The 115,343-nt window shown below is 45.3% G+C and carries 70 protein-coding genes and 2 pseudogenes (1 of these 72 cut by a window edge); 36 read left to right on the forward strand and 36 right to left on the reverse strand.

Annotation, left to right across the window (positions count from 1 at the left end):
* Nucleotides 1-326: 326 nt before the first annotated feature.
* The 8 genes from ACHLI0_RS07020 to ACHLI0_RS07055 form a co-directional block, all read right to left on the reverse strand.
* Nucleotides 327-1,445: a toxin-antitoxin system YwqK family antitoxin gene (locus tag ACHLI0_RS07020; protein WP_490748745.1), complete on the reverse strand. Its 1,119-nt coding sequence runs from the start codon at nt 1,443-1,445 to the stop codon at nt 327-329.
* 396 nt (nt 1,446-1,841) lie between these two features.
* Nucleotides 1,842-2,729, reverse strand: coding sequence for a carbohydrate kinase family protein (locus ACHLI0_RS07025; RefSeq protein ID WP_130042270.1), 888 nt, complete (start codon nt 2,727-2,729; stop codon nt 1,842-1,844).
* Nucleotides 2,730-2,763: 34 nt separating this feature from the next.
* Nucleotides 2,764-3,933 carry a sugar MFS transporter gene (locus tag ACHLI0_RS07030; protein ID WP_008763289.1) on the reverse strand — a complete coding sequence of 390 codons (1,170 nt, stop codon included), beginning with the start codon at nt 3,931-3,933 and terminating at the stop codon, nt 2,764-2,766.
* Between the two features lie 279 nt (nt 3,934-4,212).
* Nucleotides 4,213-6,042 carry a glycoside hydrolase family 32 protein gene (locus ACHLI0_RS07035; RefSeq protein ID WP_490748746.1) on the reverse strand — a complete coding sequence of 610 codons (1,830 nt, stop codon included), beginning with the start codon at nt 6,040-6,042 and terminating at the stop codon, nt 4,213-4,215.
* A 129-nt stretch (nt 6,043-6,171) separates the two neighbouring features.
* Nucleotides 6,172-7,740, reverse strand: coding sequence for a glycoside hydrolase domain-containing protein (locus tag ACHLI0_RS07040; protein WP_490749557.1), 1,569 nt, complete (start codon nt 7,738-7,740; stop codon nt 6,172-6,174).
* 18 nt (nt 7,741-7,758) lie between these two features.
* Nucleotides 7,759-9,144: a DUF4960 domain-containing protein gene (locus ACHLI0_RS07045; protein WP_055221406.1), complete on the reverse strand. Its 1,386-nt coding sequence runs from the start codon at nt 9,142-9,144 to the stop codon at nt 7,759-7,761.
* Nucleotides 9,145-9,170: 26 nt separating this feature from the next.
* A complete protein-coding gene (locus ACHLI0_RS07050) occupies nt 9,171-10,883 on the reverse strand; it encodes a RagB/SusD family nutrient uptake outer membrane protein (protein WP_490748747.1) in 1,713 nt (570 codons plus the stop codon).
* A gap of 27 nt (nt 10,884-10,910) precedes the next feature.
* Complete coding sequence (locus ACHLI0_RS07055; protein ID WP_490748748.1) at nt 10,911-14,024, reverse strand: SusC/RagA family TonB-linked outer membrane protein; 3,114 nt, start codon at nt 14,022-14,024, stop codon at nt 10,911-10,913.
* A gap of 237 nt (nt 14,025-14,261) precedes the next feature.
* Here ACHLI0_RS07055 and ACHLI0_RS07060 point away from each other — a divergent pair, with 237 nt between their 5' ends.
* Entirely contained in the window at nt 14,262-14,438 is a 177-nt protein-coding gene (locus ACHLI0_RS07060) for a hypothetical protein (RefSeq protein WP_490748749.1), read from the forward strand.
* Between the two features lie 25 nt (nt 14,439-14,463).
* Nucleotides 14,464-15,336, forward strand: a complete 873-nt coding sequence (locus ACHLI0_RS07065; RefSeq protein WP_490748750.1) for an aldose 1-epimerase family protein — start codon at nt 14,464-14,466, stop codon at nt 15,334-15,336.
* A 204-nt stretch (nt 15,337-15,540) separates the two neighbouring features.
* On the opposite strand, the gene ACHLI0_RS07070 is transcribed toward ACHLI0_RS07065, so the two are convergent.
* A complete protein-coding gene (locus ACHLI0_RS07070) occupies nt 15,541-17,421 on the reverse strand; it encodes a glycoside hydrolase family 32 protein (RefSeq protein ID WP_490748751.1) in 1,881 nt (626 codons plus the stop codon).
* Between the two features lie 630 nt (nt 17,422-18,051).
* Nucleotides 18,052-19,569 carry a TROVE domain-containing protein gene (locus ACHLI0_RS07075; RefSeq protein WP_490748752.1) on the reverse strand — a complete coding sequence of 506 codons (1,518 nt, stop codon included), beginning with the start codon at nt 19,567-19,569 and terminating at the stop codon, nt 18,052-18,054.
* 111 nt (nt 19,570-19,680) lie between these two features.
* Between ACHLI0_RS07075 and ACHLI0_RS07080 the strand changes: the two genes are divergently transcribed.
* The 10 genes and pseudogenes from ACHLI0_RS07080 (at nt 19,681) to ACHLI0_RS07125 (ending at nt 34,163) form a co-directional block, all read left to right on the forward strand.
* Nucleotides 19,681-20,703 carry a helix-turn-helix transcriptional regulator gene (locus tag ACHLI0_RS07080; RefSeq protein WP_490748753.1) on the forward strand — a complete coding sequence of 341 codons (1,023 nt, stop codon included), beginning with the start codon at nt 19,681-19,683 and terminating at the stop codon, nt 20,701-20,703.
* A gap of 181 nt (nt 20,704-20,884) precedes the next feature.
* Entirely contained in the window at nt 20,885-24,136 is a 3,252-nt protein-coding gene (locus tag ACHLI0_RS07085; RefSeq protein WP_490748754.1) for a glycoside hydrolase family 2 protein, read from the forward strand.
* A gap of 17 nt (nt 24,137-24,153) precedes the next feature.
* Nucleotides 24,154-26,025: pseudogene (locus ACHLI0_RS07090) on the forward strand (GH92 family glycosyl hydrolase); the annotation flags it as partial.
* 355 nt (nt 26,026-26,380) lie between these two features.
* Nucleotides 26,381-27,316 carry a transposon Tn4555 protein TnpA gene (gene tnpA, locus ACHLI0_RS07095; protein ID WP_004292844.1) on the forward strand — a complete coding sequence of 312 codons (936 nt, stop codon included), beginning with the start codon at nt 26,381-26,383 and terminating at the stop codon, nt 27,314-27,316.
* 141 nt (nt 27,317-27,457) lie between these two features.
* Nucleotides 27,458-28,576, forward strand: coding sequence for a tyrosine-type recombinase/integrase (locus ACHLI0_RS07100; RefSeq protein ID WP_004338318.1), 1,119 nt, complete (start codon nt 27,458-27,460; stop codon nt 28,574-28,576).
* A gap of 247 nt (nt 28,577-28,823) precedes the next feature.
* Nucleotides 28,824-29,681: a transposon Tn4555 protein TnpC gene (gene tnpC / locus ACHLI0_RS07105; RefSeq protein ID WP_004339687.1), complete on the forward strand. Its 858-nt coding sequence runs from the start codon at nt 28,824-28,826 to the stop codon at nt 29,679-29,681.
* A 199-nt stretch (nt 29,682-29,880) separates the two neighbouring features.
* Nucleotides 29,881-30,255 carry a helix-turn-helix domain-containing protein gene (locus tag ACHLI0_RS07110; RefSeq protein WP_122116178.1) on the forward strand — a complete coding sequence of 125 codons (375 nt, stop codon included), beginning with the start codon at nt 29,881-29,883 and terminating at the stop codon, nt 30,253-30,255.
* Nucleotides 30,256-30,260: 5 nt separating this feature from the next.
* On the forward strand, nt 30,261-31,358 hold the full coding sequence (locus tag ACHLI0_RS07115; protein WP_122116177.1) for an AAA family ATPase: 1,098 nt from the start codon (nt 30,261-30,263) through the stop codon (nt 31,356-31,358).
* A 3-nt stretch (nt 31,359-31,361) separates the two neighbouring features.
* Entirely contained in the window at nt 31,362-32,477 is a 1,116-nt protein-coding gene (locus tag ACHLI0_RS07120; RefSeq protein WP_004292742.1) for a DUF6371 domain-containing protein, read from the forward strand.
* 282 nt (nt 32,478-32,759) lie between these two features.
* Nucleotides 32,760-34,163 (forward strand): hypothetical protein, encoded by a 1,404-nt coding sequence (locus tag ACHLI0_RS07125; protein ID WP_004292734.1) that lies wholly within the window; start codon nt 32,760-32,762, stop codon nt 34,161-34,163.
* A gap of 92 nt (nt 34,164-34,255) precedes the next feature.
* Here the strand turns inward: ACHLI0_RS07125 and ACHLI0_RS07130 are convergent, their stop codons facing one another.
* Complete coding sequence (locus ACHLI0_RS07130; protein WP_057280848.1) at nt 34,256-35,221, reverse strand: extended-spectrum class A beta-lactamase CfxA4; 966 nt, start codon at nt 35,219-35,221, stop codon at nt 34,256-34,258.
* 880 nt (nt 35,222-36,101) lie between these two features.
* On the opposite strand from ACHLI0_RS07130, the pseudogene ACHLI0_RS07135 reads away from it, so the two are divergent.
* The 3 genes and pseudogenes from ACHLI0_RS07135 to ACHLI0_RS07145 form a co-directional block, all read left to right on the forward strand.
* Nucleotides 36,102-36,494: pseudogene (locus ACHLI0_RS07135) on the forward strand (glycoside hydrolase domain-containing protein); the annotation flags it as partial.
* 216 nt (nt 36,495-36,710) lie between these two features.
* The gene (locus ACHLI0_RS07140) at nt 36,711-39,278 is read left to right on the forward strand and encodes a hypothetical protein (protein ID WP_490748755.1); all 2,568 of its coding nucleotides are present in this window, start codon (nt 36,711-36,713) and stop codon (nt 39,276-39,278) included.
* Between the two features lie 32 nt (nt 39,279-39,310).
* Nucleotides 39,311-39,445 carry a hypothetical protein gene (locus ACHLI0_RS07145; protein ID WP_490748756.1) on the forward strand — a complete coding sequence of 45 codons (135 nt, stop codon included), beginning with the start codon at nt 39,311-39,313 and terminating at the stop codon, nt 39,443-39,445.
* 758 nt (nt 39,446-40,203) lie between these two features.
* On the opposite strand, the gene ACHLI0_RS07150 is transcribed toward ACHLI0_RS07145, so the two are convergent.
* The 5 genes from ACHLI0_RS07150 to ACHLI0_RS07170 are packed head-to-tail and all read right to left on the reverse strand — an operon-like array spanning nt 40,204 to nt 50,752.
* Nucleotides 40,204-42,351, reverse strand: a complete 2,148-nt coding sequence (locus ACHLI0_RS07150; RefSeq protein ID WP_490748757.1) for a BACON domain-containing protein — start codon at nt 42,349-42,351, stop codon at nt 40,204-40,206.
* 2 nt (nt 42,352-42,353) lie between these two features.
* Nucleotides 42,354-43,634 carry a glycoside hydrolase family 71/99 protein gene (locus tag ACHLI0_RS07155; protein ID WP_008763274.1) on the reverse strand — a complete coding sequence of 427 codons (1,281 nt, stop codon included), beginning with the start codon at nt 43,632-43,634 and terminating at the stop codon, nt 42,354-42,356.
* 21 nt (nt 43,635-43,655) lie between these two features.
* Nucleotides 43,656-45,662, reverse strand: coding sequence for a SusD/RagB family nutrient-binding outer membrane lipoprotein (locus ACHLI0_RS07160; RefSeq protein WP_490748758.1), 2,007 nt, complete (start codon nt 45,660-45,662; stop codon nt 43,656-43,658).
* A gap of 11 nt (nt 45,663-45,673) precedes the next feature.
* Nucleotides 45,674-48,979, reverse strand: a complete 3,306-nt coding sequence (locus tag ACHLI0_RS07165; protein ID WP_490748759.1) for a SusC/RagA family TonB-linked outer membrane protein — start codon at nt 48,977-48,979, stop codon at nt 45,674-45,676.
* 36 nt (nt 48,980-49,015) lie between these two features.
* On the reverse strand, nt 49,016-50,752 hold the full coding sequence (locus tag ACHLI0_RS07170; RefSeq protein WP_490748760.1) for a DUF5010 domain-containing protein: 1,737 nt from the start codon (nt 50,750-50,752) through the stop codon (nt 49,016-49,018).
* Between the two features lie 820 nt (nt 50,753-51,572).
* Between ACHLI0_RS07170 and ACHLI0_RS07175 the strand changes: the two genes are divergently transcribed.
* Nucleotides 51,573-55,268 (forward strand): glycoside hydrolase family 2 TIM barrel-domain containing protein, encoded by a 3,696-nt coding sequence (locus tag ACHLI0_RS07175; protein WP_490748761.1) that lies wholly within the window; start codon nt 51,573-51,575, stop codon nt 55,266-55,268.
* A gap of 415 nt (nt 55,269-55,683) precedes the next feature.
* Here the strand turns inward: ACHLI0_RS07175 and ACHLI0_RS07180 are convergent, their stop codons facing one another.
* The 7 genes from ACHLI0_RS07180 to ACHLI0_RS07210 form a co-directional block, all read right to left on the reverse strand.
* Complete coding sequence (locus ACHLI0_RS07180; protein WP_490748762.1) at nt 55,684-58,728, reverse strand: glycoside hydrolase family 95 protein; 3,045 nt, start codon at nt 58,726-58,728, stop codon at nt 55,684-55,686.
* 214 nt (nt 58,729-58,942) lie between these two features.
* Nucleotides 58,943-61,504 carry a glycoside hydrolase family 3 C-terminal domain-containing protein gene (locus ACHLI0_RS07185; protein ID WP_490748763.1) on the reverse strand — a complete coding sequence of 854 codons (2,562 nt, stop codon included), beginning with the start codon at nt 61,502-61,504 and terminating at the stop codon, nt 58,943-58,945.
* A gap of 50 nt (nt 61,505-61,554) precedes the next feature.
* Complete coding sequence (locus ACHLI0_RS07190) at nt 61,555-63,273, reverse strand: sialate O-acetylesterase (RefSeq protein WP_490748764.1); 1,719 nt, start codon at nt 63,271-63,273, stop codon at nt 61,555-61,557.
* Nucleotides 63,274-63,303: 30 nt separating this feature from the next.
* On the reverse strand, nt 63,304-66,168 hold the full coding sequence (locus tag ACHLI0_RS07195) for a glycoside hydrolase family 3 N-terminal domain-containing protein (protein ID WP_490748765.1): 2,865 nt from the start codon (nt 66,166-66,168) through the stop codon (nt 63,304-63,306).
* A 66-nt stretch (nt 66,169-66,234) separates the two neighbouring features.
* Nucleotides 66,235-67,143, reverse strand: coding sequence for a family 43 glycosylhydrolase (locus tag ACHLI0_RS07200; RefSeq protein ID WP_307838427.1), 909 nt, complete (start codon nt 67,141-67,143; stop codon nt 66,235-66,237).
* 1,860 nt (nt 67,144-69,003) lie between these two features.
* Entirely contained in the window at nt 69,004-69,849 is an 846-nt protein-coding gene (locus ACHLI0_RS07205) for a patatin-like phospholipase family protein (RefSeq protein ID WP_055221436.1), read from the reverse strand.
* Nucleotides 69,827-72,052, reverse strand: a complete 2,226-nt coding sequence (locus ACHLI0_RS07210) for a cation:proton antiporter (protein WP_490748766.1) — start codon at nt 72,050-72,052, stop codon at nt 69,827-69,829. The genes ACHLI0_RS07205 and ACHLI0_RS07210 overlap by 23 nt, the downstream gene beginning before the upstream one ends.
* Before the next feature lie 186 nt (nt 72,053-72,238).
* Between ACHLI0_RS07210 and ACHLI0_RS07215 the strand changes: the two genes are divergently transcribed.
* Nucleotides 72,239-72,760 (forward strand): hypothetical protein, encoded by a 522-nt coding sequence (locus ACHLI0_RS07215; RefSeq protein WP_008763266.1) that lies wholly within the window; start codon nt 72,239-72,241, stop codon nt 72,758-72,760.
* A 238-nt stretch (nt 72,761-72,998) separates the two neighbouring features.
* Here the strand turns inward: ACHLI0_RS07215 and btbamG2 are convergent, their stop codons facing one another.
* Entirely contained in the window at nt 72,999-74,204 is a 1,206-nt protein-coding gene (gene btbamG2, locus ACHLI0_RS07220) for a protein BamG2 (protein WP_490748767.1), read from the reverse strand.
* Nucleotides 74,201-75,538 carry a protein BamH2 gene (gene btbamH2 / locus ACHLI0_RS07225; RefSeq protein ID WP_221647498.1) on the reverse strand — a complete coding sequence of 446 codons (1,338 nt, stop codon included), beginning with the start codon at nt 75,536-75,538 and terminating at the stop codon, nt 74,201-74,203. Before btbamH2 ends, btbamG2 begins: the two co-directional genes overlap by 4 nt.
* A gap of 197 nt (nt 75,539-75,735) precedes the next feature.
* Between btbamH2 and ACHLI0_RS07230 the strand changes: the two genes are divergently transcribed.
* The 3 genes from ACHLI0_RS07230 (at nt 75,736) to ACHLI0_RS07240 (ending at nt 78,522) form a co-directional block, all read left to right on the forward strand.
* Nucleotides 75,736-76,824 (forward strand): Kelch repeat-containing protein, encoded by a 1,089-nt coding sequence (locus tag ACHLI0_RS07230; protein WP_008767757.1) that lies wholly within the window; start codon nt 75,736-75,738, stop codon nt 76,822-76,824.
* On the forward strand, nt 76,817-77,158 hold the full coding sequence (locus ACHLI0_RS07235) for a DUF4907 domain-containing protein (protein WP_490748768.1): 342 nt from the start codon (nt 76,817-76,819) through the stop codon (nt 77,156-77,158). Before ACHLI0_RS07230 ends, ACHLI0_RS07235 begins: the two co-directional genes overlap by 8 nt.
* A gap of 179 nt (nt 77,159-77,337) precedes the next feature.
* A complete protein-coding gene (locus ACHLI0_RS07240) occupies nt 77,338-78,522 on the forward strand; it encodes a C1 family peptidase (RefSeq protein WP_008767754.1) in 1,185 nt (394 codons plus the stop codon).
* A 102-nt stretch (nt 78,523-78,624) separates the two neighbouring features.
* On the opposite strand, the gene ACHLI0_RS07245 is transcribed toward ACHLI0_RS07240, so the two are convergent.
* From ACHLI0_RS07245 to ACHLI0_RS07255, 3 genes are all read right to left on the reverse strand, one after another.
* Entirely contained in the window at nt 78,625-79,353 is a 729-nt protein-coding gene (locus ACHLI0_RS07245; RefSeq protein ID WP_008767753.1) for a LytR/AlgR family response regulator transcription factor, read from the reverse strand.
* On the reverse strand, nt 79,353-80,558 hold the full coding sequence (locus ACHLI0_RS07250) for a sensor histidine kinase (RefSeq protein ID WP_055221448.1): 1,206 nt from the start codon (nt 80,556-80,558) through the stop codon (nt 79,353-79,355). Before ACHLI0_RS07250 ends, ACHLI0_RS07245 begins: the two co-directional genes overlap by 1 nt.
* 152 nt (nt 80,559-80,710) lie before the next feature.
* The gene (locus tag ACHLI0_RS07255) at nt 80,711-81,562 is read right to left on the reverse strand and encodes a helix-turn-helix domain-containing protein (protein ID WP_490749558.1); all 852 of its coding nucleotides are present in this window, start codon (nt 81,560-81,562) and stop codon (nt 80,711-80,713) included.
* 250 nt (nt 81,563-81,812) lie between these two features.
* On the opposite strand from ACHLI0_RS07255, the gene ACHLI0_RS07260 reads away from it, so the two are divergent.
* The 13 genes from ACHLI0_RS07260 (at nt 81,813) to ACHLI0_RS07320 (ending at nt 105,133) form a co-directional block, all read left to right on the forward strand.
* The gene (locus tag ACHLI0_RS07260; protein ID WP_490748769.1) at nt 81,813-83,159 is read left to right on the forward strand and encodes a DUF4925 domain-containing protein; all 1,347 of its coding nucleotides are present in this window, start codon (nt 81,813-81,815) and stop codon (nt 83,157-83,159) included.
* Nucleotides 83,160-83,198: 39 nt separating this feature from the next.
* Nucleotides 83,199-86,048, forward strand: a complete 2,850-nt coding sequence (locus ACHLI0_RS07265; protein ID WP_070750039.1) for a TonB-dependent receptor — start codon at nt 83,199-83,201, stop codon at nt 86,046-86,048.
* Nucleotides 86,049-86,291: 243 nt separating this feature from the next.
* A complete protein-coding gene (locus ACHLI0_RS07270) occupies nt 86,292-88,142 on the forward strand; it encodes a tetratricopeptide repeat-containing sensor histidine kinase (protein ID WP_413555269.1) in 1,851 nt (616 codons plus the stop codon).
* Nucleotides 88,139-90,100 (forward strand): tetratricopeptide repeat-containing sensor histidine kinase, encoded by a 1,962-nt coding sequence (locus tag ACHLI0_RS07275; protein ID WP_490748770.1) that lies wholly within the window; start codon nt 88,139-88,141, stop codon nt 90,098-90,100. Before ACHLI0_RS07270 ends, ACHLI0_RS07275 begins: the two co-directional genes overlap by 4 nt.
* Before the next feature lie 4 nt (nt 90,101-90,104).
* Nucleotides 90,105-92,162 (forward strand): sensor histidine kinase, encoded by a 2,058-nt coding sequence (locus tag ACHLI0_RS07280; RefSeq protein WP_195440426.1) that lies wholly within the window; start codon nt 90,105-90,107, stop codon nt 92,160-92,162.
* A gap of 92 nt (nt 92,163-92,254) precedes the next feature.
* On the forward strand, nt 92,255-92,935 hold the full coding sequence (locus ACHLI0_RS07285; protein ID WP_490748772.1) for a hypothetical protein: 681 nt from the start codon (nt 92,255-92,257) through the stop codon (nt 92,933-92,935).
* A gap of 642 nt (nt 92,936-93,577) precedes the next feature.
* On the forward strand, nt 93,578-94,450 hold the full coding sequence (locus tag ACHLI0_RS07290; RefSeq protein WP_008763252.1) for an electron transfer flavoprotein subunit beta/FixA family protein: 873 nt from the start codon (nt 93,578-93,580) through the stop codon (nt 94,448-94,450).
* Between the two features lie 2 nt (nt 94,451-94,452).
* The gene (locus tag ACHLI0_RS07295) at nt 94,453-95,472 is read left to right on the forward strand and encodes an electron transfer flavoprotein subunit alpha/FixB family protein (RefSeq protein WP_008763251.1); all 1,020 of its coding nucleotides are present in this window, start codon (nt 94,453-94,455) and stop codon (nt 95,470-95,472) included.
* Nucleotides 95,473-95,478: 6 nt separating this feature from the next.
* Entirely contained in the window at nt 95,479-97,185 is a 1,707-nt protein-coding gene (locus tag ACHLI0_RS07300; protein ID WP_022470215.1) for an acyl-CoA dehydrogenase family protein, read from the forward strand.
* Nucleotides 97,186-97,405: 220 nt separating this feature from the next.
* Nucleotides 97,406-99,166 (forward strand): rhomboid family intramembrane serine protease, encoded by a 1,761-nt coding sequence (locus tag ACHLI0_RS07305; protein WP_490748773.1) that lies wholly within the window; start codon nt 97,406-97,408, stop codon nt 99,164-99,166.
* 8 nt (nt 99,167-99,174) lie between these two features.
* The gene (locus ACHLI0_RS07310) at nt 99,175-99,594 is read left to right on the forward strand and encodes a hypothetical protein (RefSeq protein WP_008763247.1); all 420 of its coding nucleotides are present in this window, start codon (nt 99,175-99,177) and stop codon (nt 99,592-99,594) included.
* Between the two features lie 30 nt (nt 99,595-99,624).
* Nucleotides 99,625-104,655: a DUF4132 domain-containing protein gene (locus tag ACHLI0_RS07315; protein WP_490748774.1), complete on the forward strand. Its 5,031-nt coding sequence runs from the start codon at nt 99,625-99,627 to the stop codon at nt 104,653-104,655.
* Nucleotides 104,656-104,662: 7 nt separating this feature from the next.
* Nucleotides 104,663-105,133 carry a GAF domain-containing protein gene (locus ACHLI0_RS07320; RefSeq protein ID WP_490748775.1) on the forward strand — a complete coding sequence of 157 codons (471 nt, stop codon included), beginning with the start codon at nt 104,663-104,665 and terminating at the stop codon, nt 105,131-105,133.
* Nucleotides 105,134-105,245: 112 nt separating this feature from the next.
* On the opposite strand, the gene ACHLI0_RS07325 is transcribed toward ACHLI0_RS07320, so the two are convergent.
* From ACHLI0_RS07325 to ACHLI0_RS07355, 7 genes are all read right to left on the reverse strand, one after another.
* Nucleotides 105,246-105,560, reverse strand: coding sequence for a chaperone modulator CbpM (locus ACHLI0_RS07325; protein ID WP_008767738.1), 315 nt, complete (start codon nt 105,558-105,560; stop codon nt 105,246-105,248).
* A gap of 14 nt (nt 105,561-105,574) precedes the next feature.
* Nucleotides 105,575-106,540, reverse strand: a complete 966-nt coding sequence (locus ACHLI0_RS07330) for a DnaJ C-terminal domain-containing protein (RefSeq protein ID WP_373248637.1) — start codon at nt 106,538-106,540, stop codon at nt 105,575-105,577.
* 188 nt (nt 106,541-106,728) lie between these two features.
* Nucleotides 106,729-108,429 carry a phosphoethanolamine transferase family protein gene (locus ACHLI0_RS07335; RefSeq protein ID WP_490748776.1) on the reverse strand — a complete coding sequence of 567 codons (1,701 nt, stop codon included), beginning with the start codon at nt 108,427-108,429 and terminating at the stop codon, nt 106,729-106,731.
* Nucleotides 108,416-109,612, reverse strand: coding sequence for a BamA/TamA family outer membrane protein (locus ACHLI0_RS07340; RefSeq protein ID WP_490748777.1), 1,197 nt, complete (start codon nt 109,610-109,612; stop codon nt 108,416-108,418). Before ACHLI0_RS07340 ends, ACHLI0_RS07335 begins: the two co-directional genes overlap by 14 nt.
* A 90-nt stretch (nt 109,613-109,702) precedes the next feature.
* Entirely contained in the window at nt 109,703-110,716 is a 1,014-nt protein-coding gene (locus ACHLI0_RS07345; RefSeq protein WP_490748778.1) for a threonine aldolase family protein, read from the reverse strand.
* 52 nt (nt 110,717-110,768) lie between these two features.
* Nucleotides 110,769-111,143: a hypothetical protein gene (locus tag ACHLI0_RS07350; RefSeq protein ID WP_008767734.1), complete on the reverse strand. Its 375-nt coding sequence runs from the start codon at nt 111,141-111,143 to the stop codon at nt 110,769-110,771.
* Between the two features lie 10 nt (nt 111,144-111,153).
* Entirely contained in the window at nt 111,154-111,702 is a 549-nt protein-coding gene (locus ACHLI0_RS07355) for an RNA polymerase sigma factor (RefSeq protein ID WP_490748779.1), read from the reverse strand.
* A 155-nt stretch (nt 111,703-111,857) separates the two neighbouring features.
* Here ACHLI0_RS07355 and ACHLI0_RS07360 point away from each other — a divergent pair, with 155 nt between their 5' ends.
* The gene (locus tag ACHLI0_RS07360) at nt 111,858-112,274 is read left to right on the forward strand and encodes a DUF6249 domain-containing protein (RefSeq protein WP_074858966.1); all 417 of its coding nucleotides are present in this window, start codon (nt 111,858-111,860) and stop codon (nt 112,272-112,274) included.
* An 83-nt stretch (nt 112,275-112,357) separates the two neighbouring features.
* On the opposite strand, the gene ACHLI0_RS07365 is transcribed toward ACHLI0_RS07360, so the two are convergent.
* Nucleotides 112,358-112,576, reverse strand: coding sequence for a winged helix-turn-helix domain-containing protein (locus ACHLI0_RS07365; RefSeq protein WP_008763236.1), 219 nt, complete (start codon nt 112,574-112,576; stop codon nt 112,358-112,360).
* 236 nt (nt 112,577-112,812) lie between these two features.
* Here ACHLI0_RS07365 and ACHLI0_RS07370 point away from each other — a divergent pair, with 236 nt between their 5' ends.
* Nucleotides 112,813-114,552, forward strand: coding sequence for a thiamine pyrophosphate-dependent enzyme (locus tag ACHLI0_RS07370; protein ID WP_490748780.1), 1,740 nt, complete (start codon nt 112,813-112,815; stop codon nt 114,550-114,552).
* 178 nt (nt 114,553-114,730) lie between these two features.
* Nucleotides 114,731-115,343, forward strand: partial view of a DUF2157 domain-containing protein gene (locus ACHLI0_RS07375; RefSeq protein WP_490748781.1) — the 5' portion only. Its footprint extends 305 nt past the window's final position; only the first 613 of its 918 coding nucleotides appear in the window; the start codon lies at nt 114,731-114,733; its stop codon lies beyond the right edge, outside the window.

The following is a 115,343-nucleotide window of genomic DNA, read 5'->3' on the forward strand; positions in this document are numbered from 1 at the left end:
CATCATTTCGTAGTTCTTTCTGTAATCCAATTAAGAACAAAAATAAGAAATAATACTGTAAAGTTCTCTAACTTCAGCTATTTATTATTCTAAAAAGAAGGAAAGCAGTCCTCTTTCAGACCATCGGAAAGTATTAACAAAAGTATAAAGCGTAAAACAAACACTTAATCAATGTTATAAAACATAGCGTTTTACTTGGATAATTTGCAGATTTCACAGAAGTCCGTATCTTTGTACTGTGTTTTTCATAGTATTAGATTTAAGGTTAACAAAGGTTGGAGCAAGGCGTTGCTCCTTTTTTTATGCCCTGACCTTTCATCTACCGGTTAGTTTTCATCCCATTCCTTTTCCAGTTTACCATCAATAGTGTAGCGTTTCCATCGTCCTACACGGCGACCATTCTTATATTCCCCACATTCACGAAGCTGGTCATTCTTTACATAACGAGCTTCGAACGGTCCGTTCTGCCTTCCGTTCACATAGGTAGAAGTTTCCCAATAATCAAAGCGGTTGCTCACTATCAGCCGTCGTTCCTTGCCATGCAATCTGCCGGCCTGATAGGTAGCTTCATATCTCAATTCACCATTTTCCAAATTATATTCACGGTATAAACCGTCTTTACGATCGTTCTTCATATAATATTCTTTCTGCCTTACCCCACTTCCGTTGGCAAATGAGACATGGAGTCCATCTTCTTTTCCATCCAGATAGGTTTCAATCATCAGCGTATCGCCGCTTTCGGCAAAAGTAGTCCACCGACCATTCTTCTTTCCATTCTTATAACTACCCAGTATACGTGGCGAGCCAAACGTAAACACGGACGAATATTCACCGTCCTGCAAACCTTCTTCATTGAAATAAACGGTCTCATACAAATCATAAGTACCTTTCAGAAAAGTATATTGTTTGCCTACCTGCTTCCCGTCCTTGTAATTATGCTCTTTCCGCAAAGTACCGTCAGAATCGTATGAGAGCTGTTTCCCGTGCTCTTTCCCCATCCGGAAGTTTCTTTCACTTTCCACTTTTCCGGTAGTAAAGTAACTTTTGCTCGTACCGTCCAGCTTACCTTCCTTATAGGATTTTTCTTCTTTCAGCTTACCGTCAAACTTGGAGTTAATCTTAAAGAGACCATCCTTCCGTCCTTCTTTATAACTTCCTTCCGTTATTAATATATTGTCCACATATTCTTTGTATCCGCCATCATAGAAACCATCTTTAAAAGATGCCAGCACATAGGCGGAATGATAACCATCTATGATGCGATGTTCGCCATTCAATGCCTTTTCCGTTTTCAGTTCCTGAAACAACAGTCTGCCATCGCCTACATTGACAACGGATACCTGATCGATCTTATATTCCTTTTGCGCAAACAAAGGAAGAGCAAGATATAAAAACAAAAATACGTTCCAGCTTTTTGATCTGAAGAAGTTTGAAATGTGTTTCATAAAGTAGTTTTCTCTTTTTTATTTATTATTTAAAAACCTGCCGCAAAGATAGGCAATCGGCTTATAAAACAAGGAAAGAAAGAGGGGGACAATTAGAGAAAAGAACATCTGTTATTATCATTCTAATAATTAACAGATTAAGTAGTAAATCAAAACACAGGGAAGGGGGATATTTACTGAAATAAGAAACAGAAAAGAAGGTGTGTCAAAAGTAACTAAATTCCCCTCCTTCAGGAAGGAGGGGTGGCTGAAAGCCGGGGTGGTAGGTGTATTTCACAGTTGAATATCAATAGCTTATGTATTCACCTACCACCTCCCCCTACGGGTACTCCTCCTTCCCGAAGGAGGAGAGTTTAGTTACTTTTGACACACCTACTTTTTGTATTTAAAGAGATTCTACAACAATCTGTCTTTCAGAACAACCGGAAGTTCGGGCATTGCACCGCTCTGCGTACAAACATAAGCGGAAACTTCGACAGCCAGCTTATGAGCTTCGGGAACAGACTTGCCATTCAGAATGGAAGCACAGAAAGCGGCAGTAAAGGAATCCCCCGCTCCTACCGTATCGGCTACCGGAACCTTCGGCGTTTCCTGAAAAGAAACGACTCCCGGAGTAAACACATAACTACCATTGATACCGCAAGTAAGAATCAACATTTTCAGATTGTACTTGGCCAACAGAATCCAGCACTTATCCTGTAAGTCGATGCCCGGATAACCGAACATACGGCTGATTGTCACCAGTTCTTCATCGTTTATCTTCAGAATGTTGCAGCGTTTGAAAGACTCGCGCAATACTTCTTTCGTGTAGAAGTCCTGACGGAGGTTGATGTCGAATATCTTCAGCTGTCCGTCTATATCGGGCATTGTATCGAGGAATCGGTTAATTGTAGCACGGCTCACTTCATTGCGTTGAGCCAACGAACCGAAACAAACGGCGCGCGTATTCAAAGCCAGCCGCTTCAGTTCGTCCGTGAAAGGAATGTTATCCCATGCCACTCCTTCTTTGATTTCGTAGCAAGGCACTCCTTCGTCATCCAGTGTCACCTGCACCGTACCGGTAGGATAATCCACCCGCTCGATCTGAGTTTTGAGTTGCTTTTCTTTGAATACTTTCATGATTTCATCTCCCAGTTCGTCATTGCCCACCGCACTTACTACACGGCTGTCGAAACCAAACTGTGAAACATGATAAGCGAAATTAGCCGGAGCACCGCCTATCTTCTTTCCTTCGGGCAATACATCCCATAATGCTTCGCCCATTCCTACAATTATATTATTCATGATCTACGGATTTAATTGTTTTCCAAATATAAAATTATTTTTTGATACGGAAGGTATAGAACAGCAAGTAAAGTACACCGACTGTCATCACAGCAATCGCACCATTCTGCCCCATAGAAGTATCCGAAGCAACTCCCATAGCCAACGGGAAAACGGTTCCTCCGAAGAGTCCCATAATCATCAGACCGGAAACTTCGTTTTTCTTTCCCGGCAGATAAAGCAATGCTTGCGAGAAAATAACAGAGAACACATTCGAGTTACCAAAACCGATCAGAGCGATACAAGCGTAAATCACCGCCTTATCATGGAAGATGAACAACCCTACCATAGCAGCCAGCATCATAACAACACTGATACCGAAGAAAGATTTCGGAGACATCTGACGCAGGATGAATGATCCCAGAAAGCAGCCTGCCGTACGGAAGATAAAATAGAGGCTGGTTGCAAAAGCAGCATCATCCAGTGTCATGCCGATACGTTCCATCAGAATCTTAGGCGCAGTAGTGTTTGTTCCGACGTCGATACCAACGTGACACATGATTCCGATAAAACAAAGCAAGATAAACGGTTTGCCGAGCAATGCCAGGCACTGTCCGAAAGTGGAAGGTTTGCCTTCTTCCTTCTCTTCTTCAATCTGTGTCGCGTTGAGCAGCAGAATGGCAAGGATGGCTATTACCATATAAATAGGGAATAATACACGCCACCCCAGATCGAAAGAAGGAATCGCCTGCGTTGCTCCCCACATGGCAATGTACGGTGCAAGGAAAGAAGCGATCGCTTTCACAAATTGTCCGAAGGTAAGGCTGCTTGCCAGACGGTCACCACGAACGATATTGGAAAGAAGCGGGTTCAGTGAAGTCTGCATCAGTGCGTTTCCAATACCTAACAGGGAAAAAGAAATCAGCATCAGTGCGTAACTGTCCCCGAAGACAGGCAACAGTAAAGAAGCAAAAGTCACGATCAAACTGAGCAACACGGTTTTCTTCTGACCGATACGGCTCATCAGCATACCTGTCGGTACGGAGAAAATCAGAAACCAGAAGAACACCAATGAAGGGAAGATGTTTGCTTGTGAGTCTGTCAGACCCAGGTCTGCTTTTACATAATTGGAGGCAATGCCCACCAGATCAACGAATCCCATGGCGAAGAAACAAAGCATCACCGGGACTAGCTTGGAGAGAGAAGCGTTTTTAGTATTTTCCATTGTTTTATCTATTATAATTTCGTATATTAGCACAGTAATTAATTTCCTTTCCCATTGATCCTTTTTCTTTTAGCCTCCTATTTTCTTTGCTTATCACGGCTGTGAACAGATCGTATCACAAGGGTGATAAGGCCTTATCACAGTAATGAACAGATCGTATCACGTAGGTGAAACGCTATCTATCTCCTATACATAAGGAGAACATAAAGGCATGTTAACGCAAGGATAAAGGTATGTTAGCGTGTATCAAAAAGAGCGCAGGGAGAAGAAAGTCGTTTTTTATTTCTTCAGTTTGTAAACCACGAATGAATCTACTTTATAGGCACCGCTTTTGCTGTAGAAGCTGATATGATTGTAAGGTTCCGAAGGGAATACCTGATTGGTCATAGCGAAGCGTCCACCGTCACCGAAAGCCTCTACACTTGATCTGTCTACAAACAAGCGGAGTTTCATTTCATCCTTATCCCCTATCGCAGTCCAAGTCAGCATCGGGAAGTTTTCGTTGAAACTTACCTCGCCACTCTTGCGACGGTCCATCGAGAATTTCTTCTCTTTCATGTCATACTGCATGTCTACTTCTTCACCCTTGTCATTGTAGAGACGGAAACCGATGACTTCTGCCTGCTGATTCTTGACGGACAATTCTATTTCGTAAGCACCTTCATTGTTCGGAATCAAATCTTTCACGATACGTGTTCCGTTAACCTTGAACGAGCGCTTTTTGGAAACGTCACGCAGTTTCAACAATTCGGGAGAAGGAGCGGATTGAAGATAAATCCCACCGTCGATGGCAAAGAGACTCAAATCACGAGGAACTGAGTTCGGGCTACGGTATTGAGAAGTTGGCACGTCATTTGCATATTGCCAGTTGCTCATCCATGCAATGGCGATACGGCGGTTGTCGGGGGCATCGCTCCAAGTAACTGTAGCATAATGGTCTTTTCCCCAGTCCATCCATTTCGTGACATTCGGCTGATTGTCACAACTAAATTTCTTGCCGTCGAAGCTACCGATAAAGTATTGAGTAGCGGAGTCACCGAAAGGACCGTCACCGAGGCTGCAAAGCAATACCCATTTCTTTTCGTTGGTGCCCTCTACCGGAAGTTCGAATAAGTCGGGGCATTCCCATACGTTGCCATGAGCACCGTATCCTTCGCCGAAGCTACTTTCAAATGCCCAGTCTTTCAGATTGGGAGAAGAGAAAATCTGCATTTCCTGTCCCACTGCGAGCACCATGATCCAGCGTTTGGTTGCTTCGTACCAAAAGACTTTCGGATCGCGGAAGTCGCGTGCTTCGGATACAAGTACAGGGTTGTTTTCGTATTTGGTGAAAGTGCGTCCGTTGTCAGTGCTGTAAGCGATGCTTTGTACCTGACGGTCGCTGTTTTGTGTATAGATGGCGATGATTGCGCCTGCTCCGAAGCCGGCTGTATTGTTATGGTCTACCACGGCAGAGCCGCTGAAGATAGTACCGAGCGCATCCGGTGCTATCGCAACGGGGCGGTGTTCCCAGTTTACGAGGTCTTTGCTGATAGCGTGTCCCCAGTTCATGTTTCCCCATTTGGAGCCATAAGGGTTGTACTGGTAAAAAAGATGGTATTCACCGTCTTTATAAACCATTCCGTTCGGGTCGTTCATCCATCCGTAGAGGGGAGAGAAGTGATAAGTCGGACGAAATTTTTCACGGTTGGGCGTATCGAAGGTGTCGGAAAGTTTCATTTCCTTACAGCAAGCGGTATTATCCGGCGAAAGATTGACACGGATCGGGTCATTGGAGTTCATCTTAAACTTGAAAGAAACCGTTTTGCCGGGAAAGTCGGAAAGGTCTACCGGAACAAAGTAATCTACTTTATGTATGGCGAGACGCACGTCGAAGTTTTTCACCTCTTTATTATTAACGATCATGCTGATACGTACATCAGGAGACGCATCCTCTACGGGCAGAAGCAGGTACTTCTGAGAAGTATTGACACGTACAAGGCAATGACCTTCTCCCAGATTCTTAATCAGCAAAGGAGAATCCGCCGCTCGGGTTGAAACAGAAATAGTCATGAGAATAAAACAAATCAGAAAGGTCTGAAGTTGTTTGACAGGCAAAAATACATTCATGTTCTATGGTATTAAGGTTGTTATACTTTTGATAGTTGTTACAGTGCAAAGATAGGCGCTTCCAAGGTTAGCGCCTATCACTTTTGTTTCAAACGCTGTAAAAGATGTTACTTGCCGGTGTAGTTTTCATCAATAAGTGCTTACCTGAATGTCTGAGACAGTTATTTCACCTTTATAACAGCAGAGTGACCACGGGTTCTTCTGCATCTGGTAGATGCGGTTGGTGAAAGATAACTGGTCGTTGATATAAGTCACACATACCGACTGATCACTGTAAATCGTCACACGATATTCATTATCTGCCGGAATATTGAATTTATTATCGAATAAGTATTTGGCATCATCACCGTCTTTCTCAAAATTCGCTTTGCCTTCATCGGCATTGACATGGATACTATACCAGGAAACGGAATCCGTTCCACGTACAAAAGAGATTCCGAAACGGTCCGTATTCGAAGCGGTCTTTACGGTGAAAGAAATCTTGTTATGTACTTTCAGACGGTTGAAGATGACGGAGGCACCTTCGCCCAAAGTATAGGTTTTACCGCTTTCGGTCACGTTACCATCTTTTGCCATTACTTTCACTTCTTGTGCAGAAGTGTATTTACGGTCGATTGCATCGGGTACTCCGAGGGTTAAAGTACCGTCTTCGTGTTGAATCAGACGTTGTGCTACCAGATTGCCTGCCCATTCGGGTTCTACATCACCAACATTTCCATTATCATTTCCGGCACGTGTGGGACACCAACCCCAAATGTAGCGGTTTGTTCCGTCGGAAGCGGTCTTTCCGGCATAGAATGCGCGGCTGTCCAGCATTCCTTCACGATTGTCCGGCCATATTCCGGCATCATTGACGGTGGTTGCTTTCAATTCTTCCAGCGTTCTGCCTTTGAAATATTGTACTTTACGCATGAAGGAAGCCTGTTCCGAATAGATCAGATACCACCAGTCCCCCATCTTGAAGACATCCGGACATTCGTAGAAACGATCCCACATCATGGTCATAAAGGTTCCGGCAGATTCCCACTCTTTCAGGTCGGCAGAGGTAAATTCGGCGATATGCCCTTTTCCGTTCTTGCGGGTAGCGATCAGCATGTGGTACACACCGTCTTCGGTCTGGAACAGGAACGGGTCACGGAAGTCATTCTTGTCATAGCCGTATGTATCTCCTTTCAGGTAGAAGGTTCGGTTCTTGGTCCATGTCTTGAAGTCGGGAGAAGTAGCTACCATCACTACCTGCGCATTCTGGTCGGAAGAAGGCTTGAACTTATTGCCGGTATAGAAGGTATAATACAGTTTGTCGGCAGGGTTATAGATCGTTCCTCCTGTGCCGATGGCAGCATCCTGTTCGTCACGCCCTCCGCAGGAAATCAGTTCGCCGAGAGATTCGTAAGTAGCACCGTCTTTGGTAGCCACTCCGAAAATGGGGTGGTATGTAGCTTCGGGGTTCGGACGGTAATCTTGCAGGTACATCACTTTAAAGTCCTTGGCAACCGGATCATAGAATGGCATCGGGTCACCTACAAAGCCTACCTGTGGCTTGTAGTACATCGAGAAGCCGTGCTCATCACTCGATTGGAAGTATGTGGCTGTACCGTCCCAGTCTTTCTGAGTCAAGATGGGGTCAGTCTCGTCACTGCAAGCAGTCATCGAAGCTATCAGTGCGGTAAATGCTATAGGTAAGATCATATTTTTCATCATTGTTGCTTATTCTTTTTATTTACACAAGTAGTTGATTGCATTGAGAGTCATTTGCTCTACGTTGTAGTGATAGTAGTCGGCAGAAGCGTCTACTCCCTTGCCGTACCAGTCATAGCAACCGGAACCGATACAGAGCGTACGTCCGCTATTGGAACGCGGTTCAAATTCGGCAATGACTACCGCTCCGTCGCCTCCATGTGCCAGATCGATTCCTCCTGTCAGGTTACGCCATGCGTTCAGGTCGTCATACCCTCCCCAATCTGTTCCGATATGCCATTGCGCTGTGCTATTGGTGATCGCATAGCCGGCATCACAGGTATAGACTGTCGACTTGTCGCCATCTTTCCATCTTAAATCCTGGAATAACGGATGTGATTCACTGCCGGTAATCAGGAAGCTCCACGGAGCAGAAGTGATTTCGGGCGAGTCTTCGTTTCCTCCCCAGCTATTGTTCGGTACACGCTCGTCTTTGGCGATGCCGAGATTGGCGATATAGAAAGTAGCGTAACGGGTCAGCAACAGATTACCACCATTCTGATAGTAGACTTTAAACTTCTCCGCTGCCGCTTTCGCGTCATCCGGCAAAGGAGGATTGTCACCATTGTCTGCGTGGAAATGCCACCAGATAGCGGTATATTTACCTAAATCCACTTTTCCGTCCACTACATCCTTGAATGAGATATATTCGGACATCGATACATTATCCATCATCCATTGGGCAGCGGCTTTCTCTTCGGGACTCGTCAGAAGGCTGACAGAAGAAGCCGTACCGACAAAGGCAGTCGGAATCACATTTCCCTGAGTAACCGTTACCACATAAGGAGTTACTGCCGAACGGTAAGTTGCCGTGTAAGTAACGGGGTTCGTAAAGTCCTGAATACTTCCGGATGCCGGAGTCACGGTAGCTCCGTCCGTTACAGTAAACGTACCTTTCAACTGAGTGATATCCACTGTCAGCGGAACGACTACGGAAATGGTTTTCGATAACTGGTCTACCTTTCCTACATAAGTATCATTCAATTTGAAGGTCAGTATCTTTGCCTCATCTCTCTTCACGGTAATCGTGTAGCTCATTTGTACATCGCCATTCTTCACCGTCAAAGATACAGGAAGAGAAAAGTCGATTGTCTCACCGACAGCGATGCTAGCCTTGGCTCCTTCGGAAAGATTCATTTCTGTGACCACCATGCGGGTAATATCGTAATCGTAGGGCACTCCTACTACGATTGCCTTATTCTGATAGTCGACAGTTCCTGCGTATTCATCCAGCCGGATGGAATTCACCCAAACATCTCCGTTCAGACGAAGACCGGATTTGAAGTCATCACTACATCCTGTGACTGTAAGGCATGCCACAGTCACCAACAGGATAGTATAGAGTTGTTTTATGATTGATTTCATTGTATTCTTTGTTTTAGGATGGTTGGTTACCAACCGAAATTCTGTGTATAATTTCCGTTACTTGCGCTGATCTGTTCAAATGGAACAGGAAGATATTCGTTCTTATTTTCCGTGAAGCCCGCATTCTTGTAGACAGAGCAACGGGATGCTTCCGTCACGTAATAAGCATTGATGACGTCTTTGGCTTCTCCCCATCTTACAAGGTCAAAGAAACGTGAGCTTTCCATACCGAACTCTACGCGACGTTCCCATTTCAGCATTTTCATGGCTTCGTCCTGAGCGTAAGCTTTCAGGTCGTAAGGAGTCACTTTGAAGTTCACTCCGTATTCTTCCTTATAATTGAAGATCAGCATGGTGCTTCCGGCAGCACGGCTGCGTACCTCATTGATTAATGAGATGGCATCGGTGATACGTCCGTCGTTCAACTGAATCAAAGCTTCGGCACGCATCAGCAATACGTCTGCATAACGGATCACAATGTGATTCAGAGAACTGGCCCAATAAGAACCTTTCTTCAGACAGTCACAATCGGGATCTACATTTTCTTTGAGAGAAACATAATATCCGTAAAGTCCCTTGCTGCGGCTCCAGTCATCATTCTTCTGGATGATGTAACCTTCGTTGTACTTATAAGGAAAGCCCGGCATACCCACCGTATGGAACAGACGGGGATCGACATTGTCTGTAGCCACTTCGTAATTCTCATTGTCATAGGTGCCGAACAAGGGCTTTCCCTGCGAATCGGTTTTGAAAGCATTCACCAGATTCTGGCTCGGCTTATGGAAGTCGCAGCAGCCCAGTATCTGCGGAGTGGTCAGTCCCATTCCCCAATTCAGGTTACCGTTGTAAGTACCGTCGTTGATGGAATACTGAATGGCCCATACAGACTCCGCACCGTTTTCGTATTGCGGCAGGAAGTTCATGCTGTAGTCCGTTTCCAGTCCGTAACCGGCTTTAGCCATGATCAGGGGATCGGTGTATTTCACGACCTGTTTCAGGTCTTCTTCGTTGATTCCGGTAAGGGTATTGTCGGCTCCGTCCTGGCGGTAAGCTTTATACAGGTAAGTCTTTGCAAGGTAAGCAGCAGCGGCTGCCTGTGCAGGGCGCCCTTTTTCTATTTGTACCTCCGGCAGGTTGTCGTAGGCAAACTGGAAGTCGTCTGCTATCTTTTGCCACTGCTCGTCATTGGTATAAGTGGTATTCGACAATTCCTTGTAAGCATCCGGATCCATGTTTTCATCGTTTACAATAACGATCTTCTTGAACAGCTGTTTCAACATGAAGTGAGCGTGTCCACGCAGGAATCTCATTTCGGCAATGCGCTGGTTCTTCAACGGATAGGTCTTTTCATCCATCTGATCGAGTGATTGCAGGGCTGTGTTGGCACGGGTGATACATTGATACAGTCTTTTCCAGATATCGTTGATATTCCAGTCGGTGGTGTTGATACCTTTGGATATTTCCAGTGCGTTGAACACACCGCCGTCTTCTGTTCCCGAACCACCTTTATAGCAATCGTCGGAACGTACGTCATAATTCCAGAGAGAGAAAGAAGAGTTGATATCATCACCTGTCGCCCAAATGGCATAGGCAGAAATCACCAGATTGTCTACATATTCGGGAGAAGCAATCTGATCGCCGGTCACAATACCCTGAGGAACCTGACGGTCCAAAAAATCGTCGCAACTGGTTGTCAGCAAGGTAATTCCGATTGTTGCTATATATATTATCTTTTTCATGATCATTCGTTTTATTGATGAAGTAAGTTAAAATCCGATGTTAAGTCCGAACGTGATATTCACAGGGATCGGATAAGAGAAGTTCGGGTTCTCCGGGTCTTCTCCGGTAAAGTTCTTGCTCTTGATGGTCAGCAGATTCTGTGCACTGCAATAGAAACGCAAGCGGTCCATTCTCATTTTTTTGGAGATAACAGCGGGAACGGTGTATCCTAACTGGATATTGCGCAGTTTCAGGAAAGAACCGTTTTCTACGAAGTAAGTAGAGACACGCTGTTCATTGTTCGTATCACTGCGGGTCAATGCCGGAATATCAGAGTTTGGGTTCGTAGGTGACCAGGCATTAAGCAAACGGGTTCCCTTATTCAGGAAGCCGACATTGGAAGCACTCCAAAAATCGCTTTTCTTCTTCACGTCACTGATTATATCCACTCCCTGAACGCCTTGCCAGAACATTGTCAGATCGAAGTTCTTATATTCCAGATAAATATTCAATCCGTAGCTGAAAGAGGGAGTAGGATCATAAATCCAGTTCTGATCTCTTTCGTCAATCACACCGTTATGGTCAATATCACGGTAACGGATACGGCCGACAGCGGCGCCTTCTTGAGTAGCATGGTTGTCTACTTCATCCTGCGACTTAAAAATGCCATCAGCAATGTAACCGACTTGTGCGCCGTAAGTATGTCCGACTACACTCTTCACACCATTACCACCAAACTTGCCGTTGGCAGCTACCGTTTCCGGCAATTCAAGAATTTCATTCCGATAAGTGGATATGTTTCCGTTCAGATCGTAAGTCAGTCCGAAGGCAGTCTTGTTACGATAACCCAGATTAAATTCAAAACCCTGGTTTTTCATTGCACCCGAATTTATCCAACGGCTGCCGCCTTCTCCCAGCACTCCTACTCCTGCCATTTCAGTCAGGATATCTGTTGTTTTCTTGTAGTAATATTCCAGTGAACCGTACAGTGATTGCTTGAACAGGCTGAAGTCGATACCGACATTGGTCTGTGTCGTTGTTTCCCATTTGATATTGTCATTACCGATCTGGTTGCGTTTGAAACCGGAAGGAAGTACACCGCCACCGTTAGAACCTGTGATATCGTATGCCGTACCGTAGCTCTGTCCGCCGAAAGAATCGGTTGTACCATAGTTAGGTGCATAGATAGTATAACGGGCAAGGTTGGAGATTTCCTGATTACCGGTCTGTCCCCACGAAGCACGCAATTTCAGATCATCAAGCCAGGTCAGTTCTTTCATGAAGTTCTCCTGTGTGATGCGCCATCCCAAAGATACGGAAGGGAAAGTGGCATAACGGTGGTTTTTACCGAACCGGGAAGAACCGTCCCGACGGAGAGTTAACGAAAGCAGATATCTATCGGCATAAGAATAGTTCATTTTGCCAAAGAAAGAGACGAGTGAATACCCCTCACCGGCACCGTATGCCTGTGCCGTACCACTACCTGCATCGGGCCACATATAGTCGGGGGTAAGGATAGAGAAGTCTTCTTTGTATCCGGAGAAATGGCTGTCGTCTTCACGGTTCAACTCCATACCTACCATTACATCTCCACGATGTTTGCCTACTTCCAGCTGGTAAGTAGCAATGGCGTTCCACATCCATTTCGACCAGTGTTCCTGCTTGGCTTCCACTGCGCTCTTGCCATTATTGGTCTGCGTTCCTTCCTGATAAGGATAAGTGAAGTAACGTGCCTGCTTGTTGGCATAGTCCAAACCGAAAGTGGAGCGTAAATTGAATCCCTTGAAAGGAGTCAGATTGACATAGGCATCACCGAACATACGCCAGTAGGTGTATCGGTTATCTTTATTGTATTCAAGTACGGCACGAGGATTACGACGGTCGGGCCATCCGCCTACCGGTCCGCCCCATGAACCATCCGAAGCATATACGGGAATAGCGGAAGGAATATCCAGTGCGGTTTCTATAATTCCACCCGGAGCCTGCACTTCCGACGTGCGGTTCAATGTAAAATGCTGACCGATGGTCAGGATATCATCAATCAACTTATAATCGCTGTTCATACGAGCCGAGAAACGGTCGAAGTCCGTGTCTTTGATAACACCCAGGTTCTTGTAATATCCCAGTGAAAAGAAAGAAGAACCTTTCTCCGAACCGTTGCTGACGGAAAGATTGTATTGCTGGATAACACCAGTACGAGTGATCTCGTCAAACCAGTCTGTGTCCGCCACAGGCATTGTATTCTTTGAATCCAGGTATTTGGAAAGAGTCATTCCGTATAATACCGGATTGCCGTCGGCATTGTATCCCCAATTGTAAGCATATCCCAAAGCATTGCCGTTCGGATTTTCACCGTCGTTCACGTAGGCTTGCCACATAGCTCGTCCGTATTGCTCAGTGTTCAATACGTTCATTTTACTTTGATACATGGAGGCGGAAACAGAAGCGTCGAAATTGATTTTGATCTGTCCTTCCTTTCCTTGTTTGGTAGTAACGATGATAACGCCGTTCGCTGCACGCGAACCGTAGATAGAAGCGGATGCGGCATCTTTCAAAACCTGAATGGATTCAATATCATTACCATTCAGTTCGTGCATACCGGCTTTGGTAGGAACACCGTCGATTATATAAAGCGGGTCGTTATTGTTCAGCGTACCGATACCGCGGATACGTACGGTAGCCGATCCGCTCGGATTACCATCGGCGGTGATGTTCATTCCGGGGACACGTCCCTGAAGGGCTTTCACCGGATTGTTTTCACCCTGCTTCTGGATTTCGTCTACCTTTACTACAGAAACAGCACCTGTCAGGTCGGCTTTGCGCTGTGTAGTATAACCTGTTACGACAACTTCATCTACCATCTGGGTATCTTCTTCCAGTAGTACATTAACGATAGTAGCCGCTTTTACGGTCACCGGTTTATAACCAATATACGTAATCTTTAAAGTAGAGTTGGCCGGAACTGAAAGAGTGAAATTACCATCGAAGTCTGTAATTGTTCCGTTGGTTGTAGCTGTAGTTTCAACGACAGAAGCACCGATAATCGGTTGCCCATCCGTTTTAGAAGTAACGTTTCCCTTTACCGTAATGTTTTGCCCCCACAGGGCCGACATGAAAGCAAACAGGAAACAAACGCTGCAAAGAAGTTTTTTGTTCTTCATGATACCAGGCATTAGTTTAATGTTATTAATTTAAAAGTACGAATTTTCTCTTTTCGATGATGCAAATTACGGTTGATTTAAGTCAACCGACTGAAAAAAATGTTTCAAATGCTGTAAGATATGTTGCATAGAACGCTATTTTATAGGGTTTTATACCCGGATGAAATAAAATTAATAGTTCATAAGTATATCCCCTCGAAAAAGGTTACCTTTGTGTGTCAATAAAGACATTTGCTAATGAATAAACAGAGACCTTTTATACATAAAATAATGACCAAACAACAAGCTATCAAGCTTTTCGAAGAAAAGAAAATCCGTACCGTATGGGATGATGAACAATGCTCAAAGTGGCATTTTATCGAAAATAGAATCAAAAGAGAAGTCAAAAGAGGAATTGAAAGAGGAATCAAATGAGTATTCAACTAAATAACTGAATGATATGAAAACAATCTCCAACGAACAACTTACTATTCAGGTATCTCCGTATGGAGCCGAACTTTGCAGTATCCTCGCCAATGGGAAAGAGTATCTGTGGCAAGCCGACCCTGCTTTTTGGAAGCGCCACTCTCCCGTACTTTTCCCGATTGTAGGAAGTGTGTGGGAAAACCAGTATCGTAATGAAGGTATCGCTTATACATTGAGTCAACACGGCTTTGCCCGTGATATGGAATTTACTCTTGTTTCCGAGAAAGAAGACGAAGTACGATACCGCCTTGTCAGTAATGAAGAGACATTACAGAAATATCCTTTCCCGTTTTGTCTGGAAATAGGTTATCGTATTCAGGGAAAGCAGATCGAGGTTATATGGGAAGTTAAGAATACCGGAGAAAAAGAAATGTATTTTCAAATCGGTGCGCATCCTGCATTTTATTGGCCGGATTTTAATGCAGATACACAGAATTGTGGTTTCTTCGGGTTTGACAAGAAAGAAGGATTGAAGTATATCCTCATCTCAGAGAAAGGATGTGCAGACCCTTCCACCGAATATTCTCTGGAACTTACAGACGGGTTATTGCCATTGGATACACATACTTTCGATAAAGATGCTTTGATAATAGAGAATGAGCAAATCCATAAAGTGACTCTTTATACCAAGGAAAAGAAAGCTTATTTAAGCCTGCACTTTCATGCTCCCGTAGTCGGTTTATGGTCTCCGCCTGCAAAGAATGCCCCTTTTGTCTGCATTGAACCGTGGTATGGCCGCTGCGACCGCGCACATTACACAGGCGAATACAAAGACAAAGACTGGATGCAACACCTGCAACCGGAAGAAACTTTCAGAGGAGGGTATACGATTGAGATCGATGAATAAGTAATGACAGCCTATTCTGCGAATAAACTGAAGAAACACAGAACAGCTGCCGGACCTCACGGACGGCAGCTGCCAAACACCTAATCTACAAAACCTAACTTAAAAACTAACTCATAAATCTAATCTATGAAATACAGATGATACAAGTGATAAACACTTGATTATATTCTTGATAAATACCTACTGAAAAACAAATCCATCCTTTTATAAACCTAACCTATGCACACTGAATGAATCGACTGCGAATGTACCGCCCTTACTATAAAAACACATACGATTGTACGGCTCTGTAGGGAAAATCAGATTAGTCATCGCTATCTTCCCACCATCCAGAAATATTTCTACCGAACACTTATCAACAAAGACATCCAGTTTGTATTCATCTTCCTTTTGGATAGGCGCCCATGTAGCCAATGCGAAATCATCTATATAATTGATAGAAGTCGTCTTCCGTCGGTCGTGCGCCTCGATCTCGTGCGGAGAGCTGTTCTTCCCAAAATCTACGATGCCGCTTTTCGTACGGTCCATCACCAGCTTCTTTTCCGGAAGATTAAGGTAAATATCCACTTTCTCTCCCTTGTCATTGAAAAGACTGAATCCCATAATTTCCGCCTTTCCAGCTATGATATTCAGAGAAAGCTCATAAGCTCCTTCATTATCAGTCAATAAAGATTCGATGTGATAATCCTTGTCTACCGTGAAGGACGGAACATCCTTGCTTTCTTTTCGTAAGTTCTTAGTTTCCGCTACCGGTGCGGCGGAAAGATAAATATCATTATCCTGTGTATAGAGTCCCAATTCACGGGGCAGTGCATTGGCACTACGGAACTGCCGGGTCGGAACGATATTGCAATACTGCCAGTTGCTCATCCAAGGCACTGCCACCACACGGTCTCCCGTATTTGAGAAACAGACAGTAGCATAGTGATCTTTCCCCCAGTCCAGCCATTTTGTGACATTCGGCTGATTGTCACAAATAAATTTTGTGCCGTCAAAGTCACCGATAAAATATTGAGTAGCGCTCCCTCCGAAGTAACATCCCGGATTTACATTGACAATCAATGCCCATTTCTTATGGTTGATATCGCCATCTACAGGCAGTTCCACCATATCCGGACATTCAAACTGACAGGGTTGCACACCGTATCCTTCGCCAAAGCTACTCAGGTAGTTCCAGTCTTTCAGATTTTGGGAGCCATAGAAACGCATTTCCTTATCAGCAGAGACAATCATCACCCATTTACTCTCCGGTGCATACCAGAATACTTTCGGGTCACGGAAATCTTTCAGACCGTCGGAAGGACGCAGGACAGGATTCTTTTCGTATTTAGTAAATGTTCGTCCATTGTCTTTGCTATAAGCCAGACACTGAATCTGTCCGTTCTTATCGCTGGCAGAAGTATAGTAAGCGAGGATGGAACCTGCTCCGTAGCCCGCCACATTCTCCTGATCGACAATAGAACTGCCGGAAAAGATATGCCCTAATGTATCACGGGCAATGGCAGGAGCCAGATGTTCCCAATGCATCAGGTCCTTGCTGACCGAATGCCCCCAGTGCATATTTCCCCATTTGGAGCCATAAGGGTTATACTGATAATACAGATGATACTCTCCGTCTTTATATACCAATCCGTTTGCATCATTCATCCAGCCATAAAGGGGAGTATGATGGTAGACAGGACGGAATTTATCCGTATTGGCAGTATCAAACGTATCGGATAATTTGATTTCTTCCCAGCAGAGGGCGTCTTTCGGTTTCTTTTGAATGCGCAGAGTGACTGTCTTTGCATCAGCCGGCAAAGCAAAGGGAACAAAATAATCGACCTTTGTCTGTGCCAGACGGATATCCATATCGGTATCCGTTGCGTTCCCCGTATCAAGACGCACCTGACTTTCGTCGGCTTCTTCTTCGATGGGGAGTAATATATAATGGGTAGGATGAACGATGTGGACAATTGTCAGGCTATCCCCCTTCTGTTCAAGAGTGAACGTGCTTTTGGTCGACTGGCAATAGGTCAGTCCAAAGGAAACAGTCAGTGCGAGTACGGCACCTTTACACAGTTTTATCCAAGGAGTTGTTTTCATGGTAACAGGATATTCAGAGTTATACTAGTGTTAATCAAAAATTGACGGAGGCAAAGATAGGGGGTATCTTCACCTTCGTCTATAAACTTTGTTTCAAAGAGTAACATTTTTGATACATCATTGAAAAAAGGGAGCTACAGGCGTACAGAGTGTGTTTTAAACTACATGACCAACTGTGTGACCAGCCGCCAAGACAGGATTTGAACCTGTACCTCAAGTCTGTAAAGACAAGCGTTCAACCGAATCGTTAACAGCGAAGTATCTCTATACTACGGCATCCCTTTCTGTTTTTTAAAAGCAGAAGTAACAGGCGAAAAGAGAAACGGGGCACGTCAATGCCGGAGTCGAACCGGATAGTCTTGCTGATTTTACAACTTCACTATTCCTCCCCTAAAATGAGACGAAGTAACTCTTCTCTACGACATTCTGCTTATGTCAAAGTAAAAAACAAGGTAACAAACGAAAAGAGACTATAACCTGCTCTATCCAACTGAGCTATGCTTTTCCTTAAAGAATAAGGAGAGCAGCGGGAGTCGAACCCGCGACCTATGGTCGTCCCAAACGAAGTAACTCTTCCCTACGACACTTGTTTCTGTTTTTTTCCGTAAACCGGAATCCTGAGAACTCCGGTTATATCACTATCTTTTTTATCTCCTGCAACGCATCATTTCCCTTGTCGATTGCAGACAAAATATCAAATATCTTATCCGACCATCCCGCTATTAAAAATACATCGTCACGAGTGATATCCAGCGGAGTGTTGCCATATCCGCTTAAGTCAAACAGATACAACTTGGCTGCCGGACAAATTTTCTTGTACTTCCTCCACAAATCCGTTATCTGCAAATCACTATGGCTATTCCACAACTGACAGTCGGTGAACATCATTATCTTATCCATCTGCGCCTTCCGGTCTATCAGGTCTTTGATAACCAAATATCCGTTTGTAGAGTATCCCACTTCACCTTCCCTTTTATAGAATGCATCAACATTGGACAAGATACCCGTATCGGGCAGATTGATAATCTTCCATCTATCGCCAAAGATACCCGTCATCACCTGCTTGCAACGTGACTTCAACAACATTCCCAGCAGCAAACCGATGTCATAGTACAATACTTTACTCTTTGCCGAAACCGGACACTGCATGGAACCGGATACGTCACAGGCTATCAGCACACGGGTAGATTCATCAAATCCGGTAATATTGCGGGCAGATACCTGCACGGCACGTTCCAAAGCCGTCATCAACATCGTAGCATAGAGCGAAGGAGTCTTCGACAACTCACGGTAAGCAGCCAGAAAGCGGAAAGGCAACTGCCTGGAGTTCTCAACCGCCTTTTCGGAAGACAGCCTCTTCCCTACTGTCAGAATATGGTCTGCAGAAACTTCCGCTTCCAGTATATTCCTCAGATTGCGCAACAAAGCCATGTATCCTAGTTTACCACTGTCTATCAATTCTTCCCATTTGGCACGGAAAGCTTTTCGCCGTTCTTCTTCCGTAGCAAAGGTACGCTGACCTAAAGCAGACAATTCTGTCTCCCAAGTATAGGGAACCGGAAGATTATCGTTAACTATTCCATTGAAAATTTCCTGTTGCCGTTCATCTTTCGCTTTCGGGTGCACAAGAAACAAGGCATCTTTCAGACAAACTTCTGCCGAACGGTTATACTTGGCAAACTGGTACACATCGAATGTATTGAATGCATCCTGTAGTCCTGCCTGCAACTGTTTGGAAAGACGGTTCAGTTTCTTTGTCCCCGTCCGCCGGTTTGCCTGCTGGTAACAGGCCAGCAGTTCGGTGATTTCATCGGCACGCCGAACGGTACGGGCAGTTACCCGCTTCACCAGATTGTCGCCCTGATGGATACGCGCCAGTTCTACCGCCATCACCAAAGGGATGGAACGCAGGTTCATCGTTTCTCTTGCGTACGCCGCCAGTTGCGCCACAAACAAAGGATCACATTTTCCGATCAGCGTACGGACCCTTTCTATTCTCTCTTCCGCCTGCTCATAGAAACTGTTGTTCAATGAAGTAGTTACCACGGATGTGTACAATTCCCATTCGGGTGTCAGCCGGTAAGCCGGTGCCGATTCTTTGTTCAGCACTTTATTCATTCCTTTATTTATCCAGTTAAACTTCATCATTTATACTCTTTATTTGTTTTCTTTTGCAAAGATACGAGGGTGGGTGCGCAGCCTTTTTGCGTACCTCAAATTATTTTTCTACTTTTGGAGAAAATCTTTATACTTCCGCCTATGCCGGTCAATAGAAATGCCTTGATTCGTTATAAAACGATTGATAACTGTCTGCGTAATCCTTATCGTCGCTGGACACTGGAAGACTTGGTAGATGCCTGCTCGGATGCCCTTTACGAATATGAAGGAATCGACAAGGGAATCAGCAAACGTGCCGTACAAATGGATATACAGATGATGCGCAGCGAGAAGCTGGGTTATAACGCACCGATTGTGGTATACGAAAACAAGTATTACAAGTACGAAGACCCGGAATACAGCATCACACAGACCCCGCTGAACGAACAGGACCTGAAAACGATGTCGGAAGCCGTAGAAGTTCTGCGGCAGTTCAAGGGTTTCTCCTACTTCACGGAGATGAGTGAGATTGTGAACCGGCTGGAAGATCACGTAGCCTCCGCCCGAATGAAGACGACTCCGGTCATCGACTTCGAAAAGAACGAATCTCTGAAAGGGCTGGATTATCTGGATACCATTTACCATGCCATCGTCAACGAACATCCCCTGCAACTTAAATACCGTTCGTTCAAGGCCCGTTCGGCAAACAGCTTCATCTTCTATCCTTATCTATTAAAGGAATATCGCAACCGTTGGTTCGTATTTGGAATCAGAAAAAGCGGACGGATATTGCAGAATCTGGCTCTGGACAGAATCCATTCGTTAGAGGTGTTATCGCGGGAACCCTTTATAAAGAATACATTCTTCGACCCGAACACATTCTTTGACGACTTGGTAGGGGTGACTAAAAACTCCGGAAGCAAAGCCGAGAAGGTCGGTTTTAAAGTAGCTGCCGCCGAAGTTCCCTACATCCTGACCAAACCGATACACCACAGCCAACGAACCATAGAAACAATGGTAGACGGAAGTGTGATTCTTGAAATAGAGGTAGTCATCAACCATGAACTGGAACGGGTATTCTTCGGATATGCCAACGGAATACAAGTTCTTTACCCGCAGACACTGGTGGAGCTAATGGAAAAGAAATTAAGGAGGGCGGTAGAACAATACGAAAAGCTCAAGTGAGTAACATTCGGATAAAAAGCAAGTAACCGGACCATTTTCATCCTTTCCGGAGAGAAAAAGACATTTTATGATACAATTAATTCCATTTTAATGAAGAATTAATTTGCTTTATCCTCTCTTTTTAATGGTTCGACCTTTACTTTGCCCTTGATAATACCGGAAAACTCATTAAATTATGAATATGAAGAGAAGTTTAATTTTACTATGCGGTCTGCTGACCGGCTTTACTTTGCAATCTACAAAGGTAAACGCGCAGACACAAACAGTGACTAATGATCAGAAACTGGTCTATCCCTACACCTTTGCCCCCAGCGAAGGTCTGGTGAACCAAACAGAAAAGGAACATCGACAAGAGATTTGCATCAACGGTTATTGGGATTTCCAGCCTGTCCGCTTGCCGAAAGAATACGTTCAGGGAAAAGGAATCGCTCCCGAACTACCATTGCCGGAAAACGACAGCGAATGGAGCAAAACTCGTATCAAAATCCCTTCACCGTGGAATATCAATGCTTTTGCTTACCGTGACCTGGAAGGTCCCGACCACCGCAACTATCCTTCATACCCTAAAGAATGGGAACAAGTGAAAATGGCATGGATGAAGAAGAATGTCACCATCCCTGCCGACTGGTCGGGGCAACAAATCAAACTTCACTTTGAGGCCGTAGCCGGATATTCCGAAGTCTATGTAAATAAAGAAAAGGTAGGCGAGAACTTCGATTTGTTCTTACCGTTCAGCTTTGACATCACCGATAAAGTGACTGCCGGCGAAAACATAGAGATACTGGTAGGCGTACGAAGCCAGTCGCTATTCGAAAACAATGTGACCATCGGACGCCGCATTGTTCCGGGCGGATCGATGTGGGGGTATCAGATCAACGGTATCTGGCAGGATGTATATCTGTTGGCTTTGCCGAAAATCCATCTGGAAGACGTATACGTGAAACCGCTGGTATCAAAGAATACACTGGAAATAGAAATAACTCTTCAGAACCGGACAGAGAAGAAGGCTGACATACAACTGCAAGGTAATATCCGCGAATGGGTAAACTGCGCAGGCACGGACGTCAACTCCGCTCCCGTTCCGAACTGGACGCTTGGTAACGAAGCATTGAAAGTCGCTCCTACGAAAGTGTCTCTGCCAGCCAAGGCTTCACAGAAAGTGACCTTGCAAGTACCTGTCGGCAAGGATATATTAAAATACTGGACTCCGGAGCATCCCAACCTGTATGCCCTGTTACTTTCTGTCAACAACCAGAAACAGACTGTTGACACCAAATACGAACGTTTCGGCTGGCGTGAATGGACATTGCAAGGTACTGCACAATACCTGAACGGCGAACCTTACGCATTGCATGGTGATTCCTGGCATTTTATGGGTATCCCGCAGATGACCCGCCGTTATGCGTGGGCCTGGTTCACCGCCATTAAAGGGATGAATGCCAACGCAGTCCGTCCGCACGCGCAAGTCTATCCCCGCTTCTACCTTGATATGGCCGATGAAATGGGGATCTGCGTACTGAATGAAACAGCCAACTGGGCCAGCGACGGTGGTCCGAAACTGGACTCCGAGCTCTTCTGGGAAGCATCCAAAGAGCACCTGAAACGTTTTGTCCTGCGCGACAGAAATCACGCGTCCGTTTTCGGCTGGAGTATCAGCAACGAAAACAAACCCGTTATCCTGCACGTTTACAATCGTCCCGAACTGATGCCGGTACAAAAGAAGGCATGGGAAGAATGGCGTGATATTGTACATCAGTACGACCCTACCCGCCCGTGGATTTCAGCAGACGGAGAAGATGACGGTGACGGTATATTGCCCGTAACCGTAGGACACTACGGAGACATCAACTCCATGAAACGCTGGATTGAAATCGGAAAGCCTTGGGGAATCGGTGAACACAGTATGGCTTATTACGGTACCCCGGAACAGGTTGCCAAATATAACGGAGAACGCGCTTATGAATCACAGGAAGGCCGTATGGAGGGGCTGGCTAACGAATGTTACAACCTCATCGCCAACCAAAGACAGATGGGAGCCTCTTACAGCACAGTCTTCAATATGGCATGGTATGCCTTGAAACCGCTTCCACTCGGCAAGAAAGACAAAAGCAAAGCTCCCACCGTTGAGGCTGACGGAGTCTTCTTCGGTGATTACAAAGAAGGAGTTCCGGGCGTACAGCCCGAACGTGTAGGCCCTTATTGCACGACGTTCAACCCCGGTTACGACCCGACCTTGCCGCTCTATCAGGAATGGCCGATGTACAGTGCCTTACGCGCAGCCAATGCTCCGGGACAACCGGCATGGTCTCCTTATGCTGTAATCGACAAACAAAAGTACGATCATCGCAAAGCAACAACTCCTTCCAAAAAGTATAAGGAAGTCATCTTTATCGGTAGTCAGAACAGTAAATTAAAGCAGCTGATGGATGCGCAAGGAGTCATATTCGCCAAGAAGGCAAACACTCCTTCCCTGCTGCTCTATATCGTAGACGGTAGCCAAAAGTTGGATGCTTCTACCAAGGATGAGATGCAAAAGCAAATCGCCAAAGGTGCGGATGTATGGATATGGGGACTCACACCGGAAACGGTAGCCGCATACAATGAAATTCTTCCGCTTCCGGTGTCTTTGGATAATCTGCAGCGTTCTTCTTTCCTGCCCGTACAAAAGTCATGGATGCACGGACTCAATAATTCCGACTTCTACTTCTGCGAACTTCAGAAGACCAACGCTTCCAGCTACTCGCTGAAAGGAGCTTTCGTAGAAGAAGGCGAGGTCTTGCTGAACGCCTGTAAGACCGACTGGAGAAAGTGGAACAAACGCCCGGAAGAGATCAAGACTGCCGGAACGATCCGCAGTGAATACGAATGTACAGCCGCCACTCCTGTATTCGTAAAATGCCAGCAGAACGCTTCCACTTTCTATCTGAACACATTAACCGAATTTGCCAACTCGGAGAAGGGGTTCAACACTTTGAGCGCTATCCTGAAGAATGCCGGAATAGCCTTCCAAAAGCCGGAAGTCAATATCGACGAGGTCTTCTTCCTGCGCGACGAACAGATCAACTTCCCCGTAGCCACCAAAGAGAAACTGGTGAAGGACAGCGACGGTGAATGGACACTGGAACTTTATGTATTCAGTCCACGCCCTCTGGACGACCTGTTGATAGAGCCGAACATGCCGAAACTATCCCTCTTTGTGAAAGCAAAGAAACGTGCGCTGCTCATCAACGACAAACCTTATACGGCTGTATCCCACGACGGACGCAACGAAATCATCTACAAAGAATTGCCCTTGCTGCAAGGATGGAATAAACTGGTGATCAAACTAGGAGCCGGAGACCGGAACGACTTCACCGGCTATTTCAAATGCGATAACAAGAAAGATTTCCTTCCGCTGTTGAAAGCAGCTTTCGTGAATCCGGAAACCAAATAATAGTAAATAAATATATGATGAAACTTACACACATTTTAGCCTCGGCGGCTATCATTTCAACGCTGAGCGCATGTAACGGTAGCCTGCAAACAGCGGATCGGACACCGGTCGATTACGTCAACCCGTATATCGGCAACATCAGCCATCTGCTGGTTCCCACGTTCCCCACCATCCAGTTACCCAACAGTATGCTTCGTGTTTACCCGGAACGCGCCGACTACACCTCCGAACTGCTGAAGGGGCTTCCATTGATTGTCACCAATCACCGGGAACGTTCCGCATTCAATTTCAGTCCCTATCAGGGAGAAAAGCTGCGTCCGGTCATAACGTACAACTATGACAACGAGCACATTACTCCTTATTCTTTCGATGTGGAACTGGATGATAACCGTATGAAAGCGGAATATGCGCTTTCCCATCAGTCGGCTATCTACCGGATAACGTACGAGGCAGACAAACCGGCTTACCTCATCGTGAACTCCCGAAACGGCTCTATCCACGCCAATGAGAACTTCATCAGCGGCCGCCAGCAACTAAATGACAACACCAATGTCTATGTATATATAGAAGCACAGGAGAAGCCGATAAGCGCCGGCATCCTCGAAAACGGCACTATTGAAACAAGCAAGGATAATGCCGAAGGCGCAAACGCCTGTGCCGCATGGCGCTTTGCCGATGGAACCACAACGGTCAACCTCCGCTACGGTATTTCCTTCATCAGCGAGGAACAGGCCGAAAAGAACCTGCACCGCGAATTAAAAGACTATAACATCAAAGCACTGGCAGAAGCGGGACGCCAAATCTGGAACGAAACGTTGGGACGTATCCAAGTAGAGGGAGGAACGGAAGATGACAAAACCGTATTCTACTCTTCTTTCTACCGTACCTTCGAACGTCCCATCTGCATGAGCGAAGGCGGCCGTTACTTCAGCGCCTTCGACGGAAAAGTACACGAAGACAACGGTACTCCTTTCTACACCGACGACTGGATTTGGGACACTTACCGCGCCGCACATCCTCTCCGCACACTGATCGACCAACAAAAGGAAGAAGACATCATCGCATCTTACCTGCGCATGGCGGAACAAATGGGCAATATGTGGATGCCTACTTTCCCCGAAGTAACAGGTGACACACGCCGTATGAACTCCAATCATGCCGTTGCCACAGTAGCCGACGCACTGGCAAAAGGACTGAAAGTAGACACGGCAAAAGCCTACGAAGCTTGCCGGAAAGGGATTGAAGAAAAGACGCTCGCCCCGTGGTCGGGAGCACCGGCCGGCTGGCTGGACAATTTCTACCGTGAAAACGGTTATATCCCCGCCCTCCGTGTGGATGAACCGGAAAACGACCCGAACGTACATCCTTTCGAGAAGCGCCAGCCTGTCGCTGTCACTCTGGGAACCAGCTACGACCAGTGGTGTCTCTCCCGTATCGCCCAAGCTCTGAACAAGAAGGAAGAAGCCGAATACTATCTGAAATGTTCGTATAACTACCGGAATCTCTACAATAAAGAGACCGCTTTCTTCCATCCGAAAGATAAGGAAGGACAATGGATCGAACCATTCGACTACCGTTTCCCCGGAGGCATGGGAGCCCGTGAGTATTATGGAGAAAACAACGGCTGGGTTTACCGCTGGGACGTGCCACACAATGTAGCCGACCTCATCAGCCTTATGGGAGGAAACGAGCAGTTCATCGCCAACCTTGACCGTACTTTCACCGAACCGCTGGGACGGAGCAAATATGCATTCTACGCGAAACTGCCCGACCACACAGGTAATGTAGGCCAATTCTCGATGGCGAACGAACCGTCTTTGCACGTTCCTTATCTTTATAACTATGCCGGACAGCCGTGGAAAACACAGAAGCGCATCCGTCTATATTTGTATTTATAACCATAGAACAACCAAAACTAATCAGAAATATCCGAGTGTAAATCTTTAATTACCAGCATATTCTAAAATTTAACACTTTTCGGTTGCCATTTGTCGCTTCCCAAATTTCCACATATTTTTGAGACGTATTTCTGACGTGGAGAATTTGCGGGGCTTGTTTTTTGTCACACCGTGCAGACAGTTGACAAGGGTTTACAACCGTTTACGACAAGCGACAATAACCGCCCCGATATGCGGAAACAGTCACACTGTGTAGAAAAGCGACAATGGTTGACTTCCGTTCACATCCGTTTACCATTTCAGAGATATAGGATTGAAGAAATGAACCATTAAACGATAAAACGGTATGAAAGCAACCAGAAAATGCAGTTTTTGCGGCAAGTCCTTTGTAACCCGAAGCGGTATGCAAAGATATTGCAGTGAGGCTTGTCAGGCAGAAGCCAAACGAGCCAGAGTGATGCAGAAGAACAACCTCTTCAAAGTCGCCCAACCCTTGATGGAGATACAGCATCAGGAGTATCTCACCTTTTCCAAAGCAGCCATCCTCATGGGCTGTTCCCGACAGTACATTTACAAACTTGTAGCCATCGGCAAGCTGAAAGCCTCACGCATCAGCAACCGCATGGCATTCATCCGCAGAGCCGACATCGAGCAGATGTTGGAGGGCAATCCCTATCACCGCATCCTGCCCGGCAACACCTCCACACCAAGGAAATCATCTTCATCTTCCTTACCTGCCAAAAGAGAAAAAAGGGAAAAGGAAAGCGAAGAAGTGTTGGACTTCTATTCGGGCGAGGAGGTGATGTCCCTTTTTAAGGTAAAGCAGTCATGGCTTTACACTTCCGCCAAGCGTAACCATATCCCCATCTGCCGTATCGCAGGAAAGAACTATTACAGCAAGAAGCATATTGACGAGTTTTTCGGTGTGGCAGTTGATATTAGCGAAATTACCGACTGGCTACTGACCGAGGAGGTGGAGGAACTGTTCGGCATGAAGCCGACCGCACTCCGTGCCTACACCTATCGCCATAAGATACCCACTAAAAGAGAGTACGGGCGTACCTATTACTCCAAATCACATTTGAACGAACTCCGCAGAACTGACCTTGTGAACGATGAACGCTACTATACCGTTGAGCAGGTGCAGCAAATCTATGGTCTTTCGTCAGCCAACATCTGCCATATCGTCAAGGTGAAGCACATCGAAAAGATAAAGGTGGGTGTGAAAAACCTGCTTTTGCGCTCAGATGTGGAGCGTGTCATGGCTGAAAGGAACAAATAACCGTGAAAAATCGGGATTATCGAAAATTATTTCAAAATGATGTATCGTGGAGGTATTCACGGATATTTCACGTTGTTCCTTTGCCATCGGAAACATGGATACAACTCCAAAATGTATACAACCAATTAAAACATAATTATTATGAGTAAATGCAAAACAGTTACCTTGCGTAAGCGCAAGATTAAGAACGGGACACAGTATTCACTATGCCTTGACTACTATCCCGGCTACCGTGACAATGTCACCATGAGAGTGATTACACGTGAAGCCTTAGGAATTTACATCTTCGCCAAACCTGCAAACCAGCAGGAACGGGACTTCAACGCACGCATGATGAAGAAAGCGGTCATCCTGCGCAACCAGCGCTACGAAGCCATTTTCAATGAAAACAACGGCTTTTTTGACAAGACCAAGATGAAGGGCGATTTCCTTGCCTATTTCAAAGGACTGGCTGACCGCAAGAATATCAAGTGGCAGCACGTATACAAGCATTTCCAGCGGTTCGTGAACGGCAAATGCACCTTTGAGGAGGTGGATGTGGATTTGTGCCGCAAGTTCATGGAATACCTGCTTGATGCACCCCAATCCATCCACACCAACCAAAAGCTGCACATCAACTCCGCAGCAGGCTATTGGTCAACTTTCCGTGCCGTGCTGCATACCGCTTACCGTGACAGGAAGATAAAGGAGAACCCAAACGGCTTCTTAGACCGCATCGAGTGCATTCCCACCATCAGGGAGCATTTGAGCCAAGAGGAACTGATACGGCTTGCCGAAACACCCTGTGAGGAGGAGGTCTTGAAAAAAGCTTTTCTTTTCGCCTGTCTTACGGGACTGAGAAAGAGCGACATCAGACAGCTCACGTGGCAGCAGATACAACCATACACCAACGGCAGGATGTTCGTTACCACCCGTATGCAGAAAACCAAAGAAATAGTGCATAACCCCATCAGTGATGAAGCCTATGGACTGCTGGGAGAACGGGGCGAGGGACTTATCTTTGAGGATTTCAAGGACAAGATGCTGCAAGGACCACTCCAACGGTGGCTCACGGCAGCAGGGATAACCAAGAAAATCACCTTTCACTGTACCCGCCACAGCTTCGGAAGCCTGCACGTGGAAATGGGAACGGACATGGCTGTCATCCAAGCCTATCTCGGACATAAGAACATTACCACCACACAAATCTATTCCAAGATAGCAGCGCAGCAGATGTGTCAGGTGGTGGACAAGATAACCTTGAAGCGCAAGGAGGCATAAATGTCTCACATTGACAGGTATTCAGAGGGGCGGTTATGGCTACAAGGCTATAATCGCCCCTCTATGTTTTTGGCTTGATGCCACCATTTATAAGCCCCTCAGAGTATGAAACAGAGTATGATATGATGACATTTCGTGAAATACATTGAAAAAGACCGTTCTAACCGCAAATAACGGGCAGTAATTGGGAAAAATAGCATTAACTTTGCACAAAATAATACAGGAACATTCAATCTCTCAACGAAATATGGAATCATCAATCAAGGACAAATACATCATCTTGGGCTTTGTCGGCTTCGCCATCGTCCTAATATCTTCCATTGCCACGCTGGTAATAGCGGACAGCTTCAACCAAGACAACTTTGTCAGGTGGATAGTATTCGTATGCTGTAACCTGTTGGGATGGTTGCTCTATCTCTCCTTTCAGACACTTATCTTTGATACATACGAAATCTACAAAATCAAGTTCGGCAAGAAAGAAACGATTGCCGAAGCCATAGAGGTGCAGGAAGAACTGTCACAAAATACACTTGAAGAAGCCACATCTGTGCCTGGACCTACATCAGTCCCTGAGCCTGTACCCGAATCATCCCCGACAAAAGAAGAGACACTTATCCAAACACAACCGATAGAGCTTACTATCGCCCCGGATCTTCACGAAAAGAACCGTGCCAATTACGCAAGCAGAGAGCAACGGGAAAAGGAAGAGCGCATCCGCATGGTCATGGAGTATTGCCATTATTACCTGCCTCGCATTGCCGACCAAGAAACCGTGAACCACATCTGTACTGAGGTGGACAAATGGATGAATCTTAACACTTATACCCCGAAGCCCATACAAAGACCGTTTACCAAAGACATCAACAACATTCCACTCCGTCACTTCGTATGGAATATCTCTGAGCGTTTCCTGTACAAGAGATACTACAATGGGGATAACCGTGCCAAGTTCATCAAAGCCCTTTTCCCGAAATCGTTTGCTGATACAGACTTATCAACCATCAAGAATTTCAAGGTAGAGCCGTTAAAGACGGAAATTCCCATTGATGAACCCGAAAACGGCAAACTTGATTTCCACTATCCCGAGGATTATGTGCGGAATTAGGATAATCACGACACCAACGACAACCATCCGGTAACTCATAACCGCCTGTTTTACATCGTTTCCCGAGTAATTTTGCCCGTCATTTATGGCTGGGCTTAATTATTCGGGAATTATTTTGCAATGACGTGTCGTGGAGATATTCACGGATATATCATTTCAGTCCTTTGCGCCAAGTCTTACAAAAGAGACGAGTACGCGAATGGAAAAATCAATTCTTACCTTCAACGACCTCCCCGAGGTTGTCGCTCAGCTTCGAGACGAAGTGATGAGCCTGAAAAGCCTGCTCGCCGAGCAGTGCAGTGTGAACAATGCCAAAACGGTGGACACCCACGTGCCCATGTCTGTGGACGAGGCAGCAGAGTATTTAGGTATCCCTAAGGGTACGCTCTACATGAAACTGTCAGAAGGGACAATCCCTGCCACCAAGCCCGGCAAACGCTATTGCCTTTACCGTGACGAACTGGACAAGTGGCTGGAAACCGCCCGAAAGAATCCCATACCGTTGTCAGACGAGGAACTGAACAAGTCCTTATCCTCTTCCCACCGTCGCAAGCCCAACCCACGTAACTGGTGAATGATATGGAAGAGGATAAGAACTATATCAACCTGATACGTGGCGACCTCACAAAAGCATCCCAAGCGCATAACGGTATGCCCGACAGTGTAGGCATGATGAATATCAAGACGGCAAACCAAACCATTCTTGAAGCATCGTTATTGCCTACGCCCTGTGCGCTGTGGGACAGCTTTTGGTACGAGGGGGAACTCTCCTGCTTGTTTGCCGATTCCAACGTGGGCAAGTCCATCCTTGCCGTGCAGATAGCCGACCGCATCGCCCGAACCGACAATGTGCTGTATCTGGACTTTGAACTGTCCGAAAAGCAGTTCCAGCTCCGCTATACCAACGAGCATGGAGAGCTCTACACCTTTCCCGACAAACTCTATCGGGTGTCTATTGACTGCAACCAGCTTTTGGATGCCAACTTTGAGGAAGCTATCATAGGCGGCATTGAACAGATGGCTGTGCAGACCGACTGCAAGATTTTCATCATTGACAATCTTACCTACCTGTGTTGCGCCATGGAGAAAGGCGATGCCGCAGGACGGCTGATGATTCAGCTGAACAATCTCAAAAAGAGATATGCGCTCTCTATCCTTGTCCTAGCACATACGCCCAAACGCTCTTTGGATTGTCCCATCACATCCAACGACCTTGCCGGAAGCAAACGGCTCTACAATTTCTTTGACAGCGTGTTCACCATTGGAAAAAGTGCCCAAGACGGAGGGCTTCGCTATGTGAAGCAGCTTAAAGTGCGCTATGGCACGTTCTCTCATGATGCGGATAATGTAATCGTTTACGAGATTGACAAGGTGGATGCTTTCTTGCAGTTCGTGTTCAGGGGCTATTCCACGGAAAAGGAACACTTGAAAAAATTGGGCGACAATGAATCAAGCCAAAGGGATTGCCAAATTCTGCAACTCTCCCAATCGGGCAAGTCCGTCAGGGAGATAGCCTCACAGGTGAATTGTGGCAAGTCCACCGTAAACCGTATCATCCAGCGCAGCAAAGAGAGTAAAAACGCAGGTGTCCCAAGTGTCCCACTGTCCCAACCCTTAGAGTGTGGGACAATGGGACAGGATGGGACAGCCGACAATCAACCATCAAAAACGGACTAAGCTATGGGCAATTATTCATTACAGAAGTATAAAGGAACGGCAACACGGCATACCTGCCCCAAATGCGGAGACAGGCATTCTTTCGTCTATTACGTGGACGAAAATAATGTGCCGTTGCATCCATCGGTCGGCAGATGTAACCACGAAAGCGGTTGTGGGTATCACTACACTCCGAAAGAGTATTTTCAAGAGCATCCTGAACACAGAACTACCAATGATTTCTCTTTTGACAGGCAAAGAGCAGAGCAGAAGAAAGTGAAGCAGCAAAGTAAGCCGACAGCCATCGGCTATATTCCCCCTCACTATGTGGAGAAGTCGCAAAGCGAGCGTAGCAATTTCTTCCGTTTCCTCTTCACACTCCTTACTTCCTACTATGGCGACAAGGCGAAAGAGGTGTTGAAGCGGTTGTTGGAGGAATACCGTTTGGGGGCTACCCGTGACGGCTCTGTTATCTTTTGGCAGATAGACAGGACGGGCAAGGTACGCACGGGAAAGGTGATGCAGTACAATCCCGAAGACGGACACCGTATCAAGGGAGGACAGACATCGGCAGTGAACTGGATACACAGCATATTGAAAAAGCAGCGTGTGTTGGCAGAGGATTGGCAACTATCCCAATGCCTTTTCGGGGAACACTTGTTGAAAACGCATCCCGACAAGGTGGTGGTCTTGGTGGAATCCGAGAAGAGTGCCGTTATCGGTTCTGCTATCTTCCCCGATTATGTATGGCTGGCTACGGGTGGTAAGAGTCAGATGAGAGAAGAGAAACTCCGTGTACTGTCAGGGCGAACCGTGCTTCTCTTTCCCGATGCCGATGCTTATGCCGAGTGGAAACAGCGAGCCGAGAGCATGTACTTTTGTAAGGTGGTGGTTTCGGACATCATCGAAAGGAATGCCACCCCGAAACAAAAAGAAGCCCATATCGACATAGCCGATTGGATTATCTTTCAGATACGGGAGGGCAAGGTGATGAGTACAGCCAACCACTTGGTCGAGGCTGAGAGAATCCTCCAGCGGATGATAGAGAAGAATCCCGTCCTGCAAAAACTGATAGACGATTTAGACCTTGTGCTGGTCGGTGCATCTCCAATCGGCAACGATGATGAAAAACCTCCCTGACGGAGGAGAGCGGAAGCCGTAGGCTGGAGTTTGCAGACAATGGCTTGCCATTGATATAGCCCACTATAACTACACGCTCCGCTTACGTAGTTGTGGGCTCTCCCGAGGGGATTAGGGTTTTACCCTAATGACCCACTCAGGGCGTTTCTCCCCTGAGAACCCAGAGCAAAGAGTGACCCTCTCTTTGCAATCTCCGCTTATGGGTTGCACCCCTAAGAACCCCATGCGTTTACGGACAGCGGAAAAGCAAACAATAAAGTACAAACCAAAAAACAAGTATCTATGGCAACAAAATCAAGCATACATATCAAGCCCTGCAACATCGCATCGAGCGAGGCTCACAACAGGAGGACTGCCGAATACATGCGCCACATCGGAGAGTCCAGAATCTATGTCGTTCCTGAACTATCCACCGATAACGAACAGTGGATAAATCCCGACTTCGGCAGTCCGGATTTGCGGATGCATTATGACAATATCAGACAGATGGTAAAGGAAAAGACCGGACGTGCCATGCAGGAAAAGGAGCGTGAACGCAAAGGCAAGAACGGTAAAATAGTCAAGATTGCGGGATGCTCCCCCATACGTGAAGGAGTGCTGCTTGTCAGGTCGGACACCACACTGGCAGACGTGCGTAAATTCGGTGAGGAGTGTCAAAGACGCTGGGGAATCACACCGCTGCAAATCTTCCTGCACAAGGATGAAGGGCATTGGCTGAACGGTCAGCCGGAAGCGGAAGACAGGGAAAGCTTCAAAGTCGGGGACAGATGGTTCAAGCCGAACTATCATGCCCATATCGTTTTCGACTGGATGAACCACGAAACAGGAAAGAGCCGAAAGCTCAATGACGATGACATGATGCAGATGCAGACCCTTGCATCCGACATCCTGCTGATGGAACGCGGGCAGTCAAAGGCTGTCACTGGTAAGGAGCATCTGGAACGGAACGACTTTATCATTGAGAAGCAGAAAGCTGAACTGCAACGCATGGATGCAGCCAAACGGCACAAAGAAGAACAGATAAATCTTGCCGAGCAGGAACTGAAACAGGTGAAATCAGAAATACGCACTGACAAGTTAAAGAAGACAGCCACCACGGCAGCGACAGCCATAACTAGTGGAGTTGCTTCTCTTTTCGGGAGTGGAAAACTGAAAGAACTGGAACGTGCCAACGAAAAACTGCAAGACGAGGTTTCAAAACGGAACACCAATATTGAAAAATTGCAGAGCCAAGTACAGCAGATGCAGAAACAGCATGATACGCAAATCCACAATCTCAGAGAAATGCACAGGCAGGAACTTGACATGAAAGAAAAAGAACTGTCACGGCTCGCCAGAATCATAGACAAGGCTTTCAGGTGGTTTCCGATGTTCAGGGAAATGCTGCGCATGGAAAAGTTTTGTGCCATGCTGGGATTCTCTAAAGAAATGACTGAAAGTCTTATAGTCAAAAAAGAAGCCCTGAAATGTAGCGGTAAAATCTATTCCGAGCAACACAGGCGGAACTTTGATATAAAGGATGATATTTTAAGGGTGGAAAATGACCCTGACGATGAAAGCAGGCTGAACCTGACAATAAACAGGAAGCCGATTGCCGACTGGTTCAGGGAGCAATGGCACAGGCTTAGATATGGAGCAAGAGTGCCGCAACAGGAAGAAAGAAAAAGTAGAGGATTCAAATTATAATAGAAGCAATTTGATTAGTAATCTAAAAGCACTCCGATAACGATTAGAGTGCTTTTAGATTGTTTATCATTAATTATCAAAGCAAGTGCAGTTTAAGATTTTACTGAAGTTTGCATTAATAAAGAATATACTACAGCTGATATATGCGCAACATATTGTGACGCTTGTGATTCATTTCCCTTGAAATCCTTAACAAATACCGCTAAGGTATAACTGATATTATTAGGCAGACATATATAGGCAACATCATTGTGAGCTGCAAGAACACCATTTTCATTAACATTACCTGAACCTGTCTTATGCGCTATAACAACCCCTTCTTTATCAAGAAGTGGAGCTGCTATCCTATCTACACCTGTTTTGCATTCTTTTAACGTATTCTTAATGAAACTTTGTTTCTCATCATCGATAAGACCTTCAGTAAACAAACGATTCATCAACATTGCAGCACCAAGAGGAGATGTATAGTTAGAGTAAGCCTTGTTATGGTCAGCCGACATTTCCTCTTCCGTATAAGCTATCTGAAAACTTGAACGAGGAATGAGTGTGGCTATAAAACTATCTGTTTGAGCGACATTAACCATATCCTTAAACATAAGGTTGCTTGCATTGTTGTCACTCTGAGTAAGAGTATAACGCAGCAAATCTCTCACTGTCAATGATATGACTGGCCCTGAATAATCTTTCAGCATAGGACTCCAAGTCTTTGGGTCAAGTTTATCCCTATTTATATTTACTAAGGTATCAAGTGAAATTCCTTTATTGTCAAAGTCATTACAAAGAGCTAATGCCTGATGAACCTTAAACACACTCATCATAGGATAAACACTCTTATTATTGACCTTAACCGTATCTCTGTTATTAACAATAACCGCCACACCAATTTCGCCAGGACAAGCTGAGACAATTTGAGAAATGCTATCAGTCAAAACATTTGTTAAAGGAGGATTTGCGCTATCTTTTGTCGCTGATTTATGGAACAATGAAAATACCAAGATGAAAATGCAAACTAAAGCTATACTCAAAACTACGATTTGTTTTTTTCTGTTTTTTTCCATGTTTATATTATTTATATTTGTTTGACGAGAATATCTTTATTTGCCGACAAAGGTACATAACTTTACGGAAAAATACATAACTTTACGGAAAAATATGTTTCTAAAATATATAAATAGACAGCTGTGGGGAAAATGTGGGGAAAAATTAGATAATTAAAAAGGCTAAATGACTGAAAATAATCACTTAGCCTTTTAATCCGTACCCAGACCCGTACTTCGTAATTGCTGCGCCCATCATTCAAGACTGTCAAATCGGGTCTTTCCTGTCAAGCCAATGATGCCTATGCGTATGCCAAACACATGGATTACGGATTTCTCGTTCCGTGAACAAACACTTTATCCGCAACTCTGCTATGTGGTGTATTGGCTTAACTCCATTTCTATGGGCAACACTTTTGTTGCAGATTTCAAGCAGCTTTTATCGAAATACCCATCAGTAAGAACTCGTTTATTAGGCTTTCCTCATAATTGGGAACAAGAGCCTTTGTGGAGATAAAATAATTGCCCTGTTTCTTAAAAAGCACTGGGGCAAACCAGCTCCGTCTTTAATTGTTTCCAATAAATGGATTGTTTCAAGCCCCTATAGAAAGAGAACAAAAATTCCTGTGTGAAAATTAATCTACGACAAGGAGCAAGCAAGGAGCAATATCAAACAAAAATCAATACCTTTGCAGTACATATGAGATAGACCAAAACAAAAGTGGAATATCGGAAACGAATAGCAAGGAAAAGAGAAGAAACGACCCAAGTTGATGTCCTTTTTGAGTTAATAATCAATAAAAGCGTTAAATCTTCACCTTTTAGAATGTGCAATTAAAAATAACAACCATATTTCTGACTTATTATCTATAAAATATTGAGTAATAATCGGTTGTAAATACAAATGCTGAAAACATGGTTCCGCAATGACCTGATGGGTATTCCGGGAGATGAGGACGGCGGAGGTATGACTTCATTTGTGGTCTTCTCTTCCCTGGGCTTCTACCCTGTCACTCCGGGATTGCCGGCCTACACTATCGGAAGTCCGCTTTTCACAGATGCCAAGATTACACTCAGCAACGGAGCCGTCTTCGAAATCGAAGCTAAGAATGCTTCTGCTGATAACAAATACATCCAGTCCGCCACACTGAATGGCAAAGAATGGAACAAATCATGGTTCAGCCATGATGACCTGATGAACGGTGGCAAGCTAGTATTGGTAATGGGCAGCAAACCCAACAAGACATGGGCCAGCGGAGCAGAGGATGTTCCTCCATCATTAGAAATCAAGTAGCTATATTCTAGCGATTAAGCGCAAGAGGTTTGTCGAAGAATCATCGAAATAACATCTGATTCTTCGACAATACCTCTTGTCATATTCTCCGGACGACAGCTATCATATACGAGTATTCCAACACTTTGGTTATATAAAATAAGTCCCCGATTCTTATGAATATCATATTGTTTTTCGTACTTTTGCCACATAGGAACAGATTCAAGTAGAAGTACTATGAAATATCAACTGCAATTATTGATTTTTATCCTGCTTTGCCTGGCGGGCAGACTGGATGCGTCTCCTTTATATGATTACGGACTTTATCTTAAGTCTCATGCCGTACCGGCACCGGAAAGGTCTACTTTATATTTGGATGACAACCAACCTTTCTCCGTAAAAAACGACTTAACCATTTCTTTTCAGATATATATACGTGCCAATGAAGCCGACTATGGCTCCATTCTTCATCTGAAGACAGACAAAGGCCAGATAATACGCTTTTCGTTTGTTGCAGGTGAGCAAAACCATGCTCCCGCTTTAATGCTCAATGATGAGATTATCATCATTGACAAACCCATAGAACTGGAAAAATGGATCAATGTCTCGCTGAATCTACGCCAAAAAGACAATGTGATCGAAATAGAATACGACAAAAAAAAGATGTCGTCCACCTTCCCCCTGCAAGAAACAAACAGTGTAACGATTACATTCGGCCAGATGCTAGGCTATCAGGCGGAAGTAGCCCCTGTCAACTTAAGGGATATCAACATCATACAGGACGGCAAACTGACAAGAGAATGGAAATTATGGAAACATAACGACAATCTCTGTTATGACGAAAAAGAGGGAGCCGTTGCACGTGCTGTCCAGCCTCTCTGGCTGATAGACAACCATATCGAATGGAAAACAATCAATAAGATCACGACTTCCAGCAGAGTAGGCATAGCATTCGACGCCCGTTGCGCCTTATTCTATGTAGTCAGCCCCGAATCGGTGAAAGTGCTGGACGAAGACGGAAGACTCAAACAAGAGACTGCCGTACGCGGAGGATATCCTGCCGTAGAATATCCCAACCACCTGCTGTATGATACGCTGAGCAATGCACTGGTATCTTACTCACTGACAGAAAACATCATCTCCCGCTTTTCGTTCGCCGACGGAAAATGGAGCAACGAAATACGGAATACCAAAGAGGCCAACAACTATAACCATGCCAAAGCATTTAATCCCGCCGATTCCTCCTTCTACTTTTTCGGCGGATATGGCTTCTATAAATACCGTAATGACCTGTTCCGCATGAAGTCCGGCAGTGAAATTATGGAGCAAATTAAATATGATCATCCGCTTTATCCCCGCTATTCGGCTGCTATGGCAGTAGTGGGCGACGAACTATATATCTTTGGAGGCAAAGGAAACAAATATGGTAAACAGGAATTGAGTACCCATTACTACCTCGGCCTGTATGCCATCAATTTAAAAAGTAAACAGTCCCGCACCATCTGGGAGAAAAAAGACGATAACAAGGAAACTATCATGGCTTCCTCCATGTACTTCGAGCCGGCAGACAGTTCTTTCTATGCCGTATCTACGGACAACGGGGGAACACTGTGGAAGATTTCCATGAAAAGCCCCGTTTATACAGAAGTTTCAAAACCGATCAATAACCGACTGGATTATCAGGACTGCGATTTTAACCTTTACTATTCACCGACTCACAGGAAACTGTTCCTTGTGCTGGACAAGATACTGAACAATCGTACGCACGATATAAAGATCTATTCCATTAATATGCCCCTGGTCAACGAGATAGATATCCGTCAGTCAGTGGATGAAATGGGCTCCGGCAAATGGTGGAATCTGCTGTATGTCATCGGTGTCCTGGCAATACTAGGTTGCGGTGCCTGGCTGTTCTATCGTTCAAGAAGCAAACGTCAGCCAACCCAGTCGGCTGCAACCTCAAAAGAAGCACCTCAATCGGTTACCGCTCCAAAAGTCATCTCAGAGAATCAAGGGAAGGTTACTCCGACAATGCCGGAACAAGAAAACGAGCCCGCACCGAAAGAGATAGTCCACTACTACGATCGCAGCCGTTCTTCCATCTCATTGCTGGGCTGTTTCAATGTACGCGATAAAGAGGGAAATGATATCACCGCCAATTTCACTCCCCGTCTGAAGCACTTGCTTATTTTGCTGATATTATATACGGAAAAGAATCCGAACGGTATCCTGACCTCCAAAACAACGGGAATCCTATGGCCGGATAAGGAAGAGACGGCTGCCCGCAACAACCGTAACGTAAACTTACGCAAACTGCGGGTATTACTGGAGAGTATCGGTGATGTAGAAGTCGTGACGGAAAACAACTTCATGCACATTAAATGGGGCGAGAACGTATTCTGCGACTATCGCGAAGTACTTGCACGCATCCAGCAATTCAAGGAGAAAGAAAACAGCGAGTTACTCAACCGTATCTTGGAACTTCTGTTGTATGGACCATTGTTGCCCAACACCATTCTCGATTGGTTGGATGACTTCAAAGAAACATACTCCAGCCACTCCATCGACTTGTTGAAGGATCTGTTTGAAATCGAAAAGCAACGTAATCATCCGGACATGATTCTCCGCCTGGCAGATATCATGTTCCTGCATGACCCGCTGAACGAAGAAGCATTGGCCGCCAAATGCGCTGTATTCTCCGCACAGGGAAAGAAAGGGATTGCACGAAATCTGTATGACCGTTTCTGCAAAGAGTATCGGGACTCGATGGGAGAAGATTATAAAACACCATTCGCAGATTTATAACTGTACAGCTTTACTTCTTTCCTAAATGAAAAATGAATCAAACAGTAGTATCTCCATTGGGGGTAACTAAAAAGTCAGTACCATCTCCATTCTCCTCCTTCGGGAAGGAGGAGTGGTCGAAGACCGAGGTGGTAGGAGAAATAATGTTTATACCTATTTCTTTGTAAATGACAGGAGTATGTATTCACCTACCACCTCCCCCTACGGGTACTCCTCCTTCCCGAAGGAGGAGAATTGAAGATAGAACCGACTATCATTTAGTTCAAAACCGTACGGGAATGAGCTAAACCGTATGAATGGGTAATCAGATGTACGAAAGAAGCATGGAGGACTTGACAAACCGCTTTTTATGTTGTATATTTGTAAGTAGAAACCGGAAGAAAATTCGATAACATTGATAATATAGACGAAAAATGAGCGATAATAAGTATAATATAATAACAGATTACAGGCATTTCCACTTCGGATAATGTTTGTCGGATAGTCTGATACAAGCTAAGGGCTGCGATTCTTTATGGGAATTGCAGCCCTTTTTGTTGCTTTATATTGATATTTATTACTAAAATAGCAATATTCGGGTTTATAATAAACTTGGGGGACGTTTATAATAAACGATGAAAGAATTTATTAATAAACGATTGGAAGTTACTGCATAATCGGTCAATATCTTTCGTATAGATATGGGTGCTGACCTTGAAAAGTTCTTTATCCTTTAAATAAGCAAATGAATTATTTCGACAATGATTCTTTTCTTTTTTTATGTCATAGAACTAAAAACCTCACTGTACCATTACGAATGAATCGACAAGGAAACAATGCATGACTTTACTACTGACTCAAAAGAAAAGCAGACTATCAATGGCGGGAATCTTCCCGCCGACTGATAGTCCGCTCTTTTTATAGTATATACCTACTTGACTCTATATCAATTGGATTCTCCCATGATAGTAGTGGCAGATGATCCCCAAGTAAAGTTGCTCTTCAATGCCGAATTGGACTTCAAGTACGGTTGCTGAACCTTCGGTCCCTTCGTCCATTCTTCCGATTCGGATGTCAATGTATTCAACAGGTCTTGGAAGTGCATGGAAACTACGTGTTTCGGGTCCGGATTCTTGTAATATTCCAGATATTCCATCGGTACATATACCGTGCTCGGCCATGTCTTAAAGACAGTACACCAGGTTGTCGGCTGGGTAGCACCTTCGTCGGCATCACTACGGGCAACTTCCTTACACTGGAACGGTAATGACTTTAAGTGCAAAGTCTTGAGTGCCGTCACATTATCAAAGATATATCCGTAAACATAAGTCATGGTACTCGGGAACCAAGCTTCATTTACTACTGAGTTACCGAACGCGTGACGACCGATATAAGTCGGACCTTCGTTCACCACTACCGTTCTCAGCTTGGTACAGTTACGACAAGCTTCTCTCGGTACGTATTGCAATCCTGTCGGGAATGAAATATTCTCCAAAAGGTTACATCCGTTGAATACACCATTCTTCAGCGTTTCATTCTCCACTTCCGTCATATCCAGAGTTTTCAGGTTGTAGCCCTTACCCGCTGTCATCATGTTCTTCAGTAAGTTCAAATCGGTATCGTTGAGTCTGCCCTTCAATTCCAGGCTAGTGATGGATTCCCAATCTTTATAGATTTCGTCATCAATAAGACCCTGCAATACATTCGTCAAACCTCCCGGAGCCGGAATTTCAATCTGAGTGGCCGCAGCCTGACGGATAACCATATAGTCTTTCTTGTTTTCATAACCCTTGCGATAGATGTAAACGGTAGCCTGACGTTCTCTCAGTACCTTATTCACATCGTACGTGAAGATGACACGTTCGGGCATGGAGTTGTTTGCCATATGCAGCCAACCATTCTCTGTCGTATAGCCACTTTCTTCCGGATATACGATATCCACCAGAATCTCGTTCTTCGGATCGGTCAACGTAGACTGTACGCTATACTTCACGGTAGCGGCACTGCCCAGCTTATCCAAACTTGTTCTGAAATCGTTCTTGTTGGTAATAACCAGTTCCACATCGCTTGCCTGAGCCTGAGTCACGATAAACTCTTCTCTCACCTTCTTGTCGGCAGCGGCACAAAGCGCGATCGTTGCCGTACGTTCGCCACCGGTATTTTCTTTCACGGAAACGAGGAAGGTAGAGTCGCCCTTGGCATCTATAGCAGGCTTGAACGAAATCCAATCCTGATCGTTCTTATCAATATCAATCGTCAAATCCCTTGGCCCGTTGGTATTGGTTGCCTTATATTTCAACAGAATCGAATCTTCTTTCGATGCCAGGTTAGTGAACATTTCCTTGTTATCGACCGTAATGACAGGTTTGGGCAGACCGGTCTGGAAGATATTCATCGTAGCCTTTACATTATCATTATCTTTCGAAGAGATTTCAATGGTACCTCTACGAATATCAAACTTCTGATTCGGCAACACCTTAAAGTACAGTGTATGGTTTTCCATCGCACGTGTCTCCGGTTCGCCTGCGGGGCGTTCGTCCGTCGGCATGATCCAGCCCGTGTCACCGGAATAGAGGAAACTGGTTTTATACTCTCCTGTATTAATTCCAAACTCTACGGAAATAATATGCTCACCGGCATCCAGGTTTTCGTAGGCCTTCGGGTCGGTGATTACCACCGCATCCTTCTGTGCTTGATAAATAACGAAATCATACTTAAAGCCACCGGACACGAGAGAAAAATTAGCACGGCGTGCATCCGGTTCCACATTTTCGGCTGCAGCTACCCATACTTTGTTGCCTTCGCCGGCCGTTCCTTCGCGTTCAAACAGCACTACCCAGCTATTATCCACACCTTCCGAATCATCCAATACGATATGCCAATCCTGATTGGCGTTGAATGTCAGTACTTGAGCGGAATTTCCCGCAGAAGAAAAACTGAAGGTGGACGCTTCGTTCACAATCTCCAATTTAGGCTCTAGCGGCGTCACCACTTCCGGACCGGTTTCATCGTCACCACATGCAGTCAGTAACGATGCCACCAAACATCCGGTCAAGCCGATATATTTCCAATTGATAAAATTTATCGCTTTCATGCTTATTTCACTTTAAATTCTTCTTTTACAATATTAAGGTATTTCATACCGTATCCATTCCCGTAATTCGGGTCAGTCGGTTCGATAGCCTGATCCACATTCCAACGGTTAAAAGAATCGATGATGACCATCGGACGCTTTCCCAAGTTCATCTTGGCAACATTACACATCTTACGGAACATATCTTCATCCTTAAATACCACAGGGAAGTTATAGAACTGAGTTCCATCACCATCTATCCACTGATTGAACGAAGGTGAAACGCTAGGTACGAAGTCTACTCCGTAATTAGCCCACTCATATTCGCGGTTGTACTTAAAGTTCTGGTCGATGCACTGCGGATAGCAGGTAGGACGGAACCAGTCGGTCTGATTGTACATATTATCCATGTACACAGCATCCACTTTCCCGCTCAGGAAGAAGTTATGCCAGCGTGCGGGAGGTGTCCAGCGTTCCTGACGTGCTAAGATATAGATCTCCAGCCCATTGCCATTGCCGTCTTTTACATTTTCACGTACTCTTTCACGGATCGTATTGTAAAGTTTCTCTGAATCACGTGCATACAACTTGTCAGCATTCCAGACAACAATCATCGGTTTGCCGTCTACAGTGTAGTAAAGATCGTTGTTCGTACAGAAACGGCTTGTCAGGTTGACAAAAAAGCTATAAAGTTGCTCACAACGTGCAGAAACACCATTTTCATCGGCATCGTCTTCTATCATGGCGGTGTTGTTAAGTCCGTTTGCGAAGTTATTCATATCCATAGAAACCGCATAACGCAAACCTCCCCATTCGATACCTTCCGAGTTGGGATTCAGTCCCGCCATATAGTTCACGAAATTCACGTTACCTTCGTTCAGCAAATCTCCCTTACTGGTATCCAGACCGATGTTCGGCAAAATAAGGAAATTGATACCGGCATTATTTGCCCAGGTAAGGTGCTGCTGAATCAAATCGGCTGTTTCGGCTTTATTGATATCCATCGAATAACGTCCCAGCACCGGACGCACATTCGGACAAAGCTGCGGATACTGTCCGCTCTGATTATATTCACCAATCAACCGCGCATACTTCTTTTCATCCACACCCGTACTACCCAAGTTCCAATAAATGGCTCCTACCGGAATATCGCTGCTCGGTCTGATTTGCGGAATCTCATAGTTCAAGAAATGATCATCGATGGAAGGACCGTCATCTGTTGGTGAACAGGCCGATCCGGCCACCAGTCCCAACGTCAGGCATATTGCAAGACCTGTCTTATTAAAAATCTTATACTTTTTCATTTTTCAGTCATTACTTAATTACTACTTTTCTACCTTATAAACTAAAAGTGTAGCTTCTATCAAGAAGTTGTAAGCCTTGTCCAAAGCCTCTTCGGCATCCTTGATACCGGTCAGCTCACGGGCATTCTTCAAGAACTCTTCATAAGTCTGTCCATACTTCTTGGCTTGGAAATCCATGTTGAACTGTACATAATCGCTGTTTTCCCATCCGGCTATCATCTCTTCCTGGTTAGGTACAGGTTTTGCGAACTGAAGCATCGTGAAGATATTGTCTCCCCAACGGGCGGCATTAGGCTTCGGACTATTCTTCTGTAACAAATCGATAGCTCTGTAATAAGCCTCTGCATTTGTCTGACGTTCCGCATCCGGGAAGTAAAGGCGTTCGGGCCAGCCGTAGTACATATTTCCGCCTTCTTCATAAGCCTGAGATCCGTTCAGGAACAGAGGCGGAAGGTTCAATGCACGTGTGCGGCGTTCCATACGCCAGGCAGACATACCATCCAGGAAGTCGGCAAACCAGCGTTGTTTGTAGATTTGTTCCAGTTGTCCGTCCTTGCCGTCTGCTCCGTTGATGTCGGCAGTCATCAGTTTACGGGTATCATAGAATCCTTTATGACTGGTTCCCCAGGCGATTCCTTCCTGAGCCATATAGGCAGCAGCAGAAGCAGACAAGCCGTTCTCTTCGAACGAAGCACGGATGCCTTCTTCATAATAGGTCTGTGCATCCTTGGATCCCAAGTCGAACTTCACTTTCGCCTCAGCGCAGAGGAAACAAGCATCTGCCCAGCGCAGCAAAGGTATCGTAGCGTCCATTGCATAATATCTCGGGTTGATGTAGCATCTGTTGTCTTCGTTCATTGACAATGGATCAGGGATTTCTCTTGTACCATTCGGGTCGGTCGGGTCGATCGGTCTTCTCCAGCCGAACGGTGTACGGGCGCCCGGATTGTCCGGTGTAGGCACGTATGGAATGGAGTAACGTACACGCAACGAATCACGCACTTCATATCCATCTATCATCCATTGCAGGTGTTCCTGCTGATCGCTGGCGGAACAACCACTCACATCACAGTCGTGTGAACGAGTCAGCACATCCGTCATACGATAAGGCTGGCGTTCCGGCCAATAAACGTTGGAGCCGTCAAAGTAAGTCTCCATACGCGGATCGTTGTATGAGAACAGGTAAATGGCGAAATATTCGTTCATGGAAGGGATCAGCCCCCAGTTTGCTTTCGTCTGAATTTCTTCTTTATACAAGCGAGTGTAATACCAGGAACAGTCTTTGTCGATCACCGTTCCATATTTGGGAGCAAACGCATCGTCCAGAGAGCTGAACAGCCATTCTTCATGTCCCATAGATTTCGCAGCATATTCGCGTGCTTTCTCTTCGCTGATGTTCTGGATGTTCATGGCTATTTCCAGGCGTAATGTATTAGCCAGTTTACGCCATTTCTGTACATCTCCGTTATAAACAGGGTCTTTCAGAATCTTATCAGTGGATGATTCATCGAACTCATCGACTGCCTGATCCAGCCAACCCAAAATGGAATAGTAAGCATCGGCTTCCGAATCATAGTCAAAGATACGTTTGTCCGTTCCTCCGTCCATACCGGCATGGCTCAGTCCGACCGGACCATAGAGTGACAGTAACTGGTAGTAAGTGAATGCTTTCCATGTCTTTACAACAGCCAGACTGTTAGGCAAAGAGCCATCATCGTATGCTTTTGCCAACTCTTCCAGGTCGCGCAGAATCTCTACATAAAACTTACGGTAGAATCCGTCTCCCCTTTCGTTCCACGGTGTCTGGAAAGCGACGTTAGTAATGTAACGTGAATAACTCCACATACGGTTATTATTCAATTCACTGATCGCATTCATTGTCTTGTAAACCGTACCGGGGAAAATACTCTGCAGATTTACCTCATACAATTTGTTCGGGTCCGAGTTGGTGGTTTCGAAACCGTCCGTACACCCCAAAGCAGTCGATGCCAGCAGGAGTAACGGTAATATTTTGTTTTTCAATTTCATGCTTTACGAATTTAAAAAGAAACTTTAATATCAAATCCATAGGTTGCGGAAGGCAGGTTGAAACCACGTTCGAAACCTTGTGCATTTCCTGTTGTACTCGTTGCCTGCGGATCCAGCCCGTGCGGTGTATTGGCAAACAAGGTAGCAATGTTTCGTCCGACAGCCGCCACACGGAATGTCTGGAACGGAGTCTTTCTCAGCCATTTTTTCGATAAATCGTAGCTGACAGTGATTTCACGCAACTTCACATAAGAAGCATCGTAGATGAAACGGGAAATATCGCGAGAGGTATAGTGCATCCAATAGCGTTCGGGGGTACAATAACCCAATACTTGTTGTCCTGCCAGCCCTTCTACGTCTTCGTCATAACGGCAGTTAGGAAGAACTACCCCTTTAGGACGTCCCCAGTCAGGATAAATCTGCCCGTTTGCGGTCGGTGTGTTGGCGTTCTGAGGACGCATGAAGCCATATCGTTCTTCGTCCGACTCACCCAAAATCTTTCTGGAGAAGAAATCCGCGTCACGACCTTCCAATGACTTGACGGATTGTCCGTCTACAGAACTTTGGATGGATGTCTGTGAGAAGAACTTACCACCCTTCTGGAAGTCGAACATAACAGAGAAGGAGAAATTACCCAAACGGAACACGTTGTTCCAGCCACCTCGCCAGTCAGCCTGTACACAGCCTAAATATTCATAGTCCTGTCCTTCTTTCGGCGACCCGTCGAGCTGACAAAGGATGTATCCTTCGGCATCGCGCTTAAATGTCTTCGCATAGATAGCACCGTAGGGCTTGCCTACTTCCGCATAAGACTTCACGTTGTACACACCGCTACCAATCTGTATCTTGTCGATACCTTCGGGCAATGATTCTACCATAGAATTGTTCTTTGACCAGTTGAAAATGGTTTTCCACTCAAAGTTCTTCACTTTCACCGGTACACCGCTCACGGAGATTTCCCAACCCTTGTTGGAGATTTTACCGGAGTTGATGATTACACGCTGGTAATTGGATAAATAAGAAAGTTCCGACTCGACAATCTGATCACGAGTGTATTTGTCATAGTAAGTAACATCTGCTGTCAGGCGTCCGTCCAGCAAACGGACTTCCGCACCGATTTCTTTTGAGATGGTTGTTTCCGGTTTCAAGTTCGGATTCTTACGTACGGCGTCACCCTGGAACCATGCCATATCATTACGGAACAATCCTCCGTAACTGTAACTGTTTATCAAACGGTCGAAACCGGCATCGTTACCCACGCGGGCAATAGATCCGCGCAACTTGGCGAATGAGAATGTCTTGCTCTTCAGCTTGGGGAAGATTTCCGTCAACACGGCACTGGCACTACCGGAAGCATAGAAGTAAGAATTGTTGGCTTTCGGCAAAGAACTTGACCAGTCGTTACGGAAAGTTCCGTCTACAAACAAACCATGATACCCCAAAGACAACATACCGAATACGGACTGCTTCTCTTTCGCGTTCACACTTTCCGTCCCACTCAATATTGAGGCATTGTTGGACAATGACTTCACATCCGGAGCTGCCAGTTGAGAAACCTGATTCCAGAGTTTATACCAGTCATTCTTTTGCATAGAAGTACCCAAGTTAGCGCTGAGGCTGACCTTCTTGATATTGCGGTTATAAGAAATAACCCCTTCATAGTTGTAGTTGTTGGAGGCTTCACGGAAAGTTTCGTACTGTCCGTCGATATCCCACATCGTATAATAATTATCAAACTTCCAACCGTTCTTGTTTGCCTTTTCTACACTGGCACGCAAACGGATATTCATTCCCTGAATCGGTTTGATATTAAGAGTCAGGTTACCACGGAAGTTATTACGGCCGTCACCATTGCTGATTTCGTTCAGCAGCCAGTAAGGATTGTAGAATCCGTTACCACGCGTGAAGGCTTCACCTGTCTCGCGCTTCCACGGCAATAATTCCTCCATAACGACGTCACGCGGCATATTCATGATGGCACGCATTGGGTTACGGTTACTGTCCCCTTTAAAGTCACGGTTATCGGCTGTTTCCAGCTGATAGTTAACGGAGATTTCACTGGACAGCCATTTAGCCAGATCCATATTCACACGCAGGTCAAATGTGTGACGCTTCATGTTATCAAAGTTCTTCAGCATTCCGTCGTAGTCGATACCCGTATAGTTGAAACGGATACCTGCTCCATTGAATACCTTATTGACCGAAACACTATGAGTCATGGCTACACCCATTTCATACATATCCGTAATACCATTCTTATTAGGTACATAAGAACGTATCTGATTATTACGTCCCACCAGGTCAAAGCCTAACATCGGCAACCCCCATGAGCGTTGGTTCGGATTCGCCCAGTTAAATACAAAAATACCATAAGGCAGGCTGGGGTCATAAGCATAACCGTTCTTTGAGTTGGAACCATAATAGTTGAATCCGTCACCCACACCAACAGCCGGAAGGCTGGCCGAACCATAAACATTCTGATAGGCAGGAAATTCACGCAAGAAAGTAAACTGCATATTGTAGCCATAAGAAACACCGAGTCCGGATTTCTTGGTAGCTTTACGGGTAGTGATCAGAATAACGCCATTGGCAGCATCAGATCCATACAAGGCAGCCGCATTGGCACCTTTCAAAACTTCGATTGATTCAATATCGTCCGGGCTGATAGCAGAAGCAGGATTACCATAGTCCAGGTCTCCATCTTCTCCCATCGGGTTCATGATGGGCACACCGTCAATTACGTACAACGGCTGGTTATTTCCGGTCAGGGAGTTGTTACCACGAATCTCCACACGGGTAGAAGACAACGGACCGCCATTCGAAATAAAATTAACGCCCGAAACTTTACCGCTCAGACTATTCAATAAGTTCGGGTCACGTGTATCCAGCAAAGATTCCGTGTCAATGGACTGACGGGCATATCCCAACGATTTGGATTCACGGCTAATGCCCAATGCCGTAACCACGACATCGTTCAGTTCTTTGACATCCTCACTTAGAACGATGCGCAGCAGATCATTGTTTTTCAAGGTAGCCAGTCTGATAGTCTTTACAGCATAGCCTATGAATCTTACATTCAGAATAGCATCTTTCGGCACATTGTTCAAGGTAAATTGCCCCTCCATATTTGTCGCAGTAGCTAAATTTTGGTTTCCAACCACCGTAATATTAGCACCTGGAAGCGGATCACCAAACTCGTCAACAACGACTCCAGTGACCTTTCGGTTTTGCGCCGAAAGTGAAAGTGCGAAGAACGTGAGCAATACCATCAGGCACGTCCCTATCCTCCAGCTTCTTTTCAGATAAAGTTTCTCCATATTAGCTTAAGTTTATAATTAATAAATTTGTTCTTTTCATTTTTCTACAGTGATGGTGAAGTAGTTCAAATCAGGTTTGCCCGCCACAATGTTCAGCACAGTACGGCGCCAGCCGTTCACATCGCTCTTCATGGTGAAAGCGTCGACAGTAACCCATTCGCCTCCGGTAGCAGGAAGTTCTACGACAGGCCCTTGTCTTCTTTTCGTGCCTTCGCCAAAGTCAAAACGGATTTTAGCATCTTCTTTGGCAGCATAACATACCTTGACTGTGATATCTCCGGCAGCATAAGGCAGTTCTTTCCATTCCATCCACTCACCCGCCTCTGTGCTGGTGACATACCATTCGGTGTTCTTATCCGGAGCCACACCGGCTATTTTGGCAACATCCAGACTTCCGGTACGGTATTGATTACCGCTATTCTTAGCAGATACATCGAAGAAGTAATCGCAGGCCTCCATTTCTACACGGAATGATTCGGCCCATGCCCGGCTGCTACTATATTTACGGAGAATGTTCAGACGCTGGTTGGGAAAGTCATAGTAAATGTTATCGGTACTTCTCCAATAGGCGGCATTCTCTGCCATATCGGTAAAACCTTCCAGGAAGACCAGATCAGCATTCTTCGCAACCATATCGTCCAAAGCATCCGTCAAACGTTTGCCGTGATCTGCATCAAAAAACATACGGGTACCCGATTTATCATTGGTATAGAAAGCCGGAACAGCCACACCTACAGTTTTTCCATTGAAGGTACGTACCGTCCAGGAACTACGGGTGGGAGCCTGCTCAGAGGCAATAAACCAATCGTTCAGTGATTCTACGACTGATTCGTCCACCTCTTTATCACGGTCCTGAAAGGCTCTGTCGGCACAAATAAAGAGATCTTCGCCATAAGCAGACTTGAAGTCAGCATGAATCTTGTTCAGAATAGTCTTTAATTTGCCTTTACAGTCAATTTTCTTGTTGCCCAATGCAGCATAGTCTACATTAAGGAAACCATTGATGCTCCACAAAAACAGGACAGGTTTGCCGTCTATGCGAAGAAGATACTTGTTATTGGCTTTATTCTCGCCATAAAAGTTATCGAAGGCCAGTTTTATATTGTAATCCCATATATACTTATATATATCGTCCAAATTGTCCAGCGGATACATCACCTCTTCATCGGTCAGTCCCTTGTTTTGCTGAGTTTCCGCACTAATGAATGTAGCATAGGTCTGATACAAGTCAAAATTGCGGGCAGCCGCCCAGGAAGCCGGACAGTCATCGAAGATGGCGATCTTCAGATTTTCTTCATTCCGACGCTGTAAAGCAGCAATGAAGTCTTTGATACGGGTAGGATCACCATGATCTCTGTCATAAGCAGGATCAGTGTCGGCCTTCGGCAAGCGTCCGCGGCAATTGGGAGCTACATAATCCAAACCACTATACACCATCTCTTCCACCAGATTATCCCACCACTCTGTTTCCGTAGCACCAAAAGACTTCACTTCGAAAAGCGGCTTATTATAAAAGGTAGTAGAACTAGTCCCGCCACTGGCAGCATCTTCTCCATTGCGGAGATTCTTCTGATAGCTGAACAGCGCCCCCATCAAAAAACTATGTTCGGAAATATTACTCTCTACCGCAGGAGCAGGAAGTATGAACGTCCCTTCTATCGGTATAACCGGGTCCGGATTAGTATCAGGAACAATAGTATTGTCCTCATCAGAACAGCTAACAATCATGGAAGCTAATACAAGCCCCATCGTGATTTTCAAATAATTTTTCACGGTCTCTTTTTTATATTATACATTTGCTATTTGTTACACCTCGAAAACACCCTTTTTATCTATTATTTAAGAAAGCGTCGACTGAACAAACTTAATATTTAAGGTTATTTTTGAGTTCTGATGCAAAGTAACAAGAGCCTGCTTAAGATTTTTTATAAAATACGATTAAACTCTGATTAATTTCTAATTAATTTTAAAACTAATACTATCTTCTTATAATTTTTCGCAATCTTAGGTATTAATTTCTGGAAAAGGGGGAAGTTTTATATCCTGTAATATGCTGTCCATACCCTATTTCTTTATCCAAATGAACATTCACTTCCTGCAAAAAGAAGAATATTTCAAGTAGAAAGGCTAAAAAGGGGAATAAAGCAAATACTATACAAACATAACACAAATTAGGAGATATCCAATTAGTGACTTATCCGATTATATAAGATGTGGATTTTTAGTATTACAATGGCGTTATTCCTGATAGATTTTCAAAGCGCTCCCCATGATATAAGCTTTAAGTTGTACTATTCCCTATTTCGTAGTTGTATGATTCCCTATTTCTCATATAATATAAGTTTCCTATATAATAAGGTATAACAGGAATATTTATAACTACAGCTAACTTTTATCCCCTCTTCAGCATACTTATTTGCATAAATTCCACATTTAAGGGATATTTAATAATCAATTAAGCGAAAATTAAGCTCTCACTTAACTACCTGTCTCTATATTTGCCACATCATTTTTCGTGATCAACCCGTGAATAACAAACTTTGCCAAATCATAAACTTAAATACAATGAACTTTAAAACTACAAAATCATATCATGAAACAAATTAGCAAAGTATTTTTAGCTTGCGCCTGTAGCCTGTCCGGTCTGACAACGCAAGCCCAAGATCAAACCGTATGGAGCAATGATTTCTCCAATGCCTCCCAACCACTGAATACTGTGGGACGTGGTGTCTGTCGGGTGAACGACGGAGTATTTCATTCGCGCAGCGCTTATGGCCTTTTCGGCAATCCTGAGTGGAAAGATTATACCCTGTCCTTCAAGGCACGTGCCCCGAAAGACGCCGAACAGGTACAGATATGGGCAGGCTTCCGTACACATAACCGTTTTGACCGTTATGTGGTAGGTATCAAAGGCGGGTTGCAAGACGATCTCTACCTGATGCGTACCGGATATATGGGTACAGACGAATTCATGGGAGTCCGTCCGCTGGGCTTTCATCCCGTGCCGGGAGAGTGGTACAAAGTGAAAGTGGAAGTATGCGGTAACCGTATCCGGGTTTTTGTAAACGACGAAAAGCTTCCTCACATTGATTTGGAGGACAAAAACAGCAACCTGGCTCCTACCGGTAAAGTAGCACTGGGAGGCGGATGGATAGATACGGAATTTGATGACCTCACTGTCACCCCATTGGCAGAAGACGCTCTCAAAGATGTCAAGGTTCAGGAGTATCGTATGGCACTCACCACACAGGAAAAGGAAAAGATACGCCGCGAAGAGCGGGCGCAATATACCTCCGTCAAACTGGATAAACTAACTGCCGACCGCACCGAACTATCGCTGGACGGAAACTGGCTGTTCATGCCCGACTACCAACTGAACGATAAGACGAAGGCCATCTCCATGCAGACTAACGACAACGACTGGCATATAATGCCTGTTCCCGCTTTCTGGAACCCTATCCGTATCTGGCTGCATGGAGAAACCATGCCATCGCCCACCGGTCCGCAACATAAAGGGGTATCGGACACTTACTACCAACAAGAAACCGACCGATGCGAGAACTATACGTTCAACTACCGGAAAACCGGTGCTGCCTGGTATCGCCAATGGCTGGAACTGCCCGCCGACGTGAAGGGAAAACAGCTGACTCTTTCATTCGACGCCGTATCCAAAATGGCGGAAGTATATATTAATGGTGAATCGGCAGGTTCCAACATCGGTATGTTCGGTGATTTCCAAGTAGACGCCACCCGATTCCTGCGTCCGGGACGCAACCTGATCGCAGTAAAAGTGACACGTGACATCAACGGAAAAGCCGCACAAACCAGTGACGCCATGGAAAACTACTATTCGTCAGTACGCAAGGAAGTGGAGGATAACCAAAACGACCAACAGGCCAACAAAGCCGTATTGACAGACATCCCTCATGGATTCTATGGTGATAACCCTGCCGGTATATGGCAGCCCGTGAAACTCATTGTCAGCAATCCGCTGAAAGTAGAAGACATCTTTATCAAACCGGCTCTGGACGGTGCATCAATAGATATCACCATCAAAAATCATGCGCCCAAAAAGAAAAACTTCGATATCCGTGTAGATATTATAGACAAACAGACGGGGGAAACACTGTACGGTGCACCTGTACGTAGCAAACTCTCATTAGCGACAAGCGCACAAGAAACATTTACCTGTGATATCAAAGGACTGAAACCCAAACTTTGGGAACCTGCCACTCCTAATCTTTATGATTTTCGCGTGAGCCTGACGGAAGGAAAAAACAAAGTGACGGACTGCATCACCGTAACTTCGGGTTTCCGCACGTTTGAAAGCAAAGATGGATTCCTTTATCTGAACGGCCGCAAATATTGGCTGCGTGGAGGTAACCATATTCCTTTTGCGCTCTGTCCCAATGATTCGCTCCTTGCAGACAAGTTCATGAAGCTAATGAAAGAAGGGAATGTACAGTCTACCCGGACACATACCACCCCCTGGAACGAACTTTGGGTGTCGGCAGCAGACCGCAACGGTATCGCTATCAGCTTTGAGGGCACTTGGTCGTGGCTCATGATACACTCCACCCCGATACCGGACAAAGGCGTGCTCGATCTTTGGAGCAGTGAATGGCTGCGCGTGATGAAAAAGTACAGAAATCATCCTTCCGTATTCTTCTGGACTGTGAACAATGAAATGAAGTTCTACGATCTGGATGCCGACACGGAACGTGCCAAACAAAAATTCCGCATCGTATCCGATGTAGTGAAAGATATGAGAAAGACCGACCCTACACGTCCTGTATGTTTCGACTCCAACTATCTCCACAACAAAGCCAGCAAACGCTTTGGTGATGACTTTCTGAAAACAGTTGATGACGGAGATATTGATGACAACCATGCCTACTATAATTGGTATGACTATTCGGTATTCCGCTTCTTCAACGGAGAATTCCAGAAACAATTCAAGAGTCCCGGACGCCCATTGATCAGTCAGGAAATGAGTACGGGTTATCCGAATGCTGAAACCGGTCATCCGACCCGCTCTTATCAGCTGATCCATCAGAATCCCTATTCATTAATCGGATATGAAGCATATGACTGGGGGAATCCCGCCAGTTTCCTGAATACACAATCATTCATCACGGGAGAGTTGGCCGAAACCCTCCGTCGCACCAACGAACAGGCTTCGGGTATCATGCACTTTGCCTATATGACTTGGTTCCGCCAATGCTATGATCACCGGAATATACAACCGTATCCCACTTACTACGCTATGCAACGTGCTATGCAGCCCGTACTTGTCAGTGCGGAACTGTGGGGACGCAATCTTTATGCAGGTGAGAAGTTACATACACGTATCTATGTAGTAAATGACAATGAAGAAGGACGTGACTTAAAGCCTATGTCACTGGCATGGAGCATTGTAGACGAAACCAATAAGGTACTGGCTTCCGGCACGGAACAATTTCCGGCAGTGGAATATTATGGTCGTAAATACATCGAACCGAACATCCATATGCCTTCCAATTTACCGGCAGACAAGGTTAATGTAAAACTGAAACTCACTCTCACCGAAAGCGGAGTCACTTTATCGCAGAATGAATACGGATTATTATTGGCACGCAAGGAATGGAATATCGGTCAAGTAACCGCCAGCAAGAAGATTCTTTTACTGGATAAGGATCATATGAAAGCTACCCTTGACTTCCTGAACATCGCCTGCCAGACAGTACCGTCTATCAAGGAACTACTGAATGCCAAGCAAAAAGCTAATCTCTGCATTATATCGGGCTTGAAAGAATGTACCGATGAAGAAGCAAGATTACTGCGTGAATATCAGTCAAAAGGCGGTCGGATTCTCTTCCTGAACAGCAAAGAGGCAGCACAAAAAGTCTATCCCGAATATATCACCGGATGGATTATTCCCACTGAGGGAGACATTGTGGTGATGGAACGGGATGATGCCCCTGTATTCGACGGAATCGGTGCACTGGAATTACGCTATTTCAATAACAACAAGCGTGAAATTCCACTAGCCTGCACCGCTACATTGAAAGCTGTCCGCCACGAGAATGTGAAGGAACTCGCCGCCCAAATGAAGATCCATGCTTACATCGACGGTGGTAAGCCGGAGGAACGTATCGCACGTATCGAATCTATGCGCGGACTGACGCTGCTACAGATAGCCGACAATAAAGGAAAATCTCTCGTTTCAACTCTATGTACAGAAAAGGCAACCACTGATCCGATAGCAGGTAAACTGCTGGTAAACATGGTGAATGAATTATTGAAATAGGTATGTAATTAATATCATTGAGTGGAGTTTTTCCATTCTTCCTGCCCGTCTTCCCATTAGAGGAGACGGGCAGTTTTCTTATGACTATAACCATACATTGGAGAACATCAAACTCAGTAAGATACAAAACAGGTTCAATTCTTTAGAGGCACTGTCCATTATATTGTGTATAGTGCCTCTAAAGATATCCAGTCCATCACTATACCTTATTCATTATTCATTTGTATTCTCCCGTTTTAAGTCTCAGTCCTACAGCAATACATAATAAATAAAAGCAGCTAACTCGTAATGAATCAGCTGCCTTTAATTTGAGTATTTAATGAATAGAATATCTATAAGAGAGATTAAATTTCTACTCTATATATACATTTTATTTTCTTCTTATAAGTAAGATACATTCCCAATTGTATATTTCTTATTTAATTGTATATCTCTTACCCTTCACAGTAGCAAAAGAGATTTGATCATCAGCAAGTACCTTTACCTTCGCTCCGGAAACTTTCAGCTCCTTTGCATTCGGATATTTAATCACACATTCCGCACCGGAATTAGAAAGAATCTCTACAGCTGTTATCTTCCCGTCAGTCCGTGCCGCGTCTACTTCAAAGTTTCCTCTCGCTTTCATTCCTTTGAATGAACCATCTTTCCATGCATCGGGCAAAGCGGGAAGCAATTCGATATATCCGCCCTGACTTTGCATCAGCATTTCTGCGATACCGGCCGTACAACCAAAGTTTCCATCAATTTGGAAAGGCGGATGCGCATCAAACAAATTAGTATATACACCGCCTACATGGCTTCCGGGAACAGTCAGTTTCATGGCACTTCTCAACAGTTTATGAGAGCGGTTGCCGTCATGCAGACGTGCCCAGAAGTTCAGTTTCCACGCTTTGCTCCATCCGGTTCCTTCATCGCCGCGTGTATTCAGCGTCACTTTCATGGCATCTGCATATTTATCGTCCTGTTCGCTTCTTCCGATTACAATCTGCGAACCCGGATGCAACCAGAAAAGATGATTCGTATGCCTGTGTCCGCCATCTCCGGTAACATCCTTCGTCACTTCATCTTTCCATTCCATAAACTGTCCGCCCAAACCGATTTTCGGTCCGGAGAGTTTGCTCATAGCTGTTGCTATCTCTATGATTTCAGGGTCTTTGTCCCTTCCCAGTTCTTTGCTGGCTTTGATCATCATGTCGAACATTTCACAAATCATAGCCTGCGAAGTTGAACAGCCCAGTGAGAACTCACCATGTTCGGGAGAGTGGGACGGGTTTGCTACCAGTGTACCGTCGCGTTCGTCTGTCCAAAGATTGTCTACCCAGAAAAGAGCAGCATCGAGCATCGTATCATAATACTTTTTCAAGAAGTCTTTATCAAGGTTAAACTGATAATACTCCCAGATATCCTGACACATCCATATTGCCCCTGCCGGAAAATGATGGGGTGTACTTTTCTTGGCAGGAGCCGTATTGCCCCAAATATTATTCTCATGATGCGTCACCCAGCCGCGAACATTGCCACCATCGGGTTTGCAATAATATTGTTGCGCTGTATACTTTCCACGAGGCACCAGACTTCTGACATACTCTACCATAGGCAGATGACACGGACTCAGATTGGTAGGCTGTGTCGGCCAATAATTCATCTGTATATTGATATTCGTATGGTAATCGGCATTCCACGGATTGGAAAGCCTTTCACCCCATACTCCCTGCAAGTTGGCGGGCAAAGAACCTTCTCGTGAAGAAGATATCAAAAGATAGCGGCCGAACTGGAAATACAGCATTTCAAGATACTGGTTTTCCTGTTCCGAGTTGGTATTCTCGTCCATACCTTTCAGCAAACTGTCCGTAGGGGCAACAGGTGCCTCCGGCAAGTTACCGAGATTCAGTCGCATTCTGTCGTATAACGAATGATAGTCTTTCTGGTGGGTAGCCAACAGAGCCGTGTACTTCTTATCAGCTACTTTATGCAGCGTAGCCTGCACTTTTTCCAACGGATCTTCTTGAGAGAAATAATTGTAGGAGTCGTCCATACACTGTACATAGTTTGTGGCGGCAGACATCAGAACGATTATTTCATCGGCATCCTCTACTTTCAGCTTCGTTCCGTCCACTACCGAAATCTTTCCTCCTTTATTCTTCACGACTAGTTGCTGCGCATATTTCAGTCCATTCTTCCAGGCATCCCCTACCCGCTTGTCTCCGCTGACCGGAGTCGGATATCCCGTCATGGTAATAGTATGACCGTCTGCCGTAATGGTTTTATCGGTATGCAGCGATTCAAGAGAAATGATGCGTGAAAGTTTGCCCTTCTTCGAATCTGAGGTGAGACGCATCACCATTACATTATCGGGATAACTCATAAAGTATTCGCGCTTAAAGGTGATTCCATTCTCCTTATACATCACCGTATGAATCGCATTATCTATATCGAGCGTACGGGTATAGTCGGAATAAGGCAATTCGGTAGAGGCATCTATCGAGAGTTCCGCCAATTGCGGTTTCTGTTTGTTATCGATTAATTCTGTGATTTCGAGTTTGAAGAAGGTGTATTTGTCCGTCTTCAAAGGAAAAGACACGGTCTTATTGCGGCTTCCCTTTCCGTCCTTATCATCCCCCCAAAAAGTGCCGGACTGCTGATCCAACAAGTCGTATGATTTTCCGTCTGTCGAACCGTAGAGTTTCCATGATTTCGGATCTCTGCCCGGCATATCATTGGCGGAGGTCAGGCTATAGGAAACAGCCTTGGGAGCATGGGTATATGCCCACTTGATAACGCATGGCAGGCTTCCAAAGCTAGAGAACCGGTCGTTATCGGCAAACCATTTGCTGGTAGTGCTCTGATCGAAAAGGCTGCCTATCGACTGACTTTGATTCTTTGTATTGTCATAATTGGTCTGCACTGCTTCTTTTATCAAGACAGGGATACCCGGATTGACAGCCTCTACAATGATATTGCTCAATGTCTGGAAAGAACCGAAATGCTCCTTCGTTCCAGCCAGATTATCAATCAGATTCCGCAATTCTGTGCCGTCACCGTCTCCATCGTAGTTATGAGTAATCAGCTTTCCATTTTCATCTATATATGCAGAACGGTTTGCCGTAAAGTCGTTCATCTTCTGTTGCAACATCACCCGTGCTTTGTGAAGATAATCCTTGTTCACTTCCGGAGTTCTCAGATGTCCTCCATTGTAAGACGGATCTTCACCGGGGCCTCCCGACCACAAGGTATGTTCGTTTGTCTGGATGACATCTACGTAGACGTCACCAAAAATCATGGCTCCCATATAACCGTTACCGATAGGCAGAGCTTCACTTTCCCAGTTTTTGGCAGGCTTATTATAAGTTGCCTTCAAGGTCGGTTGATGAGGCTGTTCGGAGCAAGCCATCATCGTAGTTCCTGCCACAAAGCTAAGTAGAAATAATACATCTGCAAAACGCAAATACTTGTTTCTCATAATACTAAATTTTAAGAAGTAATGTCTTAAGATTGCCCCATACTGTGTCACGCTTGTGCCACCATATTGGCACAACTGTGCCAAAGGCTTGGCATAACAGTGCCAGTGCGGTGGCACAACTGTGCCAATAGGGTGGCACAGACTGTGCAATCAGAAGGCATTACCTCAGTGAATGTAATCTTAATCTTCTTTCCGGTTCAAATTTAAATAAAGTCTATAAATCAATGACTGTTTGCAGACGAATATCTTTGGAAGAAGCACCAACCATAACGTCAAATGCCCCTTTCGGTACTACAAACTGTCCTTTTTCTACATCCCAATAGCGAAGTTGCTCTTTGTCCAACTTAATCTCTACCCGACGGCTTTCTCCCGATTTCAAAGGAACACGACGGAATCCTTTCAATTCTTTCAAAGGAACAATTCCTCCGGTCTCCGGTATCCGCACATAAACCTGAGCAACCTCATCGCCATTTCTCTTACCGGTATTCTTTAACCGGAATGAAACGGTGACTTCACCAGCCCCGTCTTTTACTTGCAGATCGCTGTATGTAAAAGAAGAGTAACTCAGTCCGTAGCCGAACGGATAAAGGACATCTCCTTTGAAATATTTATAAGTACGCCCTTTGGTTATATCATAATCATCAAACGGAGGCAGTTCATCCAAAGACTTGTAGTAGGTGAGCGGCAGACGTCCGGCAGGATTATAATCACCGAACAATACTTCGGCAACGGCGGTTCCTCCCTGTTCACCCGGATACCAGGCATTCACAATGGCAGGAATATGCTCGTCCATCCAGTTAATAGCCAATGAACTGCCTGCTACCAGAACAACAATTATGTTGGGATTCACTTTATAGATTTCCTGCAGAAACTCTCTCTGATCTGCCGGAAGCTGAATATCATACCGGTCCTGTCCTTCACGCTCTATCGATTTATTGATACCCATCACAGCAACTACCGTTTCACATTCGCGAACCGCTTTCCCGGCTTCTCCATACAAATCAAGACGGGTTGCCTTGCCTATCTGTGGAACTTTCCATTGCAACTTTGCAATGGCATAATCCCGGTTGTCATAATATTCCGCTTTCAACTGGTATTCTTTTCCCGCTTCGAGATAAATGGAAGCGGAATCCGTAGATACGGCATGTGCCTGCCACGCATCAATCAGCATCTGATTATCAATGCTCAGGCGGCAACCATCATCGGATGTAAAGCTGAAAGTATAGCGACCGGAAACGGTCGGTTTCAACTTTCCCGTCCAACGGACAGATAGCGGAGATTTGGGCAGGAACGGATCGGGAGCCTGATTGGCAGGTTCAAAGTTGATCCAACTCTCCTTACGCACTCTCGGGGTGCCTTCGAGGCGGGTATTGTCAAAATATTCAGCTTGCAGTCCTTCCGGGAAGTTCTCTCCCTGAATAAGTTCCAGCCCATCGGCAGCAGATTTCCAAGGAGCATAGACGACTTTCACCCGATCACCCACCCTGTTTCTGATACCTTGCAGTATGGAAACCGGTTCTACTACCGGAGCGCCGCTGTAATCGCCAAACTCACATTTGCCGGCATTGATGCCGACTACTGCGATTGATTTCAGTTTGTCAGCATTCAGCGGAAGCCTGTTTTTCTGATTCTTCAGTAAAACGATACATTGGCGGGCAGCGTCCAGAGCTATCTGCTGATGTTCTTTCGAACCGATCACTGACGGAGAGATTTTAGTATACGGATTTCGTTCCCCGCTATCAAAAAGTCCCAGTTTCATGCGGGCCGTCAGCACATGATAGGCGGCGGAGTCAATATCGGCATCCGATACCATATATTGTTTGTACGCATTCAATAAGGGGCCGTCATACACATCGTCACCGCATTCAAGGTCGAGTCCCGCCTTGATGGATAAAGTGGCAGCCGCCTCCTTCGTCTTTACATATTTATGGGCATTGACCAGCAAGGTAGGTCCGCCACAATCGGAAACGACATATCCCTGAAATCCCCAGTCCTGACGCAACACCTTTTGCAGCAGCCACGGATTCAGCGTGCAGGGCACATCATTCAGCGCATTATAGGCGGACATGATGGAAGCGGCTTTTCCTTCCTTCACACACATTTCGAAAGCAGGAAAATAATATTCACGCAGTTGTTTCTCCGATATCTGCGGGTTGCAGACAAAGCGATTATGCTCTTCGTTGTTGGCGGCAAAATGCTTGGGAGTAGAAACGATTTTCAGGTAATGCGGATCATCTCCTTGCAGTCCGTTCACAAAGGCTGTTCCCATTATTCCACTCAGGAAAGGGTCTTCTCCATACGTTTCCGGTGTCCGTCCCCAACGCGGGTCGCGTGCCATGTTCACGGTAGGCGACCAGAAAGTCAGCACATCGCTGAATTGTTCTTTCTGTTCTCTTCCCTGATCCAGCTCGTTCCAACGGGCACGCGCCTCATCCGAGATCACTGTGGCTACCCTTTTCTGCAACTCCGGATTCCAGGTAGCTGCCAGTCCGATGGCTTGTGGAAATACGGTGAAGCGTCCGGGACGTACTACTCCATGCAATGCTTCATTGCCATGATAGTATTTATCGATACCCAAACGGGAAATGCCGGGAGAAGTGGCACGAAGCAAACTGATCTTCTCTTCCACCGTCAAACGGGAAATCAAATCCATTACCCGTTCATGCAAAGACGCATTTTCATTCTTATATAGTTCCTGCGCGTGAACGAACGAACAAGACAAGGCTGACAACACACCTGTCAACAAAATCTTTTTATACCTTTTCATCATGATCATTTTTCTATCCTATTTAATAACAAACATGGTAAGCCCCGTACTCTCCCCCATCATTTATCCCAGCTGTCCGTGCGGAAAGGAGATGCCGGCAAGCCTTTCTCGTTATACAGGTTACAACGGGGGCTATTGGAAAATCCGTAACGTACGGCAAGAGGTACAGCCACTTCACTGCTGGACACAATCACCTTATTTCCTTCAATCACTGCATCCGCCCATACAAACTTACGGTCTGCTCCCGCAATGCCGAAGCCTGTCAGCTTCGTCGGTTTCGGATGAGGCGGTTTTCCTGCCGGAATGTACGGAGAAGTTCCCATCACCAGTTTTTTACCCTGATTGGTAAACTCCAGAATGATCTTATTTCCTTTCACAGACATCTTTTTATAAAGAGGCCCCATGCCGACAATTTTCTCTCCGTACGCTAGCTTTCGGGCAGCAAGAGCCAGCCGATGCCCGACATCGTATTTATCTACCGGATGTAAATCGAAAGGATCTCCTACATCGATTGTCACAGCCATTGCCGTGTTGGGCAGATTCAAGGCCTTCAGCTGTCCTTCCCGTACCCAGCGCCAGCCGTTTCCTTCGACGGACGGTTCGGGATCTACCGGTTCGAAATTGGGAAGCTGCACATATACGAAAGGAAAATCACCGATTCCCCATTTCTCTCTCCAATCCGTAATCATCCGGGAGAACAAGGTAGCATATTCTTTTCCAGAGCCGCCGGAGTTAAATTCTCCCTGATACCAGATGACTCCCTTTATACTCAAAGGGATTAAAGGAGAAATCATTGCGTTAAACAGATTGGACGGACCGTTATTTCCCCCATTCGGTTTACGCGGATTGGGCGGACGGGGAACTCTGGGCTGTGGTTTGGGAGGAGCCGGCTTTCCAGCTGCTTGTGCCGCCTGCACAGCTATCGCCCATTCTTTTTGTGCCTGATTCCATTCTTTTCCTACGGTTTTATCCCATTCCCTTACCGCTTCATCAAATTCTTTCTGCTTCTGTGGATAAGTGGCGAGTATTTCCGGATTATCTTTCACATTCTTCTCATACGCAGTTACATAGTGAGCCAAAGCCGGTTCCTGTTTCAATCCGGAAAGGCTGGTCCAGGCTTCTGCACGCGTACCTCCCCATGCGGACTGGATAACTCCCAACGGGCGTCCGTTTGCAGCACGCATATCACGTGCAAAGTAATAAGCTGTTGCCGAAAAGCCCTGTCCATTGATCTTAGCCAACATTTCCGGTGTACAAAGCACCCATCTGGCAGCCCGTTCGGGGTTAGATGTTCCCTGAGGAACTTCAATATCGGTCAATGGCTCTAACGACGTGTTCTTGGGAACAAAGAACAAACGCAGCAAAGGATCTTCCGAAGCGGATATATCGTCAGCATATTCTTTTCTTACCTTTATTCCCCATTCCATATTCGATTGTCCGGAAGCAACCCATACATCGCCTACCAACACATCCGAGTAGACAAGTTTGTTCTTACCGGCAATCGTCAGAGTCTGCCCTTCTTTCTTCGTTTTTATCGGTTTCAGGTTCACTCTCCATGTTCCGTCAGTGTCAGCAGTAGTTTTCACTTTCTGTCCGGCAAAGACTACCTCTACAGTTTCTCCGGCATCAGCCCATCCAAAGATGGCAATCTTTGTGTCTTGCTGCAACACCATGTGATCACCGAAGATCAGCGGCATCCGTACATCGGCTTTCATCTTTGTCAGCCCAAAGCTTACGGACAACAAGAATATCCATAATATGAAAAGAAGTCGTTTCATTGTATTAAAAGTTAGGGGAATAAATTAGTACTACATAGATACCATCTTGTATTTGGTCGTAAACGCTACAGGCTGCTTATTCTCTTTTGCCAGCTTGAACGGAATCAGTTTTTCTTCACCTGCTCCCAATTCATAATGAACGGCATCTCCCACTTTCTTACCATCCACAAACATTTCCACCTTACCGATATCCATCAACGTACCTGTATTTTTCACACTCACCCACACTGTCTTCTGATTCTTGACAAGGTTCTCTTCTACCTTGGACACAGCAAGATCGAAATTGGCACCAAACTCATGTGTATAATTAAGCATTCCCGTGACGCCTTTCTTGTTATCACTATAGCCTACACTATGTTTGATCTCATTTTTAGCTACGTAATCGGGACTCATTCCGCCTACCATGATTTTGAACTCTCCTTTTTCCACGACTCTGTCCATCCGGTCATTGAGCAATGAAATATCATACGGAGTCATTTCAAACGAAACAGTCTTCGATTCTCCCGGCTGCAAATGAATACGGGCAAAGTCTTTCAATTCCATAACACGGGTTTTCACACTGGCATACATATCCGTCACATATAGCTGAGCGACTTCATCACCCGCACGGCTTCCTACGTTCTTCACTGTAGCCTGAACTTCCACATTGCCATTCGCCTTTTCCTGTATCTTCAGATTAGAATATTCGAACGAAGTGTAGCTGAGTCCGAATCCGAAGCGGTAGAGAGGATAATATTCCATGTCTACATATTCGTAACGGCGTCCTGAAGTCTTGAAGTTATAATACAAAGGAAGTTGTCCTACGTGACGCGGGAATGTCATCGGCAGGCGACCGGCAGGATTGTAATCACCAAACAATACATCTGCCATGGCCGGACCACCTTCTTGTCCCGGCAACCAGTTTACCAAGATAGCCTTGCACATTTCGGATGCTTTCAGAATATCATAAGGACGGCCTGCCTGAAGAATCAGTATCACCGGCTTTCCTGTTGCACAGACTGCTTCCAGCAATTCCTGCTGTTTGCCCGGAAGGATTAAAGTCGCCCAGTCGTTATTTTCTCCACATGTCTTACGGACATCATTGGTCGCTTCACTGGTAGAGCAGTCACCCAGTACCATAATCACAACATCTGATTGGGAAGCTGCCTTCACAGCTTTCGGAATATTGGTTTCGTCCGGATTGGTAAAGTCACATCCCTGTTCATAAAGAACTTTGGTCTGCTTGCCCACTGCGCCTTTGATACCTGTCAATACCGATTTCAGTTGTCCCGGAAGCAATTTCGGAGTGTAATCGCCCGGCTGCAGGTCATCTGCACCGGGACCCAGTACCGCAATCGTACGCAGTGTCTTTGACAAAGGAAGAAGATTGTCTTTGTTTTCCAGCATTACAATTGATTCACGTGCCGCCTGACGTGCCATTTCCTTATGGCTGTCCGAGTTCCATCCCGGGTATATTTTCTTCCAGTCCAGTGGTTTGCAAGGATCCTTTTCAAAGAGTTCGTTGCGGAACATCGTACCCAGCATCGTACGGCATACATTGTCCAGATCTTCCATATTGATACGACCGTCTTTTGCCGCCTGAATCACTTCTTTATTATTGTAAGTATCACCGCAATTGGTCGCAATGCCGGCAGCCAATGCCTGATTGGCTGCTTCAATCTTATCTTTTGCCGTGTAATGTTTACGGGCTGTCAGATTTCCGATAGCGCCACAGTCACTGACGATGAATCCATTGAATCCCCATTCCTGACGCAATATCTGTTGCAGCAGTTCTTTGCTCTTGGCAACCGGAACTCCCATATAATCGGAATAGGCCATCATCAAAGACTGGCAGTCATAATTACGGATCGCATGACGGAACGGAACCAGATGAATCTCGCGCATTTCACGTTCGGACAGTCCTATATCATGTGAGTCACGTCCACCCAACGGGGCACCATGTCCACCGAAATGCTTGGGAGTAGTAAACAATCCTCTGGACTGGTATCCTTTGATCCATGCACCTCCTATTTGTGACACCAATACAGGGTCTTCTCCAAAGGTTTCTTCACAGCGCCCCCAACGTGCATCCTGTGCAACGTCCAACACCGGCGACCATGCCTGTTTTGTATTGGCAGCCACTGTCTCGTCTCCGATCACCATAGCCACTTCTTCCGTCAGCTTCCTGTTCCAGGTAGCTCCCATCGCCAAAGCCTGAGGGAAGATAGTAGCACCGCTACCATAAGAGAAACCATGCACCGCTTCTACCTTTGTGATAGGAGGCACGTACAAATGAGGAATACCGGGAATGCCCCATCCTTCACGGATCAGTTCCATTTTATCCTCCGGCGTCATCACTGCCAACAAACTTTCCACCCGTTCTTCTACTGGCAGTGACGCATCCATATACCGGCGGTCAGTTACTTTTCCCTGACTGTCCGTCAATACCTTTTCTGCCACAAGAACCGAAATTTCTTTCAGAGAGAAAGGTTTATCCAACTTTCCCGACTTAAAATTCAGCTTGACGTGTGCACCGTATTTAGGAGTGAATTTGACTTTCATCTGTTTGTCGCTCCCTTCGATCCGGTAGTTCACGGGAGTTCCCAGATTCATGGGGTCATAAGTGACAAAGATATCCAGTACTTCTTTCAGTTCATTCTTATTGATACCCTGCATCTGAAGGTCCAGTTCACAAACATCTCCGGGCTGCTGAATGCTAAACATCAGCCATTGTTCAGCCTTTAGTGCCTGAGAAGGGATTGTCCACATCGTTTTTACATTCCTGTCAAAGGCTAAAGCAGCATTTTCCGCATTTGCAGAAGCAGATACCGATAATATATCACTCTGTTGCTGTGCCATTGCTACCGAACATGACAATAACCCTACTGCCAATATCCATTTCATTTTGTTTTTCATGCTATGTTCGTTTTTCAACTATTATAAGGATTCTATTTATCAATTGCCTGTGTATGGATCTATCTGTTATTTAGTTTGCTTCACCATTTTTATAGTGCCGTCCGGATTGTAGTACAGTTTGTCCACACAGATAGAGCGCAGCCAATCATGACCGGACAATGCACTGTTGTGATAGAAAGAATACCATTGTCCCTTGAACTCGACAATAGAGCCGTGGTTGGTATAACTATCGGTGGGTTCCATGTAAATTCCCTTGTATTCCCAAGGCCCCAAAGGCGAATCACTGATGGCATAACACATTCGGTTATGCTTTTCTCCGTCGTCGTGATTATCAGAATAAGACAAGTAATATTTTCCGTTATACTTATGTATCCAGGTCGCTTCGTGGAAGTCTGAAAGTCCCTCCATAGTCCGCATGGGCCCATCCAGTTCTATCATATTATCTTTCAGTTTGCCACCTTTGCAGGTACCACCGCCACCATTGTAGATATAGGCCTGTCCGTCATCGTCCACAAATACACAAGGATCGATCATCGGATCCATTCCCTCAATATATCCCTGTACTTTGAATCCCTCCGCAGGCTTGTCACTGGTAGCTACACCGATCTTCCAGCTATCATTCCAGTCTGTTTCGCTGGGATGAGGGAAGTAGAAATAGTAGGTGCCGTTTCTGTAAGCACAATCCGGAGCCCACATAAAACCTCCTTCTTTCCGTCCCCACGGCACCTGGTCGGAACTCAGGATTTCTCCATGATCCGTCCAGTTAATCATATCATCAGTCGAGAATACATGATAGCGGTCCATCAAGTCACATCCACGCGGAGGAGCAATGTCATGAGAAGCGTACACATACAATCTGCCATCTTCCCATACATGCGCTGACGGGTCAGCGGTATACATATGCCGAATAAAAGGATTCGGACTTTTCGTATCCAGCTTTGTACTAAATGCCACAGCTTTTTCCTTTCTTAAAATCTTAGCGGCTTCTCCCACCAATTTCAAATAATGATCACTTTCCACACCTTCTTCAAGGGGTACAAATGTACTTTTACCTACGGGCACCTTCTTAGCACATTTAAAGATGGCCGTCCCTTCATCTATCTCATCAAACATAGCCACGTAGATCATTTCAGCACCCGCCCGAATGGCTCCCATCAATTGCGTCCAAAGGAAAGAACCTTTATTGCGGGGAATAAACGAATTATGATCTTTCCCCTTCAGATTTCCCCATGAGAAACCAGGGAAAACCAGCGGAGCATAATCTACCTGATTCTTTTTTGCCCACTGAATATCTTCTTCCACCAGTTTCTGATACTTGGGATAAGTCGTTTCATTATAACGCCCTACAAACCAAGGCATCATGATATCACATTTTCGGATAAGCTCATGCAGGCGGGGATCTGATTCTGTGTCTCCATTCAGTGTCCGCCACTGCGTAGGTACTCCAAGCATCACACTGAATCCCTGTGACTTCAAGCCGTCAATAATATGAGCGGCTTCTTTCAGCCCATAGCGACGATTATCATTAAATCCGACTCCCCAAACCGTAACCAGCGGTTTACCATTGTGATACAGATAAGAGGGGTTCTTTGCATGGTCTTTTAAAGAATAGCGCTCTGCTATTTCTGCTATATCTTTCAGCAACAACTGCTCTTCTCCCGGTTGCATGCCGCTCAGGTCGTACATCACGCAGATAGCCCGTTCGTATTTATTAGCAGATTTCATTGCTGAATTCAACACTTTATTAAAATGTTTCAATCCACTTTCGTTCCGTATCTCCGTGATAAAACGCTGCATAAATACTCCGTCCAGTCCATACTCCTGCATCCATTTAAAATGTACATCTACCGTAGATTCATCATGAGAAGAAAAAACATAAGCCGGTTTACCGTCAGCAAAGGAAAACTCAGTCTTATAGAGCTTCTTATACTCCGACACTTCAGGCCAAAGGTCTACCGAGCATGACCCCGGCCGAAAACCATTGCGCCCATTATAATGATGCCAACCACGGCCCGAGCCGTCACCAGGGGTGTTGAACCACCCCTGATAACCTGCCATGACCAATCCTTTGTAAGAATTATACTGTTTCCCGCCGGATTGTGCCATCACCCCTATTGAAAACAATAAACACACCAACAACCAATCAAACCTTTTTACCATGTTATTCTTTTATTTTTCATGTTATGTTATTAAGTCTGCCAAAAAATATTTTTCAGCAAAGTAAAGGGGCATCCCTTAATAAATACCACAAAAACGAATTAATAATGACTTAAAATCGGATTAATTGAAGAAAAAGAAGAGTATTTGTAGAAATATTATACAGAAATATATAAATATCACAGATATAGTCCGCATTCTTCATGCAGAATACCAGCAAAACAGGTCATTTATTATTTATGCGAATCAGTAGTTGGATTTTGTTCGTTTTCGATTCTGTTATACGCTAAATTGTTAGTCCATATAAATCAAGCATCCGTATCATATGGGGCAAGCGTTGGTTTCCTCGGAGGAAACGACCGTTCCCTTTAAAAGGAATGGTCGTTTCCATTAAAAGGAACGCCCGTTCCCTCACCGAGAAACGACAGTTTCCATTAAAAGAAAAGATAGGAAACTATAAGACATTGGTATCTAACTATATAGAGTACTATTGGTAATGTTATAGAGTTTATATCCAAACATGTTTTGAGCCAAATGATAGTCAGTAGTATCCTGAATGGGCTGACTAAAAAGTCAATAGTATCTTAAATCTCCTCCTTCGGGAAGGGAGAATAGAGATACTACTGTTTGATTCATTTTTGTGCAGTTTTGGTTCAACTGCTGATTCACATTATTTACTTAAAATTCGAACAGATTTCTTGCGCAGTCGTATCCTTCCTCATAAAATTCCGTCAGTTTCTGTACATCCCGTTCAATCCGGTCCACCATCACCGGTTTCTGCGGACGGATGACGATGATCTTTCCTTCATCTTCCATCTGTTCCACCATTTCCAGCTGTTCATTGTAAACTGCACACCGACGACTCAATGCCTCACGCAACTTCGGATATTTCCGGTAGACAAAGGATGGAATACGGATATCTTTCGTGTCTTTCCGGTAACCGCGATTACGGGTAAGTACAACCACATTACGGGTGTAACCGTCCGCAATAGCTCTCTGCAAGGGAATAGAGTCTACAATGCCTCCATCAAGCATCGGAACACCATCCACGTAAGTGACAGGACAAACAAAAGGCAGGCTACTGGATGCCCGGACAATATCAATCACACGGCTTTTATCCCGTTTCTCTTCAAAATAGTTGGCTTCTCCTGTCATACAATTCGTGGTTACCATCACGAAACGTTCGGGAGAAGCAAAGTATGTATCATAATCATAAGGAAGAATATGTTCGGGAAATTCGTTGAAAAGTAAATCAAAGTCGAGAATGTTACGCTTCCTGAGCAGATGTTTCAGGCCGATATAATTGTATTTCTCCAGCAGGTCAATATTGCTGAACTTGGCACGACCACGCTGACGGGATGCATACGACAAGCCATTACAGGCTCCTGCCGATACCCCGATCGCATAAGGAAAACGAATATCATGATCCATTAAATAGTCAAGTACCCCACAAGTGAATACTCCCCGCATTCCGCCTCCTTCAAGTACTAACCCCGTATGCTCATCCAATTTCAAGTCTTTCATTTTTTTCTCTCTTATTCTTATTCCGACGAATAACCAGCAATGATGACAATTCCCGCATCACAAGCTCATCCTCGGATAATTTTGTATAGGAAAGATGGCTCATTACCAGCAATCCATCTCTCTCTTTGGTTACTAATTCTTCTACTCCTGCAAACCATACCACTACTATCTGATCAGCATAATGAGCCAACAAGTCATCTATGCACTGATGAAACTCTTCATCGTCCGTTTCAAAAAGGAAAAGGCGCACCGAATGACCGTTTTGCAACATTATATTCAGATACGAAAGCAAGAATACATCAATCATTCCTCCCAAAACAAAACTAACCAGTGCTCCTTCCCGATAATTACGATTCACAAATACGGCAACAGGACATTTCACCTGTTCCATTATGTCATCAATCTTATCACGGAAGAGCGTCAGCCATAAAATAGCTCCCGGAGTTCCCGGCATTTCGGGACGGTAATGGCTACCGGCTCCTAAAAGCAACATATCAGGATGCTCTTTGCGAATAAAATGAATCATTTCCTGTACCAGCTTATCCGTCACCCGATAGTGATTGTCCACCTGAATATTCAGTTCGACAGCTTTTTGGTTGAGTAAAGCAAAGCTTTCGCTTTCATAATGCTGGGCATCCAACGGATTCAAATCCGTACCCACTGTATAATGCGCTGCAATCACATGTTCTTTCTTCAACTGCTTCCCGAATAACAAATCATAAATGGAAAGCAGACTGCGCCCGGACTCCGGACGGCCAAAACAAAATATAAGTTTGCGCTTCAAAGATAACTTTTCTTCCCGATGTACAAAGAAACGTTCGACTAAATGTAGCAGCGGAGTGGTCATAAAGGTTGTAACTAGCGCCATAATGACCAAAATTACGAAAATAGACGGGGGAAGAACTCCCATTTCGTAACCAATATTCAATGCCACCAACTCCATCAATCCGCGCGTATTCATTAAGGTACCCACTGTCAGACTATCCTTCCATGACTCACCTACCAGACGGGCAGCTATGGCACAGCCACCGAGCTTACCGACTATGGCCACTGTCACCAGCAGCAAACACACCATCCATAACTCCGGACTGTTGATCAGACCTATCTCCGTACGCAAACCTGTGAAAGCAAAGAATAACGGCAGGAAGAAAACCAAAGAAATGTCTTCCACCTTTTCCATCATCACTTTTCGGAAACCCAGATTCGACGGCATCACCACTCCTGCCATGAACGCTCCGAACAAAGCATGAATACCGATAATCTCTGTCAGACAGGAAGAAATGATCAGAATCAACAGGATAAATGCCACAAACGTTTTATTGATCGCCTCCTTATTGGCATACACCTCTCCCACCTTTTTCAGAAACGGACGCACAACCAAAAACATGACTGCAATATACGCCACAGCCAATCCCACAGAATAGAGAGCACTGGCAAAGCTACCCGCCTTTGAAATAGCAATAACAACAGCCAGCAAACACCAGGCAGTCACATCATCATTGGCAGCAGAAGCAATTGCAAGAGTCCCCAAAGGAGTTTTGGTCATATTTCGTTCCTGAATGATACGCGCCAGCACGGGGAAAGCGGTAATACTCATGGAGATGCCTATAAACAAAGCAAAAGGCAGAAAAGGAGTATGATCGGCGGCATACGTTTCGTAAATCCAATAAGAAGACAGAATACCCAAAAAGAAAGGTACTAAAATACCGGCATGACTGATCACCAGCGTTTCATTTATCTTATTTTTCAGCACACTGAAGTCCAGTTCCATACCGATAACGAACATGAAAAGGATCAGTCCGACCTGACTCAGCAATTCAAGATTGGTCAGTGAATGGACAGGGAACAGGAAATGAAAAGCTTCCGGGAAAAAAAGTCCCAAAACAGAAGGCCCCAAGACAATACCGGCTACGATTTCTCCAATCACCCCCGGCTGCCCGATAAGACTAAACAAATAACCGAAAAGACGTACCATCAACAGCACGGCAATAATCTGAATAAGTAACGTCGTCAGCGGATGATGCAGATTATCTTGCATAAATTGTAGAAACATGGCAAAAGGCCCGTCTTGTACCGTGTTTAACGTATTCACAGCATGATGTGAAAATCTGTCGCCCTCTTCAATAGCAACATAAATCAACCCTCCAAACAGAAGGAGCATAAGTACATAAATAATATAATTCTTCCGGGCTTTATTCTGCATAAACTTGTTTTTTTGCTATTTGTTGCATAATTATAATAAAAACAAACGAAAAAGGCAGATAGTTTGGCAAAAATAGTAAATATTCAAACAAAATCTTGTTTTTTTGCTTCAATCTATGTAACTTTAGGCTAGCTTAATTGTTTTAAGTAGGAAATTCAAAAAAAGTCCTGCCCGCAGGCAAGCACCATGAGAATACAGTTTGAAATTAAAGAAAAGTTGCCGGAACTCATTGAGGAAATCCTGCATTCCGACAAATGGCAAACTTCCGTGAAGGAAGAAATCAGCGGTCGGACGACCGTCGTGATCCGTGACCAAGCGTATGGTTCAGAAGCAACGATTGAGATTTACGCTCAATCCATCGAAATTAAAACCGCATGGTCAAAGTACTTCTATCGTATATTCGTTGCCAACGATCTTGTCTGGTGCGAATATAACGGTGCCTATCGTGGACTATTGGAACAAGTGCTCCTGCCCACTATTACTCCTAAAGAAAGCCTGCTTGATTCTGATGTTACTGAAAGTTCACTCTATGGACGTGAACATAAGAAGTTAAGAGAATATGCCGAAGACAACCTGAAGCTGAAACAATTCCGCCGGGAAAACTTCAACGAACAGAGGAATGGAACCGCAGCATTCGATCATCCTAAACGGGTTTATGATGAGTTTATAAAAGAAGACTATGTAGTGACACCGAAAGGCAATAAATAATAGAGGTAGGTGTGTCAAAAGTAACTAAACTCTCCTCCTTCGGGAAGGAGGAGTACCCGTAGGGGGAGGTGGTAGGTGAATATATAAGCTATTGATATTCACTGTGAAGTACACCTACCACCCCGGCTTTCAGCCACCCCTCCTTCCTGAAGGAGGGGAATTTAGTTACTTTTGACACACCTTCTTCTATATTATGAATGCTCCCCCTATCCGCCAGATAAAGAAAGTACCCCGCCCGTTACTTCAATTTTGCCTTATAAGTCTTTTCCGAGAAAGTCAGATTCAGAAAAAAAGAAAGTTTCTGCTCTTTAAATCTCCCCGAAGTCACCTTCAGTTGATCTGTATATTTCACTCCTAAAGAAAGCGTACTGCAGCTACGAAACTCAAAATTAAGTCCGGTACTCAGATAATAATTCGTTGTCGTCTTATCATGCACTGAAATATATGAATTTCCCATACCTGCTCCAAGCAATAAACGTACCGGTTTACTATAAGGGTTCCCCAATGTATAGCTGCCTCCCAACATCAAACGATGTTGATTACGAAAACTTATACTGGAATGCGAAGACTCCAGCCGGCTCCAGTCAACAAACTTATAGTCGATGGAAGCCATCCAGCGCAACGTAGTGTAAGACGCTCCGAATCCGATAAACTGCGGCAAACAAGTACGATACTTTTTTCCTTTTTCTTCAATGCTTCCGCTGGAACTGCTACTGCTCACCACATGATCATTATCCTGCATCAAGTCTTGAGAATATCCATATACAACTCCTGCTACCGCCGAACGGTAATGATCCAGCTTATAGGTATACTGCAATCCGAAATCGGCATAAATCGTATGTTTATGCGAACTATTACTTTCTGTTGCACTCCCTTGAGTTTCTGTTTGTGAAATACTTCCTCCCACATAAGAAAAGTTTGCACCCAGTGAAAGCCCTTTCCACAGTTCGTGCGCAACGCTGATACCCATTTTGGATAACCCTCCCTCACCTTGGAAAAGTGAAGTCACCGTACTTCCGTCCGTACCCGCCACATCCTGATCGAGCGATATGGCATACCCTACACTACTGACAGGAGCCATAAAAATAGCTCCATACCAACGGGGAGCTATACGGAATCCAACAGCCAAATTATTAAGATTACCATTCAGAGAATGATTGCTCGCTCCTGACTGTGAATATTTCAGATAAGACCCGCTGACACCCAAATCGAAAAAGAAATACTGCGGCAATAATCCCGTTAAAGAAGCCGGATTGGCACTATTAATCACATTTTCTCCACGCAATGCAATGCCGACTCCACCCAAACCGGAATAAATTCCGCCTTCTCCGGTGGACAATTCACCGAGTCCGAACATGGAAACCGGAGAACTCGTCATATTTTGGGCAGCTACATTCAATAAGTTCGCACCTAGTATAAGGATAGATAAAACTCTTCTTTTCATTTCGTATATGTCTTATAATAAATAGTGAGTGATACATTATTATCATGGTCATTCACAGGGTGTTTGCTATCTCCCAGCACCACTCCCTGAACGGTATTATAAAAAGCATTGTCAGAGAGGAATATTTGCAGTTTCTCACGGCTCTCCCCCGCTGTCCCCAGATTATTCTGAATAAACGAGGTGATATCAAACGAATAGTGAGTATCTTCATAATAGACATTATCTTCCACCAGGCTTCCCGTTTGTACGGTATTTCCCGAGATGTCAGTAATGACACTCTGAGTGGCGTTATTCTGGTCTGCCGTATAGAGAGACAACGATTTCGGCAATGGATACTTTCCGTTATACGTACCCTTGATAGGATATAGCTTGAGTACTGCACTTTCAATGGAAACAAGCCTTCCGGTCTGATTCAGATTATTCAGATAGGGAAATTCGATATTGATATACATACCGGTCAGCCCTTGCAGATACACCTGATGTTCGCTCTCGGAAGAAGGCAGTTCATAATCTGTTCCTGCCTTGAGATTCTCCAAAGGAGTATTAGTACGGTCATGTTCCACCTTGGTGTAGTTCAGTGAAGTGCTGGCATTGAACACTAAGGTCTGTTCCGTTGGCTTCTCTTTCAGTTCATGATAATAAAGGGTAATACAAAAACTTGAATCGTTCACCTGAAAGCCGTTAATGCACGTCCCGTTTTCATCGGGAATAAAAGCTATTCCTTTGAAGAAAGCCCGGAAACGATCTTGAGATTCCATACATTCGTCATCTTCCAGCATTAAATTAAACCACTTCTTTCCCCATTCGTCAGGCAGGCGCGTTTCATGCAACTCGTTCCGATAGCCGGGTGTAGGACGTATAGAAACAGAACCAAGATGATTATTCTGATTATAGCTAACGTTGGTCTTATTAAACAGGTAACCGTTATCTTCCAGAGAGAGTCCTTGCGATAAACTATATAAGTCAATACGATGATAGACCAGTGTATCCCCCAGATAATCCCCGGAAGTATACCATTTGAACGTGATAGAGTCAAACTGATAGTCAGTAGTCTCATTAAGTGAGTGAGAAGGTACTTGATATTCTGCATAAAACGAAGTTTTTATTTCTCCGTAAAGATCATCCTTAAATCGCCCGATCTGGCAGATCGTATCTCCCGAAGTTGCCAGCGAGTCTGCTAATAATGTGCTCAGAGTCACCATACACGTATCTGTCACTACATTTATAAAAGAACTCTCTACCCATTTACTTCCAATGGAAGAAGATTCATCCCTACAGGAGAATATTGTACAAAATAAGAGTAATGAATAAAAAAGTGTAATTAATAGTCTCATAATGAATATTATTTTTGAGTTGCAAAGGAACCCCTTTAGGAAAGCATCCCCAAAATTAATCGACTATTTCCCGCTATTTATAGACTCGGTTTTGTTCGATAGAGAAAATAGGGCTATTTGTCGATATCTTTTTTCTTCAACCGCATTGATAGCTACATTTGCCCCAAGTTTAAAACGTAATAAAACGAATGGAAATAATGAAAAAACTACAACTGTTATTAGTGTCAATAGCTATGCTATCCATGTTCTCATGTTCAGATGATGATGACGACACATTAGGTGTGTGGTATCGCCGTTCTGATTTCGACGGAAGGGCAAGAGAGGACGCAGCCGGATTTGTGATAGATAACCGGGGATATTTGTGCGGTGGATATCGGGGAAAAGACCAACGGGAAAGAGACTGTTGGGAATATAATATTGACAACGACTGGTGGACGCAATGTGCCGACCTTCCCGAAGAGGCGGCGGCCCGGAACGGAGCTGTCGGATTTGCAATCAACTCCAAAGGATATGTGACTACGGGATATACCGTATACAGAGACGACGATCCATTACATACCGGAGGATATGCATATTTAAAAGATACATGGGAATATGAACCGGCAACGGACACCTGGAAACAGATGGATGACTACCCCGGAGATGCACGGATCAACGCCATAGCCTTCGCTATCGGTAATTACGGTTATGTAGGCACCGGTCAGTCTAAAGATGATAAACAGACCAAGGACTTTTACCGCTTTGATCCGACAGCCGCTTCCGGCAACCAATGGACTATTGTCAACGGATTCGGCGGTCAGAAAAGAACCGGCGGACTCTCCTTTCTTATTGATAATGTCGCCTACATTGTAGGAGGAACAAATAATGGTAAGGATGTCGATGACTTCTGGAAGTTCGATCCCAGCAAAAGTGAAGAGAACAAATGGGTACGTCTCCGGGACATTACAGACCAGAGCAGTGACGATTACGATGACGATTACAAATCAATCACCCGTACCTATGGCTGTGCTTTTGTCATAGACGATCAGGCATACATCACTTTAGGGCAAACAGCCTCCGGTAGCTTCCGAAGTAATTACTGGATATACGATCCTGCTAAAGACTTATGGCGCAGCAGTGAAACGGAAGATGATTTTGACTACACTCCTTTCGAAGGAAGTTCACGCATCAAAGCGGTTTGTTTCGCTACCGGCAGACGAGGTATTATCACTACCGGAGGCAGCAGCAGCTATTATTATGACGATACATGGGAGTTACATCCATATGAATGGGAAGAGAATGACTAAGAGAAAGATACTCGGATACTCTGTTGCAGGAATATTGATAGTAATCGCTTGTCTGTCTTTTTCCAAAACATCTTTTTCTAAAACAGATTCTTCTGCCTCTTCTTTTTCAATGGAAGTGATTGAGGTAAACGGAGGATATGGCTATCAAATATCTCACAATAATCATATAACGATTTTTCAGCCTTTCATACCCAGTATTTCCGGTAAAAAACCTTTCATGGAGAAAAGGGATGCCGAACAAGTCGGACAGTTAGTAATGAAACGGATGAAAAACAGAGAGAATTATACTGTTACTCTAGATGATTTAGAAAGTCTCGGGATCAAAATAAAATAAATGTAGAAAGAGGAAAAGGTGATCACATACGATTGCCTTTTCCTCTTTTTGTATAGTAAAGAAGGTGGGATACAGCATTTTCTACTCTTTTTTTATGCAAAATCTATGCAAGAATATGGAATTCCCCCAAGGAATCCATATCTTTGTAACCAAAACAATTTAATATTAATTTCATCAGAATGAAAAAGAGTATCCTTATCGCTGCCTTAGGACTGTTCAGCCTGAGCGCAATGGCACAAGACGCAAAACCCGAAGAGGGCTTCGTTTTCACAACAGTGAAAGAAAATCCGATTACTTCTATCAAGAACCAGAATCGTTCGAGCACTTGCTGGAGTTTCTCTGCTTTGGGATTCCTGGAATCAGAACTACTACGTTTGGGTAAAGGCGAATACGACCTTTCGGAAATGTTCGTTGTACACAAAACAATGGAAGACCGCGGAACAAACTATGTACGCTATCATGGCGACAGTTCTTTCTCTCCCGGCGGAAGTTTCTATGACATCATCTATTGTATGAAGAATTATGGACTGGTTCCGCAAGAAGCAATGCCGGGTATCATGTATGGTGATACACTGCCGGTACACAATGAACTGGACGCTGTTGCAGAAGGATACATCAATGCAATCGCCAAAGGTAAACTCACTAAACTGACTCCGGTATGGAAGAAAGGCCTTAGCGCCATCTACGATACTTATTTGGGAGCGTGCCCGGAGAACTTCACTTACAAAGGCAAGGAATATACTCCGAAGACTTTCGCTGAATCACTCGGACTGAAAGCTGAAGATTATGTATCACTGACTTCATATACACACCATCCTTTCTATTCTCAATTCGCTATCGAGATTCAGGACAACTGGCGTAATGGTCTGTCCTACAATCTTCCGCTTGACGAGTTCATGGCTGTAATGGACAACGCTGTAAAGCAAGGATATACATTCGCATGGGGTAGTGACGTCAGCGAACAAGGTTTCACCCGTGACGGTGTTGCCGTAATGCCGGATGCTGCCAAAGGTGCAGAACTTACCGGCTCGGATATGGCTCGCTGGACAGGTCTGACTGCTGCCGATAAACGCAAAGAACTGACTTCCAAACCGCTTCCGGAAATGGAAATCACTCAGGAAATGCGCCAGACTGCTTTCGACAACTGGGAAACTACAGATGACCACGGAATGGTAATCTACGGTATCGCCAAAGACCAGAACGGAAAAGAATACTTCATGGTAAAGAACTCTTGGGGTACAAGTGGTAAGTACAAAGGTATCTGGTATGCATCCAAAGCATTCGTTGCTTACAAAACAATGAATATCCTGGTACACAAAGATGCACTGCCTAAAGAAATTGCAAAGAAACTAGGTATCAAATAAAGATTCACTCTTATTTAAACATAAAAGCTCCGGAAGTTAAGATGACTTCCGGAGCTTTTATGTTTAATGATGTTCTCTTGTATACTGTAAACAGCCAAATACTTAAGAGAAACTCAGCTTGCTGATATGCTCCGCAAATCTCTCCTTATAATTATCACCAACAGGAATATATGTATTTTTATCAAAGATGATACGAAGCCGGGAAACTTCGGTTATCCTACGCAGATTGACAATGTAAGAACGATGTACCCGCATAAAATACGTTGGAAGCCGTTCCTCCATTTTTTGAAGACTGGCAAGGGTTATGACCGGTTTATCTTCTCCTTCTATAAAGATACGCACGTATTCGCTCATCCCTTCAATATATCGGATGTTTTTCACATCAATGCGCACCACTTTGTAGTCACTCTTTACAAACAAGGAATCTCCTTTGATCTGCGAACTATTTCCCAGTTCTCCCTGCTGTTCCAACATTCGGTATTCGTACTGTTTTCGTGCCTTATCCGCTGCTTTCAGCAAATCCTGAAATTCAAACGGCTTCAATAAATAATCGACAGCATCCAGTTTGAAACCGTCTACCGCATATTCAGAATAAGCAGTAGTAAAGATCACCATCGGACGGCTGATTAAAGAGCGAATAAAATCCAGTCCATTCAAATCGGGCATATTGATATCCACAAATATCAGGTCTATATCTTCGTCTGCCAACACCTTCATCGCCTCAAAAGCATCCTGACAGGATTTGACTAAAGATAGAAAAGGAACACGGGATATATAATCCGTTAATTGTTTCAATGCCAAAGGCTCGTCATCAATCGCTATACATTTCATTATAATAAAGGTATAATAAGTAAGACATCAAATTTATCATATTCCTCAGTAATGGAGAGGGTGTAATCATTACCAAACAACAACCGCAACCGTTTGCGTATATTCTCCAGGCCGATGCCGTGATGTTGCTCGTCAGACGAAGTCCCCGTGCTATTAGTACATCTGAAAGCAAGACGGTTTCCTTCTTCCAGTTGCATCACAACATGAACAAATGACTCTTTCCTGTAGCTCACTCCATGTTTAAAGGCATTCTCCACAAAAGAAATAAAAAGTAAAGGAGGAATTTGAACTTCGGGCACTTCGAGAGGGAAATTCTTTTCAATAGAAACTTTCTCAGGATAGCGCAAACTCATCAAAGTAACATAATTCTCCAGAAACTGAACCTCGCGCGAAAGCAGAATGGTTTTATTACTGGCCTCATAAAGCACATAGCGCATGAGTTTAGAAAGTTCTACAATCGTACTCTTAGCCTTTCCCGTATCAATATCCACTAGTGCATGGATATTATTCAGTGTATTCATAAAGAAATGCGGATTTATCTGATACTTCAGATATTGCAATTCAGACTGTAAACGCTGATGCTCCAGTTCTTTCAGCATTTCCTCATCACGAAAGGATTTAAAAAACAGTTTGACGGCAATATTAAATCCTACCATCAAAAAGGCAATTACACAATGAATAAGGTAACGGATGGTGAAGGGAGGAATGGGATAAGGAGTCGGTTTAGGGAAGCCGCCCGGTCGTTGCGGTTTTTCCAAAACCGGATCGTTTGCCTGAGGCGCTTCCCAATGAACAGACTCTTCCTGCCGAGCTTTCTCTCTCATCTTAATAATCAGGTCTCTCTGGATTTTTCCTTTACCCTTGCGAAGATCGCCATATCTGAATTCCTTTGGAAAACGCTCCATAGAAGGATCAGGAATAACCCAACAAGCAGTAGAGATTAGAAAAACCAAAGAAATAATATAATACCAGTACTTTTTCTTAAACAGGAAATACGGAACTAATCCATAATTATTCAACAGAAACAAGACGAAAAAAGGAAGGATGCTCAACCACGAATCATGAACAATTACACGGATTTCTTCTTTTTCGAGTCCACCACTGACGGCAAAGTATCCGCCTATCAGTGGGAGAAGAAAAATAACAGTCCAGATAGCCCCATAAATGCTCTGCTCCAGCAATTGTTGTTTACGCAGTCTTTCCATGCTTCATTGTTCCAAATTACTGATACAAAGATAGAACCGTTACTTCTTCTCCACAAAAATAATCGACCAAAGGACTTATTTCAACGGTAAACTGCTGTTTTACCATCCTCCGGAGCATCCCCACCCATCATCGGTCTAACCACCGTCATCCATTAGCATTCCCGATATTCCTGTGGAGTCATTTCCACATGTTTACGGAAATATTTATTAAAAAAGGAAAGATTATAAAATCCTAATGAAAAAGCAATTTCCTTCACCGGCAATCGGGTTGACTTCAATTGTGCCTTGGCATTCATGATAATAATTCCCGTGATAATCGCCAAAGGGCTATGTCCACTGGCCTTACGGATAGCACCGGAAAAATGAGCCGGAGTTACTCCGCACTTCTTCGCATAAAAAGAGACTTCGTGCTCCTGCGTATAATGAGTCATCAGCAACTGGATAAACTGGCGATAAAGTTCATGTTCCCGCTTGATAGGTTCGTTAGTAGTCGGCTTACAGCGTTTATACAACTCACCCACCCCCTGAAAGAATATAGTAAAAATAGACATTAATATTTCTTTGTTATCCAGTGTGTTCGGTAAAGAATAGGCACGGATAAGCAGGCTGAAAGCGTTTCGGTATAATTGCGCTACCTCTTCCTGTAATGCCATAATAGGATTGTCCAAAATCATAGGGAGAAAATCCAGATAGGTCTCTACATAACTCACACGGGAGATAAATTCCGAAGAAAAGCCCGCAAAGCAAACACGGGTATCCGAAGATACTTCGTGAATCTGTATGAATGATCCGGGGAGGACAGTCACAAAGTCATTATGGGTAATGGTATACTCGGACAGGTTGATAGTGGCACGTACAGTTCCCCGCGTACAAAGAACAAAGACTCCCGCCTTTATATGGCAGGGAAAACGACCGTATTGATTCAGAATATCGCCGGTTATGCTGTCATCTGTAACAAAATCGACCGGAAGGTCAAACTTGGGAAGAGCATCATCTATGATCATAATTAAGAAATTTAGTTCCACAAAGATATCTTTTTCCATTCGAATTTCCTCCAAGTTCTTTATTAAAATATGAAAAACAGAACATCTATTATTTAAAAGAGAACATTACAGTTATCTATTCAAATGCACATGCATATAAAATAGTTAAAATAGAACATCGAATACCAAGAATAGAGCTTGATGTAGAAACAATATTAACCGACATTTGCAATGTTTTAATAAATACGTTGAAATAAAAACAAAAAAGAGAATGAAAACATTACGAAAACTATTTTATGTAGCTTGTACAACATTCTTCCTTACATCTTGCGAAGAAACCTACAATGACAAGCTGTTCTGGCCAGGCGAACTCAGTCAGGAATATGGCTCGTATATCAAACCATCCACTCTGGACCTGACCTACAGCGGAGAAAAGTTAATCGGAAAAACCGTCAGCTTTCAGACGGAAGACAGTAAAAAAGGAACATTGACATTAAACGATATCATTCCGGGAGAAAAAGAGACATCATTCCGGATAAACTTATCAGAGCAGGAAGACAACTATACGTTCAGCGGAGAAACAGTTTCGGGCGCAGGAGCAACCGTGAAATACGCCGGCTCCATCACTCCGAAGACGATGAAACTGGACTTGAATGTAACGATGCCGCAAAATCAATGGATGAAAACTTATCAGATGAGCGAACTGACACGCGGCAGAGGAAAAGATGTCATACGCAATCAGACGACCGGCGAATATGAATGGGGAGAGTCGGACAATCAGATACTGACAGCAGCCCTTTATACCGACATGGATTTAGAGATGGTAAAGGAGGCGGGAAGTTTGTACGCAACCGTATCCGTTATCATAAAAGGTATGGGAGGATATCTCCTGCCGCAATTACTCAAAAGTGTCACTCTGGAATCCGACGGAAACATTACGGCCGAATATACATCGGACGAACTGCAATTGGGGGAACAGAAGTTCAGCGAAATCGACATGAATAATCCCGCATCCCAGCAACAAGTCATTAATTTCATTATGATGAAGTTAATGTTCAATACATTGTCTGCCGACGATATTACTGCCGCAACCCAGGGACGCAATTATGCAGATTCTCCCCGGGGACTGGCTTTCTGGTATCTGAAAAATGACCTTCTCTATGTCAAACTGAACCTTCCGGGCATTATCAGCCTGGCCATGCAAGGGCAGGGACAGACGGTCGATGCTCATCTGATAGCAGGCATTGCAGATGCTATCCTGAAATCCAATCCTTTCTTACTGAAGACTCTACTGGGAGTTGTGAGCGAATCATTGGACAACTCTTTATTATCTATGATCGCCAATATGGATCACCAAAGTTTTCAGATGTTCTTCTCGTGGATAAAGGAAGGTATCCCCATGCAGATAGAAAAGGAGAACGGACATACGCATATCTATCTGAACAGGGAAGCGCTGAGTCCTCTCATAGCCTTCATCCCCCATCTTCAGCCAGTGATGGAAGGTATTCCTAACTTCGGTCCGATGTTGTACAATTCCTATTTAGGTCCACTGTATGACAACTGGTCTATCATCACCCAACTGGACTTGGGACTCGACCTGACAGACAAAAACGAATGAGACTTTCCACCAGAAGAAAAAACATAAATTACAGAAACAATGAAGAAACTATATATTCTGACATTATTCATCTGCCTTGCCGGATTCGGGACTAGTTTTGCCCAGACGTTGAAAGGGCATATATATGACGCCAATACCAATGAACCTTTGGTTGGCGCAGCGGTAACGTATAAGTTGCACGGCAATCAGGGAACCGTGTCCGATATAAACGGAGCGTATGAAATCAAACTTCCGGAGGGAGGCGTCGACCTTGTGTTCAGCTATATCGGTTACGAAGACGTTCTGATGCCCATTGTTATCGGCAAACGTGAAGTGATCACTAAAGACGTGTACATGAAAGAAAGTACCAAGCTGCTGGAAGAGGTAGTGGTAAGCGCCGGACGCTTTGAGCAAAAGCTCAGTAATGTCACCGTATCCATGGACTTGGTGAAAGCAGGCGATATCGCCCGTCAGGCACCGACAGATATCACTTCTACTCTCCGCACGCTGCCCGGCGTGGACATTGTGGACAAACAGCCTTCCATGCGTGGCGGCAGCGGATGGACCTACGGAGTAGGTGCCCGCAGCCAGATTCTGGTAGACGGAATGAGCACCCTAAATCCAAAAACCGGAGAAATCAACTGGAACACCGTACCTCTAGAAAACATCGAACAGATAGAAGTAATCAAGGGAGCCTCATCCGTTTTGTACGGTTCGTCTGCTCTCAACGGTATTATCAATATCCGTACCGCCCGTCCGGGATTGACACCGAAAACCCGCTTCAGCGCCTATATCGGTATATATGGCGATGCCGAAAATGATGAATACCAATGGAGCGACAAGAGTTTCTGGAAAGACGACAAGTATTCCGTCAAACCCATCCTGCGCGGAAACCTTCTCAGCGGCATACGAAACCCTATTTATGAAGGCTTCGATCTCTCCCACTCCCGCCGTATCGGCAACTTTGACGTCAGCGGAAGCATTAACCTCTTTACCGATGAAGGATACCGTCAACAAGGATATAACAAACGTTTCCGCATGGGCGGCAACCTGACTTATCATCAACCGGACATGGGTATGAAGATATTGAACTATGGTCTGAATGTTGATTTTCTTTCCAATCAGTACGGAGATTTCTTCATCTGGAGATCACCAACAGAAGTTTACAAACCTTCTCCTTTCACCAACATGGGACGCGAAGAAAACAACTTCCACATCGACCCGTTCATCAACTACGTGAATCCGGAAAACGGAACGTCACACAAGATCAAAGGACGTTTCTATCATAGTGCCGACAACATAGTCAAACCCAGTCAGGGAAACTCCATCACCGATATCCTTGGAAATATGGGAACGAATGCCCAGACTATACAGAATATAGCAGGCGGCGATTACAGTTCGCTCTACCCGGCATTGGTCGGCATCGGCTCCGGTCTGATCAACAATAATCTGGAAGATGCCATGAACGGGGTATTCACTTCCTTGGGCAACATCTTCCCCAACGCCACCACCGCCGATTATTGTGACCTCATCTCGTGGGTGATGGACAACGGACTGCCAAGTGACCTGATGAACGGCATACAAAACGGACAAGTCCCCAGTGATCTGATCCCCTGGCTGTCCAACGTAATGAATCCGACCCGAAACAACGTTCAGACGAAAACGGACAAGAACTATAACTATTATCTTGACTACCAGTTCAACAAGAAATGGGACGGCGGCGCACAGATCACTACCGGAATGACTTACGAGCACGTCCGCTACAATTCTTCCATCATGGATCAGGTGTACAAAAGCGATAATGTAGCCGCCTTCTTCCAGTACGACCAGCGCTTCTGGGACCGCCTGAGCGTATCGGCAGGGGTACGAGCCGAATATTATCGTGTGAACAACCATCACCGTGAAGCAGAAACGAAAATATTCGGAGCCAAAGTTCCGTTCCGCCCCGTGTTCCGTGCCGGACTGAACTATCAGTTAGCCGATTACAGCTTTATCCGTGCCAGCGCCGGACAAGGTTACCGCAACCCGTCCATCAACGAGAAATATCTCCGCAAGGACATCGGAGGAGTGGGTATCTATCCGAACCTCGACATCAAACCGGAGAAAGGTTACAATGCCGAACTGGGATTCAAGCAAGGATACAAGATCGGCAACTTCCAAGGATTTGTAGACGTAGCCGGATTCTATACCGAGTACAGAGACATGGTTGAATTTCAGTTCGGACTGTTCAATAACGCAGACTACAGCATGATCAACAGCATCAGCGATGCCATCCAGATGGTGACGGACGGCAAAGGTTTCGGTATCGGAGCACAGTTCCACAACGTATCAAAAGCGCAAATCTACGGTATGGAGATTTCGACAAACGGCGTTTATGACTTCAACAAGAATACGAAACTGTTCTATAATTTGGGATATGTATATACTGAGCCCCGCGACGCTGACTATAAGGAACGCAATGAAATAGAAGATTTATACACCGACGCCCTTCAGATGAAGGAGAAGTCGAATACAGGCAAATATCTGAAATACCGCCCGAAGCACAGCTTTAAAGCGACAGTCGATTTCCAATGGAAGCGCATCAATCTGGGTGCCAACTTTGCATGGAAAAGCAAGATACTGGCAGTAGACTACCTCATGATGGACGAACGCGAAAAGCAACAGCAAGACTTAATGGACTATGTACGCACGATCCTCTTCGGAAAATCGAGAGGAGAAACACTGGCTACTTACTGGAAAAAACATAATACAGACTATGCCACCGTTGACTTGCGCTTTGGGGTAAAAGCGACCAAAGAAGTCGCCTTCCAATTCATGGTCAACAACCTGTTGAATAAAGAATACAGTTACCGCCCGATGGCAGTAGCCGCTCCCCGTACTTTTGTAGTGAAAATGGACATCACATTCTGAAAAACTCACTTAGATTACTGGTTAAATCTGTCGGGGAGACTTCCCCGACAGATTTTTTTATATACACCCACACAGAATAAAGCCTCAGCTCCCGGATGGCTGGCAGCAGAACCAATAAAACGAACAAGCAGCAACGTATATTAACACAAAGAGAAAAATATTCACCGCCAACCTACCGCTTCTTTGTGATTTTTGCTTATTTTTGGCAACTAGTATAACACATACAACAAAACACCACTTTTAATGAAGAGGAATATCTATATATTATTTACTATAGGTCTGTTTATCCGGATTCTCCCCTCACATTCAGTAAACCTGAATACCGAACGACTGTCCAATTTGAAACGCCTGATAGAAAACAACATTGCGTACGATTCCATCGCGCCGATAGACAGCGTTATCGCCTGGGGACAGCAACTGAGTCCTATACTGGAAAAGGAAAACAAGATGGAACTGTCTTTCAGCATCCGGCAACTGGTGGTTTACATCTACTCCCTGCGCGGAGACATCGGGAAAGCAATCGACGAAGCGCGGCAAATGTACGAAAAAGCAGAAACGATGAGATATGATTTAGGAATAGCCCTTTCGAGCGCAGCTATCGGAGATGCCTATTTCTGCTCCAATATGCCCGAAGAAGCCATCGATTCTTATAAGGAAGCCATCCGTTATCCCGCCTCGCCTTCAGAGAACAACCATTATAAAGAAATGACTATCCTGAAACTTATACAGGTGCTTATTCTGACTCAAAGGACAGAGGAAGCAGAGAAATACAGAAAGATACTTTCCGAATCAAAATCCATACAGACCCATCAGACACTGCAATTTCTGACACTTGCTACAGATGTTTCTTACTATATCCAGAAGAACGATCTGCGCAATGCGAACAACTGCCTGCTGCAAGCAGAGCAAATCTACCTTTCGGACAGGCAACCTTATTATCGCACCACCTACAATTATATGCAAGGACGATATAACGAAGCAACAGGGAACTACAATCTTGCATTACAGTATTACAATGAGATTCTGACCGGCATCCGGCAAAAGACGCGCTCCATCATCTACCTGCAAGTAGCTTATGCCAAAGCGAATTTACTGATAGAAATGGGCAGTAAAGTAGAAGCGGCGCATCTGTATGAAGAAATCAGTATCGTCACCGATTCGGTAGTCGCTCCCAGCTATGCACACCGCATCAACAGCCTTCGGGCATCTTATGAGGAAAACCGGATGAAAGTAGAGAATAAAGCCGAGTTCAACCGTATTTTCATGGGCGGCATTTTAATAGGAGTCATAGTGCTGGGCATCATGATTTACCTCGTGATACACATATTAAAACAAAACAAGAAGATAGCGGAATCCAAAATCCGCATGGAGCAATCACGACTCAACGCCGAGAATGCCATGCAGACCAAAAGTCTTTTCCTCTCCAACATGAGCCATGAGATACGGACTCCGCTGAGTGCCCTCTCCGGCTTCTCCAGTCTGCTGACCGAGCAGGCACTCGACGCCGAAACACGCCGCCAATGCGGCGACATCATCCAGCAAAACTCCGACTTGTTGCTAAAACTAATAAATGACGTAATCGACCTTTCCAATCTGGAGATCGGAAACATGAAGTTCAACTTCACCTATTGTGACGCTATCGCCATCTGCAATAACGTAATCGATACCGTCAACAAAGTAAAGCAGACACCAGCCGAGCTCCGTTTCAACACATCGCTGACTTCCCTAAAGTTATACACTGACGATTCACGCCTGCAACAGTTAGTGATCAACCTATTGATCAACGCCACGAAGTTCACCCCGCAGGGAAGTATCACGCTGGAAGTCCGTCAGGAATCGGAAGAATTTGCGCTCTTCTCCGTCACCGACACCGGTTGCGGAATCCCACTGGAAAAGCAAAGTTCCATTTTCAACCGCTTTGAAAAACTAAACGAAGGAGCACAGGGAACCGGACTCGGCCTCTCTATCTGCCAACTGATCATTGAACGGATCGGCGGCAGCATATGGATAGACCCTGCCTACACCACCGGATGCAGATTTTATTTCACCCATCCCATCAACCCCACAAAAGAAGGAAAGGAGGCACAGTCATGAAACGGTTATGGATATTCTTCATACTGATCGTACTGGCAGGAGGAACCGGCAAGGCTCTCTCCAGCAATAACGAAGCTACCAAAGACAGTCTGCTTCAGATACTGGACACTTTGCCGGCCGATTCTTCCCGGCTGGAGATGCTTTATTCACTCGCTTATCTGGACCCGATGTCACCCTCCTGTGTCTACTATCTGGGAAAATTATTGGAGGAAGCTACCACACAGGACAACAAGTATTATCAGTGTCTTGCTCTGTATGCCCATGTCGTTTATTACTTCAACCACCAAGACGAAGAAAACACAGTCATCTGGATGGACAAGCTCTCTCCGGTTGCTTTAAAAAACAACTCCTACAGCTTATACTTCGAAGGAAAAAGAGCAGAAATAACCATACATATCATAAAGCATAAAATAGAATATAGCATCACCCAAGCCGAAGAGATGTTTAAACTGGCACAAAAGTTAAACAATCCCCAAGGAATGTCATCGGCCAAACTATGCCTGATGACTGCTTATATGATGACCGCCCGCTTTAAAGAAGGCGAAGAGGCCGGATTCGAAGCCTACCGCCTTCTGCCACCCGCCGCCTCCCTTGAATCGCGCAAAAGCGTGCTCCAAGAAATAGCCTTATCTTGTTCCGCCACTAGAAACAAAAACTTCCTGAAGTACCTGCAGGAATACAAGAAAGTGCTGGACACACTATCAGAAGCAAAGCAGACACCCAAAGCATACAGCTACCTGTTATTGGAGTCTCTCTATGCCGACTATTATCTGAATGAAGGCACACTGGACGAAGCCCGCCCCCATCTGAAAAAGATGGATGAATACTTCTCTCCTACCACTTACATTCCTTGCCGGGGATTATATTATAATGTGTATTCCCATTATTACCGGATTACCAAAGAATACGAAAAGGCCCTGTCATACTCTCAAAATGCTATCGAACTCCTGTCCGAAGTATCGGACAACGAAGGGCTGAACTACAAAATAGAACATGCAAGCATTCTTACAGAGGCGGGACGGGCGGATGAAGCAATCCCGTTATTCCAAAGTTTGCTGGCGAAAAAAGACTCATTCTATCGGGCACTATCCATCTCGCAGACGAATGAAATCTATCAGATGCGCAACATGGACAACCTGCTTCTTGAAAAAGAACAGTACAAAGCAATGGTTCATTATGCCGGACTGACTCTGATAGCCATCGCACTGCTTATCCTGATTCCGTCTACCATACGTATCTATTATGTACGCAAGAAGTTGAGGAAAGAAGAAGAGGAAATCCGCAAGATGAGCCAGATTGCGGAAGAAGCGAACGAAGTAAAAAGCCGCTTCCTTGTTAACATGAGCTATAACATACGCATCCCGTTGAATAACGTCTTAGGGTTTTCTCAACTCATGACTACTGATCCGGAAAGCATGGATGCCGACCAATGGAAAGAATATTCGGAGATTATCCAGACCAACTCCGCCGAACTGATACAACTGGTGAACGACGTGCTCGACCTCTCCAGACTGGAGGCCGGAAGAACGAAATGGCAGATACAGGAGCACGAAATCATCTCCTTGTGCTCGGACGTTCTCGGTATGGTACGCATGAGATGCGGAGATAAGATACAGGCAGACTTTCATACGGAAATAGAAAGCCAGCCGTTTCAGGTAGACACCGCCCGATTCACACAATTGATTCTCAGTACACTGATCTACACAGACCCGTGTGAAGAGAAAAGGAAAGTGTCTCTCTATCTGGAACGTGACACGCAACGGGAACTATTTGTCTTTCGGGTAGTCAACAGTCCGTTAGCCGATCCGACCCTGCAAACACAAAAAGCAGAAGTACGCCATAGCATCAACCGTCTGACAATCGAATATTTCAAAGGTACATATACGATTGAACCGAATACTCCGGAAGGTCCCGTACTGACTTTCACATATCCTTATTCCAAAACAAATAATATCTAATCATATGACCAAGAATCTGATCACACGAAAAATACAATTCTTATTTCTCATCGGAGCTATCCTGCTAGCGCCCTCTATCGCACGTGCTTCCGCCGTTACGGCTTCCGTCGACAGTCTGCAGAATCTCTTGCAAAACGACACGGATGCCAGGCAACGGGCCATTATCTATATTCATCTGGCGGATATCCACGTAGACAGCCTCAACATTTCCTCCCAATATTGGGACAAAGCCCTCACCGAGGCCGCAAAAGCCAAAGACGAATATATGATGAAGCTCGCACTCGATAATCTGATACAACGATATGCTTCCAAAAACAAAGAGAAGGTAGAAAAGTATATAACCTTCGCCCGACAATATCTGCCGGAAGAACACAACACCCTTTTCCGGTATTACTTGTATTGTTACAACATCTGGGCGGAAATGCGAAAGAACAATTCGCTGGAAACAATCGAACAGGAACTGGACAAGCTGAAAAAGGAAAATCACGGACAAATGACACCTGAAGAACAAATTCAATGGGAATATCTGACCGGAGTATCACTCGATTATTCAGCGGTACTGACACATTCATACAATGAAGTTTCCAAAGCCATTCCTTACGTAGAGCGCGCACTGGAGATACTAGCCCCTTATCCTTTGCAAGACAGGGTACACTTCGAAATATTGTGCCACTACGAACTGGCAGACTTGTATACAACTGTTGAAAACAAGAAGGCAGTAGACGAAGTGAACAAAATGATCGAGCTACACAAGCAATGGAATCATCTGAATACGACTTTCGACCGGAGATTTCTGGACGAATCACATTACTACATGGCTAAATATTCGCAGATTATTTTCATGGCAGATCTTATTTCGAAAGAAGAGATAAAGGACTATTATCAGAAATATATCCAGATAGCAAATAAAAAGAAGGTTGTAAAAAGCACTTACGAGACGACAGCAAGATATTATCAGACAATAGGCGAATACAAAAAGGCAATAGCCTACATTGATTCCGCCACTCAAACAGACCATTTCCAACCAGTCAACCTCGTTCCCATACTCAATGCGAAAGCCGGTCTGTACTATAAACTGAATGATTATAAAAACGCATATCTGACTTTAAAAGAAAGCAATAAGAACCGGATGTCGGATAAATCACAAAAAAGAGAGCAACAAATGATCGAAATGCAAACCCGCTTCGACGTCAACAAACTGGAACTGGAAAAGAGCAAACTCGCCAACAAAAACAAACAAATCGCACTGACCGGTACTTTTATCTTATTACTGGCAGCAATCGGATGGAGCATCTATCAGCGAACGATGGTAAAACGGCTGAAGAAAATGCACTGCGCACTAATGACTGCGCACGAAGAAGTCAGAAAACAAAGCATGAAAGCCACCGAAAGCGAGAAGATGAAAACGGCTTTCCTCAACTCTATCTGTCATGAAATACGTACTCCGCTCAATTCAATCGCCGGATTCTCCGAACTGATCTTCGATGAATCTTTAGACACGGCCACCAGACAAGAATTCCGGCAGTTGATACAAAGCAATTCTACCGCGTTAGCTTCTTTGATGGACAATATGCTGGAGCTGTCTCAGCTTGTCAGCTCCGAACTGCCTCTTCCTGTGGAGTCTACCGACGTATACGGACTATGTGTTGAAGAAATGGCCAAACTTAAGGAAACTCTGTCCAAGCCGAACATCGAATGTATCATCACAGGCGATAAAGACGGAATGACGGCACAGACAAACGCCTTTTATCTCTCCCGTGTGATTGGCAATTTACTAAGTAACTCCGCCAAGTTCACAGAAAGCGGAACAATCACACTGACCTGCAGCATCGACAAAGAAAAAGGACAACTGGTGATCTCCGTCACCGATACGGGCATCGGCATCCCTGCCGACAAGCAGGAATGGGTGTTCGAACGTTTCACCAAAGTAGATGACTTCAAACCGGGAACCGGACTTGGCCTGTACATCTGCCGCATCATCATACAACGGCTCGGAGGGCAGATCAGAATAGATACCGGCTATACTTCCGGCTGCAAAATGGTGGTTACTCTTCCCGTTTAACCACCTGTCCAAATGCTTTTTCTGTTTACGGGTCCTTTCAGATTCGTCAACAATTCGTATCTTTGCCGCCCGAATACAACAAAGTCATCAAAATGAAAAAACGAATTTTACTGATTGCACTCTTATTTTGTTCCGTTTTAGCACAGGCACAGGATGTTTTTGTAACAGCGGATTTTGTCAGCAGCTACATTTGGAGAGGTATGGACAGCGGTAACGCCAGCGTACAACCGTCATTGGGCGTCAACTGGAAAGGACTGACTGCCTACGTCTGGGGGTCGACCGAATTTCGCCATAAGAATAATGAAATAGATTTGTCATTGGAATACGAATACAGGAATCTGACCTTATACGCCAACAACTACTTCACGCAAACGGAAGAAGAACCTTTCAAGTACTTCAATTACAGTTCACACTCCACCGGACATACTTTTGAAGTCGGTGCCGGATATATGATCAGTGAAAAGTTACCGCTTTCAGTCAGCTGGTACACCACATTTGCGGGGAATGATTACCGCGAAAACGGGAAACGTGCGTGGTCCAGTTACTGCGAACTCAGTTATCCGTTCAGTATAAAGAAGGTGGACCTTGCCCTTGAAGCAGGCTTTACCCCTTGGGACGGCATGTATTCCGATAAATTCAACGTTGTCAACATCGGACTTTCGGCCACCAAAGAACTAAAGATTACCTCTACTTTCTCTTTGCCGATCTTCGGAAAAGTGATCGCCAATCCTTATGAAGAGCAAGTATACTTTGTAGTCGGCCTTACCTTATAACCCAAGCATATATAGCTTTCAGTAGTTTCCACCGCTTGAAACTACAGTTTCATCACCTTGAAACCAGAGTTTCTGCAGCTTGAAACTTTAGTTTCTGCGGCTTGGAACCATTGGTTTCAAGGCTTTGGAACTATAGTTTCATCGCATGGAAACCAACTAGACTAAGGCATTCCTGAAATCGCCTGTATATAGAATAAAAACAAGAGCCGCCATCCCTTGTTACTTTACCTGCTTTTTATCCGTTGTCCCTCCTATCACGTTGTGACGGCAACATCTTCTGTCACGCTGCTGTCACCACTTGCTGTCACCAGATGAATCATTTATACTCAAACAGTTATCCTTCGAGCGGTGACGGTGACAGATGTTTTTATAAAAAACAATTCCTATGGTAGTGTCTCTTTTTCCCATTCCCATCCCCCTTCTCCCCCAAACCGCCATAGGACTATGGCTAACCTCATAAACTTGCCCTTATTTGCTCAAAAAACTTAATAATGTGCATTTTTTACTCGGTTTTCTTGTCAGAACCAAGTGTTTGAGTAAATTTGCACGCTGATAGTTAACCGGATAGTTTGGATAGCAAGATTATTACTACTTGACTACTGGCTGCTAATGTGTAGAAATACTAATACTAAAATTAATAGCATGAGTTTGAAAATTGTTGTATTGGCAAAACAAGTTCCCGACACACGTAACGTTGGGAAAGATGCCATGAAAGCCGACGGAACTATTAACCGTGCGGCACTCCCTGCCATCTTCAACCCCGAAGACCTGAATGCCCTTGAGCAAGCTCTTCGTCTGAAAGATGCTCACCCAGGCTCTACCGTAACCATTCTGACAATGGGACCGGGACGCGCTGCTGATATTATTCGTGAAGGACTTTTCCGTGGTGCCGATAATGGTTATTTGCTGACTGACCGCGCTTTTGCCGGTGCAGATACGCTGGCTACAAGCTACGCTCTGGCAACTGCTATCCGCAAAATCGGTGAGTGCGACATTATAATCGGCGGTCGTCAGGCTATCGACGGTGATACGGCACAGGTAGGTCCGCAGGTGGCAGAAAAACTTGGTTTGACGCAAATCACATACGCTGAAGAGATTCTGGAAGTAGGTGACGGCAAAATCAAAGTGAAACGTCACATCGACGGCGGCGTTGAAACAGTAGAAGGTCCGCTGCCCATCGTTATCACAGTCAACGGCTCGGCTGCTCCCTGCCGTCCGCGTAACGCCAAGCTGGTACAGAAGTACAAACACGCCAAAACCGTTACGGAAAAACAACAAGGTAACCTCGACTATACCGATCTGTATGACAAGCGCGATTACCTCAACCTGCCCGAATGGAGCGTAGCCGACGTTAACGGCGACCTCGCCCAATGCGGTCTGTCCGGTTCGCCGACGAAAGTAAAAGCCATCCAGAACATCGTGTTCCAGGCTAAAGAGAGCAAAACCATCAGCGGCAGCGACCGTGATGTGGAAGAACTGATTGTTGAACTGTTAGCTAACCATACCATCGGATAATCATGAATAACTTATTTGTATATTGCGAAATAGAAGAAGGCATCGTCGCAGACGTCAGCCTGGAACTTCTGACAAAAGGTCGTTCGTTGGCTAACGAACTCAACTGCCAACTCGAAGCAGTAGTTGCCGGCACCGGCCTCAAAGAAATTGAAAAGCAAATCCTTCCTTACGGAGTAGACAAACTCCACGTTTTCGATGCTGAAGGACTTTATCCTTATACTTCACTTCCTCACACTTCCATCCTCGTAAACCTCTTCAAAGAAGAACAGCCGCAAATCTGTCTGATGGGCGCTACCGTTATCGGTCGTGACCTCGGCCCACGTGTTTCTTCGGCTTTGACCAGCGGTTTGACTGCCGACTGTACATCCCTTGAAATCGGTGACCACGAAGATAAGAAAGAAGGAAAAGTTTATAAGAACCTGTTGTACCAAATCCGTCCGGCATTCGGCGGTAACATCGTTGCAACCATCGTCAACCCCGAACACCGCCCACAGATGGCAACCGTTCGCGAAGGCGTGATGAAGAAAGAAATCGTTTCTCCGGCTTATCAGGGAGAAGTGATCCGCCACGACGTGAAGAAGTACGTAGCCGACACAGACTATGTGGTCAAAGTAATCGAACGCCACGTAGAAAAAGCGAAGAACAACCTGAAAGGCTCTCCGATCATCATTGCCGGTGGTTATGGAGTAGGCTCGAAAGAAAACTTCGACCTGCTGTTCAGCCTGGCAAAGGAACTTCACGCCGAAGTAGGTGCAAGCCGTGCCGCTGTTGACGCAGGTTTTGCTGAACACGACCGCCAGATTGGTCAGACAGGTGTAACGGTTCGTCCGAAACTCTACATTGCTTGTGGTATCTCAGGACAAATCCAGCATATCGCCGGTATGCAGGAAAGTGGTATTATCATCTCTATCAACAACGATCCGGATGCTCCGATCAACACGATTGCAGACTATGTAATCAACGGAACCATCGAAGAAGTTGTGCCGAAGATGATTAAGTATTATAAACAGAATAGCAAGTAAAGAAAGATGGCTAATTTTTACACAGAAATACCGGAACTCAAGTATCACTTGAACAATCCGATGATGAAACGTATTTGCGAACTCAAAGAACGCAACTACAGAGATAAAGATGAATTCGACTACGCTCCTCTGGATTTTGAGGACGCACTGGACTCTTACGATAAAGTATTGGAGATCACCGGAGAAATAACAGGCGAAATTATCAATGCAAACGCTGAAGGCGTTGACGAAGAAGGTCCTCACTGTGCCAACGGACGGGTAGAATACGCTTCCGGCACTAAAGAAAATCTGGACGCGATGGTCAAAGCCGGTCTGAACGGAATGACAATGCCACGCCGTTTCGGCGGACTGAACTTCCCGATCACTCCATACACCATGTGTGCCGAGATCGTTGCTGCCGCCGATGCAGGTTTCGGAAATATCTGGTCTTTGCAGGACTGTATCGAAACACTGTATGAATTCGGTAATGCCGACCAGCACAGCCGTTTCATCCCCCGCGTATGTCAGGGTGAAACCATGTCTATGGACCTGACCGAACCGGATGCAGGTTCCGACCTCCAGGCAGTAATGCTGAAAGCTACTTACAGCGAAAAAGACGGTTGCTGGCTGCTGAACGGTGTGAAACGTTTCATCACCAACGGTGATGCAGATATCCATCTGGTACTTGCCCGTTCGGAAGAAGGAACGAGAGACGGTCGCGGTCTGTCCATGTTCATCTATGACAAGCGTCAGGGTGGTGTGGATGTACGCCGTATCGAACACAAGCTGGGTATCCACGGTTCGCCTACCTGCGAATTGGTTTACAAGAATGCCAAAGCCGAACTTTGCGGTGACCGCAAACTCGGTCTGATCAAATATGTGATGGCATTGATGAACGGTGCCCGTCTGGGTATCGCCGCACAATCTGTAGGATTGAGCCAGGCTGCTTACAATGAAGGACTGGCTTATGCCAAAGACCGCAAGCAGTTTGGAAAAGCAATCATCGACTTCCCTGCCGTGTATGACATGCTCGCCATTATGAAAGGTAAGCTGGATGCCGGCCGTGCGCTGCTTTATCAGACAGCCCGCTACGTAGACATCTACAAAGCACTGGACGACATCTCACGCGAACGCAAGCTGACTCCGGAAGAACGTCTGGAACAGAAGAAATATGCAAAGTTAGCCGACAGCTTCACTCCACTTGCCAAAGGTATGAACTCCGAATATGCCAACCAGAACGCTTACGACTGTATACAGATTCACGGAGGCTCGGGCTTCATGATGGAATATGCCTGCCAGCGCATCTACCGCGACGCACGTATCACAAGCATCTACGAAGGTACTACCCAGTTGCAGACTGTAGCCGCTATCCGCTACGTAACCAACGGTTCTTACCTTGCTACGATCCGCGAATTCGAAACAGTACCCTGTTCACCGGAAATGGAACCGCTGATGTCCCGTCTGAAAAAGATGGCCGACCAGTTCGAAGCCAGCACCAACGCCGTTAAAGAAGCACAGGATCAGGAACTGCTCGACTTCACAGCCCGCAGACTGATGGAAATGGCTGCCGATATCATCATGTGCCACCTGCTGATTCAGGATGCAAGCAAGGCTGCCGACCTGTTCTCCAAATCTGCACATGTATATCTGAACTTCGCTGAAGCGGAAGTAACGAAGCATACCAACTTTATCAAAAATATGGATAAAGAAGACCTTGCTTTCTACAAAAAGTAACCCTAAAAGTGCAACTTATGATAAAAGCATCCCTTCCAATGAAGCGGATGCTTTTTTTGTCCTCTTCTTTCCAAAAGGAACCTACTAAATCTCAAAGTATTAGTATTCTTGTTGTCCGCATAAATATCCCCCTCCCATTTGTCCTCTTTTTCATTATTATTCTGTACTTTTGTACAAAAAGAGAGTAATATCAATCTACGACTTAATAAAAGAGAGAAATATGGCGTTTAGACTCAGACCTTTACACGAGGATAAGCTACATTTTGCAGATTTATCAAATACACAAATTCTGATACTGGCACTTGAAGCGTCTCAGAAACTTGAATGGAATATCGAAGGAATCGCTCTTCGTGAAGTAATATTTTATGTTCCAATGGGTATCCATTCCCAAGGAGAAGAAGTGACTTTCACCATCGAAGAAGGAAACAGCGGTGAAATATCCGTCCGCAGTCAATGCGCCTCCGTACAACTGGTAGATTACGGCAAAAATCGCAAGAATATCCAAAAACTACAGGAAACGATGGAAGAGATTAAATCTGCTCTGACACCGGAGGAACTGGCACAAAAAGCCAACGAACTGGAAGAAGAACTCACCCGCCCGCTGACGGAAGAAGAACGGAGGCTTCAGGCAGAAAGCGAAAAAGAGTCGTCTTTCATCCATTTCTTTATCCCCCGGAAGGGATTCATCGCGACACCGGTTCTGATAGACATCAATATCCTTGTCTTCATACTGATGGCTGCTACCGGAGCGGGAATTTTGGAACCTTCCACACTGGCCTTGCTGAACTGGGGCGCCGACTTCGGTCCGCTCACCCTGACCGGTGACTGGTGGCGTGCCGTGACCTGCAACTTTGTGCATATCGGCGCTTTCCATCTGCTGATGAATATGTACGCCTTTATATATATAGGTATCTGGCTGGAACATCTGATAGGTACGCGTCGTATGTTCGTCTCTTATCTGCTGACGGGACTCTGTTCGGCTGTCTTCAGCCTCTATATGCATGCGGAAACGATCAGTGCCGGAGCTTCCGGATCGATCTTCGGACTCTACGGTATCTTTCTGGCTTTCCTGCTGTTCCACCGCATCGAGAGGTCGCAGCGGAAGGCTTTGCTGACCAGCATTCTTATCTTCGTAGGCTACAATCTCATCTACGGCATACGAGCCGGAGTAGACAATGCCGCACACATCGGCGGTCTACTCAGCGGATTCCTTTTGGGATTCATCTATGTATTCGGCGAACGGATGAAGAAGCCCGAAGCCGGAAGAACGGTTTCCATCATCGGAGAACTGATCATCTTCAGTGTCTTCCTGTTCAGTTTCCTTTCACTCTGCCGCAATGTTCCCTCGACGTATCAGGAAATACGTAACGAATGGAAAAGCGGACTTGTAGAAGCCTATTATAAGGAACAGGAAGAAGAACAGAAAAAAAGCGCCAGCCGCCCGGTGACCGGCAGTCCCCGGAAATCTTCCACTTCCGAACAGTTCCCGTATACTCCCATGTCGGATGAGGATACGTGGCTTTCATGCTATGACGCTGTATCAAAATTCAGTTGCCAGTATCCTACCAACTGGTACAAGATAACCGGCACGAAAGCGCCGACTCCCGATTCGGAGCCTCCCCTGCTGAAACTCGTCAATGGCGGCAGTCAGCTGACAGTGACCAGTAACAGCTATGATACGCAGGATGAGTTCGAGCGTATGAAGAAGCTGCTCCTCACCCTCCCCCGAAATGAGCAAGGAAAGCCCTCGGAGGATTACAAGCAGAGCAAAGTCAACATCAACGGTCTGCCTATGACGAAGACGACCAATCCTTTGCGGATCGGGCACCCCGACGAAGAAGGAGAAGAAATGCAACAAACCGTATTATTGTACTTTCAGGAGAATAAGAGAAGAGTCTTTGCCATCGTCATGCTGGTTGCGGACGAAAAGGCTCAGGCTGATCTGGACGCAATCACGTCCAGTATTCAAATCGAAAAATAAAAGTAAGTATGAAAGCATATATCCAAGTCAAGCAAGTAGGAAAAAGGAAATGCAGCATCGAAAAGATGCCGGTCGATTTCCCTACTCCTCCTGCCAGTGTGCAGGAACTGATTGAAGCGGTCGTCTGCTGGCAAGTAAAGGAGTACAACGAACGGCTGCAACAAAGTGAAATGCTGAAATACCTCACCAGTGAAGAGATGGAGGACAAGGCTGCCGCCGGCAAAGTAGGCTTCGAAGCAAACTATAACGGCAGACCGGCTGCGGAAACCGAAGCTATCATCAACGCTTTACAATCATATGAAGACGGAATCTTCCGCATCTTTCTGGACGATGCGGAACTTGGAGAATTATCCTCCTCCGTCCAACTGAAAGAAGAATCTACACTTACCTTTATCCGGCTGACAATGCTGTCAGGAAGACTTTGGTAACTGCAATATAAACTCTAAAAGCTTAAAGTCATGAGAATTACTTACAACGACAAATTGAACAAGCTGCTAAACCCCTATTTGGAGAGTTTACTAAAGGAAAAATCAAGCCTGGAGCCGGAAACGCTTACCCTGTTCGACATGTTCATGGAGGATTTGGACATGGGAGGACGGTATGGTATATTCAGTGAGATACTGGAACCTCGTCTGGAGGAGATCATCCGGGAAGAAAACATCGAAAGCATTGCCAATCTGATGGATGGCAGACTTAACACGCTGTTCCGCTATATGTTGGGCGACGAATTCGCCGGACTGTTCCATACTTATCTGCAACTCGAAGCACGCTGTCCGCATACCATCGGATACGACCGGCGCGCCCAGCGTTCCGCCAATCCGTCCAATCATCTGGACCATGCCAGAGACGCATGGCTACAGTTTTTAAAGTTACGCGCTACCGGATTTTCAGTGGAAGCGATCTTAAAAGGAGGAAATACACCCGAAGATACAGAAGAATTCAGCGGCTATATGAACTCTTCCTACTGGCTGGCCGCACAGATAGCGCAAGGTAACGAAAAAGTAATCGAATACCTGAATCAGGCACTGACCAGCGAAAACAATGTCCACCGCCTGCAACGCTGGTATCTCCACGCCATCGCCATCAGCGGACACCGCCCGCTGTTGGAACTGGAAGGCAAACTGCTATTGGCAGCCAAGCTACAGGAAGGACTGCGCCAAGCCATCGTGGAAACGATGGACGAAGGATGTCCCGAAAGTTACCTCTACCTGTTCTCCATCATCTACAACAACGGACTGCAACGTTTTGCCTCCGTCAAGCGAAGCATCGCCGTATGCACCGGAATCGGCGAACAGGACAGCAGCGAACGGATTACCAACAAGTATGTCGAACTGATCTGGAATTTCCTGAATCATCCCGAAACAGCCCGCAATACCCTGCAAAGCAAGGATACAGTCGAACTTTATCTGGCTTTGTGGAGCATCGGATTCTATGATACGGACGAGATCAGAGCCATCGTACCGGACATCATCCGAAAGGGAGCCAAGCATCAGATACAGACGTTACTGTACTTCCTGCGCTGCACGCAATCGTCTCAGATGAATCATCTGATCAGCAAAGACGCATTCGAAGTATGGCACGACGACCCGAAAGTGGTGGCGGCTATCCTTCCTCTTTATATGGACGGGCTTTATCTAAGCCGATACAGCGATAACAAGGAAGCTCCCACACTCAGCGATTATTTTGAAACACCGGAAGAGGCGGTCCGTCACTACGGATATCTGAAACAAGTCTACCAGTCTATTTCCGCCAAGGAAGTCTATTCGCCTTATGTATTCCCGTGGGATTGTGTGGTACTCACCCGTTCGGATGTAGTCCTCAAAATGGCGTACATCGCATGGATGACCAACGATATCCGGCTGAGAGAGGAACTTTGCACGTATCTTCCCGCGCTCGAATCTTACAACCGTGCCAGCTATATCGGAATCGTCCTGGCCCGTACCGAAAGCAAGGTGGAGCAGGAATATGTGCTGCAATCACTCGGAGACCGTTCGGCAGACATACGGGATGAAGCGTACAAAGTATTGTCCGAAATGTCCCTGTCCCCCGAACAGTATCAGCATATAGAAGAATTGCTCCGTTTCAAATATAGCGAGATGCGTATCAATGCCATCAATCTGCTGATGAAACAGCCGGAAGCACAACTGGCGGCCAGTATCCGCCGATTGCTGAGCGACAAGAATGCCGAGCGCCGCCTTGCCGGACTGGATATGATGAAGAGCATCCGCAACGTCGATTTCCTGAAAGACAGTTATCAGAAACTCCTGTCCACCGTCAGAGAGATTCAGAAGCCGAACGCCAAAGAAAAGATTCTGATCGAATCGCTGATCGGAGACGGTACGGAACAAAGCCCGACAAGTAACTATACCCGAGAGAATGGCTTCGGGCTATACGATCCGGCGCTTGAAGTCAGCCTGCCTCCGATTACTCCCGATGCCGGATTCAATGTGAAGAAAGCATTTGAGTTTATTCGTTTAGGAAAAGCCAAAGCGATCTTCGACAAGCTGAACAAATACATCGAAAAGCATAAAGAAGACGAATTCACGGATAAATATGGTGAAGTACGCCTGGTGGGCAACAGTGTCTTACTGAACTGGTACAAGCACTACGACGGACTGAGCGAACTCGGACTTCCGGAACTCTGGCTGAATTTCTATCAACAGGAAATCGGCAGTTACGACAAATTGCTGATGATGAAGTTCATGCTGGCCTCTACCGGAGCACCCAACGAAATAGAAGAGGACGAAGACGATGAATTTGACGAAGAAGAACAGGAAGACAAGGAAGCCGCCATCCAATCGCTCAACACGTTCGAACCGCTTATCAATAAGATGTATGCAGGCTTCACTTACCGCGGGCTGCAAAAGTCGCTCCGCAAGCTGACCTATTACCGGCAGATAGAAGATATTATCGACGGACTGGCACATGAATACAGAAACGAGGCAACTTATCAGCAGTTCTCCGTCAATATGCTTTTGCAGTTGCTTCCTCTGCTCAATACGAAGAATATCTTCCGTCAATACACCAATAAGCATACATGGCTCAGAGACAAGCAGGAATATGGAGCAAGGGAGATCGTTTACCCGATACACAACAACAAGTTTGTACGGTTCTGGCTCGATGCGCCTCAGCATCCCATCAATGACGCTCTCTTCACCCGTTATTTCACCGTACGGTACCAGCTCTACAAGCTCACCAACTATATGGAGCATACTCCCGAACTGGAAGAAACGGATGTCTACCTGCAAAGCATGGACTTTGCCCACGCATGGATGCTGGGACTGATTCCTACCGAAGAAATATACCGGGAACTGATGGGACGTGTCAACTCGCCCACACGCATCAAAGATATCACTTCGGCACTGGACGAGCGCAACCACTCCCTCTTCCATTCACTGACCCAGAAAGTAGTGAACCGAATTCTGGAAATAGAATTGCAGCGGGGAGATTCCGAGACTCAGGTCACCCGTCTGGCGGAAGAGCTTCACCGCGTCTACGGAGCAGAAACACTGATCCGTATCCTGCAAGCGTTCGGCAAAGACACCTTCATACGTGACAGTTACAACTGGCGCAACACCAAACGGGGAGTATTGAGCAGCCTGCTCCACGCCTGCTACCCGTCTCCGGACGACGACAGCGATACACTCAAAAGCCTCGCCAGTCAGGCCGACATCAGCCATATACGACTGGTGGAAGCTGCCATGTTCGCCCCGCAATGGCTGGAACTCACCGAAAAAGCGACCGGATGGAAAGGACTGGAAAGCGCCGCTTACTACTTCCATGCCCATACCAGCGAGTGTTTCGACGACAAGAAGAAAGCGATCATCGCCCGATATACCCCGATTGCCATAGAAGACCTTCAGGAAGGTGCTTTTGATATCGACTGGTTCAAGGAAGCCTACAAGACCATCGGCAAGGAACGTTTCGAAGTAGTGTACAATGCAGCCAAATATATTTCATTAAGCAACACCCATACCCGTGCCCGTAAATTTGCCGATGCCGTCAACGGCAAGACCAAAGCGGCAGACGCGAAGAAAGAAATCATAGCGAAGCGAAATAAAGACTTACTGATGAGCTACGGCCTTATCCCGCTGGGCCGGAAGGCCGACAAGGAATTGATCGAACGCTATCAGTTCCTGCAAAAGTTCCTGAAAGAGAGCAAGGAATTTGGTGCACAGAGACAGGAAAGTGAAAAGAAAGCCGTTGCCATCGCCCTGCAAAACCTGGCACGCAACTCCGGTTACGGAGACGTCACCCGTCTGACATGGAGCATGGAAACGGAACTGATCAAGGAGATCACTCCTTACCTGACCCCCAAAGAAATAGAAGGCGTGGAAGTCTATGTGCAAGTCAACAATGAGGGCAAACCGGAAATCAAACAAGTAAGAGCCGGAAAAGAGCTGAACAGCCTGCCTCCCAAACTGAAAAAGCACCCATACGTGGAAGAGCTGAAAGCGGTACACAAAAAACTGAAAGAACAACACGCCCGTTCCCGCATCATGCTCGAACAGGCAATGGAAGACTGTACCCGTTTTGAGGAAAACGAACTGCGCAAACTGATGAAGAATCCGGTTATCTGGCCGCTACTGAGAAACCTGGTCTTCACCAGCAACGGCAGAACAGGCTTCTACACCGATGGCCTATTGATAACGGCTGATGGCATTTGTCTTCCGCTCACTCCGAAAGAGGAACTGCGCATCGCCCATCCCACAGACCTGTATGCGAGTGGCAACTGGCATGCTTATCAGAAGTTCTTGTTTGACAAAGCTATCCGCCAGCCTTTCAAGCAGGTATTCCGCGAATTGTACATCCCGACACCGGAAGAGAAAGACGCTACGCAATCCCGCCGTTACGCCGGCAATCAGATTCAACCGCAGAAAACGGTTGCCGTACTGAAAGGACGGCGCTGGGTAGCCGATTACGAGGACGGACTTCAGAAGATATACTATAAAGAGAATATTATTGCCACGATCTATGCGATGGCGGACTGGTTCTCTCCTGCCGACATCGAAGCTCCCACGCTGGAATTTGTCTGCTTCCATAACCGCAAGGACTATAAGCCGATGAAGATTTCGGAGATTCCGCCTGTTGTCTTCTCCGAAGTGATGAGGGATGTAGACCTTGCTGTCAGTGTGGCTCATGCCGGAAGTGTCGATCCGGAAACCAGCCATTCCACCATTGAGATGCGCCGTGCATTGGTAGAGCTCACCCTGCCTCTGTTCCACTTCAGCAACGTCAGGGTGAAAGGGAACTTTGCATACATCGAAGGTAAGCTGGGCAAATACAATATTCATTTGGGCAGCGGTGTTATCCATAAAGAAGGCGGTGCACAAATAGCCGTTCTTCCGGTACACTCGCAAAGTCGCGGACGATTGTTCCTGCCTTTTGTGGATGAAGACCCGAAAACAGCGGAGATACTGACGAAAATCATCTTCTTCGCAGAGGATGATAAAATAAAAGACCCGAGTATTCTAAACCAAATCAAATAGAAAAGAGATGGCAGAAAATTTACTGATCCACACAGGTAATAAAGAAGAGAAATATCGTGAACTGCTTCCACAGCTACAAGCATTGGTAAGCTCGGAAACGAATCGTATCGCCCATCTGGCAAATATTGCCGCCGCACTGAAGCAGACTTTCCACTTTTTCTGGGTCGGCTTTTATCTGGTGGAAGGCAACGAACTCGTATTGGCACCGTTTCAAGGTCCCATCGCCTGTACACGCATTCGTTTCGGCAGAGGAGTTTGCGGCACAGCATGGAAGGAAGCGCGGACGCTGATTGTTCCTGATGTAGAGCAGTTTCCCGGTCACATAGCCTGCAGTTCCGATTCCAGATCGGAGATAGTAGTACCTATTATAAAAGAAGGAAACGTCATCGGAGTGCTGGATATAGACAGCGATACACCGGACAGCTTTGATGAAACGGACGCACGCTATCTGGAAGAAATCTGCACGTACATCGGCTAGTTTTCTTTGTACTGTACCGCCCGAATAAAACAGAGGCTCTGATCTATGTGAACAGAGCCTCTGTTTGCTATAAATAGAGCCTTCGTTTGCACCAAACAGAGGCTTCGTTTTTTCACCAGTCCGCTTCTTCTATTTCCCTTTCCCGAAACAACAGAAGTTGCTTGCGGAGGGAAGTAATTTCACGCCTCATATCGTCCATTCTTTCCAGCATATGATGAATGGCGTCAATGCCTTCCATATTGATGGATAAGTCATAGTACATCCGGCTATAACGTTCCACGTTCGGAAGTTCGGAGACAAGCAGATAATGCTTTCCGGCTTCGGTACGTACATTAATCAAACCACCTTCTTCCAGCATCTCAATGAATGAAGGTTCAATATGACACTTCTGACAGTATTCACTGACAATAATTAATTCGGTCTGCATAGTGCTCATTCATTTTAGTTCATACTCTGTAATTGACGGAACAACTCCTTCTGCGCTTCTGTCAGATTCGTCGGAATCTTGACGGAATAGGTAACAATCAAGTCACCGAATTGTCCTTCTTTCTTATAGACCGGGAATCCCTTGCCTTTCAGACGTACCTTCGTACCGTTCTGAGTCTCCGGTTTGATCTTCAGTTTCACTTTGCCGTCCAGCGTATCAACGACTTTATCACCACCCAATACAGCAGTATAAAGGTCTACTTCCACGTCTACGTACAAGTCATCGCCCAAGCGCTTGAATACAGGGTCTTCGGCAATGACGAAAGTGATATACAAGTCACCGGCCGGACCTCCGTTCACACCTTCAGCTCCGTAACCTTTTAGTTTAATCACCTGCCCGTCGGCCACACCTGCGGGAATGGTAATACGTACTTGTTTACCATTGACAGTCAATATCTGTTTATGCGTCTGAGCAGCATCACGCAGCGAAAGATGAAGCTCCGCATTAAAGTCCTGTCCACGGAATCCGGCAGAGCTTTGTCCCCTGCCCCGATGCCCGAACATCGATTCGAAGAAATCGGAGAAACCACCGGCATTACCTCCGGAGAATCCTTCGCCACCGTCGGACGAATACCAATACGTTCCGTCACCATCAGAGAATCCCTGACCGCCACCACCGAATCCGCCAAAACCTCCGGCACCACCATAGCCACCGGCTTGCTGCCGCGCTTTTTTCTGAGCTTCAAACTCATCGGCATGTTTCCAATGCTCCCCATACTCGTCATACTTCTTACGCTTCTCAGGGTCACTCAGTACTTCATTGGCTTCATTGATTTCCTGAAACTTGTCCTTCGCACTTGGGTCATTAGGGTTCAGGTCAGGATGATACTTCCGGGCCAACTTACGAAAAGCCTTCTTTATATCATCCTGAGAAGCACTTTTGTCAACTCCAAGAATCTTATAATAATCTATATAAGCCATGTTTTATGAATTTAATCGTTCATACTTTTATATCGCAAATAACACGCCAATCATGCTTTTGGATATAAGAATTAACAAGGATTAATGAATAAGTAATAGGTAATAAGTAATAGGTAATAATCGTAGCTTCGTATAGCCTTGCCTGTACGGCTACGGTGTATTACTTATTACCTATTACTTATTACCTATTACCTAATACCTAATACTTGACATTTCTGGAAGTCAGGCTGTTTCATTCCCAGATCATCCAAGGGGCGGGGTTCGTTATGGTCATTCAGATATACTCTCGGCTTCATGGTGTAAAGAGGGCTGACTACAGATGAGGAATCGTTGCGGTAAGAAGTTTGCACTCCGCCCAGTTCCAGCATGGTAGGAAAGAATGAACGGCTGGAAGATAGGTCCTTATCCTTATTCTTGGTCACGGTTTGCCAATGTTCGGGATAAGCTTCCCGATAGGTGTCGGACATCCATATCAGAAACGGAACATGAAGCTGATAGTAAGAAGGAACTGGAGAAGCATGAAGGAACAGATGACGGGAATCGTCAAAAATATCCTCTCCATGATCAGAGGTGTAGAGCATTGCAGCATCCACGTGCTGTTCTTCGAGCATCTGAATCAGACGTGACAGAAAGCTATCTGTATAGCGGATGGTGTTATCGTAAGCATTCACCAGGTTATCACGGTACTTCACTTCCGCTTCTACCGGATAATCGGGCAGAAAGAAAGCGTCTTCCGACGGATAACGTTCACGATAATTGAAATGTGAGCCGTATGTATGAAGTACGATAAACTGTTTCTGATTTCCCTTGGATAATTCTTTCGCTACTAATGCCAGCAGTTCATCATCAGAAGGATTGTAGGCGGAATCCAGCGAATCTTCTTTTATAAAATCGAATGTATCGGCTTCCTTTCCGAAGAAATCAATAAAGGAATGATTATAGCGCTGGTTGGAGAAAAAGGCTGTCTGATAACCTGCCTCCTTAAAGGCCGTGATGATTCCTTTTTGATAGTAGATGGAGTCGAAGTTACAGGCTGTAATATCCGACATCAGCATGGGCACGCTTTTATGGGTGGTATTCGACTCTGTCAGGACTTTGGAGAAAGCAACAATTCCCGGTTGACGGGACAGAAGCGGATTCGTCTCCCGCTCATATCCGTAGAGTTGCCAGTTCAATGCGCGGGAAGTCTCTCCCACTACCATTACATACACTTCACGCTTGTCCGCTGGATGAGTGGCTTGAGCACGGAAAGTAAAATCTTTCGAAGTATGATGGTAATTTTGCGTCAATGCCGTGCGTTGAAAAGCAAGTCCCACATTATAGCATACATTGAGAGGATAAAGATCGGATTTCAGTTCATAGCGGGAGTCTTCCCAGTAAGCTCCGCCCAAGGTGAGAAGAGAGATTCCAAGCAGGATGAAGGCTCTCTGCCGTTCCCTGCGAATAAATGCCACAGAAAGCCGGCGCTTGCGGATAATCGAAATCATGCCCAATATCAGGGCAGGAATGTAAAGTATGACTACGGTAACGATGGCCGGTAATAAGTTGTCCAGCAATTCCATCGCTTCACTCGAATTGGTGGTTACCAGATTCAGAAACATATCTACAGCGATGATGGACTGTCCGAACAGATAAAGCAGCACAATCTGAAAGGCGCCGAAAAACAGGAAGATGAACAAAATCCAGAGCATCTTGCCACAGTTGCGGGACAAAGTCATCAGCAGATAGTAACAGGCTAAAGGCAACAAAACATTGCTTACCTTCGCCATCAACGGCAAGGGTTCTGTGAAACACAGAACGATGTTGGGCATTATCAGGATGATCAGGAACAGGTAAAACAAGTGTTCCTGATTTTCAAACCATTTCTTTATGTTCTTAAAAAGCTTCATTGATATTAAATATAAATCCGGTCTGGTGCTTGCCAAACCCTAAATCCAAACGTACATTTACTCTCTTCTTAAATTCCCAGCGATAGCCGAAACCATAATTGGGAAGGATATGCTTCGGCATAAAGTCGGAGAAGCGCGGAAATACAGTTCCCGCTCCTGCCCATACAGCCACTCCGTTTCGTTTCCATATATGCTGACGGAGTTCTATCTGTGCATCCATCGCACACTTATCACGATAACGCCCTTCATAATAACCACGCATTGAGTAAGAACTTCCGAGGGTTGCCATCAATCCCCACGGAGGATTGCCATAGTTCAGTAAAGTGTGAAACTGTCCTGCAAGGACTCCGCCTTTCCATACCGGATGGTAATAGCTGGTTGTCAGTTCCGTACTGCTAAACGCATATTTATTACCGAGAAAAGCCGGACTAAACCGTTGGTCTATCCGCAAGTAATATCCCTGATAGGCATTGGTCAGAAAATCACGGGAGTCATAAAGAAGGGAAAGGCCGAGACTCGTATTAGTGGTCCGTGCCGACATTCCTTCCCAAAGTTCCGGCTTCTCAAAGTCGCGCCCGTCTATATAATCGAATACAGCCATCGGTCCGATATAGAAACTTTTCGCTACACGAAACATGAAGTCGACTTTCACTTGCGCCTGAAAGCGTTTGTAGTCGCTTTCATTATCAGAGTTCGCTCCATTATCATATCCCCTTCCCCAATAAAGACTGGGGAAAGAATAAAAATAAAGATTATAATTCAACCGGTATTTCTCTTGCGGGAACAGGTGATTGCCTCTTACTCCCAACAGATAAAAACCAACAGTAGAGACATCTCCATAAAGAGAAACATTCGAAGGGGGAAGGATCGAATCATTGCGGTCTGTACGATACAACCCCGCCGCCACCAATCCAAGACCAAACTTGGTATCACTGGAATAATGAGGACCGCCAATCACACTGAAATCGAACTTTTTATTTTTCTTTTCCTTATTGGCGTCATTAAAATAATCAAGAAACTTCTTGAAGAAACCGCGCTTTGTCTGAAGCGAGTCTGAGGTTGCCACAGAGACAGAATCTATCGGCACATCTTTGCCCATAGAATCAGTCTGCGCACTTATAGTGGTTTGTGTCAACAACAATAGCGCCAATAATACAAGTCCGTTTCGTCTAGCATCCATCATAACAAGAAGCAATATTACGGGGACAAAGTTAGCCCCAAACTTCCTATTACAACAGTATTATAAACGCTTTTGTTGTTCCATTCTTCTCTTTTAACGTCTCAAAAGTCGAATAAATTGATTTACATCCTCTTCCGTTGTGTCAAAAGAAGTCACCAGGCGGATTTCGTGATTCGCCTCATTCCAGAAATAAAAGAAATAAGATTCCAGCATCCGGTCGATAGTCGGACGGGGCATGGTCAGAAATAACTGGTTGCTCTCCGGCTTCTGGGTAAAGGTGACTTCGGGCAGTTCCTTAAGTGCCTGATAGAGCTTGCTTGCCATCGCATTGGCATGAGCGGCATTCTTCAGCCACAGGTCATCCGTCAGGTAGGCAGTAAACTGACAGGAAAGGTAACGCATCTTGGAAGCCAGCTGGGCAGATTGTTTCCGGACAAAACGGGCTTCCCGTTGCAGGTCCTTATTAAATATAATCACACATTCCCCCATCATCAGTCCGTTTTTTGTTCCGCCGAAACTAAGGATGTCAATCCCACAGTCTACAGTCAGTTCTTTGAGCGAAAGATGAAGGGCGGCACAGGCATTGGCAATCCTTGCTCCGTCCATGTGGACATACATACCGTTCAGATGGGCAAAGTCAGTCAGACGTTTCAGTTCTTCGGGTGTATAAATCGTTCCGAGTTCGGTGCATTGGGAGATGTAAAGCGCACGGGGTTGCGAATGATGCTGGTCGCCGAAACCGTGCAGATAAGGCTGCATCAGTTCGGGAGTCAACTTACCATCGGTTGTGGCAATCGGCCGAATCTGACAACCTGTCATTTTCACGGGAGAGCCGCACTCGTCTACATAAATATGGGCAGTTTCCGCACAGAAGATTGAATGATACGGACGCGTCATTACTTGCAAAGCCACCACATTGCTGCCCGTACCATTGAATACAAACAAAGGGACACAGTCCGGTGTAAAGGTTTCTTTTATCTTGGCTACAGCTTCTTCCGTCCATTGATCATCACCATAACCCAACGCATGATCTGCGTTTGCCCGGCTCAATGCTTCCATCACCAACGGATGCACACCGGAATTATTATCAGAGGCAAAACTTCTCATTGTTTCTTCTTGTTTCTTCGCATTGTTTTAATTATCATGCAAAGTAACAGAATTATTTCCAGATATACTTCTTGCGCAGCCAATAATCTAATCCGAGCAAGACCAATGCAAGAAGTGCGATATAGACATAAAATGCAAACAAAGAAGAATCCTGCCGGACATTCATTTGCGGCATCACATCGGCAAAGTTAAATTCCAGATAGAAAGTCAGCACATAGACACCCAGCCCTACCAACGCCAAAGCCGATATCAGCAAAGCTGCCCAACCGATTCTCGTTTTCCGCTTCGTCTGCTTCTCAGCCTCCTGATGAACACGCTCCATCATCCGATACGAAAAATTGGAAGACAGTCGTTCCGTTTGCCTCCGTTCCAATGCTTGTTTCAGCATATTGCCCGTATTCTCGTTTATCTTTCTTTCCTCTTCCATATCCTCTCTTCTATTTATTATTCATCAATACACAAATCTTTTTCCGGGTACGATGAAGCCGTACTTTCACATTACTGATCGAAAGTTTCAGCACCTCACCGATCTCTTCCATTGACTTTTCTTCATAATAAAACAAAGTAATCAATGCTTTCTCTTCTCCGCTCAACTGCTCTATCGCCATCTCCAAACGCTCCAGTTGTTCTTCGGTTTCTGCCGGAGCAAGCACATTGTCCGCCATCTCATCGGGTACATTATTAATCGTATTCTCTTCTATATAAAGAAACTCCTGTTTCTTTTTCCGGGTAGCCGAGATAGCGGCATTGTAAGCGATGCGATAAATCCATGTAGAAAAACGGCACTCGCCTTTATAACGATTCAAGTTGCGGAAAGCTTTCAGAAAAATATCCTGAAGCAACTCCTCCGCATCTTCGGGACAACCGACGATCTGCACCACCAACGTATACAACGGACGACTGTAGCGGTCAAGAAATACGGAAAAGTATTCCGTCTCTCCATCCAGTATGCGTTCGATATAGTATGATTCGTCTTTCTGTTCCATCTTGACTCTTTAGACGCTGCCCGATACAAAAGGTTACAATCCGGAAAAGAAAAAATACAGGATTATAAATTATCTGCTTTTCAGTGTAACCTTTTTCCGTCCACTGCGTCAAACGATACAAAGAACGAAAATATTCACTTAAAAACAGTATAATTATGATGGATTTTATCACCATTCCCTTGGTAGTAGGTACTATTACATTAGGAATCTACAAATTATTTGAACTTTTTGTATGCAGGAAAGAGCGGATAGCCATGATTGAAAAGCTGGCTGACAGAGTCAACACGGGAGAAATCAACAGTAACTTATCCCTCAACCTTAATTACTCCCGCTCCCGGTTTACCTTCGGTTCTTTAAAAAGCGGTCTGCTGATGCTTGGAATAGGATTAGGTCTACTGGTCGCCTTCTTTATCTGCATCAACTCATTTCCGGGATACACTGCTTCCAGAAACTGGGACGTGGAACGTCAGGCAAGTGTCGTGTATGGCGCATGTGTACTTCTTTTCGGTGGCGCAGGGCTGCTGGCAGCTTTCCTCATCGAGATGAAAATACAGAAGAAAGAGAAAGAATAAAAAACCAAAATCCCCGAAGCCTCATCTACAAAGATGTAACTTCGGGGATTTAATTTGTACTCATTAAAACATCAGACATTCTTTCATCCAATATAAACATTTACACAGAGATATACATAAAGTTCTTCATCACACTGATCGAACTCTATCTTATTCTCTCTCGATAACCAGCCCAGAGCGGCACCCAATTCTTTATCCTTCAACCCGGACTTTCTCTTTAAGGTACCATAGCCCCATTTCTCATTGTTGCTCAGCAGTTGCCAGACTTTACCAGCATACACACCGATTTGCTTTCTATCCATTTTCTACAGCTATTAAGAGGTTATAAACATTAGGTTAAGATTTCGCCTATAAAGATAACAAATGGATATCACAATTGTTCCCTCCCAGATACTAAAAAGTTGTTACAAAATTATTTTTAACATAAAACCTGCGATGTGTACCGACACAACAAGCATATTAGCATATGTTAAAACAGAACTTTTCTTGGCATACATCTGTTATTACATTAAGAATCAATCCTAAACCTATTAGAAATATGGCAAAAAAAATAGCAGAACAACTGATCGAAACATTAGTTGAATCGGGCGTAGAGCGCATCTATGCCGTGACGGGCGATAGTTTAAATGAAGTAAACGAAGCTGTCAGAAAGAACAATAAGATACAATGGATACATGTACGGCATGAAGAAACCGGAGCCTATGCCGCAGCAGCCGAAGCTCAACTGACCGGACGGATAGGATGCTGCGCAGGCAGTAGCGGACCGGGGCATGTTCACCTCATCAATGGGCTATATGATGCACAACGATCAGGAGCACCGGTCATTGCCATCGCTTCCACCATCCCCAGCGGAGAATTCGGGACTGAATATTTTCAGGAAACCAATACTATAAAACTCTTTAACGATTGCAGCTACTATAATGAAGTGGCAACCACTCCGGGACAATTCCCGCGTATGCTTCAATCAGCCATTCAGACAGCCATCACCCGAAAAGGAGTAGCCGTTGTAGGCTTACCGGGAGACCTGGCCAAGGCATCTTCCGTTTCCGTCGATTCTTCGGTAAAAAATTATCCGGCTCCGCCAGAAGTCTGTCCGGCGGAAGAAGACTTGATACAATTGGCAGAGTTACTGAACCATCATAAACGCATTACTCTTTTCTGCGGCATCGGCTGTCGGGGAGCACACGAGGAAGTGATCGCGCTTTCGGAGAAGCTGAATGCTCCTGTGGTATATACTTTCAAAGGAAAAATGGAAGTACAATATGAAAATCCTTATGAAGTAGGAATGACCGGACTGTTGGGAATGCCTTCCGGCTATTACAGCATGCACGAAGCCGAAGTACTTCTTATGCTCGGCACAGACTTTCCTTATTCCGCTTTCCTGCCCGATGACATCAAGATAGCACAGATAGATATCAAACCCGAACGGCTCGGGCGCCGTGCCAAAGTGGATATCGGACTTTGCGGAGATGTAAGAATGACTATTCAGGCATTATTGCGTATGCTGAACCCCAAGACTGATGATACTTTCCTGCTGAAACAACTGAAAAGATATGAAGGGGTAAAGAAAGACCTGGCAGCCTATACGGAAGATAAAGGAGATATAAACAAAATCCATCCGGAATATGTGATGTCCGAGATTGATAAACTGGCATCGGATGATGCAATATTCACCGTAGATACCGGAATGACTTGTGTATGGGGTGCACGTTATCTGCAAGCTACGGGAAAGCGGCATATGCTGGGATCTTTCAATCATGGTTCTATGGCAAATGCTTTACCACAGGCCATCGGGGCAGCACTTGCCTACCCCGACCGTCAGGTAGTGGCACTCTGTGGTGACGGAGGTCTGTCGATGACTTTAGGAGATCTGGAGACCGTTGTTCAATATAAGTTACCGATTAAGATCATTGTCTTCAATAACCGCTCCTTGGGAATGGTAAAACTGGAAATGGAAGTAGACGGGCTGCCGGACTGGCAGACAAATATGCTGAATCCGGACTTTGCGCAAGTAGCCGAAGCAATGGGAATGACAGGCTTCAATGTCAGCAATCCGGAAGAAGTACTGACTACTTTATTAAATGCATTCGAACTGGATGGTCCGGTACTGGTAAATATCATGACCGATCCGAACGCTCTTGCCATGCCTCCTAAAATAGAGTTGGGGCAGATGGTAGGCTTCGCCCAGTCCATGTATAAACTGTTGATTAACGGACGCTCACAGGAAGTGATCGATACTATTAATTCGAATTATAAACATATACGGGAAGTCTTCTGACAGTTCCTTCTTCAACGATATTTATCCTTGCACACAGACAAGATGATTATCTTCAGAAAGGTATAACCTGATCTCATTACAGACCAACAATGAGTCAGGTTCTACCTTTTTTATATATCCAACTGAAGGATAATCATTTTATTTTCTTATGTTTGTAATCATCAAAAAAGAGAAGCACATGGAAAAACCGGACTCTTCACTCCTATTCAGACAACCGATGTATGCCGATAAAAGACAATGGAAACAATTTCTTTCTATTTTTCTGTTAGCCGCAGGCGTTGGTTTTACGGTGGCAGGAATTATCTTTTTCTTCGCCTATAACTGGGAAGATCTTCCCAAATTCGCCAAACTGGGAATCGTACAAACATTACTTGTTGCATCTGTCCTGCTGACAGTATTCACCCGATGGAATATACTTATCAAACAGATAATCCTCACTGGAGCCACATTCCTGGTAGGCACACTTTTTGCTGTATTCGGACAAATCTATCAGACGGGCGCTGATGCGTATGACCTGTTTCTGGGCTGGACACTGTTCACCATCCTTTGGGCAGTCGCCATCCGTTTCACTCCGATCTGGCTGATGTTTATCGGACTGCTCTGTACTACCATATGGCTGTATGCTATGCAAATAGTGCCTGATAACCAATGGGCAGTCACTTTACCGACCAGTGCAGTAACCTGGATTTGCGCTTCGGCAACGGTCGTCACAGAATGGATGAGTATCAAAGGTACCCTCAGCCGACAGAACCGTTGGTTTGTCAGCCTGCTTTCTTTGGCCACCATCGTAC

The sequence above is a fragment of the Bacteroides sp. RCH18 genome, assembly GCF_058231005.1.

Bases quoted from the DNA above. Each gene is read 5' to 3' on its own strand.
- ACHLI0_RS07020 (WP_490748745.1), bottom strand. From the start codon at position 1,445: ATGAAACACATTTCAAACTTCTTCAGATCAAAAAGCTGGAACGTATTT.
- ACHLI0_RS07025 (WP_130042270.1), bottom strand. From the start codon at position 2,729: ATGAATAATATAATTGTAGGAATGGGCGAAGCATTATGGGATGTATTG.
- ACHLI0_RS07030 (WP_008763289.1), bottom strand. From the start codon at position 3,933: ATGGAAAATACTAAAAACGCTTCTCTCTCCAAGCTAGTCCCGGTGATG.
- ACHLI0_RS07035 (WP_490748746.1), bottom strand. From the start codon at position 6,042: ATGAATGTATTTTTGCCTGTCAAACAACTTCAGACCTTTCTGATTTGT.
- ACHLI0_RS07040 (WP_490749557.1), bottom strand. From the start codon at position 7,740: ATGAAAAATATGATCTTACCTATAGCATTTACCGCACTGATAGCTTCG.
- ACHLI0_RS07045 (WP_055221406.1), bottom strand. From the start codon at position 9,144: ATGAAATCAATCATAAAACAACTCTATACTATCCTGTTGGTGACTGTG.
- ACHLI0_RS07050 (WP_490748747.1), bottom strand. From the start codon at position 10,883: ATGAAAAAGATAATATATATAGCAACAATCGGAATTACCTTGCTGACA.
- ACHLI0_RS07055 (WP_490748748.1), bottom strand. From the start codon at position 14,024: ATGAAGAACAAAAAACTTCTTTGCAGCGTTTGTTTCCTGTTTGCTTTC.
- ACHLI0_RS07060 (WP_490748749.1), top strand. From the start codon at position 14,262: ATGAATAAACAGAGACCTTTTATACATAAAATAATGACCAAACAACAA.
- ACHLI0_RS07065 (WP_490748750.1), top strand. From the start codon at position 14,464: ATGAAAACAATCTCCAACGAACAACTTACTATTCAGGTATCTCCGTAT.
- ACHLI0_RS07070 (WP_490748751.1), bottom strand. From the start codon at position 17,421: ATGAAAACAACTCCTTGGATAAAACTGTGTAAAGGTGCCGTACTCGCA.
- ACHLI0_RS07075 (WP_490748752.1), bottom strand. From the start codon at position 19,569: ATGATGAAGTTTAACTGGATAAATAAAGGAATGAATAAAGTGCTGAAC.
- ACHLI0_RS07080 (WP_490748753.1), top strand. From the start codon at position 19,681: ATGCCGGTCAATAGAAATGCCTTGATTCGTTATAAAACGATTGATAAC.
- ACHLI0_RS07085 (WP_490748754.1), top strand. From the start codon at position 20,885: ATGAAGAGAAGTTTAATTTTACTATGCGGTCTGCTGACCGGCTTTACT.
- tnpA (WP_004292844.1), top strand. From the start codon at position 26,381: ATGAAAGCAACCAGAAAATGCAGTTTTTGCGGCAAGTCCTTTGTAACC.
- ACHLI0_RS07100 (WP_004338318.1), top strand. From the start codon at position 27,458: ATGAGTAAATGCAAAACAGTTACCTTGCGTAAGCGCAAGATTAAGAAC.
- tnpC (WP_004339687.1), top strand. From the start codon at position 28,824: ATGGAATCATCAATCAAGGACAAATACATCATCTTGGGCTTTGTCGGC.
- ACHLI0_RS07110 (WP_122116178.1), top strand. From the start codon at position 29,881: ATGGAAAAATCAATTCTTACCTTCAACGACCTCCCCGAGGTTGTCGCT.
- ACHLI0_RS07115 (WP_122116177.1), top strand. From the start codon at position 30,261: ATGGAAGAGGATAAGAACTATATCAACCTGATACGTGGCGACCTCACA.
- ACHLI0_RS07120 (WP_004292742.1), top strand. From the start codon at position 31,362: ATGGGCAATTATTCATTACAGAAGTATAAAGGAACGGCAACACGGCAT.
- ACHLI0_RS07125 (WP_004292734.1), top strand. From the start codon at position 32,760: ATGGCAACAAAATCAAGCATACATATCAAGCCCTGCAACATCGCATCG.
- ACHLI0_RS07130 (WP_057280848.1), bottom strand. From the start codon at position 35,221: ATGGAAAAAAACAGAAAAAAACAAATCGTAGTTTTGAGTATAGCTTTA.
- ACHLI0_RS07140 (WP_490748755.1), top strand. From the start codon at position 36,711: ATGAAATATCAACTGCAATTATTGATTTTTATCCTGCTTTGCCTGGCG.
- ACHLI0_RS07145 (WP_490748756.1), top strand. From the start codon at position 39,311: ATGAATCAAACAGTAGTATCTCCATTGGGGGTAACTAAAAAGTCAGTA.
- ACHLI0_RS07150 (WP_490748757.1), bottom strand. From the start codon at position 42,351: ATGAAAGCGATAAATTTTATCAATTGGAAATATATCGGCTTGACCGGA.
- ACHLI0_RS07155 (WP_008763274.1), bottom strand. From the start codon at position 43,634: ATGAAAAAGTATAAGATTTTTAATAAGACAGGTCTTGCAATATGCCTG.
- ACHLI0_RS07160 (WP_490748758.1), bottom strand. From the start codon at position 45,662: ATGAAATTGAAAAACAAAATATTACCGTTACTCCTGCTGGCATCGACT.
- ACHLI0_RS07165 (WP_490748759.1), bottom strand. From the start codon at position 48,979: ATGGAGAAACTTTATCTGAAAAGAAGCTGGAGGATAGGGACGTGCCTG.
- ACHLI0_RS07175 (WP_490748761.1), top strand. From the start codon at position 51,573: ATGAAACAAATTAGCAAAGTATTTTTAGCTTGCGCCTGTAGCCTGTCC.
- ACHLI0_RS07180 (WP_490748762.1), bottom strand. From the start codon at position 58,728: ATGAGAAACAAGTATTTGCGTTTTGCAGATGTATTATTTCTACTTAGC.
- ACHLI0_RS07185 (WP_490748763.1), bottom strand. From the start codon at position 61,504: ATGATCATGATGAAAAGGTATAAAAAGATTTTGTTGACAGGTGTGTTG.
- ACHLI0_RS07190 (WP_490748764.1), bottom strand. From the start codon at position 63,273: ATGAAACGACTTCTTTTCATATTATGGATATTCTTGTTGTCCGTAAGC.
- ACHLI0_RS07195 (WP_490748765.1), bottom strand. From the start codon at position 66,168: ATGAAAAACAAAATGAAATGGATATTGGCAGTAGGGTTATTGTCATGT.
- ACHLI0_RS07205 (WP_055221436.1), bottom strand. From the start codon at position 69,849: ATGAAAGACTTGAAATTGGATGAGCATACGGGGTTAGTACTTGAAGGA.
- ACHLI0_RS07210 (WP_490748766.1), bottom strand. From the start codon at position 72,052: ATGCAGAATAAAGCCCGGAAGAATTATATTATTTATGTACTTATGCTC.
- ACHLI0_RS07215 (WP_008763266.1), top strand. From the start codon at position 72,239: ATGAGAATACAGTTTGAAATTAAAGAAAAGTTGCCGGAACTCATTGAG.
- btbamG2 (WP_490748767.1), bottom strand. From the start codon at position 74,204: ATGAAAAGAAGAGTTTTATCTATCCTTATACTAGGTGCGAACTTATTG.
- btbamH2 (WP_221647498.1), bottom strand. From the start codon at position 75,538: ATGAGACTATTAATTACACTTTTTTATTCATTACTCTTATTTTGTACA.
- ACHLI0_RS07230 (WP_008767757.1), top strand. From the start codon at position 75,736: ATGAAAAAACTACAACTGTTATTAGTGTCAATAGCTATGCTATCCATG.
- ACHLI0_RS07235 (WP_490748768.1), top strand. From the start codon at position 76,817: ATGACTAAGAGAAAGATACTCGGATACTCTGTTGCAGGAATATTGATA.
- ACHLI0_RS07240 (WP_008767754.1), top strand. From the start codon at position 77,338: ATGAAAAAGAGTATCCTTATCGCTGCCTTAGGACTGTTCAGCCTGAGC.
- ACHLI0_RS07245 (WP_008767753.1), bottom strand. From the start codon at position 79,353: ATGAAATGTATAGCGATTGATGACGAGCCTTTGGCATTGAAACAATTA.
- ACHLI0_RS07250 (WP_055221448.1), bottom strand. From the start codon at position 80,558: ATGGAAAGACTGCGTAAACAACAATTGCTGGAGCAGAGCATTTATGGG.
- ACHLI0_RS07255 (WP_490749558.1), bottom strand. From the start codon at position 81,562: ATGATCATAGATGATGCTCTTCCCAAGTTTGACCTTCCGGTCGATTTT.
- ACHLI0_RS07260 (WP_490748769.1), top strand. From the start codon at position 81,813: ATGAAAACATTACGAAAACTATTTTATGTAGCTTGTACAACATTCTTC.
- ACHLI0_RS07265 (WP_070750039.1), top strand. From the start codon at position 83,199: ATGAAGAAACTATATATTCTGACATTATTCATCTGCCTTGCCGGATTC.
- ACHLI0_RS07270 (WP_413555269.1), top strand. From the start codon at position 86,292: ATGAAGAGGAATATCTATATATTATTTACTATAGGTCTGTTTATCCGG.
- ACHLI0_RS07275 (WP_490748770.1), top strand. From the start codon at position 88,139: ATGAAACGGTTATGGATATTCTTCATACTGATCGTACTGGCAGGAGGA.
- ACHLI0_RS07280 (WP_195440426.1), top strand. From the start codon at position 90,105: ATGACCAAGAATCTGATCACACGAAAAATACAATTCTTATTTCTCATC.
- ACHLI0_RS07285 (WP_490748772.1), top strand. From the start codon at position 92,255: ATGAAAAAACGAATTTTACTGATTGCACTCTTATTTTGTTCCGTTTTA.
- ACHLI0_RS07290 (WP_008763252.1), top strand. From the start codon at position 93,578: ATGAGTTTGAAAATTGTTGTATTGGCAAAACAAGTTCCCGACACACGT.
- ACHLI0_RS07295 (WP_008763251.1), top strand. From the start codon at position 94,453: ATGAATAACTTATTTGTATATTGCGAAATAGAAGAAGGCATCGTCGCA.
- ACHLI0_RS07300 (WP_022470215.1), top strand. From the start codon at position 95,479: ATGGCTAATTTTTACACAGAAATACCGGAACTCAAGTATCACTTGAAC.
- ACHLI0_RS07305 (WP_490748773.1), top strand. From the start codon at position 97,406: ATGGCGTTTAGACTCAGACCTTTACACGAGGATAAGCTACATTTTGCA.
- ACHLI0_RS07310 (WP_008763247.1), top strand. From the start codon at position 99,175: ATGAAAGCATATATCCAAGTCAAGCAAGTAGGAAAAAGGAAATGCAGC.
- ACHLI0_RS07315 (WP_490748774.1), top strand. From the start codon at position 99,625: ATGAGAATTACTTACAACGACAAATTGAACAAGCTGCTAAACCCCTAT.
- ACHLI0_RS07320 (WP_490748775.1), top strand. From the start codon at position 104,663: ATGGCAGAAAATTTACTGATCCACACAGGTAATAAAGAAGAGAAATAT.
- ACHLI0_RS07325 (WP_008767738.1), bottom strand. From the start codon at position 105,560: ATGCAGACCGAATTAATTATTGTCAGTGAATACTGTCAGAAGTGTCAT.
- ACHLI0_RS07330 (WP_373248637.1), bottom strand. From the start codon at position 106,540: ATGGCTTATATAGATTATTATAAGATTCTTGGAGTTGACAAAAGTGCT.
- ACHLI0_RS07335 (WP_490748776.1), bottom strand. From the start codon at position 108,429: ATGAAGCTTTTTAAGAACATAAAGAAATGGTTTGAAAATCAGGAACAC.
- ACHLI0_RS07340 (WP_490748777.1), bottom strand. From the start codon at position 109,612: ATGATGGATGCTAGACGAAACGGACTTGTATTATTGGCGCTATTGTTG.
- ACHLI0_RS07345 (WP_490748778.1), bottom strand. From the start codon at position 110,716: ATGAGAAGTTTTGCCTCTGATAATAATTCCGGTGTGCATCCGTTGGTG.
- ACHLI0_RS07350 (WP_008767734.1), bottom strand. From the start codon at position 111,143: ATGGAAGAGGAAAGAAAGATAAACGAGAATACGGGCAATATGCTGAAA.
- ACHLI0_RS07355 (WP_490748779.1), bottom strand. From the start codon at position 111,702: ATGGAACAGAAAGACGAATCATACTATATCGAACGCATACTGGATGGA.
- ACHLI0_RS07360 (WP_074858966.1), top strand. From the start codon at position 111,858: ATGATGGATTTTATCACCATTCCCTTGGTAGTAGGTACTATTACATTA.
- ACHLI0_RS07365 (WP_008763236.1), bottom strand. From the start codon at position 112,576: ATGGATAGAAAGCAAATCGGTGTGTATGCTGGTAAAGTCTGGCAACTG.
- ACHLI0_RS07370 (WP_490748780.1), top strand. From the start codon at position 112,813: ATGGCAAAAAAAATAGCAGAACAACTGATCGAAACATTAGTTGAATCG.